This window comes from Flavobacterium sp., from assembly GCF_034111225.1.
Taxonomy (GTDB): Bacteria; Bacteroidota; Bacteroidia; order Flavobacteriales; family Flavobacteriaceae; genus Flavobacterium.
This window is the reverse complement of record NZ_JAWUXR010000011.1, coordinates 230,687-346,029: the sequence shown is the minus strand read 5'-3', so window position 1 is coordinate 346,029 and position 115,343 is coordinate 230,687. Positions and strand designations below refer to the sequence as shown.

At 31.7% G+C, this 115,343-nt stretch carries 102 protein-coding genes and 5 tRNA genes (2 of these 107 running past the window's edge); 59 read left to right on the top strand and 48 right to left on the bottom strand.

The window, feature by feature from the left end:
• On the top strand, positions 1 to 492 hold the 3' portion of the coding sequence (locus UXY25_RS06870) for a DUF4230 domain-containing protein (protein WP_320815267.1). It extends 138 nt beyond the left edge of the window; the window shows 492 of its 630 coding nt (coding positions 139-630); its start codon lies off the left edge, out of view; the stop codon is at positions 490 to 492.
• Between the two features lie 32 nt (positions 493 to 524).
• Here the strand turns inward: UXY25_RS06870 and UXY25_RS06865 are convergent, their stop codons facing one another.
• The 6 genes from UXY25_RS06865 to UXY25_RS06840 all read right to left on the bottom strand — a co-directional run bounded on the left by UXY25_RS06865 (position 525) and on the right by UXY25_RS06840 (position 6,684).
• On the bottom strand, positions 525 to 833 hold the full coding sequence (locus tag UXY25_RS06865) for a rhodanese-like domain-containing protein (protein ID WP_320815266.1): 309 nt from the start codon (positions 831 to 833) through the stop codon (positions 525 to 527).
• Between the two features lie 62 nt (positions 834 to 895).
• Complete coding sequence (locus tag UXY25_RS06860; protein ID WP_320815265.1) at positions 896 to 2,653, bottom strand: aromatic amino acid hydroxylase; 1,758 nt, start codon at positions 2,651 to 2,653, stop codon at positions 896 to 898.
• Positions 2,654 to 2,728: 75 nt separating this feature from the next.
• The gene (locus UXY25_RS06855; protein WP_320815264.1) at positions 2,729 to 3,760 is read right to left on the bottom strand and encodes a DUF6340 family protein; all 1,032 of its coding nucleotides are present in this window, start codon (positions 3,758 to 3,760) and stop codon (positions 2,729 to 2,731) included.
• A 57-nt stretch (positions 3,761 to 3,817) separates the two neighbouring features.
• Positions 3,818 to 4,336: a DUF4136 domain-containing protein gene (locus UXY25_RS06850; RefSeq protein WP_320815263.1), complete on the bottom strand. Its 519-nt coding sequence runs from the start codon at positions 4,334 to 4,336 to the stop codon at positions 3,818 to 3,820.
• A 53-nt stretch (positions 4,337 to 4,389) separates the two neighbouring features.
• Complete coding sequence (locus UXY25_RS06845; protein WP_320815262.1) at positions 4,390 to 6,375, bottom strand: urocanate hydratase; 1,986 nt, start codon at positions 6,373 to 6,375, stop codon at positions 4,390 to 4,392.
• A gap of 132 nt (positions 6,376 to 6,507) precedes the next feature.
• The gene (locus UXY25_RS06840) at positions 6,508 to 6,684 is read right to left on the bottom strand and encodes a DUF5522 domain-containing protein (RefSeq protein WP_320815261.1); all 177 of its coding nucleotides are present in this window, start codon (positions 6,682 to 6,684) and stop codon (positions 6,508 to 6,510) included.
• A gap of 126 nt (positions 6,685 to 6,810) precedes the next feature.
• Here UXY25_RS06840 and UXY25_RS06835 point away from each other — a divergent pair, with 126 nt between their 5' ends.
• On the top strand, positions 6,811 to 7,137 hold the full coding sequence (locus tag UXY25_RS06835; protein ID WP_320815260.1) for a hypothetical protein: 327 nt from the start codon (positions 6,811 to 6,813) through the stop codon (positions 7,135 to 7,137).
• Between the two features lie 3 nt (positions 7,138 to 7,140).
• On the opposite strand, the gene UXY25_RS06830 is transcribed toward UXY25_RS06835, so the two are convergent.
• The 5 genes from UXY25_RS06830 to UXY25_RS06810 form a co-directional block, all read right to left on the bottom strand.
• Entirely contained in the window at positions 7,141 to 7,827 is a 687-nt protein-coding gene (locus tag UXY25_RS06830) for a hypothetical protein (protein ID WP_320815259.1), read from the bottom strand.
• Between the two features lie 163 nt (positions 7,828 to 7,990).
• Complete coding sequence (locus UXY25_RS06825) at positions 7,991 to 9,337, bottom strand: tail fiber domain-containing protein (RefSeq protein ID WP_320815258.1); 1,347 nt, start codon at positions 9,335 to 9,337, stop codon at positions 7,991 to 7,993.
• 168 nt (positions 9,338 to 9,505) lie between these two features.
• Positions 9,506 to 11,059, bottom strand: coding sequence for a hypothetical protein (locus UXY25_RS06820; RefSeq protein WP_320815257.1), 1,554 nt, complete (start codon positions 11,057 to 11,059; stop codon positions 9,506 to 9,508).
• A gap of 135 nt (positions 11,060 to 11,194) precedes the next feature.
• Positions 11,195 to 16,537, bottom strand: a complete 5,343-nt coding sequence (locus tag UXY25_RS06815) for a GEVED domain-containing protein (RefSeq protein ID WP_320815256.1) — start codon at positions 16,535 to 16,537, stop codon at positions 11,195 to 11,197.
• Positions 16,538 to 16,796: 259 nt separating this feature from the next.
• Entirely contained in the window at positions 16,797 to 22,751 is a 5,955-nt protein-coding gene (locus tag UXY25_RS06810; RefSeq protein WP_320815255.1) for a GEVED domain-containing protein, read from the bottom strand.
• A 535-nt stretch (positions 22,752 to 23,286) separates the two neighbouring features.
• Between UXY25_RS06810 and UXY25_RS06805 the strand changes: the two genes are divergently transcribed.
• From UXY25_RS06805 to hemL, 4 genes are all read left to right on the top strand, one after another.
• The gene (locus UXY25_RS06805) at positions 23,287 to 25,095 is read left to right on the top strand and encodes a T9SS type A sorting domain-containing protein (protein ID WP_320815254.1); all 1,809 of its coding nucleotides are present in this window, start codon (positions 23,287 to 23,289) and stop codon (positions 25,093 to 25,095) included.
• A 61-nt stretch (positions 25,096 to 25,156) separates the two neighbouring features.
• Entirely contained in the window at positions 25,157 to 26,053 is an 897-nt protein-coding gene (locus UXY25_RS06800) for a 1-aminocyclopropane-1-carboxylate deaminase/D-cysteine desulfhydrase (protein WP_320815253.1), read from the top strand.
• Positions 26,043 to 26,918: a glucosaminidase domain-containing protein gene (locus UXY25_RS06795; protein WP_320815252.1), complete on the top strand. Its 876-nt coding sequence runs from the start codon at positions 26,043 to 26,045 to the stop codon at positions 26,916 to 26,918. The genes UXY25_RS06800 and UXY25_RS06795 overlap by 11 nt, the downstream gene beginning before the upstream one ends.
• Positions 26,918 to 28,204 carry a glutamate-1-semialdehyde 2,1-aminomutase gene (gene hemL / locus UXY25_RS06790; protein WP_320815251.1) on the top strand — a complete coding sequence of 429 codons (1,287 nt, stop codon included), beginning with the start codon at positions 26,918 to 26,920 and terminating at the stop codon, positions 28,202 to 28,204. Before UXY25_RS06795 ends, hemL begins: the two co-directional genes overlap by 1 nt.
• A gap of 33 nt (positions 28,205 to 28,237) precedes the next feature.
• Here hemL and UXY25_RS06785 read toward each other — a convergent pair whose 3' ends face one another.
• The 3 genes from UXY25_RS06785 to lysS form a co-directional block, all read right to left on the bottom strand.
• Positions 28,238 to 28,567, bottom strand: a complete 330-nt coding sequence (locus UXY25_RS06785) for a hypothetical protein (protein WP_320815250.1) — start codon at positions 28,565 to 28,567, stop codon at positions 28,238 to 28,240.
• A gap of 72 nt (positions 28,568 to 28,639) precedes the next feature.
• Complete coding sequence (locus UXY25_RS06780) at positions 28,640 to 29,062, bottom strand: Spy/CpxP family protein refolding chaperone (RefSeq protein WP_320815249.1); 423 nt, start codon at positions 29,060 to 29,062, stop codon at positions 28,640 to 28,642.
• 133 nt (positions 29,063 to 29,195) lie between these two features.
• Positions 29,196 to 30,893 carry a lysine--tRNA ligase gene (gene lysS, locus UXY25_RS06775; RefSeq protein ID WP_320815248.1) on the bottom strand — a complete coding sequence of 566 codons (1,698 nt, stop codon included), beginning with the start codon at positions 30,891 to 30,893 and terminating at the stop codon, positions 29,196 to 29,198.
• 228 nt (positions 30,894 to 31,121) lie between these two features.
• Between lysS and UXY25_RS06770 the strand changes: the two genes are divergently transcribed.
• Together UXY25_RS06770 and lipB are read left to right on the top strand one after the other, a co-directional pair.
• Positions 31,122 to 31,943, top strand: a complete 822-nt coding sequence (locus UXY25_RS06770; RefSeq protein WP_320815247.1) for a hypothetical protein — start codon at positions 31,122 to 31,124, stop codon at positions 31,941 to 31,943.
• Between the two features lie 2 nt (positions 31,944 to 31,945).
• A complete protein-coding gene (lipB, locus tag UXY25_RS06765) occupies positions 31,946 to 32,647 on the top strand; it encodes a lipoyl(octanoyl) transferase LipB (protein WP_320815246.1) in 702 nt (233 codons plus the stop codon).
• Here lipB and UXY25_RS06760 read toward each other — a convergent pair.
• Positions 32,644 to 33,243, bottom strand: coding sequence for a ribonuclease HII (locus tag UXY25_RS06760; RefSeq protein ID WP_320815245.1), 600 nt, complete (start codon positions 33,241 to 33,243; stop codon positions 32,644 to 32,646). The genes lipB and UXY25_RS06760 overlap by 4 nt on opposite strands.
• 247 nt (positions 33,244 to 33,490) lie before the next feature.
• On the opposite strand from UXY25_RS06760, the gene UXY25_RS06755 reads away from it, so the two are divergent.
• The 30 genes from UXY25_RS06755 (at position 33,491) to UXY25_RS06610 (ending at position 64,960) form a co-directional block, all read left to right on the top strand.
• The gene (locus tag UXY25_RS06755) at positions 33,491 to 36,553 is read left to right on the top strand and encodes a SusC/RagA family TonB-linked outer membrane protein (protein WP_320815244.1); all 3,063 of its coding nucleotides are present in this window, start codon (positions 33,491 to 33,493) and stop codon (positions 36,551 to 36,553) included.
• A 12-nt stretch (positions 36,554 to 36,565) separates the two neighbouring features.
• The gene (locus UXY25_RS06750; protein ID WP_320815243.1) at positions 36,566 to 38,062 is read left to right on the top strand and encodes a SusD/RagB family nutrient-binding outer membrane lipoprotein; all 1,497 of its coding nucleotides are present in this window, start codon (positions 36,566 to 36,568) and stop codon (positions 38,060 to 38,062) included.
• A 20-nt stretch (positions 38,063 to 38,082) separates the two neighbouring features.
• Entirely contained in the window at positions 38,083 to 38,919 is an 837-nt protein-coding gene (locus tag UXY25_RS06745; protein WP_320815242.1) for a hypothetical protein, read from the top strand.
• Positions 38,920 to 38,933: 14 nt separating this feature from the next.
• Complete coding sequence (locus tag UXY25_RS06740; protein ID WP_320815241.1) at positions 38,934 to 39,938, top strand: hypothetical protein; 1,005 nt, start codon at positions 38,934 to 38,936, stop codon at positions 39,936 to 39,938.
• A gap of 88 nt (positions 39,939 to 40,026) precedes the next feature.
• Positions 40,027 to 41,925 (top strand): putative porin, encoded by a 1,899-nt coding sequence (locus UXY25_RS06735; protein ID WP_320815240.1) that lies wholly within the window; start codon positions 40,027 to 40,029, stop codon positions 41,923 to 41,925.
• A gap of 229 nt (positions 41,926 to 42,154) precedes the next feature.
• Positions 42,155 to 43,516: a pyridoxal-phosphate dependent enzyme gene (locus UXY25_RS06730; RefSeq protein WP_320815239.1), complete on the top strand. Its 1,362-nt coding sequence runs from the start codon at positions 42,155 to 42,157 to the stop codon at positions 43,514 to 43,516.
• Positions 43,517 to 43,607: 91 nt separating this feature from the next.
• Positions 43,608 to 44,873, top strand: coding sequence for a DUF2851 family protein (locus tag UXY25_RS06725; protein ID WP_320815238.1), 1,266 nt, complete (start codon positions 43,608 to 43,610; stop codon positions 44,871 to 44,873).
• Positions 44,874 to 44,882: 9 nt separating this feature from the next.
• Positions 44,883 to 45,101 carry a PspC domain-containing protein gene (locus UXY25_RS06720; RefSeq protein ID WP_320815237.1) on the top strand — a complete coding sequence of 73 codons (219 nt, stop codon included), beginning with the start codon at positions 44,883 to 44,885 and terminating at the stop codon, positions 45,099 to 45,101.
• An 83-nt stretch (positions 45,102 to 45,184) separates the two neighbouring features.
• A complete protein-coding gene (locus UXY25_RS06715) occupies positions 45,185 to 46,855 on the top strand; it encodes a sodium:calcium symporter (protein ID WP_320815236.1) in 1,671 nt (556 codons plus the stop codon).
• Between the two features lie 21 nt (positions 46,856 to 46,876).
• Positions 46,877 to 47,038 carry a hypothetical protein gene (locus UXY25_RS06710; protein WP_320815235.1) on the top strand — a complete coding sequence of 54 codons (162 nt, stop codon included), beginning with the start codon at positions 46,877 to 46,879 and terminating at the stop codon, positions 47,036 to 47,038.
• A gap of 127 nt (positions 47,039 to 47,165) precedes the next feature.
• Positions 47,166 to 47,933, top strand: coding sequence for a helix-hairpin-helix domain-containing protein (locus UXY25_RS06705; RefSeq protein ID WP_320815234.1), 768 nt, complete (start codon positions 47,166 to 47,168; stop codon positions 47,931 to 47,933).
• A 25-nt stretch (positions 47,934 to 47,958) separates the two neighbouring features.
• Complete coding sequence (locus UXY25_RS06700; protein ID WP_320815233.1) at positions 47,959 to 49,125, top strand: acyl-CoA dehydrogenase family protein; 1,167 nt, start codon at positions 47,959 to 47,961, stop codon at positions 49,123 to 49,125.
• 125 nt (positions 49,126 to 49,250) lie between these two features.
• Positions 49,251 to 49,445, top strand: coding sequence for a 30S ribosomal protein S21 (gene rpsU, locus UXY25_RS06695; RefSeq protein WP_320815232.1), 195 nt, complete (start codon positions 49,251 to 49,253; stop codon positions 49,443 to 49,445).
• A 70-nt stretch (positions 49,446 to 49,515) separates the two neighbouring features.
• Complete coding sequence (locus UXY25_RS06690) at positions 49,516 to 50,412, top strand: tyrosine-type recombinase/integrase (protein ID WP_320815231.1); 897 nt, start codon at positions 49,516 to 49,518, stop codon at positions 50,410 to 50,412.
• 33 nt (positions 50,413 to 50,445) lie between these two features.
• Positions 50,446 to 50,748: a ribosome hibernation-promoting factor, HPF/YfiA family gene (gene hpf, locus UXY25_RS06685; protein ID WP_320815230.1), complete on the top strand. Its 303-nt coding sequence runs from the start codon at positions 50,446 to 50,448 to the stop codon at positions 50,746 to 50,748.
• A gap of 91 nt (positions 50,749 to 50,839) precedes the next feature.
• Positions 50,840 to 50,913: transfer RNA gene (locus tag UXY25_RS06680), tRNA-Thr, on the top strand.
• Between the two features lie 32 nt (positions 50,914 to 50,945).
• Positions 50,946 to 51,027: transfer RNA gene (locus UXY25_RS06675), tRNA-Tyr, on the top strand.
• A gap of 79 nt (positions 51,028 to 51,106) precedes the next feature.
• A tRNA-Thr gene (locus tag UXY25_RS06670) sits at positions 51,107 to 51,178 on the top strand.
• A 66-nt stretch (positions 51,179 to 51,244) separates the two neighbouring features.
• Entirely contained in the window at positions 51,245 to 52,432 is a 1,188-nt protein-coding gene (gene tuf, locus UXY25_RS06665) for an elongation factor Tu (protein ID WP_320815229.1), read from the top strand.
• A gap of 63 nt (positions 52,433 to 52,495) precedes the next feature.
• Positions 52,496 to 52,566, top strand: a tRNA-Trp gene (locus UXY25_RS06660).
• 15 nt (positions 52,567 to 52,581) lie between these two features.
• On the top strand, positions 52,582 to 52,776 hold the full coding sequence (secE, locus tag UXY25_RS06655; RefSeq protein ID WP_320815228.1) for a preprotein translocase subunit SecE: 195 nt from the start codon (positions 52,582 to 52,584) through the stop codon (positions 52,774 to 52,776).
• A 7-nt stretch (positions 52,777 to 52,783) separates the two neighbouring features.
• Positions 52,784 to 53,335 carry a transcription termination/antitermination protein NusG gene (nusG, locus tag UXY25_RS06650; RefSeq protein ID WP_320815227.1) on the top strand — a complete coding sequence of 184 codons (552 nt, stop codon included), beginning with the start codon at positions 52,784 to 52,786 and terminating at the stop codon, positions 53,333 to 53,335.
• Between the two features lie 61 nt (positions 53,336 to 53,396).
• The gene (gene rplK / locus UXY25_RS06645; RefSeq protein ID WP_320815226.1) at positions 53,397 to 53,840 is read left to right on the top strand and encodes a 50S ribosomal protein L11; all 444 of its coding nucleotides are present in this window, start codon (positions 53,397 to 53,399) and stop codon (positions 53,838 to 53,840) included.
• 11 nt (positions 53,841 to 53,851) lie between these two features.
• Positions 53,852 to 54,541 (top strand): 50S ribosomal protein L1, encoded by a 690-nt coding sequence (gene rplA / locus UXY25_RS06640; protein WP_320815225.1) that lies wholly within the window; start codon positions 53,852 to 53,854, stop codon positions 54,539 to 54,541.
• A 22-nt stretch (positions 54,542 to 54,563) separates the two neighbouring features.
• Positions 54,564 to 55,061, top strand: coding sequence for a 50S ribosomal protein L10 (gene rplJ / locus UXY25_RS06635; protein ID WP_320815224.1), 498 nt, complete (start codon positions 54,564 to 54,566; stop codon positions 55,059 to 55,061).
• A gap of 57 nt (positions 55,062 to 55,118) precedes the next feature.
• Positions 55,119 to 55,487 carry a 50S ribosomal protein L7/L12 gene (rplL, locus tag UXY25_RS06630; protein ID WP_320815223.1) on the top strand — a complete coding sequence of 123 codons (369 nt, stop codon included), beginning with the start codon at positions 55,119 to 55,121 and terminating at the stop codon, positions 55,485 to 55,487.
• Between the two features lie 125 nt (positions 55,488 to 55,612).
• A complete protein-coding gene (gene rpoB, locus UXY25_RS06625) occupies positions 55,613 to 59,425 on the top strand; it encodes a DNA-directed RNA polymerase subunit beta (RefSeq protein ID WP_320815222.1) in 3,813 nt (1,270 codons plus the stop codon).
• A gap of 287 nt (positions 59,426 to 59,712) precedes the next feature.
• Positions 59,713 to 64,020 (top strand): DNA-directed RNA polymerase subunit beta', encoded by a 4,308-nt coding sequence (gene rpoC / locus UXY25_RS06620; RefSeq protein WP_320815221.1) that lies wholly within the window; start codon positions 59,713 to 59,715, stop codon positions 64,018 to 64,020.
• A gap of 76 nt (positions 64,021 to 64,096) precedes the next feature.
• Positions 64,097 to 64,405: a DUF3467 domain-containing protein gene (locus UXY25_RS06615; protein WP_320815220.1), complete on the top strand. Its 309-nt coding sequence runs from the start codon at positions 64,097 to 64,099 to the stop codon at positions 64,403 to 64,405.
• 57 nt (positions 64,406 to 64,462) lie between these two features.
• A complete protein-coding gene (locus UXY25_RS06610; RefSeq protein ID WP_320815219.1) occupies positions 64,463 to 64,960 on the top strand; it encodes a GNAT family N-acetyltransferase in 498 nt (165 codons plus the stop codon).
• Between the two features lie 25 nt (positions 64,961 to 64,985).
• Here the strand turns inward: UXY25_RS06610 and UXY25_RS06605 are convergent, their stop codons facing one another.
• The 4 genes from UXY25_RS06605 to UXY25_RS06590 form a co-directional block, all read right to left on the bottom strand.
• Positions 64,986 to 65,372, bottom strand: a complete 387-nt coding sequence (locus tag UXY25_RS06605; RefSeq protein WP_320815218.1) for a hypothetical protein — start codon at positions 65,370 to 65,372, stop codon at positions 64,986 to 64,988.
• An 81-nt stretch (positions 65,373 to 65,453) separates the two neighbouring features.
• Positions 65,454 to 66,242, bottom strand: coding sequence for a 23S rRNA pseudouridine(2604) synthase RluF (gene rluF / locus UXY25_RS06600; RefSeq protein ID WP_320815217.1), 789 nt, complete (start codon positions 66,240 to 66,242; stop codon positions 65,454 to 65,456).
• A gap of 115 nt (positions 66,243 to 66,357) precedes the next feature.
• The gene (locus UXY25_RS06595) at positions 66,358 to 67,137 is read right to left on the bottom strand and encodes a hypothetical protein (RefSeq protein WP_320815216.1); all 780 of its coding nucleotides are present in this window, start codon (positions 67,135 to 67,137) and stop codon (positions 66,358 to 66,360) included.
• 1 nt (position 67,138) lies between these two features.
• Positions 67,139 to 68,233: a Nif3-like dinuclear metal center hexameric protein gene (locus UXY25_RS06590; protein WP_320815215.1), complete on the bottom strand. Its 1,095-nt coding sequence runs from the start codon at positions 68,231 to 68,233 to the stop codon at positions 67,139 to 67,141.
• 65 nt (positions 68,234 to 68,298) lie between these two features.
• On the opposite strand from UXY25_RS06590, the gene lpxK reads away from it, so the two are divergent.
• Both lpxK and UXY25_RS06580 read left to right on the top strand, forming a co-directional pair.
• Positions 68,299 to 69,339: a tetraacyldisaccharide 4'-kinase gene (gene lpxK, locus UXY25_RS06585; protein WP_320815214.1), complete on the top strand. Its 1,041-nt coding sequence runs from the start codon at positions 68,299 to 68,301 to the stop codon at positions 69,337 to 69,339.
• On the top strand, positions 69,290 to 70,102 hold the full coding sequence (locus tag UXY25_RS06580) for a purine-nucleoside phosphorylase (protein WP_320815213.1): 813 nt from the start codon (positions 69,290 to 69,292) through the stop codon (positions 70,100 to 70,102). Before lpxK ends, UXY25_RS06580 begins: the two co-directional genes overlap by 50 nt.
• Here the strand turns inward: UXY25_RS06580 and UXY25_RS06575 are convergent.
• The 8 genes from UXY25_RS06575 to recF all read right to left on the bottom strand — a co-directional run bounded on the left by UXY25_RS06575 (position 70,092) and on the right by recF (position 78,449).
• Positions 70,092 to 72,293, bottom strand: a complete 2,202-nt coding sequence (locus UXY25_RS06575; protein ID WP_320815212.1) for an ATP-binding protein — start codon at positions 72,291 to 72,293, stop codon at positions 70,092 to 70,094. The two genes, UXY25_RS06580 and UXY25_RS06575, sit on opposite strands and share 11 nt — an antisense overlap.
• A gap of 46 nt (positions 72,294 to 72,339) precedes the next feature.
• Complete coding sequence (gene gap, locus UXY25_RS06570) at positions 72,340 to 73,341, bottom strand: type I glyceraldehyde-3-phosphate dehydrogenase (protein WP_320815211.1); 1,002 nt, start codon at positions 73,339 to 73,341, stop codon at positions 72,340 to 72,342.
• A gap of 1 nt (position 73,342) precedes the next feature.
• Positions 73,343 to 74,212 carry a lipoyl synthase gene (gene lipA, locus UXY25_RS06565; protein WP_320815210.1) on the bottom strand — a complete coding sequence of 290 codons (870 nt, stop codon included), beginning with the start codon at positions 74,210 to 74,212 and terminating at the stop codon, positions 73,343 to 73,345.
• Between the two features lie 159 nt (positions 74,213 to 74,371).
• Positions 74,372 to 74,938 (bottom strand): sigma-70 family RNA polymerase sigma factor, encoded by a 567-nt coding sequence (locus UXY25_RS06560; RefSeq protein ID WP_320815209.1) that lies wholly within the window; start codon positions 74,936 to 74,938, stop codon positions 74,372 to 74,374.
• The gene (locus UXY25_RS06555) at positions 74,932 to 76,038 is read right to left on the bottom strand and encodes a glycosyltransferase (protein ID WP_320815208.1); all 1,107 of its coding nucleotides are present in this window, start codon (positions 76,036 to 76,038) and stop codon (positions 74,932 to 74,934) included. Before UXY25_RS06555 ends, UXY25_RS06560 begins: the two co-directional genes overlap by 7 nt.
• A gap of 14 nt (positions 76,039 to 76,052) precedes the next feature.
• Positions 76,053 to 76,256 carry a membrane or secreted protein gene (locus UXY25_RS06550; RefSeq protein ID WP_320815207.1) on the bottom strand — a complete coding sequence of 68 codons (204 nt, stop codon included), beginning with the start codon at positions 76,254 to 76,256 and terminating at the stop codon, positions 76,053 to 76,055.
• A 61-nt stretch (positions 76,257 to 76,317) separates the two neighbouring features.
• Complete coding sequence (gene murB / locus UXY25_RS06545; protein WP_320815206.1) at positions 76,318 to 77,325, bottom strand: UDP-N-acetylmuramate dehydrogenase; 1,008 nt, start codon at positions 77,323 to 77,325, stop codon at positions 76,318 to 76,320.
• Positions 77,326 to 77,369: 44 nt separating this feature from the next.
• Complete coding sequence (recF, locus tag UXY25_RS06540; RefSeq protein WP_320815205.1) at positions 77,370 to 78,449, bottom strand: DNA replication/repair protein RecF; 1,080 nt, start codon at positions 78,447 to 78,449, stop codon at positions 77,370 to 77,372.
• 124 nt (positions 78,450 to 78,573) lie between these two features.
• On the opposite strand from recF, the gene UXY25_RS06535 reads away from it, so the two are divergent.
• From UXY25_RS06535 to UXY25_RS06505, 7 genes are all read left to right on the top strand, one after another.
• Complete coding sequence (locus UXY25_RS06535; RefSeq protein WP_320815204.1) at positions 78,574 to 79,359, top strand: tetratricopeptide repeat protein; 786 nt, start codon at positions 78,574 to 78,576, stop codon at positions 79,357 to 79,359.
• 1 nt (position 79,360) lies between these two features.
• Positions 79,361 to 79,849: a 6,7-dimethyl-8-ribityllumazine synthase gene (gene ribH, locus UXY25_RS06530; RefSeq protein WP_320815203.1), complete on the top strand. Its 489-nt coding sequence runs from the start codon at positions 79,361 to 79,363 to the stop codon at positions 79,847 to 79,849.
• Between the two features lie 109 nt (positions 79,850 to 79,958).
• Positions 79,959 to 80,258: a hypothetical protein gene (locus UXY25_RS06525; RefSeq protein ID WP_320815202.1), complete on the top strand. Its 300-nt coding sequence runs from the start codon at positions 79,959 to 79,961 to the stop codon at positions 80,256 to 80,258.
• The gene (gene mutL / locus UXY25_RS06520) at positions 80,259 to 82,118 is read left to right on the top strand and encodes a DNA mismatch repair endonuclease MutL (RefSeq protein ID WP_320815201.1); all 1,860 of its coding nucleotides are present in this window, start codon (positions 80,259 to 80,261) and stop codon (positions 82,116 to 82,118) included. It abuts the gene before it with no gap.
• Complete coding sequence (locus UXY25_RS06515) at positions 82,115 to 82,864, top strand: rhomboid family intramembrane serine protease (RefSeq protein WP_320815200.1); 750 nt, start codon at positions 82,115 to 82,117, stop codon at positions 82,862 to 82,864. The genes mutL and UXY25_RS06515 overlap by 4 nt, the downstream gene beginning before the upstream one ends.
• Positions 82,865 to 82,883: 19 nt before the next feature.
• The gene (locus UXY25_RS06510; RefSeq protein ID WP_320815199.1) at positions 82,884 to 83,744 is read left to right on the top strand and encodes a rhomboid family intramembrane serine protease; all 861 of its coding nucleotides are present in this window, start codon (positions 82,884 to 82,886) and stop codon (positions 83,742 to 83,744) included.
• Complete coding sequence (locus UXY25_RS06505) at positions 83,744 to 84,787, top strand: endonuclease/exonuclease/phosphatase family protein (protein WP_320815198.1); 1,044 nt, start codon at positions 83,744 to 83,746, stop codon at positions 84,785 to 84,787. Before UXY25_RS06510 ends, UXY25_RS06505 begins: the two co-directional genes overlap by 1 nt.
• Here UXY25_RS06505 and UXY25_RS06500 read toward each other — a convergent pair.
• The 7 genes from UXY25_RS06500 to UXY25_RS06470 are packed head-to-tail and all read right to left on the bottom strand — an operon-like array spanning position 84,780 to position 90,474.
• A complete protein-coding gene (locus tag UXY25_RS06500; RefSeq protein ID WP_320815197.1) occupies positions 84,780 to 85,391 on the bottom strand; it encodes a WbqC family protein in 612 nt (203 codons plus the stop codon). The genes UXY25_RS06505 and UXY25_RS06500 overlap by 8 nt on opposite strands.
• A complete protein-coding gene (locus UXY25_RS06495; RefSeq protein ID WP_320815196.1) occupies positions 85,392 to 85,835 on the bottom strand; it encodes a hypothetical protein in 444 nt (147 codons plus the stop codon).
• Between the two features lie 40 nt (positions 85,836 to 85,875).
• On the bottom strand, positions 85,876 to 87,480 hold the full coding sequence (lepB, locus tag UXY25_RS06490; RefSeq protein WP_320815195.1) for a signal peptidase I: 1,605 nt from the start codon (positions 87,478 to 87,480) through the stop codon (positions 85,876 to 85,878).
• Between the two features lie 30 nt (positions 87,481 to 87,510).
• Positions 87,511 to 88,206 (bottom strand): 4-hydroxy-tetrahydrodipicolinate reductase, encoded by a 696-nt coding sequence (gene dapB, locus UXY25_RS06485; RefSeq protein ID WP_320815194.1) that lies wholly within the window; start codon positions 88,204 to 88,206, stop codon positions 87,511 to 87,513.
• Positions 88,207 to 88,250: 44 nt separating this feature from the next.
• Positions 88,251 to 88,805: a DUF5683 domain-containing protein gene (locus UXY25_RS06480; RefSeq protein ID WP_320815193.1), complete on the bottom strand. Its 555-nt coding sequence runs from the start codon at positions 88,803 to 88,805 to the stop codon at positions 88,251 to 88,253.
• The gene (locus UXY25_RS06475) at positions 88,805 to 89,704 is read right to left on the bottom strand and encodes a ParB/RepB/Spo0J family partition protein (protein WP_320815192.1); all 900 of its coding nucleotides are present in this window, start codon (positions 89,702 to 89,704) and stop codon (positions 88,805 to 88,807) included. The genes UXY25_RS06480 and UXY25_RS06475 overlap by 1 nt, the downstream gene beginning before the upstream one ends.
• Before the next feature lie 5 nt (positions 89,705 to 89,709).
• Positions 89,710 to 90,474 (bottom strand): AAA family ATPase, encoded by a 765-nt coding sequence (locus tag UXY25_RS06470; protein WP_320815191.1) that lies wholly within the window; start codon positions 90,472 to 90,474, stop codon positions 89,710 to 89,712.
• 154 nt (positions 90,475 to 90,628) lie between these two features.
• On the opposite strand from UXY25_RS06470, the gene UXY25_RS06465 reads away from it, so the two are divergent.
• Positions 90,629 to 91,183 (top strand): hypothetical protein, encoded by a 555-nt coding sequence (locus tag UXY25_RS06465; RefSeq protein ID WP_320815190.1) that lies wholly within the window; start codon positions 90,629 to 90,631, stop codon positions 91,181 to 91,183.
• 330 nt (positions 91,184 to 91,513) lie between these two features.
• Here UXY25_RS06465 and UXY25_RS06460 read toward each other — a convergent pair whose 3' ends face one another.
• A complete protein-coding gene (locus UXY25_RS06460) occupies positions 91,514 to 92,641 on the bottom strand; it encodes a methionine aminotransferase (RefSeq protein ID WP_320815189.1) in 1,128 nt (375 codons plus the stop codon).
• Between the two features lie 236 nt (positions 92,642 to 92,877).
• Between UXY25_RS06460 and UXY25_RS06455 the strand changes: the two genes are divergently transcribed.
• On the top strand, positions 92,878 to 93,195 hold the full coding sequence (locus tag UXY25_RS06455; RefSeq protein ID WP_320815188.1) for a panthothenate synthetase: 318 nt from the start codon (positions 92,878 to 92,880) through the stop codon (positions 93,193 to 93,195).
• An 81-nt stretch (positions 93,196 to 93,276) separates the two neighbouring features.
• Here the strand turns inward: UXY25_RS06455 and UXY25_RS06450 are convergent, their stop codons facing one another.
• From UXY25_RS06450 to udk, 7 genes are all read right to left on the bottom strand, one after another.
• Positions 93,277 to 93,711: a translesion error-prone DNA polymerase V autoproteolytic subunit gene (locus UXY25_RS06450; RefSeq protein WP_320815187.1), complete on the bottom strand. Its 435-nt coding sequence runs from the start codon at positions 93,709 to 93,711 to the stop codon at positions 93,277 to 93,279.
• Entirely contained in the window at positions 93,702 to 94,970 is a 1,269-nt protein-coding gene (locus UXY25_RS06445) for a Y-family DNA polymerase (protein ID WP_320815186.1), read from the bottom strand. Before UXY25_RS06445 ends, UXY25_RS06450 begins: the two co-directional genes overlap by 10 nt.
• A gap of 138 nt (positions 94,971 to 95,108) precedes the next feature.
• The gene (gene scpA, locus UXY25_RS06440) at positions 95,109 to 97,232 is read right to left on the bottom strand and encodes a methylmalonyl-CoA mutase (protein ID WP_320815185.1); all 2,124 of its coding nucleotides are present in this window, start codon (positions 97,230 to 97,232) and stop codon (positions 95,109 to 95,111) included.
• A 7-nt stretch (positions 97,233 to 97,239) separates the two neighbouring features.
• Positions 97,240 to 98,904, bottom strand: a complete 1,665-nt coding sequence (locus UXY25_RS06435; RefSeq protein WP_320815184.1) for a T9SS type A sorting domain-containing protein — start codon at positions 98,902 to 98,904, stop codon at positions 97,240 to 97,242.
• Positions 98,905 to 98,907: 3 nt separating this feature from the next.
• Complete coding sequence (locus UXY25_RS06430; protein WP_320815183.1) at positions 98,908 to 100,278, bottom strand: methylmalonyl-CoA mutase subunit beta; 1,371 nt, start codon at positions 100,276 to 100,278, stop codon at positions 98,908 to 98,910.
• 24 nt (positions 100,279 to 100,302) lie between these two features.
• Positions 100,303 to 100,641, bottom strand: coding sequence for an FtsB family cell division protein (locus UXY25_RS06425; protein WP_414601369.1), 339 nt, complete (start codon positions 100,639 to 100,641; stop codon positions 100,303 to 100,305).
• Positions 100,642 to 101,250 (bottom strand): uridine kinase, encoded by a 609-nt coding sequence (gene udk / locus UXY25_RS06420; protein WP_320815501.1) that lies wholly within the window; start codon positions 101,248 to 101,250, stop codon positions 100,642 to 100,644. It abuts the gene before it with no gap.
• A gap of 123 nt (positions 101,251 to 101,373) precedes the next feature.
• Here udk and UXY25_RS06415 point away from each other — a divergent pair.
• A tRNA-Pro gene (locus UXY25_RS06415) sits at positions 101,374 to 101,448 on the top strand.
• 166 nt (positions 101,449 to 101,614) lie between these two features.
• Entirely contained in the window at positions 101,615 to 102,562 is a 948-nt protein-coding gene (gene trxB / locus UXY25_RS06410; protein ID WP_320815181.1) for a thioredoxin-disulfide reductase, read from the top strand.
• 76 nt (positions 102,563 to 102,638) lie between these two features.
• On the opposite strand, the gene UXY25_RS06405 is transcribed toward trxB, so the two are convergent.
• From UXY25_RS06405 to UXY25_RS06385, 5 genes are all read right to left on the bottom strand, one after another.
• A complete protein-coding gene (locus UXY25_RS06405) occupies positions 102,639 to 103,472 on the bottom strand; it encodes a GIN domain-containing protein (RefSeq protein WP_320815180.1) in 834 nt (277 codons plus the stop codon).
• A 321-nt stretch (positions 103,473 to 103,793) separates the two neighbouring features.
• Entirely contained in the window at positions 103,794 to 104,519 is a 726-nt protein-coding gene (locus UXY25_RS06400; protein WP_320815179.1) for a head GIN domain-containing protein, read from the bottom strand.
• 11 nt (positions 104,520 to 104,530) lie between these two features.
• Positions 104,531 to 106,276 carry a PspC domain-containing protein gene (locus tag UXY25_RS06395; RefSeq protein WP_320815178.1) on the bottom strand — a complete coding sequence of 582 codons (1,746 nt, stop codon included), beginning with the start codon at positions 106,274 to 106,276 and terminating at the stop codon, positions 104,531 to 104,533.
• Positions 106,277 to 106,281: 5 nt separating this feature from the next.
• Entirely contained in the window at positions 106,282 to 106,611 is a 330-nt protein-coding gene (locus UXY25_RS06390; protein ID WP_320815177.1) for a PadR family transcriptional regulator, read from the bottom strand.
• A 64-nt stretch (positions 106,612 to 106,675) separates the two neighbouring features.
• Complete coding sequence (locus UXY25_RS06385; RefSeq protein WP_320815176.1) at positions 106,676 to 107,131, bottom strand: DUF4870 domain-containing protein; 456 nt, start codon at positions 107,129 to 107,131, stop codon at positions 106,676 to 106,678.
• Between the two features lie 153 nt (positions 107,132 to 107,284).
• Here UXY25_RS06385 and UXY25_RS06380 point away from each other — a divergent pair, with 153 nt between their 5' ends.
• Both UXY25_RS06380 and UXY25_RS06375 read left to right on the top strand, forming a co-directional pair.
• Positions 107,285 to 107,740 (top strand): DUF4442 domain-containing protein, encoded by a 456-nt coding sequence (locus UXY25_RS06380; protein ID WP_320815175.1) that lies wholly within the window; start codon positions 107,285 to 107,287, stop codon positions 107,738 to 107,740.
• 83 nt (positions 107,741 to 107,823) lie between these two features.
• A complete protein-coding gene (locus UXY25_RS06375) occupies positions 107,824 to 108,729 on the top strand; it encodes a TIGR01777 family oxidoreductase (protein ID WP_320815174.1) in 906 nt (301 codons plus the stop codon).
• A gap of 52 nt (positions 108,730 to 108,781) precedes the next feature.
• Here UXY25_RS06375 and UXY25_RS06370 read toward each other — a convergent pair whose 3' ends face one another.
• A complete protein-coding gene (locus UXY25_RS06370) occupies positions 108,782 to 109,414 on the bottom strand; it encodes a YceI family protein (RefSeq protein WP_320815173.1) in 633 nt (210 codons plus the stop codon).
• Between the two features lie 163 nt (positions 109,415 to 109,577).
• On the opposite strand from UXY25_RS06370, the gene UXY25_RS06365 reads away from it, so the two are divergent.
• The 6 genes from UXY25_RS06365 to UXY25_RS06340 all read left to right on the top strand — a co-directional run.
• A complete protein-coding gene (locus UXY25_RS06365; protein WP_414601368.1) occupies positions 109,578 to 110,141 on the top strand; it encodes a nucleotide exchange factor GrpE in 564 nt (187 codons plus the stop codon).
• Between the two features lie 36 nt (positions 110,142 to 110,177).
• Positions 110,178 to 111,302, top strand: a complete 1,125-nt coding sequence (dnaJ, locus tag UXY25_RS06360; protein ID WP_320815171.1) for a molecular chaperone DnaJ — start codon at positions 110,178 to 110,180, stop codon at positions 111,300 to 111,302.
• 160 nt (positions 111,303 to 111,462) lie between these two features.
• Entirely contained in the window at positions 111,463 to 112,383 is a 921-nt protein-coding gene (locus tag UXY25_RS06355) for an ATP-binding cassette domain-containing protein (protein WP_320815170.1), read from the top strand.
• Positions 112,384 to 112,406: 23 nt separating this feature from the next.
• Positions 112,407 to 113,714 carry an ABC transporter permease gene (locus UXY25_RS06350; RefSeq protein ID WP_320815169.1) on the top strand — a complete coding sequence of 436 codons (1,308 nt, stop codon included), beginning with the start codon at positions 112,407 to 112,409 and terminating at the stop codon, positions 113,712 to 113,714.
• A 4-nt stretch (positions 113,715 to 113,718) separates the two neighbouring features.
• Entirely contained in the window at positions 113,719 to 114,546 is an 828-nt protein-coding gene (locus tag UXY25_RS06345) for a mechanosensitive ion channel family protein (RefSeq protein ID WP_320815168.1), read from the top strand.
• A 32-nt stretch (positions 114,547 to 114,578) separates the two neighbouring features.
• A protein-coding gene (locus tag UXY25_RS06340; RefSeq protein ID WP_320815167.1) for a sigma-54 dependent transcriptional regulator crosses the window boundary here: on the top strand, positions 114,579 to 115,343 show its 5' portion. 399 nt of this gene lie beyond the right edge of the window; the window shows 765 of its 1,164 coding nt (coding positions 1-765); its start codon is at positions 114,579 to 114,581; its stop codon lies beyond the right edge, outside the window.

Genomic DNA, 115,343 nt, shown 5'->3' with positions numbered 1-115,343 from the left:
CAGCAGGAAATTAAAAATGTTGGAAAACTAGTAGTTACCGAAGGTCATTTTGCTGAGGTAATGACTTATAAAGATAAAAGAGTAACCTATATTCCTGGATTGTCTTTCGATAAAAAGGCAATTGTTGTTATCAATGCAGATGTAACAGTTAGTTTTGATTTAAGTTTAATACAGTATGATGTAGATGCTGAAAATAAAACGCTGACAATTTTAACCATTCCAAAAGAGGAAATTAAAATTAGTCCAGATATTAAATACTATGATATAGAATCGAGCTCGTTTAATGAATTTTCAGCTTCTGATTATAATAAGATTAGTAAAATAGCAAAAGTAAATTTGGCAAAAAAACTTGAAGGTTCTTCGTTAAAATCAAATGCTAAAAACAGATTAATGTCGGAATTATCAAAAATGCTAATTGTAACCAATTCTTTGGGATGGACATTGAAATATAATGGGGAGAATATAAATACGGAAAACAAATTAAAATTATAAAAAAAGAGCTCTACAATTGCAGAGCTCTTTTTTTATAATTTATTTTGTAAGCTTGTCCAACCGCCACCGTTAATACAATCAATGCCATTTTGTTTTAATATAGAAGTAGCTTGTGCACTTCTCGCTCCAGAACGGCAACATGCAATTATTGGTTTATCCCACTTTTTAATCTCTTCAATTTTATTGCTTATTACTTGCAATGCTATGTTTTTAGAACCATTAATATGTCCTTCTTTATATTCTTCGATAGTTCTTACGTCTAAAACGATCGCTCCCTTTTCAACATATTCTTGAATATCATTTGTTTTGTTTCCAAAACCTAATAAATCTAAAATTCCCATTTGTCTTAATTTTTAACAAAGATAAAGTGATTACTTATTTCAATTGGTAACAAAAGTTACGTTTATATTTTCTCTGTTTCCAAGATCAACTCTAAGCCATTAGTAATAAGTTTTGAAACTCCTGGTCGCTTAGTTTTTAAATCATTTAAATGAACAATAACGTCTTCTAATAATGAGTTGTTATTTGACTCTTTACAGAGTTCTGCAATTTCTACAGATAATAACCAATCGTTTGGATGATTTGTTTTTACTTTTTCAAAAATTGTATTTAGTGTTAAGCCAGAAACTTGATTTCCTCTAATTTCTCGCACACTATTATACAGGCCTTCCAATTCTATTCTAGCATCAGAAAATTTAGGTTTAATAGTTGTAGAGGAAGATACATGTGTAATTAAATCAAAACTATTTACGTCTGCAGGTCCTGAATAAGCAGAAATTACATCTTTACCTACAGCCATATCGTAAATCCCCCATTCAGGGCTAAATAATATGTTTTCTCCTTGGGTTACAGTACAGTTTTTGAATTTTATAAGTAATATTTTACCGTGTAAATTTCTAGTTCCTGTAACAATTTCTCCACTTACTTTTATATTGCCTTCAAATTCTAAAGTAACTATTTTCTCTTCATAAATATCATAAGCCTTTAAATCTCTAGGCCCCATGTCTTCAATAGCAATGTTTATTCCTTTTAGTTTTCCAATAGGAGAACCAAATCCATCAGCATGATATTCTGTACCATGACTAACCAATTCTTTTTCTCTATAAGATAAAGCTGTTTTTCCGGTTGTTTGTACATAAACAGATTTTCCTTCATGCTCAATTACATTTGTAAAAACTCCAGAAATTTGTAAACCTGTGCTCAATTCAATTGTACCTAATGCTTTTGAGTCAATTAATTTTTTGACACTTTTTGGGCCTCCTGTGCGAATTGCCATTGTATTAGCAAATTCTTCTAATACTGAACTTAAATGTGCAAAATCGGGAGTAACATATAGTTGAGGTTGAGGTTTTGTAATGTCGAAACTTTGCTGTGCAGCACTAATATCGTAAGGTATTTTCTTTACATTGTCAGTCATGCATCCTTCACTTTCTCCAATTGAAGAAAGTAATCCTGCTCCATAAATTTTAGGATTTTCAACAGTTCCAATTAAACCGTATTCTACTGTCCACCAGTGTAAATTTCTTATTTGTGCCATTTCTGACATTTCTCCCATATTATTTTGAAGATATTCAACTTGCGCTTCTGCTTTATCAATTTCTTCTTGCGGAGTCCCTTCTGCTTCTTTTAAAATAGATAACAATCGAATCGCTTCATACATTTCAAAATCGTGTGATGAAGAGATAGCTTTACAGCCAATTTCTCCAAAACGACGTAAGTATTCAGCATATTCTGGATTGGCTATAATAGGAGCGTGGCCAGCACCTTCGTGAATAATGTCTGGTGCAGGGGTGTATTCTATGTGTTCTAATTGGCGAATGTCTGAAGCAATTACTAAAACATTATATGCTTGAAACTCCATAAATGCATTAGGTGGAATAAATCCATCTACTGCAACTGCAGCCCAGCCTATTTCTTTTAGAATTCGATTCATTCCATACATATTTGGAATATTATCAATTTCTAGTCCGGTTTTTTGCAAACCTTCTAAGTAAGAATTATGTGCAACTTTTGAAAGATAATCTACATTTTTACGCATTACATATCTCCATACTGCTTGATTAATAGGAGTGTAGTCGCTATAATCTTGCGGTTTGATAAATTGCTTAAGATGACTTGGAAGTCTGTCTATTAATGGATTGCTTTCAATTGCCGTATTCATAATATAAAGTATTGCTTGATGTTGTAAAAATACAAAATGTTTAGAGAGATTACAATGTAATTCTAATCAGTATTTTTATATTTTTTCAGCTTCTAGTATTTTGTTTTTATTGACTCTGTTTTTTAGGATTTTCGCATATTGCAATCCTTCTTTAATATTAAATTCTGAATATGATTTAGAAGCCCAATTTATCGCTGCGTCTAAATCATTATTAATTTCACTTATTATGGCCATATTATAGTAGGCTCTTCCAGCAATTTTAGAATCTTTATTCATTGTTTCTTTTTTCCAAAGTTCGCCAGCTCCATCCCAATCTCCAGTTTGAGCTTTTCTTTGTGCAATTTTGAAGTTGTTATTTCCTTTTATAAAATATAAACGTCTTTCTCTTATAGTGTAAGGTAGCAATTGATTACCATATTGTAATCCGTTATTTTTACTAATTCTGTTTACTTCATCTTTTCTATTTACAATCGTTTCATAAGCTTTTACAGGATTTATCCCATTTCCAGAAACTATAAAATTATTAGAAGTTATGTATTCATCTGAAACTTGTTTGTTGATGTTGTCATAAAGTCTCCAGCCAGTTTTAATTAATGTGTTGATAATAACTTGATGTTCAATTATAGGTATTTTAATTCCAAAAGTATTTACTTTTTGATTTGTTGCTGTTTTGTAATTAATTGTTGCATCTGTATCATAAAATGAAAGTTCATAAAGAGCTTCAATATTATATTTAGAACATATTTTGGCAATATCTTCACTTTTTAATAAAGGTGAAAATCGGTCAATTCCGTATTCTTTAAAAATAAGACTATCAATTTGAACGACATTTATAAATCGATCATTTTTTTTTAAAGATTCTTGTAATCCTTTTAAAGATTCTTCTGCACCATTTTTATCTAAATTCTTTTCTTCAGCTGTGAGAATTTTATCTAGAACATCAAATTTATTGTATTTAACTGAAGGTTGACTGCGATTAATAATACCAATTTTTTTGACTTCTTTCGAAAGATATACAGTAGAAGGCTGGTTTACACTTAGTGTTAACGTACTTGTTGCGCTACATGAAGCTAATAATATTGATAATAAAAAGTATATTTTTTTCATAAGATTTGTTTTAATAAAAAAAACCGTAACGTTATGTTACGGCTATAAATTTAGATTTTATTTTTTAGTTGGAGGATATTGTTCTAATATTTTGCTGACAAAAAGTTGAATCCTTTCATCTTTTTTATTAGTATCTTTTGTTAAATAACCACTTCCTTCGCCTTGCCAAACTAATTCTTTAGTTTTTGCATCAATTAAATCAATAAACAAAACACCTTCAGGAGTTGTTGATATATTGGTATAATTCATTCCCCAATATGGGTTCCATCCCCATCCAAAACCATATGAATTATATACATCTACACGTTGTTTTTCTTTTGTAAAGATGCTAATTAATAAATCTGGATTATTGTTTTTTGTAAAGCCTTTTGTAGCCATAACATCATCTATAGAGTATAGAATTCTTTTTTTATCTAAATCAGATATTTCAACTTTATCAACACCGCTTTTTAAGAAAGCATAGGTTTTATAATTTTCGAAATTTACTTTTTTATCATAATCTGAATTAACTCTTACTGAGCTGCAAGAAGCTAAAATAAAAAAAGCCAGTACTGGAATTAGTTTGATTGTTTTCATAGCATTTAATTTATTTAGGTTAGTGTTTAATAAGCTAATACCAACCTATTAAACTATAATAATGATTCGTCTACTATATTAGGGATGGTTACTTTTAATAAAGGTTGCGTTTCCATTGCTCTTTTTATAGCAAAAACTGCTCCTTCATTTCTAGCCCAACTTCTTCTTGAAATTCCGTTGTTTACATCCCAAAAAAGCATTGACGCTAAGCGTCTTGACGACTCTTTACTACCATCAAGAACCATACCAAAACCGCCATTAATTACTTCGCCCCAACCAACGCCACCGCCATTATGAATTGAAACCCAAGTGGCTCCTCTAAAGCTATCGCCAATCACATTTTGTATTGCCATATCAGCTGTAAAACGAGAACCATCATAAATATTTGACGTTTCTCTATATGGTGAATCTGTTCCTGAAACATCATGATGGTCTCTTCCTAAAACTACGGTTCCAATTTCTCCATTGGCAATTGCTTTGTTGAATGCTTCTGCAATTTTAACTCTTCCTTCAGCATCTGCGTATAAAATTCGTGCTTGTGAGCCTACGACTAATTTATTTTCTTGTGCGCCTTTAATCCATTGGATATTATCGGCCATTTGTTGTTGGATTTCTTCAGGAGAATTTTTTTTCATTTCTTCCAAAACATCACAAGCAATTTTATCTGTCTTTGCTAAATCTTCAGGTTTACCAGAAGCACAAACCCATCTAAAGGGTCCAAACCCATAATCGAAACACATTGGTCCCATGATATCTTGTACATAACTTGGGTATTTGAATTCTTTACCTAAAGTTGGATTTTTCGACATAACATCAGCTCCAGCACGAGAAGCTTCAAGTAAGAAAGCATTTCCGTAATCGAAGAAATATGTCCCTTTTGCCGTGTGTCTATTTATTGCATCTGCATGTTGACAAAGTGTTCTTTGCACTTCTTTTTTAAATCGTTCAGGATTATCTGCCATCATTTCATTCGCTTCTTCAAAAGATAATTGAGTAGGGTAGTAGCCACCTGCCCAAGGATTATGAAGTGAAGTTTGATCTGAGCCTAAATCAATATGTAAATTTTCTTCATCAAAACGTTCCCAAACGTCAACTACATTTCCTAAATAGGCAATTGAAATAATTTCTTTGTTGTCTAATGCTTTACGAACACGAGCAACTAGTAAATTGATATCTTCTACAACTTCGTTAATCCAGCCTTGTTCGTGACGAATTTTTGTAATTTTTGGGTTCACTTCTGCACAAACCGTTACACAACCTGCAATATTTCCTGCTTTTGGTTGCGCTCCACTCATTCCGCCTAATCCAGAAGTTACAAATAAACCTCCAGAAGGGGATTTTTTAATTTTTCTAAATCCGTTTAAAACCGTGATTGTTGTTCCGTGAACAATTCCTTGTGGTCCAATGTACATATAACTTCCTGCAGTCATTTGTCCATATTGTGAAACGCCTAAAGCATTCATTTTTTCCCAATCATCTGGCTGAGAGTAATTAGGAATAACCATTCCGTTTGTGACCACAACTCTTGGTGCTTCTTTATGTGATGGGAATAATCCCATAGGATGTCCTGAGTACATCGTTAACGTTTGCTCATCTGTCATTTCAGACAAGTATTGCATTGTCAATAAATATTGCGCCCAATTGCTAAAAACGGCTCCATTTCCACCATAAGTGATTAGCTCATGCGGATGTTGTGCCACCGCATAATCCAAATTGTTTTGAATCATAAGCATGATTGCTTTTGCTTGTTCACTTTTTCCTGGATATTCTGAAATGGGACGTGCCTTCATTTCGTAATCTGGACGGAAACGATACATATAGATACGTCCGTATTTTTCTAATTCTTCTTTAAATTCTGGTATTAAAATAGCATGGTGTTTTGCTTCAAAATAGCGTAAAGCATTTTTTAAAGCCAATATTTTTTCTTCAGCAGAAAGAATTTCTTTACGCTTTGGTGCGTGATTTATATTTAATTCGTAGGCTTTAACTTGTGGTAAAACAGAAGGAATACCTTGTTGTATTTGTTCTTTGAAAGTCATTTTTGTTGTTTTTTAAATTCGTTTGTATTCTTTTTTTCTCTTGAATTAAGAGAAAACTAGGGATAACGAATATCTGACCTATGGTAGGATTTGTAAATTTTGATTTTATATTGAAATGATTGTATGTCCATTTTACTTTTTTAGTGCTCCCGTTCTTTTATCGTATCCATACGGGCAATGGCGGCATCCACTTTTGCAACAATAACCTCTTTTTAAATGATATTTTTCAGTAAAACACTTATATCCTTCGGGCGTGTAATAGAAATCTTCACCTTCTTTTAAATTATTTGGATTTAATTGTTCATTCATAGCTACAAATCGACTTAAAAATAAGTATTTTTATATTTCTTTCAAAAATAATTATTTTTATCTAAGATTACTTCTTTCCTTAGGCTAAATAATATATTAAAGAAGAAATTTAGCAACTTTGTAAATATGATTGTCTTAGTTTTTAAATATTTATTACCAAAAGGGTATAGAGGTATTACTTTATTTCCGTTTATTATTTTTTCGGATACTAATTCTAAAAATAATTTGGTTTTATTGAACCATGAAAAAATTCACATAAGACAACAATTGGAATTGTTAATAATTCCTTTTTATATGTGGTATGGATTGGAATTTTTAGTGCGTTATTTCCAATATAAAAACTGGAATTTAGCGTATAAAAATATTTCTTTTGAGCGTGAAGCATATGCAAACGAAAAAGACCTTAACTATTTAAAGAAAAGGTCTTTTTGGGAGTTTTATAAATTTTTGTAGAAATTAATCTAAAATTGTCATGTAGCTTGTATAGTTAGTTTTGTCAATTGTAAATCCATCTCCATTATTTATACCACCATTTCTTCCTCGAAGCTTTATTGTAACAGATACTCCTGGTGTTACTGTGATAGGGAAATTTGCAGCGGTTATTGAAGCTGCACCTGCAGAACCTGTTACGTCATCTGAAACTCCTGTTAAACTCAAAAAATTAGCAATATTCGTAGCTCCTCTTGAAACTCCTACAGAGAACCATGTAAGAGGATCTATTCCAGATGTTAATGGGTTATAACCTGTAATTGAAAAAGATAAATAAACTACAGAATGTCTTGGTGTAAATGTAATTGTTGCACCTGTAATATCAATTAAAGAAGTATTTGTAATATTTTGTGTCCCACTAGGTAAAACTACGCTTTGCATATTATCGCCATAAATATACCTTACTTTGATGTCACCATTTGAATCGCTATATAAGGCTTTACTAGTTGTAGATGCACCTGTTGCTAATTCTCCTGGATTTGTTCCGCCTGCTGTAACAGCACAATCATCAATGCGTAATGTTTGTAAACCTGGGTTTGTTCCACTAATATGTAGCATTTGTTGTGGGTTAGTTGTTCCAATTCCCACTTGTGCAGTAACTATATTGGCAAATAGGCCTATAACTAATGTTAATACTATTTTATTCGTTTTCATAATTTGTTAGATTTGAGCGCGAATATATAAATATTATTCAAAATATAACAATTGAGGTATTAAATGTGTAAAAAAAAACTATTGATTTTTTGCCTTGTAGGAAAAAAAGACCTTAACTATTTAAAGAAAAGGTCTTTTGGAAGTTTTATAAATTTTGTAGAATTTATTTTTTTTCTAATTTTTCAATTCTTGCTTCAAGAGATTTGATTATTTCTTGTTGCTCTTTTATAGCTTGAGTTAATAACGGAATTAATTGATCGTAATTAACTGCTTTAATTTGCATTGTTTTTTCTTGTTCATTCTTTAAACTTGGATTTTCCTCAATTTGTTTTTTTGTATATGTTGGAAAGTCAAGTGATAATTCTGTTTGATTAACAATATTTGGTAATGTCTCTTCAAGATCTTGAGCTATAAATCCCATTTGAGTACCTCTTTCTAAACCTGCTTTTTTAAATTTATCTTCGTCCCATCTGAAATCATAAGTTTTTGGGCTTAATTTTTCAATGATTTCTAAAGCATTTTTTAGAGGTTTAATATTTTTTTTCAATTGTTTATCAGATGGTTGAAAATAAGCCCCAGTAGAATATGTCCTTCCTGTAGCGTATAATGCGTATCCTGTCAATGTAGATTCCACGCCATAAACTCCTCTGTATCCATTTGTTACGCTCGAGTTCTCACTGATTCCAACTACTCCATACCCTCTACCTGATGTATCAAAGCCACTTACCCCTGTTGCTCTATTAGTAGCTGTTCCAAAAACATTTGCCTCAACTCCTCTTCCTCCGTCATTATCTTCAGCATATAGTCCAACTCCATCTGAAGTATAACCATTAATAGCATAAGTTAAGCCGTTGCCGTTATCTCCGTTTGTTACTGCAGTAGGAATCCATGTTGTATTACCGTATACAACAACTTTATCAATACCATAATAAAAGGCATCTTCTCCAATAATTGTTCTTCCTTCTACTGTTAATCCACCAGGTTGTGCAACTGAATTTCCTCCAGTAAATGTGTTTCCAATGATTGTATTTCCTTTTACCTCTAATGTAGCATCAGTAGGGTTTGGTTCTCCAATACCTACTTTTCCATTACTTTTAATTCTTATTTTTTCAGTATTATTAGTTCTAATAACTAATGGTTGAGCATCTGTAGTTCCTAAAAAATTTGTTGCTGGAGCTGTACCAGCATTACCAGTTAATGTCCAGTCATTATTTGTACCTGTAGTCATTCTTACCCACAAAGTACCATTCCAATAATAAAATCCTGGTGTTACTTGGTTTGCACCAACTGCTGAAGTAAAAGTATTATAAACTAGTTCAGAAGTTGTTGGAGTTATTACAGTTGCTACATTAGTCGCAGATAAAGCAATTCTTGGAATCAATAAGCCGTCGTTTGTTGAAGTGATGTCTAAAGCTCCAGCTGGAGTAGTGGTCCCTACACCTACTTGTGCTATACTAAAATTAGCTAATAAGCTAATTGTAAGTGCTATAATTATTTTTTTCGTTTTCATAATTTGTTAGATTTGAGCGCGAATATATAAATAATATTTAAAATATAACAATTGAGGGATAAAATGTGTAATAAATGTTAATAAGTAATATTTTTTTAAAATATTTATAATAGAAAAGCTTCTTTTGAGAACAAAAGAAGCTTTTCTAGAATTTATAATTGGTTTATTTTACTTTTTAGAAGTTGTTTTAGGCTCTTGTAAAGGTTTTGGTCCGTATGGTAGTCTCAAATCTTGATAATGTGAAGTAATATTCCCATTTTGGTCTACAGAGTCAGCTCTGTTTCCAACAATGTGCCATGAAAAAGAAATGTTGTTATTTCCGCCATTAAGTTCTTTTACTTTAAAACCATCCTTTGTTTTTTCAGTTACAAAAACACCATTACATTCTCCTTCTAATTGAATAAATACTTTTAATGGGTGACTTTCATCAATCTTTAATGATTTAGAAACTATTTTGTCTAATTCAATGAAAGCTTCTCCGTTCTGTAATTTTCCTATTCCATAATCTTCAAATAAAACTTCAGGAGCTTCAGGACAAAACATAACTCTTGGATAAAAATCTTCATCAGGAATTAAAGTTGAAACAACTCCATTTCCTACAATTTTATAATCTGTTCCACCTGTTGCTGTAGCATCATTATTGTGATTGTATTTTAATGCTACATATGAATATGTTTGAGCTGCTATACCACTTACAAAATATCCACCATAAAGGATTCTTCTTGAAGAACCGCCTAGTGGAGTAATGATTTGTTCGTCTTTTCCTGCTATTTGTGCAAATGCACTTGAATTCATAGTTGCTGGGTTGTTGTCTGAGTCTAAAGTAAAATATCCTCCAGCATGTCCATTGTGTGCAGAATTATTTGGAGCACCATTACCTGTAATGCCACTTACTCCATAACTATTTGTACCAGAACCTGCAACTCCAGCTCCAAGAGTAGGAAAAACACCACCTAAACCATTAGTAGCTCCTATGACTGCACATCCAGTGGCATGCGCATTTCTTCCCCAAAAAGCATTTGCAATTCCGTCATTAGCTGAACTTGCAATACCATCATTTGTTCCAGCTCCAGTTATTGTTAATTGTGAGAAAGTTGTCCCTGCTGAGTTAATACCTAAAGTTCCACCACTTAATATTCTTGCTCTTTCAAGACCATTTGTAGAAAGGTTTAAAACATCTGCACCTGAACTAAAAAGTCCTGTGTCTTGATCTCCTTGAAATGAATATACTGGTAAAGCTGCAGTACCTAAAGCGAAAGACTGTAGTTGACCATTATTTGCATTAGAAATTTGCCAACGATCAATATTATTAGTCTTTATTCTTAAGCCATTTGCATCTGTTGTTCCTAAAAAGTTTGTGCCAGCCGTTGTACCACTATTACCAGTTAAAGACCAGTCTAATCCACCAGGTGAACCTGCAAAAGCAACCCATCTTGTTCCATTCCAAAAGTATAAACCAGGTGCAACATTATTAGGAGACGTACCTGCTGTAGCTGTATTCCAAACAGTAGTTCCGGCAATAATTGACCCTCCTTGCGGATTAATAACAGGGGCTTCAATAATAGTAGAAGTTAGTGATACTCTTGGCGGAATTAATCCTGTTGTACTTGAACTAATATCTAATGCTCCTTGTGGTGTTGTAGTTCCAACTCCAACTTGGGCAAAAGTTATTGTGCAAATTGATAAGGTAAGTAGTGCTGTGAAAAAATATTTTTTTATCATAATTATATATTTACGGAATTTATTTGGTAAATATAATTTTATGATACATTTCTGTTTTACGTATTAATTGTATTTTTTGTTAAAAAAAAGCCCAGCTAATAGCTGGGCTTTTTTAAAGAAAAATCTTAATCAAATTTAAAAAATAACTTTTCGATTAATTATAGTTCCATTTTCTAATTCAATTTTTACTAATAAAGTAGAGTTGCTCTTTTGTAATGTATTAAAGTTATACTCATTTGTGTTTAAATTGTCTTTTATGCTAATTAATCTTCCAATAACATCATGTATCGTTATAGATTTAATAGAATTTGTAGTTGATAATATAGTTAAAATATCATTTGAAATAACAAAAATATTATTTTCAATTTCTTCATTATCTAATTTATTGTCTTTAAATCTTAGAATGAATCTATTATTAATATTACCTGCTGTAGTCATGAAGTGATAAGGCATGTCTCTAAGATTATGAATTATGTTAATTTCTAAATCTTCAAGATAAATGTTTTGTGTTGTGTTTTCAAACAAGCCATCTAATTCACTTATAGCAATACTGTATAATCCGTCTTCAGGAATTTTAACACCTAAATTAACTTTGTCATTATCGTCGAATGGCAAAGCCCTTCCTTGAATTGCCATTGGTTCATTTCCAATCAATGAATAGAAATTTTGACTAGGTTTATAATCAGTAAAAGAGTCATATAAATAATCTTCGGCTTGTGTTGCACCTGATACATATCCAACAAGTATTCTGTTTACAGCTCCTGTAGGGTTAACTAAATCTAGCCATATTCTATTTTGTTCTATGCTATTCTCTTTGTTTTGTAGATCTCCATTTTTGTAGAATTGATTGTTCGCAAAAGTAGCACTTCGCATCGAGTTATTGAAAGTGACAGAACTAGATCCGGCAGATCCAGCACTCATAAGGACCATAAATCCTTGTCCTGCACCAATTTTGTAATCTCCAGGGCCACTAGTTGCGCCTGTTAAATTTATAGTTATGTAATCAGAAGGGTAGTAGTTTGTTTCAAAGTCTTGGTAAAAAGGGTCAGTCACATTGGTAGGTAATTGACCGTGCGTCCAAATTCGAACACCACCAACTATATCACTGTTTGCTGGTAAAGTTAAAAATTCATTTACGCCTAGAGCAGATGGATATGGATTTCCTACAAGATTCCAGTTATCATCTGTAATTGTTCTAGGTATTCCTTGGGTCCCAAGAGTAGTATAATCTGTACCTCTATAAATTGTTGGTGAAAACGTACCATTATTAGGAACCCCAATAAAATTAGCTGTTAAAGCACTTGGCGCAGCATTGCTATAGCCTGAAGGTGCGCGTAGAATGTACCCTTTCGCAGGTATCATATTTTCAGATGTGTTTATCCAGTTTCCTTGTCCTCCATTAGCATTCATCGATGTGGTTCCCCATTCGAATATAAAACCTGCAGGGGTAAGAGGAGAAATATTTTGTACAGGGAAACTTCCTACTGGCGAAGACCAATAAGAGTAATCTTGTAATCTTACATTAGTAATACGTTCCATGTTCATGTTTCCTGTATTTGCTACATTGTTGACTTGAACTAAACTTGAGCTATTTTGTAAATTTAAAATACCAGTTGTTCCGATGTTAACCCAATCTGTAATGGTTACTGAGTTATCTGTATTAACGGTTAAATTAGCATTATTTTGAATGCTCATGTTTAAACCCAATCCATTATATCCAGTACCAGATATTATAGGATCATTCAAAACATTCGGAATTACTACACAATCAAGAGCGGTAGGTTTTCCAACCGGAGCCCAATTGTTATCATTGTCCCAGTCCGTATCAACTGAACCATTCCAAACTTTAGCTCCGTTTACAGTTACTGTTGTCTCTTCTAATTCAGTTATAGTTGATCCGTCACAAAGTGTATAAGTTACTTCTGCAGTATAAGTAGTTGTTGAAGTTGGGCATACATTTATTACATCTGTTGTCCCAATAGCAGGGCCTGAAACACCTGATCCTTCATACCATTGAAGTGAAGTAATAGAAGTTCCATTTGGAACAAAACGCCAAGCTTCATTAGTTGATGTCCAGTTTGCGTCTAATCCATTTCTCCCTGGAGCAACTGTTGCTATTGTACCATTTGCATTTTGAATACCCACTATTGCATTTCCATCGTTCCATGTTCCTGCACCAAAATTATCAATATTTTTTTCCTGTATATATACTTCAATTATATTTGAATTTTCATACAATACCATCATTCCAGTATAAAGAATTACATTTTCATCAAACATTGGTACATTTGACCATGATGCAACTAAAGCCCTACATCCTGAAGGAAGTGTTATTAATTCCCATCCCACTTCACCGCCTGCTCCTGGATCAATGTCGTGAAATACCCCAAAAATTGAGTTTTCAACTAATGCATCGTGGCCACTTATAGGTAAACTTCCTGGATTTGTAGAATCAAATTCCCATTCACAATATCCTCCAGGGCTGTTATTTACAGATGTGTCAAAAGTAATAATACCATTAGACCCAATTAAACATTGATTATATGAATTTCCATAAAAACAAAAGTCAAATGGTAAATTTATTATTGGTGACCAAATATCATCTGTATTAACACTTACAGGGTTTGCTAAGCCACTAAAGCTAAAAGGAGGATTGTATTGAATAGGTTCAATTATATAGTTGGAAGTGTCTCCTAAATCTAAATATGTAGCTTCTAGGTCAACGCATGTTGAAGCATCAGTACAATTAAATGGAGCTGGGTCAGCGCCATTTAAGCCTAATCCACCAGATATAACACTTGGACATCCAGTTTCTACATCGCTAACTTCCATAGTTGTAAATATTCCTGTTGATGAAGTACCGGTTTGACTACTATTTGTACATGTTACTAATAATTGCCAATGTACCAATCCACTTGCAGGTGCAGTAGCTGAATAATCAGAATATGTACTTGAAGAAGCTCCGGCATTAGTCCATACAGTTCCTCCATCTGTACTAAATTGCCATTGATAAGTTAGGTTTGATGCATAAGAATATCCTGTCGACGATACTGTATATGCGCTTCCCGGCCAACTTGTGTTAGGTGTAGTTGTTACTGTTCCTCCATTTGGTGTGCCACTACAAGCTGCAGGAACTAATACTGTAATTGTATAATCTTCAGCTTCTCCATATGCAAAACTACCACAAGCAGGAGCAGGATTACTTAAATAAGCATTCCTAATTCTCATTCTGTAGTTTCCTGGAGGTGTTCCTCCCGGTATAGTAACAGTTCCTAGAGCTGCAGGTGTTGCTAAATAATCAGTAGAAATTACTGTTTCGCCAGCGTCGTTGAAATCAAGGTCGTTATTCCAATCTACCCAAACAGTATATCCGTAAGTGCTTGAGGGATGAGTAGCTGTAATGTTAAAGCTTAATCCTGCATCTTGAGAAACAACCATTGCAGTGTAGTTTGCATATCCTCCGGCAGTAAATCCAGTAGGCGTATTGTTTATGTTAGCAACACCTCCTGTTGTAGTTATGCCGCTAATGTAATAAGTTGTATTAGATGAATTAGTAGCAGCGCAATAACCAGTAGTTGCTGAACCAGTTGTATATGTACTCCAGCATCCATTGTTTGCTCTTATTCTATAATAATATGTTGTATTTGCTGTTAGTCCAGTTAAATTATATGTTATAGTTGGATCATTTATTGTGAATGGCGATCCTGGAACATTTGCTGTGTATCCTGCATCAGTTGTAACTTGTAATTGATAAGTAACAGCATTTGCTCCTCCACCTATTGAAGAAGTCCATGAAAAATTTATTGAATTTATAGTAGAACTTGTTGAAGCAGGGGATGGAGTAACTGGACATGTAACTGCATTTCCGGTTAATGCTCCAGCTGCATTATATAAAGGTCCTCCGGAACAATTTGTGTTATTGTAAGCGTATATGTAATAATAATACTGAGTGTTACCTGACAATCCATTACCTATAATAGTAGTGGAAGTGCTTGATTGAATAAAGCTAAGGCCTGTTCCTAGTGTTCCTATGTTTCCATTATTATAAATTACCCCGTTAACTGGTTGAGAGGGTGGAGTTGCCGATGTTGATCTTATTACAAGATAAGAGTCAGCTGTTCCTGAAAAAGTAGCCGGAAACGCTGTTGATGTAATTGTTCCTGAAGTAAAACCATTTGCTTGAGCTACTGGTGTAGTACATGGTGGATCAGTTGAAATACATATGTCAAATGTGCTGTTTTGTCCACTTGTACTGGTCCAAGAATAAATTTGAAGATAATAAGTGTTACCAATTGTCAATCCTGAAACAATACTTGTATTAGGATCAGAACACAATATGGCAGCTCCAAGTGTGCCGCAAGAGCCAGCGTAAACAGCGTGGTATAAATCAGTTGTACTTCCAGCAACGTTTAATAATTCAATATGATGCGTTGTAGAAGTAGCTACAAAGCTGAACCAAACATCATCATCATCTGTTCCTCCACAAGTACTGCCTGTTACTCCAGAATCTGTTGCGCCAAATAAAGTGCCAGAAGTTGTTGCGGTACATGTTCTTGTTGGGTTTACAGTTACGTTAACAGCACCTGAACAATTGTCGTTAGCAATTGGAGCGGTACATGTTCTTGAAATGGTAAATGTTCCTGTAGTTGAACCAAAAGTAGAGTAGTCCGCAATATATACGTAATAGTTAGTTCCTATAGTTGTTGTAAAAGTATAAGATTCGGTTCCTGCTGTGAAGCCAGAGTCTTGACATGTTATATTTGTAAGGCTTCCACAAGTGCCGCTTGAAATAGACATTTCATGGTCAAAACCAGAGCCGGCTGTTGATGAAATGGTTGTCAGTTGACCGTCTCCAACAAAGGTGTACCAAGTACCATAGTTACTCATAGAACATCCAGTTCCATGTGCGGGTGTTCCAGGTGATCCAACTGTTGTTCCTGCTAAAGATGTAGTAGCACATGGTAAACTGTCTGCAGTTGCACAAGTAAAGTTTGTTGAAGGAGGGGCAACGCTTGTGACACAAACACTCGTCAATGCCAAATCACTATTTCTTGTGTTTCCTACTGCAATATAATATGTTCCATTTGCTAGATTAGTTGCTGTTATTGTTTCGGTTTGAGCGCCATTTGTAGCGTCTACATCTTGACACGCTATATTTGTTAATGAACCACATGTTCCGGAAAATAAACCAAGAGCTAAATTTCTTGCGCCAGATTGAGCTGTTATTGTTACCGTTTGCGGGCCAGAACTAACAGTGAAAGAATAGTATTCAGATCTTTGCCAACCTGTGCAAGTTGGTGGAAATTCTGTAGTTCCATTAATTGTTCCAGCACCACAAGTTCCATTAATTGTAAGTGGGGTTGCTGTAGCACAAGTGTTTCCTTGTGAGAATAGATTAGTAGTAAAAAGAAATAACAATAATGTTATGAAATTTTTTACATGTAGGTTTTGTCTTTTGGTTAATAGAGTATTATTCATTTTGTAGTTGTATAAAGTAAACACGGCTGTTAATTTAATCTGAATTACAAATATATTTTTTTTTATCACTTTACGGCTATTTTCTTGATAAGTTGTTAATAAATACCGACCTTTTATAGGTATAATGCAAAAAAAACCGATAAAATACATTTTGTCGGTTTTTATTTTAATAAACTAAAACTATTGGTTTTTAATTGGAGCCAAAAAAAGAGGCTTATGAAATTTCATAAGCCTCTTAAGTATTTAATTTATTTTACTATTAGAAAATAATCTTTTTGTCAACTATTGCTCCATTATTTAATTTAATTCTTAAAAGTAGAGTGCTGTTGTTTTTTTGTAAATTATTTAACATGAATTCTTTAGCGTCAATATTGTTATATGTTTTAACAATTTTTCCTAATAAATCATGTACTTCTATAGAGTTTATGTTTTCAATAGAAGAATGTATTGTTACATTTTCATTTGACACAACCATTAAGTTGTTTGTTAATGTAACATCTTCTTGAGATAATCTTGAAGAATTATACAAAAGAACAAATCTATTTTCGTCTCTTCCTGTAGTTCCTGTAAATGTATAAGGAGCAGTTCTTAAATCATGGAATATACCTAGTTGTTTGTCTTCTAAATATATTTTTTGAGTCGTATCTGAAAACAATCCATCTACATTATTAATTGCAATTGTATAAATTCCATTTTGAGGAATTGAAACTCCAAGAGTTACTTCGTCATTTTGATTAAACGGTAAACTTCTACCTTGAATAGTTAACCTATCAGTATTAGAGAATGAAAATAATTCAAAGTCTGTTTTAACATCTAAAGCTTGAGCATCATACATTCTGTCAAGATCGTTACTTGCTCCTTCAACATAACCTATTAATGTAGTAGTAGAGTTAGAAGATGGGCTGATTAAATTCAACCAAATTCTATGTTTCTCTTCTTCTCCAAAAGCAGGAGCAGTTCCATCTCTAAAGAATAAGTCGTTTCTGTAATCATTACGTCTCATTGTATTATTGAATACTACATTTTCTGTTGTACCAGCTGAAGTATGATTCATCAATACGAAAAACCCTTGACCAGCTGCAATATTACCATTACCAATTGCTGGATTTGCTCCTGTTGCATTATAAGTTACATAATCTCCAACAGTATAATTTAATACATAATCATTATAAAATGGATCTATAATAACTGCTGATGGAAGTGTACCATGAGTCCAATATTTTACATATCCTGCAATGTTTGTATTAGCTGCCAAAAATAGGTTAGCATTAACTGCAGAAGGGTATGGATTACCTATTAAGTTCCAGTTGTCATCATCTCTAGTAGCTAGAGTTGTTGAAACTCCAGTTGAATAGTTTCCGCCATTGTACGTTCCTCTGCTTATTGGCATGTTTATAATACCATTGTTAGGAACTCCTGTAAAATTAGCAGTGTAATTTGCTAATGCGGTTGTGTATGAATCTGGACCTCTAACAATGTATCCTTTTCCGTTAACCATATTTTCAGATGTTCCAGCCCAGTTACCCCAACCATTTAAATTCGCTCCAATTGTAGGTGTCCATTTATAACGATATATTGTTGTAGAGATACTTGTTAACGGAAAGTTAGCTACTGGACTTGACCAATATACATAATCTAATTTTCTTAAGTTAACATTTCTCTTCATGCTAATAACACCTGTATTAACGTTGTTATTAATTTGAATTAAACTCGCTGAGTTTTCAATATTAAAAGTACCGCCTGCTGTTACATCAACGTAGTCAGCAATAGTTAATGTATTTGTAGGAAGTATTTGTAAGTTTCCTAAATTTTTAACTTGTAGTGTTTTACCAAAAGCATTATAACTTGCGCCAAGTATTCGTGACGGATTTGTTGCAGTTACATCTGGTATAATTACACAAGTATTAATTGTTGGTACTCCTACAGGAGCCCAATTGTTTGGGTTATTCCAATCGTTACTAGTTCCACCTTTCCAAACACTAGATTTATTGTTTATAGTAATCAATTTAGAAACCGGACATCCGTTTCCTAATGTAGCGCTCGCTGTAAAACTATATGTAGGTAATTCCAATTGTGCCGCATTAGGCTTAACATAAATAGTTGTAACACTTTGTGCAACATAAGGAATTGTACATGGAAAATCTATAAAGGCTTGAACTCCACCACTCCATGAGAATGTTGTGTTTAAAGGTCTTGTCCCGTATACTTTTACATCATCAATTGCCCATCCGTCACAAAAGGCAGAACCTTGTAGTTGATATCTAAATCTAAACATAACAGAAGGTAATCCTGCATAAGCACTTACATCGAAAACAACATCATTAAATTTACCAGCAAAACCTTCAGTCGAAGTATAGCTAGCAATGTTTGTCCAAGCAGCTCCACCATTAGTAGATACATCTACATCTGCAAATTGCAAAGGCTCACCTACATAATAAGAAAAATAATGTCTAAAACTTAAAGTTAAAGTTGAATATGCTGTTGTATTTAACGCAACAGTTCTTAGCTGCGTGTCTTTTGGTGCAGGTGCAGCAAAATCTGAAACAGATAAAGCAAATCTGTTACCTATAGTTCTAGAAGTTATTGCCGGTTTCCATACAGAACCAGTAGGTACATATGGACTTGTTCTGTTTGTCCATTGTGTATTTGCATCTGCAGCTACGTTTGTTCTTGTTAAAACACCAAAACCACCACCTTCAAAATTTTCGTCAACTAAGTAGTCAATTACAACATCTCCAAGAGCAGCTATAGTTACTACATTATTCTCCCCACAAACTTCAGGAGTTGAAGGAGTAACATTTATAGTAGTTGTTGGATTTATTATTGCTTTAACTTCAGTACGGTACCAAGACTCACATACCCCGTTCCAAGCAGTAACATAATAACTTGTATTTACAGCAATTGACGGCGTTGTCCATGAAGTAGTTGGAGAAGTTCCTACTAACGTTCCTCCAGTTCTTGCACTATAATAACGATATTGAGTAGTTCCAGCAGTTGCAGTTGCTCCAACTACAACAGTTCCAGTATCACAACGACTACCATCTGTAACACCTGTAATGTTTACAGTACAATCTGCTACAACAGTTAACCTGTAATCTTCCGTTTCACCTGTAGCTAAATTTCCACAAGGTCCAAAAGTTTGTGACGTTTCAAATGTTCTTATACGTACTCTATAATTTCCTGGTAAAGTTGCAGGAGGGATTACAAAACCAGCAGAACCTGCAATGGTTTGTACTCCGCCAGTATTATATACTAATTCTGGTAAAGCATCTGTAAAAGTACCATCATTATTCCAGTCTACCCATACTTTAACGAATTGTCTTGAAATGGCTAATCTGTAATCTAAAGTTACACCACCACCTGGTATTTGTGTAACTGGAGGTAAAGCTGTATAATCGGCATAACCACTTGCGGCTCTTCCAGTTACCATATTTGTAATGTTTGTAATATAACCAACAGTCGATACATCATCAATGTATCTTGTGCTAACTGTAGATGTTGGAACACAATAATCTACTAAACCAGTGGTTATGTTTCCAGTTAAAGGTGAAGGTACTAAATATAGCGGCCCTCCTGTACAAAAATTATTTACGGAATAGATATAAAAATAATAAGTAGTTAAAGGAGTTAATCCTGTAACTGAATATCCAGGATTACTATCGTTATCAACTACTGTATAGCCAGGGGCTATAGTACTACCAATTGCATAAGTTGTTCCATTTACAGGTCCTGCAGGCGCTACTGCAGAAGTACTCATTACAACAAGATAGCTGTTTGCAGCAGGTACTGCTGGCGTAAACGAACCGGATAAAATTGTTGCTTGAGCAGTTAATGCAATTGCTGTTGGTTGTGCAGTAGGTGCAGCACAAGGTAGTGCAGGGATTATAGTTACTCTATAATCTTCTGTTTCACCAGAACCTAAAGAGGTACAAGCGTCTCCACTTCCATTTGCGAATCCAGCTAATCTAGAACGAATTCTCATTCTTGTATTTCCTGAAGTTGCACCAATTGGTATTGCAAAACTTACCACTCCATTTGTTCCAGTAGTAAATACTTGAACCCATTCGCTTGCTGCAAAAGTTCCATCTTGATTAAAATCTATCCAAGCAGAAACGATTGAAGATGCGCTAGTGGTAACATTTAAGTTATATGAACTACCTGCAGATAAATTTGTTGTAGGTGTTCCAGCTATCGAATAATTTGTATATGAAACACCATGCGTGTCAGCACAACCTGAAGTGTTGTTTATTGTATTAAAAATAACATTTGTTATGGTACCAGAACAAGACGCAGGATGTACCGGCACACAATAGGTTGGTGCTGGTGTAGTTGCGTTTCCGGTTCTAGGAGAGGTTGTATAATACAATGGTCCTCCGGTACATAAACCGTTAAATGAGTATATAAAGAAATAATAGGTTGTATTACCTGCTAAACCAGTTGCTGAAAAAACAGTATCAGTATCGTTGTCTACAATTGTATTACCTGCGCCAAGCGTACCTCCTATAGAGTAGCTTGTTCCATTTACAGGAGCTGTAGGAGTTGTACCTGTTGTATTCATTACTACTAAGTAGCTATCTGATGCAGGTGAAGCCGCAGTAAAAGAACCATTAATAGTTCCTGCGCTAGGTGTTAATATTAATGCTGTTGCCTGAGCCGTTGGCGCTACACAGGCTGCAGGGGCTACAAGTGTAATTGTATAATCTTCAGTTTCACCATAAGTTCCAGCCATAGTACAACTCATACCAGCGCCAGAAACAACTGTAATGTTAAATGCATAACGAATACGCATTCTTACGTCTCCAGATGCTGCTCCAATAGGAATTGCAATTGAAGTAACGGTTGTACTACTTGGTGTAATAGCGTTACTTAATAAAAAGAATTCTCCAGCATCTGAAAATGAACCATTTTGGTTAAAATCTATCCAAACTCCCGCTCCATGAGTACCAGTTCCGGCTCCAACAGTTAAAGATAAGTTGTATGAAGAACCTTTAATTACACTTGTTGTTTGAACACCAGCTTTAGGAAAATTAGTATATCCTCCAGCATTACATGTTGTATTATTATTTAATGTGTTTAATGTTACATTTGAAATATAATCATTTAAAGTACAGTTTAGGTTTCCAGTTGGTGTACAATAAGACAGACAGCCTGGGCCTATAGGTGAAGTAATAGATACATCACTAAAGGTAGAGCCACAAAGCCCGTTAGAAACGGTCCATCTTAAAACTAATGCTGCGCCTCCTGGGACAATACCAGTAACTCCTGAAGTAGGAGAAGTAAGTGTTGTAACCGTTCCAGTTCCTGAAACTACTGTCCAGGCTCCTGTAGAATTTACCGGTGTATTTGCTGCTAAAGTAGCAGTTGTTGCACAAGCTGCTAACGTTTGATTTGGACCAGCATTTGAAACTAAAGCAGGGCATGTGTATGTAAATATCATTGCGCCTCTTGCTCCAAGACCACTACTATTATTTTTATGGCCTGCTCCACCACCACCACCACCGTAGTTCCCTGCGGCAGTTGAAGCATCAGTACCATTCGCATCTAATCCGCCTGTTCCTCCGGCTCCACCGAAGTTAGCTCTTAATGCTCCTGCAACTCTTAGTACTCCATTATTACCAGCACCTAAAGTACCAGCGCCAGATCCACCACCACCACCGTCTCCGGAGTTGTTTCCAGATGCTTTAAATACACCATTTGCACCATTTCCACCTGCATAACGAGTGTCTCCAACACTAGCAGCAACAGTACCTCCAACACCACCAGCTGCATTAACGGTTGTTGACGAAGCTCCTGTAGAACCTCCGGCAGCTGTAATAGTAACGCCATTAATAATTGCGGTTGTATTGTTTCCATTTGCATTTTGTCCACCGCCAGTTCCTATTGTAAAATTATAAGTTGTACCTGGGACTACGGTTATGGAATTCCTTACAGAATATGCACCACCACCACCACCACCACCATTGGCGTTGTTAGTATTTGGTGTTGAAGCACCACCGGCTCCTCCACCCCAAGCTTCAACTTTTACTGAGGTTACGCCTTGCGGACAAAGCCAAGTGCCTGAAGTTGTGTATGTATTTGGCGATTGCGCAAAATTTATTTGAATCCCAAAAAGGATAAATAAAAACGCAAGAATAGTTTTGCCTGAAAAGATAGATTTTGCAATAAAATCTATTCGCAGGTTCAGCTTTGTAGATTGAGTGTAATTTTTTGTCATATGTGTAATCTTTTTCTTGATTATTAACATTTAATACTGTAAATATATAAAAATTAATGACAAATTATAGTTTTGAGGCAGAAAATATATCGTAATTAATAATTTTAACAAAAACACATAATTTTGTGATTTTAATTTATTTGTAAGTTTGCAAAAATAAAAGAAGTGTGTTCGTTTTGGAATTGGTTAGATGTGTGAACTGTTTGTTGTTGAGGGTTTTAAGGCGAACAAAAACAATTCAATAAGTTAAGTTTGTGATGATGATTTTAAGTTACGGGTTGTTAGTAATGGGCTATTAAATTCAATCCAAATTACAATTTTGCCTCCTAAAAAAAGTTGTTATGGGTAAAATTTTGGAATTGTTTTTTTGTGTTGTTTGGGTTCATTTTTTTCTTTTTTAAAATTTTAAAACGCTGATTTTTTCAATAAAATAGGATTAAAGGCCTCTTTTTATCGATAAAAAGAGATGTATTGAAGGTTGTTTGTTAAAATAATTGTATATATTTGCTATGTTACTAATTCTAAATAATTGACTATGAAAAAATTACTACTCACTTTAGCATTAACGGCTGGATTTTATACGCTTTGCTCTGCGCAAATGTACGTTAGTCCAAGTAGTTACGTGTTCGTAAACGACCAATTCGTTTATGTTACTCAAGATGTAAATTTAGATAACACAGGTAATTTTTATTTAAGGAATAAGTCTCAACTTTTGCAAGGAACTGCTGGTGCAGGTGCTAATAGAGGGCTGGGTAACTTATCTGTTTTTCAAGAAGGTACTGTAAATAATTTTCAATATAATTATTGGTGTTCTCCTGTTGGAGTTCCAGCTGCTGCAGTTGGAAATGCTAATTTTGGAATTTCAAGATTAAATAGACCTACAACGCGTACAGCAAGTACTCCTGCAACTCTTATTGGAGGTTACGATGGTGTTTCTTCGCCATTGTCTATCTCTACTCGTTGGATATATACTTTTACAACATCTACAACATATGCACAATGGAATGCTATAGCAGGTGCATCAACAATTGCTCCTGGTTCAGGATTTACAATGAAAGGAACTTCAGGTACTGATGCTGTTGTAGCAGATGCTACAGAAGGTGTTGCGAATAAAGTAGGAAGTGCTCAACGATATGATTTTAGAGGTTTGCCAAATGATGGAACTATTTCTAGTGCAGTTTCTGCAGGTAATTTTACTTTGGTAGGTAATCCTTATCCAAGTGCAATTGATATTAATTCATTTTTATTAGACGGTTCAAATGCTGCATTAATTAACGGACAAGCCTATTTTTGGGAACAAGTTACTGTTAATTCTCATTATATAGCTGCTTATCAAGGTGGTTATGGAATTTATAATCCTGTTACAAGTATTTATACGCCAGCTGCATTCTTTACATATGATGGAACTGGAACTCAAGGTGTGCCGGCAGGTGCTGGTACTGCTTATGCGAGAAGATTTTCTCCAGTAGGACAAGGTTTTATGGTTATGGGGACAGCAGGAGGTAATGTTGCAATGAGAAATTCATTTAGAACTTTTGTTAAAGAGGGAGGAACTTCGGTATTTGCAAGAACGGCTTCAAATGAGTCAGAATATTATGATGCTATACCTAATGTTGCAGGTATTGATTATACTCAAGTTAAAAAAGGTACTGCTCCATATTTACGAATCAATGCTATGTATAATAACGGAGGTGTTAGACCTACAACAATTGCATTTTTAGATACTGCAACTGATGGTTTTGACTATGGTGCAGATGGACGTTCTCCATCAAATGAAGCTGCCGAATTTTATTATATTTTAAATGATATGCCACATGAATATGTTGCAACAGCAGTTAAATTTGATATAAACAAAAAAATACCAGTGGGTTTAAGATGTGCTAGTCAAGCTAATTTTAAAGTGCAAGTTATAGGTGCTTTTTCAGGTTTTGATGATGCTCAAAAAGTATACATGCACGATAAAGAAACTGGGGTTTATTATGATATTAAAAACGGAGTGTTTGATATGACTATGCCAGCAGGCGATAATAAAACTCGTTTTGAAATTACTTTCAAAAATTATGCAGATGTGTTAGATAGTAATGATAATGCTTTAGATTCTTTTCAAGTGTTTCAAAACAATGATAACGCTATGTTAACAGTTGTAAACACATTGAAAAAAGATGTTACTTCAATTGACTTATATGATGTTACAGGTAAAATTGTAGTAAGTAAAGTAAATTTAGGTAAATCTGAACAATATGAAATTTCTACTTCTGGATTAAGTGCAGGTATTTATATTGTTAAGTTAACTACAAGAGATAACTTATCAATTGACAAAAAGGTTTCTATTTACAGAAAATAAAATTTAATAAAATTTAAAAAAGCAGCTTAGGAATAAGCTGCTTTTTTTTGTTTTGTCGGAAATGATAGAAAATATATTACATATAAATAATAGGAATATTACGTTATCTATTAAACGTGAAGATTTATTGCATCCAATTATTTCGGGTAATAAATTTAGAAAATTAAAATACAATTTAATTGAAGCAAAAGCATTACATGTAAAAACTTTAGTCACTTTTGGCGGAGCTTTTTCAAATCATATTTTGGCTGTTGCAGCTGCAGGTAATGAAAATGGCTTCAATACAATTGGTATCATAAGAGGTGAAGAGTTAAGGGAAAAGATAAATGTAAATCCAACTCTTAAATTAGCTCAAGATTTGGGAATGAAATTTATTTTTGTTTCCAGAGAAGTGTATCGGAATAAAGAAGATGAAGGCTTTTTAGATCATTTAATACCAACAGAAGAAAGTTGTTATGTTATTCCTGAAGGCGGAACTAATGAATTGGCTATTAAGGGTTGTGAGGAAATTATAACGCCTAATTTATTTGATTTTACTCATATATGTTGCTCTGTTGGAACAGCTGGAACAATTTCTGGAATCATAAATTCTTCTCATTCATCTCAAAAAATACTTGGATTTTCTTCTCTTAAAGGTGACTTTCTTTCTGAACAAATTAGTAATTTTGTAACCAAGGATAATTGGGAAGTTAATACTGATTATCATTTTGGAGGTTACGGAAAAGTAAATGATGACTTAATAACTTTTATAAATTCGTTTTATAAAGATACAAATGTGCCGTTAGATCCTGTTTATACAGGAAAAATGGTTTATGGAGTTTATGATTTGATTGAAAAAGATTATTTTCCAGAAAATGCTAAAATATTAATGATTCATACTGGTGGTTTACAAGGAATTAAGGGAATGAATGATTTGCTAAGAAAAAAAAATAAAGAAATTATAAATTATGATGTTTAAAAAGATACTTTTTTTAGTTTTTACTATCTTGATAGTAAGTTGTAGTTCGAAAAAGCCTGTGGTAAGAACAGTTGCTAAACCAACTCCAACAAAAACTTCTCGTACTACAACTTCAACAAAAAAGCAACCTCTTAAGGAAGTAACTAAGCCTTATACAGAAACTGTTGTAGTTAAGTCTGTGGAAGATAATTCTTCAGAAGAATTGGTTGCAACTTCTAAAGTTTCTACGACTTCAGATGATGTAAGATTGTATATAGATAGTTTTAAAGAAGTAGCCAAGTTTAATATGAATAGCCATGGTGTTCCTGCAAGTATAACACTTGCTCAAGGTATTTTAGAGTCTGGCGCGGGTAAAGGAAGATTAAGTACTATTGCAAATAATCATTTTGGAATTAAATGCCATACAGGTTGGAAAGGTGAATCTGTTTCTCATGATGATGATGCGGCTCAAGAATGTTTTAGAAAGTATGATAACCCATCTGAGTCTTACAGAGACCATTCTTTGTTTTTAACTTCAAGAAGCTGGTACAAAGGTTTGTTTAAATTAGACAAAGGCGATTATAAATCGTGGGCTAAAGGATTAAAGGCGGCAGGATATGCAACAGATCCAAAATATCCGGACAAATTAATTAGTATTATTGAAAGATATGAATTGTATCAATATGATAATGAAGTTTTGAATAGAGATTATAAGCCTGAAGGTAAGATTGTGTTACAAAACACAGAAGATTGCCATGTTGTTGAAAAAGGAGATACTTTGTATTCTTTGTCTAAGAAATATAATTTAACTGTTGAAGATTTAAAAAAAATGAATAACATGAGTGATAACACATTGTCACTTGATCAAAAAATTAAAATTAAGTAATGTTATATAAAAGAAGTAGCGAATTATTTGTTGAAGCAAATAAAGTGATACCAGGAGGTGTTAATTCTCCAGTTAGAGCATTTAAAGGCGTAGGTGGAACTCCAATTTTTATTAAAGAAGCAAAAGGAGCTTATTTATATGATGAAGATGGAAATAAGTTTATAGATTATATTAATTCTTGGGGTCCAATGCTTTTAGGTCATGCTTTTGAACCTGTTGTTAATGCAGTTATAGAAAGAGCAAAAAAAGGAACATCTTTTGGTACGCCTACGGAACTTGAAACCAAAATTGCAGAATTAGCAGTTTCAATGGTTCCAAATATTGATAAGATTCGTTTTGTGAACTCTGGAACTGAGGCTTGTATGAGTGCTATTCGATTAGCAAGAGGCTTTACGAAAAGAGATAAAATTATAAAATTTTCTGGTTGTTATCACGGACATTCAGATTCGTTTTTAATTGCTGCAGGAAGTGGCTTAAGTACCTTTGGAGTTCCTAATAGTCCAGGAGTTACAAATGGAACGGCAAAAGACACATTGTTAGCAAACTTTAATGATATTGAAAATGTAAAATCATTATTTGAAGCGAATAAAAACGAAATAGCAGCTATTATAATTGAGCCCGTAGCAGGAAACATGGGTTGTATCCCTCCGAATGGTAGTTTTTTAAGTGATTTAAGAGCTGTTTGTGATGAGAACGATACGTTGCTTGTTTTTGACGAAGTGATGACTGGGTTTAGACTTGCAAGAGGTGGAGCTCAAGAGTTATATGGAGTTAATGCTGATATTGTTTGTTTTGGGAAAGTTATTGGTGGAGGTTTGCCTGTTGGTGCTTTCGCTGCTCGCAATGAAATAATGAATTATCTATCGCCACTTGGACCTGTTTATCAAGCAGGGACTTTGTCTGGAAATCCTTTAGCTATGGCTGCGGGTCTTGAAATGTTGAAGAGTATTAATCAAGATAATAAATTGTTTTCTAGATTAGAGGAAAAGACGAAGTATTTAGAACTTGGGATTAGAGAAAAATTAACAAATAATAAAGTTGATTATACTATTAATAGAGTAGGTTCAATGATATCTGTGCATTTTGATAAGAACAAAGTGTATGATTTTGAAACATCTAAAAATGGAGATAACGATACGTTTAAGAAGTTTTTCCATGGAATGCTTTCAAAAGGAATTTATATAGCGCCATCAGCTTATGAAACTTGGTTTATAACCGATGCTTTAAGTTATGAAGATTTAGATTATACAATTAAGTGTGTTGATGAAGTAACAAAAGAATTATAAAAAAAATCCCAATCGTTAGATTGGGATTTTTTTTTAATGAGTTAGATTTTCTAGTAACTCTTTGTTTTTGCTTAGTTTTGAAAATTGTTCTGGGTTTAACGTAGCTTCAATTTTTTTAGTAATGATATTAGCTAAATCTGCTTTTTCTTTTTCTTCTTTAATTCCATCAGCTATCATTTTGTGTTTGTATAGAAATAATCCATAAAATGCTTCAGTAGTTTGGTTGTCTAATGTGATAAAATCTGTTAAAGCTTTAGTGTCTTTTTTTGCAGAAATTTCAACATTATCTTTTTTCATCTCTTGTGCATTAACAGAGAAGCCAAAAGCAAATAATAAAACAAATAAAGAAATGATTTTTTTCATTTTAATTTTTTTATAGTTATAAGTCTACCAAAAATAAACTAAAAATGTTTTACAGCCAAATAAAGGTGTTAATTACTTTTTTGGGTGATGCATTTCCTCTTTTTTATGCATTCTGTTTGGTTTGTTGTCTTTCATTTTTTCAAATTTAGACATTTGCTCAGGAGTAAGAATTTTTTTCAATTTAGCCTTCATTTCAATTTGCTTGTCAAGCATTTTGTTTTTCATTTCAAATCTTTCTTCAGAAGTTAATTTTTCTTCGTTCTCTTTCTTCGCTTTCATTTCTTTTTTCTTTCCTTCCATTTTCTTTCCTTCTTCAAGAAATAATGATTTCAACTCTTGTTGTTGTTTAGTATTAAGGTCTAATTCTAAAGTCATTTTCTTAACTCTTAATTCAGTTTTTTGTTCAAGAGTTAATTGGTCTCTTTTGTTGTCTCTTTCTTGAGCAATTGTCAAAATTGAAAAAGATAATAGTGCAGCTAAAAATAATTTTTTCATGATTCTTTAATTTTAAAGTTATACCATTAAGACAATAAGAATTGATAAAGGTTTAATTACGAATTATTTTTTTTTGCAAAAAAAAAAGTGCGTTCACTTAGTGAACGCACTTTTAATAAATTTAGTAATTGTATTATTTTCCTATATATTCGGCAATTTTGTTTTCGCCATCTACTTTAATTTTCATTATACCGTGTTTGCTGATTCCTTTGCTTGCGGCATCCCATTTTTTTCCACTTAATGCTGCTTTTATTTTTAAATCACCAATTGAAATGCCTTCATTTGCTTTTAAGACTTCAATAATATGTTTTTCATCTTCAGTTAATTCTGGGCCTTTTTTCTCAGGACGCATTTGTGGGAAGAATAAAACTTCTTGAATTGATGCATTGTTTGTTAAAAACATAATTAATCGGTCCATTCCAATTCCTAATCCAGAAGTTGGTGGCATACCATATTCTAATGCTCTTAAGAAGTCTTCATCAATAATTCCAGTTGCTTCGTCATCTCCTTTAGCAGCTAATGCCATTTGAGCTTCAAAACGCTCTCTTTGATCAATTGGGTCGTTTAATTCTGAATAAGCATTTGCTATTTCTTTACCACAAACCATTAGTTCAAAACGTTCTGTTAATTCAGGGTTATCTCTGTGTTCTTTGCATAATGGCGACATTTCTTTTGGATAATCAGTAATAAATGTTGGTTGAATGAAGTTTCCTTCACATTTTTCACCAAAAATCTCATCAATTAATTTTCCTTTACCCATTGTTCCATCTACAGCAATCCCCATTCCTTTAGCAGCTTCAAATAATTCAGCTTCAGTTTTTCCAGTGATGTCAAAATCTGTAAATTGCTTAATAGCATCAGTCATTGTTACTCTTGCATATGGTGCTTTGAAACTTACTTCATGTTTTCCAAATGTAGCGTCCGTTGTTCCGTTAACTTCATTAGCACAATGTTCTAATAAGTTTTCGGTAAATTCCATCATCCAGTTATAGTCTTTATAAGCTACATAAATTTCCATTGCGGTAAATTCGGGATTATGAGTTCTGTCCATTCCTTCATTACGGAAATTCTTAGAGAATTCATATACACCATCAAAACCACCTACAATTAATCTTTTTAGATATAATTCGTTAGCAATTCGCATATATAAAGGAATGTCTAAGCTATTATGATGAGTAATAAAAGGACGAGCAGCTGCACCACCTGGTATTGATTGTAAAACCGGAGTTTCCACTTCCATATAACCTGCTTGGTTAAAGAAGTTTCTCATTGCTGTAAATAACTTTGTTCTTTTTACAAATACCTGTTTAACTTCTGGGTTTACAATTAAATCTACATAACGCATTCTGTATCGTAATTCTGGATCAACAAAAGCGTCATGTGTGTTTCCATCTTCATCCTTCTTTGGAAAAGGTAATGGGCGCAAAGTCTTGCTTAAAAAAGTAAATTTATCAACTCGTATAGATTTTTCTCCTACTTTCGTTAAGAATAATTCTCCTTCAATACCTATGAAGTCACCAAGATCGGTAAGTTTTCTAAAAACCTGATTATACATTGTTTTGTCTTCATCAGGACAAATGACATCTCTATTAAAGTACAATTGAATTCGTCCTTCACTATCTTGTAATTCAACAAAAGAAGCTTTCCCCATGTCTCTATTGCTCATTATTCTTCCTGACAAGATAACCTGTTTACCTTCTTCGAAATTATCTTTTACCTGTTTTGAAGTATGGTTAACAGGGAATAAGTCAGCTGGATAAGGATTAATTCCTAATTCGCGCAAACCGTTTAACTTTTCTCTTCTGATAATTTCTTGTTCTGAAAGCTGCATAGTTTTTATTTTTAAAAGGGCAAAGATAAGTATTAGTTTCAGAGTTTCAAAGTGTTGTTTTTGATCTTTGAACTTGTTTTAATTTAAATCAGTAGCGAATGGCTTGGGTTTATTTAATTAAGTAATTCCTGCCATTCATTCTATCTTTTTTTTCAAAAAAGGATGCCATTGCTGTCAGGGCTGTTTGATAAATCATTTGTATATTTGCGTTCATTAATGTCAAACAAAATGAAAAAAATAAAATTTATTGCATTGTTGGTTTTTGTGTTTTCAATGACTAGTTGTTCAATCACTGAAAAAATGATTATTAAAGAAGATGGTTCGGGTAAGTTTTTATACGAAATTGACGGTTCCAAAATGATGTCAATGATGGGAAGTGCTTTTAAAGATGAGGGTGCATCTAAGAAAAAGAAAAAAACGAAAAAGGAATCTGATACTAAGAAAGTAATTGACAGTACTTTTTCATTCAAAGAAATATATGCAGATAAACAAGATAGTATTGCAAAACTTCCATTAGCTGAACAAGAAAAAATAAAGAAAATGGAAAAGTTCAGTATGCGTATGATTATGGACGAGGAAAAAGGTATTATGAATTATACCATGTTTACTGATTTTGCTTCCGTAAAAGAATTGCAAGATGTTATGTCTCCTGTTGAAACTATGAAAAATGTTTCGCCTTCAAGCAAGCAAATTGGTGGAATGGGTATGGCTCCAGCTGCTTTAGAAGATAATTCATCAACTTCTTTTTTTTATGACGGAAAAACATTTAAAAAAATAGTTTCCAAAATAGAAAAAAAAGAAACGGATATAGAGAATAAAGAAGAGAATGAAGAAGTAAGTGATGAAAATGATAAATTAAAAGAAACTTTGGAAATGTTTTATGTACAATCAAGTTTTAAAGTGGTGTATGAATTTCCAAAACCAGTTAAAAAAGTTTCCATTGTAAATACGCTTTACAGCGAAGACAGAAAGACTATTACCATTGAGTATCCATTGAAGGAATACATGGAAAACCCAGCTTCCTTAAATTTTGAAGTAGAATTTCAATAATAATGAATAGAAAAGTCCAATTACAAGATTTAGGAAGAAAAGATTACAAAGAAACTTGGGATTATCAAGAAGAGCTTTTTAAAGGAATCGTTGATTTAAAAATCAGGAATAGAAGAGAAGAGTTAAATCTTGAAACACCTAACTATTTTTTGTATGTAGAGCATCCACATGTTTACACCTTAGGTAAAAGTGGGGATTTTTCTAATTTATTGCTTTCAGAAAAGCAATTACAAGAAAAAGGAGCTACTTTTTATAAAATAAATAGAGGTGGTGATATAACATATCACGGACCTGGACAAATTGTAGGCTATCCAATTCTTGATTTAGAGAATTTTTTCACAGATATCCATAAATATTTACGTTTTTTAGAAGAATCAATAATTCTTACTTTATTAGAATATGGTATTTCTGCTACTCGAAGCGAAGGTGAAACCGGAGTTTGGCTTGGTGTAGGGACTCCATTTCCACGAAAAATATGTGCTTTGGGCGTTAGAGCATCTCGTTGGGTTACTATGCATGGTTTTGCGTTAAATGTAAATGCTGATCTAGGATATTTCGATAATATTATTCCTTGTGGAATAAAAGGCAAGGCAGTTACTTCGCTTAATGTGGAGTTAGGAGTCGATAAAGTAGATGAGCAAGAAGTAAAAGAAAAAATACTTAAGCATTTTTCTGTTCTTTTTGAAGCTGAAATTACAAACTAAATATCAAGAATAAATTGTTCAGGTAACAACCTAAACGTCATTCTGTGGTATTTAGTTGTTCCGTACTTTCTTATAGCTTCCCTATGCTCTTTTGTGGGGTAGCCTTTATTTTGTTTCCAATTGTACATTGGAAACTCTTCATGAATTTTATCCATATATGCGTCCCGATACGTTTTTGCTAAAACGGAAGCTGCTGCAATACTCATAAATTTACTATCGCCTTTAATTATTGTTGTGTAAGGGATTTTTTTTAATGGTTTAAACCTGTTTCCATCGACAATAATGTGTTCTGGTTCTGGATTTAGCTTAAGAATTGACTCTTGCATTGCTAAAATTGATGCATTTAAAATATTTATTTCATCAATAATCGAAGGTTCAATATGTGTTACGCTATATGAAATTGCCTGTTCTATTATCAATGGTTTTAACTTTTCTCTAATTTTTTCTGAAATTTTTTTTGAATCATTTAACAAAGGTAATTCAAAATCTTCAGGAAGTATTATTGCAGCTGCGGTTACAGGGCCAGCAAGACATCCTCTTCCTGCTTCGTCGGTTCCGCATTCGATTAATTTGTCATTATAACATTTACTTAACATATAAGTTTTTTGTCAAAAATATAATTTTTAACGCAACCTTTATGAGAATAATGCATCTAATAAGTAAGATTGTTTCGTAAATTATAAGTTTAGCGCTAAAAAAATTAACAAAATTAATTACGAATATTCCGTAGTTTTATTTGGTTATTTAAGAAATAATTAAGAAGTTTGCGAAATAACTAACTCAAATAAATTTAATATGAGATCGAAGTTTAAATGGATTTTCACGCTTATAATAGCGTTTTCAATGCAGTTTTCGTTCGCGCAAGAGAAAACTGTAACAGGTGTTGTGTCTGATGCATTAGGTCCCTTAGGAGGTGCTAATGTTGTTGTTGAAGGAACAACAAACGGAACAACTACAGATTTTGATGGTAATTATTCTATCAAAACAAAACAAGGTGATGTATTAGTGTTTACTTACACTGGTATGAAAAAAGCAACTGCTGCTGTAGGTGCAACTAACAAAATTAACATTGTAATGCAAGAAGATATTCTTACAGGATCAGAAGTTGTTGTTGTTGGTGCCCTTGGTATTAAAAAGAGAATTGATCAGCAGACTTCTACAACACAATTGGTTAAGGCTGAGGAATTAACTCAGGCGGCTAACCCTAACGTTGTTCAGTCTTTAGCTGGTAAAGTTTCTGGTTTGCAAATTAACACTACTAATAATGGTGTAAATGCTACAACTCGTATTGTATTACGTGGAAATCGTTCGATTTCAAGTAATAACCAAGCGTTAGTAGTAATTGATAATGTAATTTCAAGTGCTGGTATTTTACAGTCTTTGTCTCCTGAATTAATCGAGTCAACGAATGTATTAAAAGGTGCTCAAGGAGCTGCACTTTATGGATCTGCAGGTGTTAACGGTGTAATTATTGTTACTACTAAAAGTGGATCTAAGTCTGGTAAATTAAAGGTAACTTTAAATTCAGCGATTGACTTTGAACAAGTTTCGTTTTTACCACAAAGACAAATGCGTTATGGTCAAGGTTGGAATGGTACTCACATTTCTTATGAGAATGGTGGATGGGGTGCTGAAATGGACGGTGTTGTTAGACCAGTTGGTTTAGCTCAAGCTGATGGTTCTTATATCATGGCTCCATATTCTGCAATTGAAGATAACATTAAAGAATTTTTTGAAACTGGTACTGTAATGCAAAATGGTGTTTCTGTTAGTGGAGGTACTGTAAAAGATGGTTATTTCTCTCTTTCTGCAAACAGACAAGCTACTGAATTCGTTGTTAAAAATGACGGATTAAACAGAAGTTCTTTTGGTTTTAGAGCTGGAAAACAATTTGGAAAATGGAAACTTGATGGGAATGTTAACTACATTTCACAAAAAGCTGAAACTACTTCTTCAAGTTTATTTACAGATTTATTACAAACAGCTACAAATATTCCTGTAGAGCGTTTTGAGAATTCAGGACAAGCAGGTCACTGGACTTCTTATTATAACAATCCTTACTGGTTAAGAGATAATGTTAGAAATGTAAATAGAAGTGATTACTTTAATGGAATTGCAACTTTAAACTATGAATTTAACAAACATATTAATTTTAATTATGTTTCTAATATTCAAACTACATCTACTAACGGAGTTTCTTATACTAATGGGTATGTAGATAATGATCAAGTTGGTGGTGGTAATTTAACTGTTGTATCTTCTTTTGATACTTCAAATTCTACTTCAAGAAGTTTTTATCATGACTTTATGGTAAATTTTGACTATAAATTGTCAAATAAAGTTACTTTTAAAGCTAATATTGGTAATAACTTAAGAGACAATATGTCAACTTTTACATCTGTAGGAGGTGATAATTTAACTGTTCCTGGTTTTTATAATATTTCAAACATTACTGGAGATCCAAGAAGATCTAATTCATATGTTAGAACAAGAAGTTTTTCTTTCTTTGGTAACTTTGATTTCGGTTTAGGTAATGGTGAAGAAGGTTCAGAATATTTAAATTTAAATATTACTGCACGTAACGATTGGTATTCTGTATTCCAAGGTGCTCAAACAAATAACTTCTTTTACCCTTCTGTAGGTCTTTCATTTGTTCCTACAAAAGCGTTTGATGGTTTGAAAAATAATTCAAACATCAACTATATGAAACTTTATGGTAACGTTACAAGAGTTGGTAATGTTGGTTCTGTTGATGCTTATAGTTTAAATAATGTTTATGTTTCTGCTTCAGGTTATCCTTTTGGAAGTTTAAATTCATTTTCACCTGATGGTTCGGTTACAAATCCTGGTATTACACCTGAGTTTGTTACTACTACTGAGTTTGGTGCTAATTTTGCTTTCTTACAAAATAGAATTACTTTAGATGCAGCAATTTTTCAATCTAAAACTACAGATTTAATTACTAATCAATCTACTTCAGCTGGTTCTGGTATTTCAACTCAGCTTGTAAACATTGGTCAAATGACTACTTCAGGTTATGAGGTTGAATTAGGATTTACTCCTGTAAGACCTTCTGATTTTGGTGGTTTAGGAATTAAATGGGAAAATCGTTTAGCTTATTCTCATTCTAAGTCTGTTGTTGATAAAGTATCAGATTCTCAAACTGAAATTGCATTACAAAACTTCACTGGAACAGGTGTTGGTATTTTTGCAACTGAAGGTGAAGAATTTCCTTTAATTAAAGGTATTGCTTATCAAAGAGATGATGAAGGAAGAGTTGTTATTGATCCTTCTACAGGGAATCCAGTGAGAACTACAGATTATAAAATTTTAGGTAAAGCAACTCCTGATTATATCATTAACTACAACACTGCTGTTGAATTTAAAGGTTTAAGATTAGCTGCTGTTATGGATTATAGAACAGGACACCAATTCTGGTCAGGTACTAAAGACTGGTTATCTTGGTCAGGTCATTTATATGAATCTGCTGAGAATGGTCGTAATGGTTTCATTTTCCCTAATTCATCTATCGAAACTTCACCTGGTGTTTATACAGAAAACACTTCTGTTGTAACTGGTGGAAACACTTATACAAGTTATTTAAATTATTTCTCTAATGAATATAGAGCTGTAGTTGAAAACTTCGTTTTAGATGCTACTGCATTTAAAGTAAGAGAGTTGTCATTAAGTTATTCGTTACCAAGTAAAGTTCTTGATAATTCAGGTCTTAGCTCACTTAGATTTGGTGTAAATGCAAGAAACCCTTTCATTGTTTTACCAAAAGAAAATAGAGGATATAATGATCCAGAGCAATCTAGAACATCTGGAAACGACCAAGGTTTGGCTGTTACAGGACAATATCCAGCAACAAGAACATTCGGTTTTTCACTTAATGCTTCATTTTAATAAAAAAGAGATATGAAAAAATTAAAATTAATATTACCTTTAATAGCCTTTACGCTATTTTCATGTGATAATTATTTGGATGTTAACACATCTCCAAATAATCCACAAGCATCTCAAATTACACCTAATTTAACTTTAGCTGCTGCTCAATCGGGATCTTATTCTCCATTGGTTAGAAGAATGAATGAGCTAGGGAATGTTTTTATGAACAATTGGGGTGCTAACGTAAATTCATTTACTGGTGGTTATGCTGAAGAATTTGGTATAACAATGAGTAATAATTTTTACGAAGACATTTGGAATTCTGTTTACAGAAGTACTTATGAGTATTCTAACATTATAAATCATCCTTCTGCTGATTATGATAATCACAAAGCGATTGCTAAAATAATGAAGTCTTTTTACTTCCAATATTTAGTTGATTTATATGGAGATGTTCCTTATTTTGAGGCACATTTAGGTACTGCAAATACAAATCCTGCTTATGATGATGATCAAGTTATCTATAGAGACTTAATTGTTCAGTTAGATGCTGCAATTGCAATGATCGACAACGCTCCAGCTAATACTATTGCTGTAGGTGCTGAAGACGTTATGCTAGGAGGAAACATGAATAAATGGAAGAAGTTTGCTAACACTTTAAAGTTGAGAATACTTTTAAGAGAAGCTACTAAAGCTGAAACTGATGCTGCTTCTGCTACTTATTTAGCTACTCAATTTGCTGCTTTAGATCAAGATTTCATTACAGAAGATTTAATTATTAATCCTGGTTATTCTGATGCAAGTAATGTTCAGCAAAACCCTTGGATGAATTTAATGGTTGAATTGAAATTAACTACTACAGGTGCATTCACTTACAGATCTGGTTATAATTTCAGAAGAGCTTCTGATTATATTGCGGGTAGATTAAATGCTTCGCCAACAGATCCAAGAAGAGGTCGTTTATTTAAATTACTTGGTGGTACTGTAGTAGGTGTTAAACAAGGAGATTTTTCTGGTGGAACTGGAACTGCTCCTGGTGCTATGTCAGAATTAGGACCTGGTGTTATTGTATCAAGTGGTCAAGATGGTTATGTAATGTTAGCTGCTGAAAGTTATTTATTACAAGCTGAAGCTGCTGAAAGAGGTTTTATCTCTGGTAGCCCTCAAGCATTATTTAACGCTGGTATTACTGCATCGTTTGCTCATTTAGGAGCAAGTCTTGGTACTTATGTAAGTGATGTTAATACTGAGAATGGTAAAGGATATGCTGCAAGTACTGATAAAATACAAGCAATTATGTATCAAAAAAGTATTGCTTTATGTAATACTAATGGTTTAGAAGCTTGGATTGAATATACTAGAACTGGATATATCAATAATATCCCAATGCCTTTAGGATCTTCATCTCCAACAGGTCAAAAACCATTGCGTTTAATGTATCCTACATCTGAGTTAGCTAGTAACTCTGCAAATGTTCCTGCTCAAACAGTGAATGATGCATTTACTACTGCTCCGTTTTGGAAATAATAACCTTTAAAAATTATAATATGAAAAAGATTTTATCATTATTATTTATCGCATCTATTGCATTAGCATGTACAGATGACGATATCAAAGCTGAGGGTAACTTAGCTGGAGGAGATAAAGTTGTTGGGTTTACACCTGCAATTCAAACTGTTCCTTATTTTTCTGACGAAGGTACTGTTCTTAGAAAATTTCCATTAGATTTAATTGGAAAAGGGAATGGTCAATATTCAACTACTGATATTGAAGTTGCATATTCTGTTAATTATGCTGAAAGTACAGCTTCTGAAGGTGTAGAATTTGATTTTGTTGGTGCTCAAGGAGCTACTGGTAATATCGTAATTCCTGCTGGTGGTTCATTTGGAGAGTTTTCTCTTAATGTAAATACAGGTAGTTTAGATCCAGTTGTAAAAACTGAATTAGTTCTTGACTTAGTTTCTGCTTCTCCTGGTTCAACAGTTGGTGCACAATACAATAAATTAAGAATTATTTTTGTTGGTTGTTTATCTCAAATTGCAGGTAATTATCAAGTTACAATTTCAACTGTAGCTGGTACTTCTGTTCGTACAAACGAGGTATTAACTTTAACAGATATCAATACTTTTCAAACTAAATATGTAGGTCGTTATGGTTTTGGTACTTTTACTCCAGCTGGTTTCGGTTTTATCGACATCTGTGGTGAATTATCATTAAAGCCAGACCAAACATTAGGTCAGTACTCTAACGGTGTTTATAGTATTGATGCTTATGGTGACGGTATAGATGGTATTGTAACATCTCCAACTACTTTAGAAATTAAGCACAATATTGAATTTGGTTCAGGTGATCAAAAGCAGAACTATTCTTATGTGCGTAACTAATTAAATTTTAGAAAATGAAAAACATAAATAAATTTTTATTTGCATTTCTTGGTTTAGCATTATTGTCTTCATGTACTGAAGATGAGGATACTACTGATCAAAGAATTGTTAAATCTGTTGTTGCTGTAGATCAAACATCTTTCACTCTTACTGAGGGAGAGACTGCTACTGTAACGATGACTATTAACACTCCTCTTAACGTAAGTTCTGATTTTAAATTAGAATTAGTTAGTGGTACTGGATCTTTTAGAGACATTACAGCTGAAGGAGATAATAATTCTGACACAGATGAAGAGACTGTTGTTGATGATGGATACGGTATAATTGGGCATAAAGTTACTTTCCCAGCTTATGCTACAACTTCTACTATTGACATTTCAGCTGTACTAGACCTTTTAACTGAAGGTACTGAAACGTTAACTTTCAGATTATATCCTATGGCTAATTCTAATTCTTTAATAGCTGCTGATTCTGAATATATTACTCTTACTATTAACGATCTTGTTAATGATAATTTAGGTATTCAATTAGTTTGGGCTCAAGATTATGCTAATGCTCATGGTAATATTGAGCCTGGTATGTATTTAGGTGCTGACGAAGATGATCATGCTTATTCTGACTATGACTTTGACTTCTGGGTTGAAGATGAATTTGGATCTGCTATTGATGGTTATGCTGCTGCAACTGGAGCTTCTCCTGAGTTTGAAATTTTAACTGGAGCTGCTATACCTGATGGTGATTACTATATCTATGTTGATGAATATGGTTCTGGTTCAGCTCCTGCTGAAACGTTTAATCATGATTTAAAAATCAACATGACTAAATATGGTGTTTGGTCTACTACAGTTCAAATACCTACAACTAGTGATGATACATTTTCTGACTATGTAGTTGGATTCACTAAGTCTGGATCTACTTATACAGTATTTGATGCATATGATGCAACTAATGTATATGTAACTGGTAGAAATGGTAGAAAACCTGCTATTTCTGGTAGAAACTCAAAAAGAGGTTTATAAGAATTATATAACTTTTTTAAAAACCCCGCTATGCGGGGTTTTTTTTATTCTATATTTTCTCATTACATTTGCTACTTTAAAATGTACAATGAAAAATATATTGTTTTTTCTAGTTTTGTTTTTTTCTACTTTATCGACCTTTTCTCAAGAGGATGAATTAGTAAATAACATTAATAATATAACAACTATTCCTTCGGTTAAACCTTCTTTTGATTTGTATAAAATTTATACAACTCATAGGGATACTACTTATGTTGATACAACATTATCCATTCAAAAAGAATATAAATACAATTTACTACGTAAAGATATTTTTGGATTGATGCCTTTTTCAAATGAAGGCCAAACTTATAATACGCTTCACTTTTCTTTAAATCAAAATTCTATTTCACCAGATTTTGGTTTTCGAGCTAAGCATTTTAATTATCTTGAAGTAACTGATATTAAATATTATAATGTACCTACTCCTTTAACTGATTTATATTTTAAAACAGTAATGGAACAAGGACAGTCTGTTGACGCTTTTTTAACTATAAATACTAAACCTAATCTTAATTTTTCTATTGCATATAGAGGATTGCGTTCAAATGGGAAATACATCAATAATATTGTAAGTTCTGGTAATCTTAGGTTTACAACAAGCTATTTCACCACTAATAAAAAATATTTTTTAAACGCACACTTTACGGGTCAGGATATTTCTAATCAAGAAAATGGTGGAATACGAGACCTTTCTCTTTTTGAATCTAGTGACGCGCCATACGATCAAAGAGATCGTTTAGATGTTTACTTCAAAGACGCTACTTCTTTTTTAAAAGGAAATCGTTTTTTTATTGATCATTACTATAAGCTTAAATCGAATGATGCTTTTTCTTTAAATATATTCCATCAGTTTAATCATGAATACAAATTTTTTGAATTTATACAGCCTACTGTTAGTCCTCGTCTTGGCGATTCATATTCTACAAAAGTCAATAACAAAACACGTTTCAATCAACTGTATAATAAAATTGGAATTGATTTAGATTCTAAAAAGTTGGGTAAAATTTCAGCATATGTAGATTCTAATACTTATAATTATTTTTACAATAGTGTAGTTTATGATAATTTTGGAAACATTCAAGTTCCAAATGCTATTAATGATAAAATTCATAGTTTAGGAGTTGATTATTCATATAATTATAAAGGTATTAATTTTGGCGCAAGTGTAAATAATTCAATTTCTAATCAAGACATTTCATATTTAGAACTTTTTGGGAAATATAAATTAGACAGCCTAGCTACTATTGAATTTAAATACTCAAAGAGAAACTCTTTACCTAATTTAAACTTCTCGCTTTACCAAAGTGATTACATTGATTACAACTGGTCTAATGACTTCAAAAATGAGAAGCGCAATCAATTTGATTTTATTTTTAAAAGCAAATGGGTAAATATAGAAGCGCAATATGCTGTCATTAATGATTTTCTTTATTTTGATAATGTTACAAATGATATAACGCTACTTACAGTAAAACCTTTTCAGTATGCCAATACAATCAATTATGCCTCGGTTAAGGTAAATAAAGAATTTAAATTAGGACGTTTTGCATTAGACAATACATTTTTGTATCAAAATGTAGAACAATCTGATGCGGTTATAAATGTGCCGCAAATCGTGACTAGAAACACACTGTATTATACAGATTATGTATTTAAAAATGCAATGCAAATTCAAACAGGCTTCACTTTTCAATATTTCTCAAAATATTATGCTAACGATTATAATCCGTTGTTAGGAGAGTTTTACGTGCAAAATGAAACTAAAATTGGAGGTTTTCCAATGATTGATTTTTTTATAAACGCTAAAGTAAAACAAGCACGTTTGTTCTTAAAAGCCGAACACTTTAATTCTGCTTGGACGGGTTATGATTATTATTCTGCACCAAATTATCCTTACCGTGATTTCATCGTTCGTTTTGGTATTGTGTGGAATTTCTTCAAATAAAACATAGCTTTCGAGCTTTTAAACAATCATTTTCCTGCTGAACGTTTCTTTCTTTTGCTAAATACTTGCTAGTTAATCCTACAATAAAAGGGTTTTCACTTCCGTCAGGGTTAGGTTGTTTTCCTTTTCATTTTTGTATTGATAATTTTCATACTATCTTTGCAAAAAGTATTAATAATTAATAAAATCTGAAATTCCTATTTAGTTAGTATTTTCAGTGTTCCAAAGAATGAAATACGCAAAAAATATATTGGAGACTATTGGTAATACGCCATTAGTAAAATTGAACAAATTAACACAAGAAGTTGATGCTTTGGTTTTAGCAAAAATAGAAACATTTAATCCTGGAAATTCTGTAAAAGATAGAATGGCAGTTAAAATGATTGAAGATGCTGAAGCTGATGGTCGTTTAAAGCCAGGTGGTACAATTATTGAAGGTACTTCTGGAAATACAGGAATGGGTTTAGCTCTTTGTGCAATTGTAAAAGGATATAAATTAATTTGTGTTATTTCCGATAAGCAATCTAAAGAAAAATGCGACATTCTTCGTGCAGTTGGTGCTAAAGTTGTTGTCTGTCCTACAGATGTAGAACCAACAGATCCACGTTCATATTATTCAGTTTCTAAGCGTTTAGCAGATGAAACAGAAAATTCTTGGTATGTAAATCAATACGACAATCCGTCTAATGCAATTGCACATTATGAACAAACCGGACCAGAAATTTGGGAACAAACAGATGGTAAGATTACTCATTTTGTTGTAGGTGTAGGTACTGGAGGAACTATTTCAGGAATTGGTAAGTTCCTGAAAGAGAAAAATCCAAACATTAAAATTTGGGGGGTAGATACATATGGTTCTGTGTTTAAAAAATACCATGAAACGGGTATTTTTGATGAAAATGAAATCTATTCTTATATAACTGAAGGAATTGGTGAAGATATTTTACCTAAAAATGTTGATTTTTCAATCATTGATGGTTTTACTAAAGTTACCGATAAAGATGCGGCGGTTTATACAAGAAAAATAGCCTTAGAAGAAGGGATTTTTGTTGGTAATTCAGCTGGTTCTGCAATAAAAGGATTGCTTCAGTTAAAAGAGCATTTCAAACCAACAGATGTTGTGGTTGTATTGTTCCACGATAGCGGTAGTAGATATATTGGTAAAATGTTCAATGATGATTGGATGCGCGAAAGAGGTTTTTTAGATGAAGAAATTACAAAAGCAGAAGATTTAATTAAAGAACATATTGACAAGCCATTAGTTGTTGTTCGTACAGAAGAATTGGTTTCTCATGCAATTGAGCGTATGCGAAAACATAAAATTTCTCAAATCCCAGTAATTGATATAAATGGATTTGTTGGCTCAATAGACGAATCTAATTTGTTCGACACTTATTTAAGTGATAATAATATTGCCGATAAACCTATAAAAGAGGTTATGGGGAAGCCTTATCCAATAGTTAAAAAAGGAGCTAGTATTGAGGAAGTTTCTAAATTAATAAATAAAGAAAATCAAGCAGTTTTGGTTGATTTAGGCGATAATATGCACCATATTATAACAAAATACGATATTATTGGAGCTATTAAATAAATAGTATTAAAATATTTAATCAATACCACGTTTATAGCGTGGTATTTTTTTTAGAATAATATTTTATATTTGATAATATTTTTAATAAAATATGAAGGAAGATTTTTTACATTATTTATGGAGAAATAAGAAATTTGACATTTCAAATTTGCAAACTATTAGCGGTGAAGAGATTGTGATTCTTAACTCTGGCGCTTATTTAAAACAAGAAGGTCCTGATTTCTTCAATTCCCAACTTATTATTGCTAATCAAAAATGGGCTGGAAACGTAGAGATTCACCATAAATCTTCAGATTGGTACGTGCATCATCATGAATTAGATGTTAATTACGACAATGTTATTCTTCACGTGGTTTGGGAACACGATGTTGATGTTTATCGAAAAAACAACACAAATATTCCTGTTTTAGAATTGAAAAAATATGTTTCTGATGTTGAATTGGAAAAATATGCATATTTATTTGAAAGTAAAACTTGGATTAATTGCGAAAATGATATTGATCAAGTCGATTCATTTGCTTTGAAAAAATGGCAAGAGCGTTTGTTTTTGGAACGTTTAGAAATAAAAACGAAATCTATTCAGGATTTTTTAGATAAAAATGAAAATGATTGGGAAGCGACATTTTTTATTTTCTTGGCAAAATATTTTGGGTTAAATGTTAATGGAGAAGCTTTTTTAAAAATTGCAAAAAGTATTCCTTTTTCAATAATTAGAAAAGAGCAAACAGATTTATTGAATTTGGAAGCATTATTGTTTGGCTTTGCTAATTTATTAAATGAAGAAAAGGAAGATGTTTATTTCCGTGATTTGAAACAACGATGGGTATATTTAAAACATAAATATAAATTCAGTAATGATGATTTTATAAATCTTCAGTTTTTCAAATTAAGACCTGATAATTTTCCAACTATTAGGTTGTCTCAACTGGCAGTTTTGTATCATGCAAATGTCAATTTATTTTCTAAAGTTATTGATGCTAATACTTTAAGTGATTTTCATAAGTTGTTTAGTTCTGAGGTTTCGGAATATTGGAAATTGCATTATGTTTTTGATAACCTAAGTAAGTTGAAGGCCAAAAAACTTTCAAAATCATTTATTAACCTGATTGTCATCAATACGGTTATTCCAGTTAAATTTTTGTTTGCAAAACAAAGAGGAGAAAATATAGTGGATGATTTAATTGATTTGTTAATTGAAATTCCATCGGAATCTAATAGCGTTATTGATAAGTTTAAGTTTTATAAAATCAAATGTAATTCTGCTTTCGATTCTCAAACATTAATTCATTTGAAAAACGAATATTGTAATCACAAAAAATGCTTAAATTGCGATATTGGATTATCTTTGCTAAAATAAATAATTGAAATGCATAAAATTCTTCATTTTTTTGAGAAACACGGTTTCTTTGTAGCGACAAGACTTGCTGAAAAGCTTGGAATGAGAGCTTCTAATGTAAGGCTTTTTTTTGTATATATTTCATTTATTACAGTAGGTCTAGGATTTGGTTTTTATTTAACCATTGCGTTCTTATTGCGCTTAAAAGACATGATATATACCAAAAGAAGTTCGGTTTTTGATCTATAATCACTGATTATCATCTTATTAATAATCCTTTGATTTTTGGATAGTTTTATTATCTTTGAAAAATTAACAACCAATAAAATAATATGTCTACAAAAGCAGATTCTTGGGGCTCACGAGTTGGCCTTATTTTAGCAATGGCTGGAAATGCTGTTGGACTTGGAAACTTTCTTAGATTTCCAGTACAAGCAGTTCAAAATGGAGGAGGAGCCTTTATTATTCCTTATTTAATATGTTTCTTAGTAATGGGTATTCCATTATTGTTTATAGAATGGTCTTCTGGTAGATTTGGAGGTAGAACCGGAAATCACAGTACTCCATATATTCTAGATTCAATGGTAAAAGGAAGGATACTTAAATATATTGGTGTATTTGGTATTTTTACAAATATTGCTGTAGCAGCTTATTATTGTTATATTGAATCATGGACAATGTCTTATGTATATCATACTTTAATAGGAACATTTGACGGAATGAGCCAAGCTAATGTTGCTGGGTTCTTTAATTCTTATGTAGATGTTGCACATTCTACAACAGGTATTCCTTATGAAGCTGTTGTTTTTTATGTAATTTGTTTAGTTTTAAATACATTTATTTTATCTAAAGGAATTGGAGGAATTGAAAAAGTAGCTAAAGTTGGGATGCCATTATTAATCCTTTTTGGAGTTGTATTGGCTGTAAGAGGTTTAACTCTTGGTACTTCTGGAGCTTCAGAAATTTTCCCAGATGCAAATGCTTGGGATGGTTTGAATTTCCTTTGGACACCTCAATATGAATCAATACTTGATTTAAAAGTATGGATGGCAGCTGCAGGTCAAATCTTTTTTACTTTATCCGTAGGTATGGGTACAATTCATTGTTATGCAGCTTATATAGAATCTAAAGATGATATTGCTTTAAATGCAGTTTCTGCAGGATTTATGAATGAATTCGTAGAAGTTGTTTTAGGAAGTTTAATTGTAATTCCAATTGCAGCAGGTTATTTAGGATTGGATTGGGTAATTCAAAATGCAGGTTTTGGTATGGCTTTTCAAACAATGCCATATTTATTCCAACAATGGGGTTCTACTTTAGCGATTGTTGCTGGAGTTTGCTGGTTTGGATTGTTGTTCTTCGCGGGTATTACATCTTCTTTAGCAATGGGTACTCCTTGGATGGGCTTCATGAGAGATGAATTTGGTTGGTCAAAAAATAAAGGTGCATGGTCTTTTGGGGCAATGATTCTTGTTTTAGGTTTGCCAACAGTTATTTTCTATCAAGAAGGAGTTTTTGATGAGTATGATTACTGGGCAGGAACGGTAAGTTTAGTTGTTTTTGCAATGTTAGAGACGATATTGTTCTCTTGGATTTTTGGAATGGACAAAGGATGGAGAGAAATTACAAGTGGTGCTGATATTAAAGTTCCAAATATTTATAAATTTATTATTAAATATATAACTCCGGTTATGTTGATAATCATTTTCTTAGGTTCATTATTTAAACCTTTAAATAACGATTGGTCTGGAAATGTCACAAGCTTTTTCACTGGAAATGGGTGGACTTTAGATAATGGATCTATAATTAAAACTATTATGCATGCTGGAATTAGAGATCAAATTGCAGCAGCTACAGACCCAGTTATAATTGAACAATTACAAGATAAAATTTTCTATTTAAATTTTGCTAGATTGTTGTTAGTTGGTCTTTTTATGTTTATTAGTTTATTAGTTTATATGGCTTTCCAGAAGAGACGTAGAGAAGGTAGAGCTACATTATAAAAAATTTAAAACACAATTCAAATGAATACAGAAGCATTAATAACAATGGTATTGACACAAGGAATTGTAATTTTCTTTGCAGTTTACTTTTTCTATAAGGTTTTAACTATAAAGCCAAAGCAAGAGCCTGATTCATATTCTGAAAATGATGATGAATTAGAAAGACAACCTGAAGAAAAATAATCTCATTGTGATGAAAAATATAAAATCCTACTTCCTGTTTTCGAAAGAACATAGAAGTGGGATTTTTTTGCTTATTATTATAATAATATTGACGCAATTGTTGTATTTTTTTGTTGATTTTTCAAAATTGAATATTTCTTCAAATGAAAATAAAATTAATAAACAATGGCTTTTAGTTCAATCTGAAATTGATAGTCTAAACAATATTTCTAACCAAGAAAAATTTAAAATCACTCCTTTTAATCCTAATTTCATTTCAGATTATAAAGGTTATTTGTTGGGAATGAGTGTAAAAGAAATCGATAGGCTTCATGAATATAGAAAAATAAATAAGTTTGTCAATTCTGCTCAAGAATTTCAAAAAGTAACTAAGGTTTCAGATTCTTTACTAAAAATACTTTCACCTAATTTTAAATTTCCAGATTGGGCAACCAGTAAAAATAAATATCAAAATAATTCTTCTCATAAATTTTACAATAAAACGGAGAAAGTAATTGTTCAAAAAGACATTAACACAGCTTCTAAAGAAGAGATAATGGAGGTTTACGGTATTGGTGATAAAATTTCTGATATAATCCTTCAAGAGAAAGAAAAATTTGGAGCTTTTGCATCTATTGATCAATTAGAATATGTTTGGGGTGTTTCTCCAGAAGCATTAAATGACATAAAAAAGAGGTTCTTTGTGAAATCAAATGCCCAAATTATAAAAATAAATATTAATAATTTACCAACGAAGGAGTTGGCAAAATTCCCTTATTTTAGATATGCATTAGCTAAAGAAATTGTCACGTATAGAAGTATGAATGGCGATTTTAAAAGCATTGATGATTTAACAAAAATTAAAGGAATGCCTAACGAAAAAATAAAAATAATAGCCTTATATTTGGAATTCTAAAAATATAATACAAAACAATCTACACATGAATATATATTTCACAGAAGAACATGAAATGTTCAGAGAAAGTTTCCGTGATTTTTTACAAAAAGAAGTTGTTCCTCACATTGAAAAATGGGAAAAAACAGGAACGATAGAACGTTTTATTTGGAAGAAATTTGGTGAAATGGGTTTCTTTGGAATCAACTATCCTGAAGCTTACGGTGGAATGAATTTAGATTTGTTTTACACGGTAATCTTTTTAGAAGAGCTTCAAAAGGTGAAATCTGCTGGTTTTGCTGCGGCTATGTGGGCGCATTCTTATTTAGCAATGACTCATTTAAATGCTGAAGGAGATGAAAGAATTAAACAAGATTATTTGGCGCCAAGTATTTCTGGTGATAAAATAGGAGCTTTGTGTATCACAGAGCCTTTTGGAGGTAGTGATGTGGCAGGTATGCGAACAACTGCAGAAAAAAAAGGAGATAAGTATATTATTAACGGTTCTAAAACATTTATAACTAATGGTGTTTATGCAGATTATTATATTGTAGCTGCTAAGACAAATCCAGAACAAGGTAATAAAGGAATTAGTATATTTTTAGTAGACAGTAATCTTAAGGGTGTTTCTGCTACTAAACTTGATAAGTTAGGTTGGAGAGCTTCAGATACTGCTGAGATTGCTTTTGATGGTGTTGAAATTCCTTTAGCGAACCTAATGGGTGAAGAAGGAAAAGGTTTCCCGTACATTATGCAACATTTTGCTTTAGAACGCTTAATCATGGCTATAAATGCGCATGCTAGGGCAGAATATGCAATTGAATACACTATTGATTATATGTCGCAACGTGAAGCGTTTGGTAAAACAATTAATAAATTTCAAGCATTAAGACATAAAATGGTTGAACACGCTACAGATGTCGAACATTGTAAAGTATTCAACTACGCTGCTGTAGCTCGTTTAGATAAAGGGGAATATGTTGTGAAAGAAGCTACTATGGCTAAATTGAAATCAACAAAAGTGGCGGATGAAACTATTTATAGTTGTTTGCAATTTTTAGGAGGTTATGGTTATATGGAAGAATATCCATTGGCACGTTTGTCTAGAGACAGTCGTTTAGGGCCAATTGGTGGTGGAACTTCTGAGATTTTAAAAGAAATTTTATCAAAAATGATTATCGATAAACAAGATTATAAACCAGCAGTGAAATAACACGCTAATTGTTGGTGTTTTGTTTAAGCCTGAAGAAGAAGTTGTGAAATAATTCACAATTTTAAATTGGTAATTCATAATTATTGTATAAATTTGCATCCTTAACGAGAGGAGGTGTCAAGATTATGTTAATTATACCAATTAAAGACGGAGAAAATATCGACAAAGCGCTAAAACGCTATAAACGAAAATTTGATAAAACAGGAACTGTTCGTCAGTTACGTGCACGTCAACAATTCAACAAGCCATCTGTTGTAAACAGAGCGAAAATTCAAAAAGCTTATTATATTCAACGAATGAATGACGCTTTAGAAAGCTAGTAATTATTGATTGCTAAATAATATTAACCGTTAGTATATAAAGTGTAACTTTGTAACTAGCGGTTTTTTTATGGAATCAAATTTAAAAGCATATCAAGATTATTTATTAAAAGAAAAGAACTACTCGATTCTTACAAGTAAGGCTTATTTAGGCGATATCAATTCGTTTAAGCAATATTTGACAAATAATCACGATGAAGTTCAGTTGGAGGTTGTCAATTATTCACTCATAAGAAGCTGGATTGTTTTTTTGGTAGAGAATAATAATTCTAATGCGTCTGTTAATAGAAAAATATCGTCGTTAAAGTCGTTCTATAAATTTTTATTAAAAATAAAAGAAATAAGCCAAAACCCACTTCTAAAACACAAGTCTTTAAAAACTGCAAAAAAAGTTCAAATCCCTTTTTCAGAAAAAGAATTGAATGATGTTTTTAATTTAAATAATTTTGATTCTAATTTTGAAGGGGTCCGAAATCAATTGGTTATTGAGCTCTTTTATGCTACGGGTATTAGAAGGGCAGAGTTAATAGGTTTAAAAACTGGGAATGTTGATTTTTCGAATAAAACAATTAAAGTTTTAGGGAAAAGAAATAAAGAAAGAATTATCCCGCTTTTAGAATGTACTGTAGGGTTGATTAAAAGATATTTAGATGAAAAAAATGAGCTGTTTTTAAAAGACGAAAACGACTTGTTAATTTTGTCTAAAAAAGGAAATAAAATAAGTGAATCGTTTGTTTATAGATTAATAAATGATTACTTTAGTACTGTGTCTCAAAAAGTAAAAAAGAGTCCGCATGTTCTAAGGCATTCATTCGCAACTCATTTGTTGAATAATGGAGCCGATTTAAATTCAGTAAAAGAATTATTAGGTCACTCAAGTTTGTCGTCAACACAAATATATACGCACAGTAGTTTGTCTGAGCTTAAAAAAACATATAAAGAAGCGCATCCTAGGAGTAAAAAATAATTCAAATGTTTAACCTAACTAAACCAATAAAGTATGAAGGTAAATGTTCACGCAGTAAATTTCAATATCGACAAAAAACTTGTTGATTTTGTTCAAGAGAAATTAGATAAGCTTGAGAAATATTACGATAAGGTGGTTTCATCCGATGTTTATTTAAAATTAGAAAACACTAGTGATAAAGAGAATAAAACAGCAGAGGTTAAAATTCATGTTCCTGGGGATGAAATTGTTGTCAAAAAGACAGGTAAATCATTTGAAGAAGCAATAGATTCTGCGACAAGTTCTGCAGAAAGAATGTTGCTAAAAAGAAAAGAAAAAATTAGAATGCATCCTTAATGTAAAAAAAAACACAAAAAAGTTTTGAATAAAAAATAAATTATATACATTTGCAGTCCGTTAGAAATAGCGGACTTTTTATATTAAATGCGCCGATGTAGCTCAGCTGGCTAGAGCAGCTGATTTGTAATCAGCAGGTCGTGGGTTCGAGTCCCTCTATCGGCTCAAGTTCTTAAGGTATTGAAAATTAACAAGTTGGGGAGATACTCAAGCGGCCAACGAGGGCGGACTGTAAATCCGCTGATTACATCTTCGCAGGTTCGAATCCTGCTCTCCCCACATATTTTCAACAATTGTGTTTTTTAAATGCTTTTGTTTGGAAGAATCAACAGAAATGTTGAATGCCTGAGGAATTTTAGCCGGTGTAGCTCAGGGGTAGAGTGTTTCCTTGGTAAGGAAGAGGTCACGAGTTCAATTCTCGTCATTGGCTCAAAGGTTGTTTATTAAATTTGAACACTAATATATTTTATAACACTAAGATTAAAACTATTAAATCATGGCAAAAGGAAATTTTGATCGTTCCAAACCACATTTAAACATTGGTACAATTGGACACGTAGATCACGGAAAAACTACTTTAACTGCTGCAATAACGAAAGTATTATCGGATGCAGGTTTATCTGAAGCAAAATCATTTGATCAAATTGATAATGCTCCAGAAGAAAAAGAAAGAGGTATTACTATTAATACTTCACACGTTGAGTATTCAACAGCTAATCGTCATTACGCTCACGTTGACTGTCCAGGTCACGCGGATTACGTAAAGAACATGGTTACTGGTGCTGCTCAAATGGATGGTGCTATCTTAGTAGTTGCTGCTACAGATGGTCCAATGCCACAAACACGTGAGCATATCCTTTTAGGACGCCAGGTTGGTATTCCAAGAATGGTTGTATTCATGAATAAAGTGGATATGGTTGATGATGAGGAATTATTAGAATTGGTTGAAATGGAAATTAGAGATTTATTATCATTCTATCAATATGATGGTGATAATGGTCCTGTTATTCAAGGTTCAGCTTTAGGTGGATTAAATGGTGATGCAAAATGGGTTGCTTCTATCATGGAATTAATGGATGCAGTTGATACTTGGATTGAATTACCTCCACGTGATATTGATAAACCTTTCTTAATGCCTGTTGAAGATGTATTTACAATTACTGGTCGTGGAACTGTAGCAACAGGACGTATCGAAACTGGTATTGCTAATACTGGTGATGCAGTTGAAATCATTGGTATGGGTGCTGATAAATTGGTATCTACTATTACTGGTATTGAAATGTTCCGTCAAATCTTAGATAGAGGTGAGGCTGGAGATAATGCAGGTATCTTGTTAAGAGGTATTGCTAAAGAAGATATTAAAAGAGGAATGGTTATTGTTAAGCCAGGATCTGTAAAACCACACGCACATTTCAAAGCAGAGGTTTATATCTTGAAAAAAGAAGAAGGTGGACGTCATACTCCATTTCATAATAACTACCGTCCTCAGTTTTACGTACGTACAACAGATGTTACAGGTACTATTATGTTACCAGCAGGTGTTGAAATGGTAATGCCAGGAGATAACTTAACTATTGAAGTTACTTTATTAAGTCCTATTGCGTTATCAGTAGGTTTACGTTTCGCTGTCCGTGAGGGTGGTAGAACTGTAGGTGCTGGTCAGGTTACAGAAATTTTAGACTAATTAATTAGTTTATAAATATTTTTTAAAGCCAGTTGATGTGAATTCATCAACTGGCTTAAATAAACGGGCGTAGTTCAAGGGTAGAATAGCGGTCTCCAAAACCGTTGATGGGGGTTCGAATCCCTCCGCCCGTGCAAATTATAAAGATAATGACAAAATTGGTTAATTATATATCAGAAGCTTTTCACGAGTTGAAAACAAATGTTACTTGGCCTGAGTGGGCTGAAGTACAGCGTTTAACTATTGTTGTAGCTATATTTTCGATATTATTTGCTCTTTTAACATTCGGTGTTGATGAGTTATTTGTAAAGGCTCTTGATGGGTTTTTTAATTTGATAAAATAATTTATTTATGGCTGAGAACAGTGTTAAAAAGTGGTATGTAGTTAGAGCTGTAAGTGGGCAAGAAAATAAAGTAAAAGCTTATATTGAGACTGAAATAGTAAGGTTAGGAATGGAAGATTATATATCTCAAGTTCTTGTTCCTACTGAGAAAGTTTTTCAGATTAAGGATGGTAAAAAAATAGCTAAGGAAAAAGTTTATTTTCCTGGTTATATTATGATTGAAGCTAATCTTACGGGAGAAGTTCCTCATATCATCAAATCAGTTACAAGTGTAATTGGTTTTCTTGGTGAGACCAAAGGTGGTGAGCCTGTTCCATTAAGGCAATCTGAAGTAAATAGAATGTTAGGTAAGGTTGATGAATTGTCAGTTAAGATTGACAACGTTGCTATTCCTTTTTCTATTGGCGAAACAGTAAAAGTAGTTGACGGACCATTTAACGGATTCAATGGTACTATTGAAAAAGTTAATGAAGAAAAGCGTAAACTTGAAGTTATGGTTAAGATTTTCGGAAGAAAAACACCATTAGAATTGAGTTTTATGCAAGTTGAAAAAGTATAATATTTGTTACATACATAAACCACATTTTCGCTTCCAATGAAAGTGTGCTAAAATTTAAAAAATGGCAAAAGAAGTTAGTAAAGTAGTAAAACTACAAGTTAAGGGAGGTGCAGCGAATCCATCGCCACCGGTTGGACCTGCTTTGGGTGCTGCTGGAGTTAACATCATGGAGTTCTGTAAGCAGTTTAATGCTAGAACCCAAGATAAACCCGGCAAAGTGTTACCAGTGCAAATTACTGTGTACAAAGACAAATCATTTGATTTTGTTGTAAAAACACCACCAGCAGCGATTCAAATTTTAGAAGCAGCTAAAGTAAAGTCTGGTTCTGGAGAACCTAACCGTAAAAAAGTAGCAAGCGTTACTTGGGATCAAATTAGAACTATTGCAGAGGACAAAATGCCTGATTTAAATGCATTTACTATGGAGTCAGCAATGAGTATGTTAGCTGGAACAGCTAGATCTATGGGTATAACAGTAACAGGAGACGCTCCTTTTAATAGTTAAAAGAATTAGACATGGCAAAATTGACAAAAAAACAGAAAGAGGCTTCATTAAAAATTGAAAAGAACAAATTATATTCTTTAAAAGATGCTTCTGCATTACTTAAAGAAGTTGCTTCTGCAAAATTTGATGAGTCTGTAGATATTGCTGTTCGTTTAGGAGTAGATCCACGAAAAGCAAACCAAATGGTTAGAGGTGTTGTTACACTTCCTCATGGTACTGGAAAAGATGTTAGAGTATTAGCATTAGTTACTCCAGATAAAGAAGCTGAAGCTAAAGCTGCTGGTGCAGACTACGTAGGTTTAGATGATTATCTTCAAAAAATTAAAGACGGTTGGACAGATGTTGATGTAATTATCACTATGCCTGCGGTTATGGGTAAATTAGGTCCATTAGGACGTATATTAGGTCCTAGAGGTTTAATGCCAAACCCTAAAACTGGTACTGTAACTATGGATGTAGCTAAAGCTGTTGAAGAAGTTAAGTCTGGTAAAATTGACTTTAAAGTTGATAAAACAGGTATCGTGCATGCTGGTATTGGAAGAATTTCTTTCGACGCTAACAAAATCTATGATAATGCACACGAAATAATTCAAACATTAATCAAATTAAAACCAACTGCAGCAAAAGGTACATATATTAAATCAATATATATTACAAGTACTATGAGCCCAGCTATTGCTTTAGATCCTAAGGCAGTATAATTGGTAGTTAAAAATTTTTAGTATGACTAGAGAAGAAAAATCAATCGCGATTGAAAATTTAACTGCAAAGTTAGCTGGTGTTAATGTTATTTATTTAGCGGATACATCTGGTTTAGATGCAGCTACTACTTCAAATTTAAGAAGAGCTTGTTTTAAAGCTAATATAAAACTAGAAGTTGTAAAAAACACATTATTGGCTAAAGCTATGGAAGCTTCTGATATTGACTTCGGAGATTTAGCAAGTGTTTTAAAAGGGAATACTTCAATGATGATTGCTGAAACAGCTAATGGGCCAGCAAAAATTATTAAAGAATTTCGTAAAAAAGGTTTAAAACCACTTTTAAAAGGAGCTTATATAACTGAAGACGTTTACTTAGGTGACGAATCGTTAGATAAATTAGCTGCTATTAAATCTAGAACTGAAGTTATTGGAGAAATCATTGGATTACTTCAGTCACCAGCACAAAGAGTTATCGCTGCTCTTCAAAACCAAATGGGTAAAGAAGAAATTGCAGAATAATAAACAGAACGCACTTAATAAAAATTATATTTTACAAAATCATTAAAGATAGAAAAAATGGCAGATTTAAAACAATTCGCAGAGCAATTAGTTAACTTAACAGTTAAAGAAGTTAACGAATTAGCAACAATATTAAAAGATGAGTATGGTATCGAACCAGCTGCAGCAGCTGTAGTAGTTTCTGCTGGTGGTGCTGATGGTGGTGCTGACGAGCAAACTGAATTCACAGTAGTATTAAAAGAAGCTGGTGCTTCTAAATTAGCAGTAGTTAAAGCTGTTAAAGAATTAACAGGTTTAGGTCTTAAAGAGGCTAAAGATATCGTTGATTCTGCTCCAACTAATGTAAAAGAAGGAGTTTCTAAAGATGAGGCTGAAGGTCTTAAAAAATCTTTAGAAGAAGCAGGAGCTGTTGTTGAGCTTAAATAAGCTAGACTTAGTTTAAAAAACCAGGTTTAGGCCTTGAGAATAACTCTCAAAGGCCTAAACCATTTTGCGTATATTTATGTTAATATACGTTTCAATTTATTTTCTTAATAAAAATTTGTCCATAGATGATTGCTAATCAGACTGAAAGATTAAATTTTGCTTCAACAAAAAACATTCCAGATTATCCGGATTTTCTAGATATTCAGGTGAAATCTTTTCAAGATTTTTTCCAACTAGAAACCAAATCTGATGAAAGAGGCAACGAAGGTCTCTATAATACCTTCATGGAAAATTTCCCAATTACAGATACAAGAAATAACTTTGTATTGGAATTCCTTGATTACTTTGTTGATCCACCGCGTTATTCAATACAAGAGTGTATAGACAGAGGGTTAACTTATAGTGTGCCGTTAAAAGCTAGGCTTAAATTATATTGTACTGATCCAGAACACGAAGATTTTGAAACAATTGTTCAAGATGTGTATTTAGGAACAATACCTTATATGGCGCCAAGTGGTACTTTTGTAATTAATGGTGCTGAGCGTGTAGTTGTATCTCAATTACATAGATCTCCAGGTGTATTCTTTGGACAATCTTTCCATGCAAATGGAACTAAGCTTTATTCTGCAAGAGTTATTCCTTTTAAAGGTTCTTGGATAGAATTTGCTACAGATATCAATAGCGTTATGTACGCTTATATTGATAGAAAGAAAAAATTGCCTGTTACTACTTTATTTAGAGCTATTGGCTTCGAAAGAGATAAAGATATTCTTGAAATATTTGATCTTGCTGAAGAAGTTAAAGTTTCTAAAACAGGTTTAAAAAAATATATTGGACGAAGACTTGCTGCTCGTGTTTTAAATACATGGCATGAAGATTTCGTTGATGAAGATACAGGAGAAGTAGTTTCTATTGAAAGAAATGAAATTATCTTAGATCGTGATACGGTTTTAGATAAAGATAATGTTGAGGAAATTTTATCTGCAGACGTTAAAACAATTCTTTTACACAAAGAAGATCTTAATGCTGCAGATTATACTATTATCCATAATACTCTTCAAAAAGATCCAACAAATTCTGAAAAAGAAGCTGTTGAACATATTTACAGACAACTACGTAACGCAGAACCGCCTGATGAGGAAACTGCACGTGGTATTATAGATAAATTATTCTTCTCTGACCAACGTTATAACTTAGGTGAAGTAGGTCGTTATAGAATGAATAAAAAACTTGGTTTAGATATTGCTATGGATAAGCAAGTCTTAACTAAAGAAGATATTATTACAATAGTTAAGTATTTAATTGAATTAATCAATTCGAAAGCTGAGATTGATGATATTGATCACTTATCAAACCGTCGTGTAAGAACAGTTGGTGAACAACTTTCTTCACAATTTGGTGTTGGTTTAGCTCGTATGGCTAGAACTATTCGTGAGAGAATGAACGTAAGAGATAATGAAGTGTTTACTCCTATCGATTTAATTAATGCTAAGACTTTGTCTTCTGTAATTAATTCTTTCTTTGGAACTAATCAGTTGTCTCAATTTATGGATCAAACAAATCCATTAGCTGAGATTACTCACAAACGTCGTTTATCTGCACTTGGACCTGGAGGTTTATCTAGAGAAAGAGCTGGTTTCGAGGTTCGAGATGTTCACTACACTCACTATGGTCGTTTATGTCCTATTGAAACTCCAGAGGGACCAAACATTGGTTTGATTTCATCTTTAGGTGTTTATGCGAAAGTAAACGCAATGGGATTCATTGAAACTCCTTATCGTAAAGTAGAAAATGGGGTTATTGATATTCATAGTACACCAGTTTACTTAAGTGCTGAAGAAGAAGAAGGTAAAATGATTTCTCAAGCAAATATTGATATTGACGCTAAAGGTAAAATTTTAGCTGATAAAGTAATTGCTAGACAAGAAGGTGATTTCCCAGTTGTTGACCCTACTCAGGTTCATTATACTGATGTTGCTCCAAATCAAATTGCATCTATTTCTGCATCTTTAATTCCATTCTTGGAGCATGATGATGCCAACCGTGCATTGATGGGATCTAACATGATGCGTCAAGCTGTTCCTTTATTACGTCCAGAAGCTCCAATTGTAGGAACTGGATTAGAGAGACAAGTTGCTTCAGATTCAAGAGTGTTAATTAATGCTGAAGGTGATGGTGTTGTAACTTACGTTGATGCAAATCAAATAACTATCAAGTACGATAGAACAGATGCTGAGCGTTTAGTAAGTTTTGATGCTGATGACAAAACATATCAGTTAATTAAATTTAGAAAAACAAATCAAAGTACAAGTATTAACTTAAAACCTATCGTAAGAAAAGGTGATAGAGTTTCAAAAGGACAAGTACTTTGTGAAGGATACGCAACTCAAAAAGGAGAATTAGCTTTAGGTAGAAACTTAAAAGTTGCCTTTATGCCTTGGAAAGGGTATAACTTTGAGGATGCAATCGTAATTTCTGAAAAAGTAGTTCGTGATGATATTTTTACATCTATTCATATTGATGATTATTCATTAGAAGTTAGAGATACTAAATTAGGTAATGAAGAATTAACTAATGATATTCCTAACGTTTCTGAAGAAGCAACTAAAGATTTAGATGAAAATGGAATGATTAGAATTGGAGCAGAGGTTAAGCCTGGTGACATTCTAATTGGTAAGATTACTCCAAAAGGGGAGTCTGATCCAACTCCAGAAGAAAAATTATTACGTGCAATCTTCGGTGATAAAGCTGGAGATGTAAAAGACGCTTCATTAAAAGCTTCTCCATCATTACATGGTGTTGTTTTAGATAAAAAATTATTTGCTAAAGCAGTAAAAGATAAGCGTAAGCGTTCTAAAGACAAAGAAGACATTGAAAATCTAGAAGTAGACTTTCAAGTTAAATATAATGAATTAAAAGACGTTCTTGTAGAAAAATTATTTACAATTGTAAATGGTAAAACTTCTCAAGGAGTTATGAATGATTTGGGTGAAGAAGTATTACCAAAAGGTAAAAAATACACTCAAAAAATGCTTAACTCTGTTGAAGATTTTGCTCACCTTACAAAAGGGCAATGGGCAACTGATGATTCTACAAACAAGTTAGTAAACGACTTAATTCATAATTATAAAATTAAATTAAACGACCTACAAGGTTGGTTAAGAAGAGAGAAGTTTACAATTACTGTAGGAGATGAACTTCCAGCAGGAATATTAAAACTTGCAAAAGTTTATATTGCTAAAAAACGTAAGCTTAAAGTAGGGGATAAAATGGCAGGACGTCACGGTAACAAGGGTATTGTTGCTAGAATCGTTCGTCATGAAGATATGCCTTTCTTAGAAGATGGAACACCAGTAGATATCGTATTGAATCCACTTGGAGTACCTTCTCGTATGAACATTGGTCAAATTTATGAAACTGTTCTTGGTTGGGCTGGTCAAAAATTAGATAGAAAATTTGCTACTCCTATTTTTGACGGTGCTACTTTAGACCAAATTAATGAGTTTACTGATGAAGCTGGAATCCCAAGATTCGGACATACATATTTATATGATGGAGGAACTGGAGAACGCTTCCATCAACCAGCAACTGTAGGTGTGATTTACATGCTTAAACTTGGACATATGGTTGATGATAAGATGCATGCTCGTTCTATCGGACCGTACTCTTTAATTACGCAACAACCTTTAGGAGGTAAAGCACAATTTGGAGGTCAACGTTTTGGAGAGATGGAGGTTTGGGCTTTAGAAGCTTATGGTGCATCTAGTACATTAAGAGAAATCTTAACGGTTAAATCTGATGATGTTATTGGTAGAGCTAAAACTTACGAAGCAATCGTTAAGGGAGAATCTATGCCGGAACCAGGATTACCTGAATCATTCAATGTATTAATGCATGAATTAAAAGGTCTTGGTTTAGATATTAGATTAGAAGAATAAATATTTTTTAGTGATCAGTCTCAATTTTTTTGAGGCTGATTACTCATTTTATAAGTTTTTAGGATTTATACCCGTAAACCGTTCCGATTTTTTATAAAAAAGTTTTTTATAATTAGCATCTTAAATTTAGTTTTAAGGTTTAGAGAAGTAATTCGTGGTAGTGTTTATGTCTCAAGTTAAATGTCATAATGTTTGAAAGTCTTTAATGGTTTTCGACTTTTAACTTTTAAACTTTCGACTTAAATGAGAATCAATTTTTAATTGCAAATAAATCAATAGTAAAGACTATGATGAATAATAGAAATAATAAAGATAAAAATCCCGTTAAGAGATTTAACAAAATTACGATAGGCTTAGCGTCTCCTGAATCAATTTTATCTGAATCAAGAGGTGAGGTTTTAAAACCTGAAACTATTAACTATCGTACACATAAACCAGAGCGAGATGGTCTTTTCTGTGAGCGTATTTTCGGTCCAGTTAAAGATTATGAATGTGCTTGTGGTAAATACAAAAGAATCCGTTATAAAGGAATCGTTTGTGATAGATGTGGTGTTGAAGTTACAGAGAAAAAAGTACGTAGAGATAGAGTAGGTCACATCAATTTAGTTGTGCCAATTGCTCATATCTGGTATTTCCGTTCTTTACCAAATAAAATAGGTTATATTTTAGGGTTACCGTCTAAGAAATTAGATATGATTATCTACTACGAAAGATATGTAGTTATTCAAGCAGGTATTGCTAAAAGCGCTGAAGGTGAAGATTTAAAAAGATTAGATTTCCTTACTGAAGAAGAGTATTTAAATATTTTAGATACTATTCCTATGGAGAATCAATATTTAGATGACAACGATCCAAACAAATTCATCGCCAAAATGGGTGCTGAATGTATTATGGATTTATTATCTCGTATTGACTTAGACGAATTGTCATATCAATTACGTCATGCTGCAAATACAGAGACATCTAAACAAAGAAAAACAGAAGCTTTAAAAAGATTAAACATTGTTGAAGCTTTCCGTGAAGCTAATAAAAACAGAGAAAATCGTCCAGAATGGATGATTTTAAAAGCAATTCCGGTTATTCCACCAGAATTACGTCCTCTTGTGCCACTTGATGGTGGTCGTTTTGCTACTTCAGATTTAAATGATTTATACAGAAGAGTAATCATCCGTAACAATCGTTTAAAAAGATTAGTTGAAATCAAAGCTCCAGAAGTTATCTTAAGAAACGAAAAGCGTATGTTACAGGAATCTGTAGACTCGTTATTCGATAACACAAGAAAAGCTTCAGCTGTTAAGACTGAATCAAACAGACCTTTAAAATCTTTATCAGATTCGTTAAAAGGTAAACAAGGTCGTTTCCGTCAAAACTTACTTGGAAAACGTGTTGATTATTCTGCTCGTTCGGTAATTGTTGTTGGACCAGAATTAAAATTATTTGAATGTGGATTGCCAAAAGATATGGCAGCTGAATTATACAAACCTTTTGTTATTCGTAAATTAATAGAAAGAGGAATTGTTAAAACAGTAAAATCTGCTAAGAAAATTATAGACAAAAAAGAGCCAGTAGTTTGGGATATCCTTGAAAATGTAATTAAAGGTCACCCAGTTATGCTTAACCGTGCTCCTACGTTACACAGATTAGGTATTCAAGCCTTCCAGCCAAAATTAATTGAAGGAAAAGCAATTCAATTACACCCATTAGTGTGTACTGCCTTTAATGCCGATTTTGATGGTGACCAGATGGCTGTACATTTACCACTTGGACCTGAAGCTATTTTAGAGTGTCAACTGTTAATGTTAGCATCTCATAATATCTTGAATCCTGCAAATGGTGCTCCAATTACGGTACCTTCTCAAGACATGGTACTTGGTCTTTACTATATGACCAAAGAACGTGTGTCTGATGATACAAGAAAAATTAAAGGTGAAGGATTAACTTTCTATTCTGCTGAAGAGGTAAATATCGCTTTAAACGAAGGAAGATTAGAACTTAACGCTAGTATAAGAGTAAGAGCAAAAGATTTTAATGAAGAAGGTGAATTAGTGAACCAAATCATTAAAACTACTGCCGGTAGAGTATTATTTAACGAAGTTGTTCCAGAAGCAGCAGGTTATGTCAATGAAGTTTTAACTAAAAAATCATTACGTGATATTATTGGTAAAATTTTAGGAGTAACTAGTGTTCCTGTAACTGCTGAGTTTTTAGATAATATCAAAAATATGGGTTATAAATTTGCCTTCCAAGGTGGTTTATCATTCTCATTAGGTGATATTAGAATTCCTGAGCAAAAAGGTCAGTTAATTGCAGATGCACGTGTACAAGTTGAAGGTATTTCATTGAACTATAACATGGGTCTTATTACTAATAACGAACGTTATAACCAAGTTATTGATATATGGACTTCTGCAAATGCTAAATTAACAGAATTAGCAATGAAAAATATTAGAGAAGACCAACAAGGGTTCAACTCGGTATATATGATGCTTGATTCTGGAGCAAGGGGATCTAAAGAACAAATTCGTCAGTTAACTGGTATGCGTGGATTAATGGCTAAGCCAAAAAAATCTACTGCTGGTGGTGGTGAAATTATTGAAAATCCAATTCTTTCTAACTTTAAGGAAGGTCTTTCGATTCTTGAATACTTTATTTCTACTCACGGTGCTCGTAAAGGTCTTGCCGATACAGCCCTTAAAACTGCCGATGCAGGTTACTTAACAAGAAGATTACATGATGTATCTCAAGATGTTATTGTAAATTCTGTAGACTGTGGTACGTTAAGAGGAGTTGAAGTTTCTGCTTTAAAGAAAAATGAAGAAATTGTTGAAACTTTAGGTGAAAGAATTTTAGGACGTGTTGCTTTAAATGACATTGTAAATCCTTTAACTTCTGAAGTTATTGTTAATTCGGGAGAACAAATTTTAGAATCTGTATTAAAAACAATTAATGAATCTCCATTAGAACAAATCGAAGTTCGATCTCCATTAACTTGCGAGGCTGAAAAAGGTATTTGTGCTAAATGTTACGGAAGAAACCTTGCAACAGGTAAAATGACGCAAAGAGGTGAGGCAGTTGGTGTAATCGCTGCTCAGTCTATTGGTGAGCCTGGTACACAGTTAACACTTCGTACGTTCCACGTTGGAGGGGTTGCCGGAGGTATTTCTGAAGAATCAAGTATTGTAACTCGTTTTGCAGGTAAACTTGAGATTGAAGATTTAAAAACGGTTAAAAGTGAAGATGCTGATGGAAAAACAGTTAATACTGTTATTTCTCGTTCAACTGAATTAAAATTAGTAGATGTTAAAACAGGAATTGTTTTAAATACACATAATATACCTTACGGTTCAAATATCTTTGTTAAAGATGGTGATACTGTAGAAAAAGGAACAACAGTTTGTAAATGGGATCCATATAATGGAGTTATTATTTCTGAATTTACAGGTAAAGTTGAATATGAAGATCTTAAGCAAGGTGAAACCTTTGCTGTAGAGATTGATGAGCAAACAGGCTTTAAAGAAAAAGTAGTTTCTGAAGCACGTAATAAAAAATTAATTCCAACATTACATATTTATGGTAAAGACGGTGAATTAATTCGTTCATACAATTTACCAGTAGGATCTCACATGATGGTTGATGATGGAGAGAAAATTAAAGCAGGAAAAATTCTTGTTAAAATTCCTCGTCGTTCTTCTAAGTCAAGTGATATCACAGGAGGTTTACCAAGAATTACAGAGTTGTTAGAAGCTCGTAATCCTTCAAACCCAGCGGTAGTTTCTGAAATTGACGGTGTAGTTACTTTTGGTAAAATTAAAAGAGGAAATAGAGAAATTGCAATTGAATCTAAATTTGGAGATGTTAAGAAATACCTAGTTAAATTATCAAATCAAATTCTTGTACAAGAAAATGACTTTGTTAAAGCAGGTACTCCATTATCAGACGGTGCAATTACTCCAGTTGATATCTTAAATATTAAAGGACCTTCAGCAGTACAACAATATCTTGTAAATGAAATTCAAGAAGTTTACCGTTTACAAGGGGTAAAAATTAACGACAAGCACTTTGAAGTAGTAATACGTCAAATGATGCGTAAAGTTAGAATTGTTGATCCAGGAGATACTTTGTTATTAGAAGATCAATTAGCCCATACAAGAGACTTTATTGTTGAAAACGATAAATTATATGGTATGAAGGTTGTTGAAGATGCAGGAGATTCTGAAACGCTTAAAGCAGGTCAAATTATATCACCACGTCAATTAAGAGATGAAAATTCTATCTTAAAACGTAATGATCAAAACTTGGCTGTAGCTAGAGATGTTATTCAAGCAACTGCAACACCTGTATTACAAGGTATTACAAGAGCTTCTTTACAAACTAAATCATTCATTTCTGCGGCATCGTTCCAGGAAACTACTAAAGTATTAAACGAAGCTGCTGTTGCAGGTAAAATCGATACATTAGAAGGATTGAAAGAAAATGTAATTGTAGGACATAGAATCCCAGCCGGAACAGGTATGAGAGATTATGACGATATAATTGTAGGTTCTAAAGAAGAATTCAATGAATTAATGGCTGCTAAAGAAGAATTTAATTATTAATTTCATCTTTAAGCTTTCAAAATAACTTAAAAGCCTAACAGATGTTTCTGTTAGGCTTTTTTTAAAACAACTAATTATGGAAAATAACAACCCACAAGGACAAATCAACATTGAATTAGATGAAAAAATAGCTGAAGGAATTTATTCTAACTTAGCTATTATTAATCATTCTAATAGCGAATTTGTTTTAGATTTCGTTGCAGTGATGCCTGGAGCACCAAAAGCAAAGGTAAAATCGAGAATAATCTTAACACCACAACATGCTAAAAGATTATTAAAAGCTATGGCCGAAAATATTAAAAGATTTGAAAGCCAACATGGAGAAATAACAGAAGGAGAAACTCCAAATATTCCTTTGAATTTTGGGCCAACAGGTCAAGCTTAATAAAATAAAGTCTCGCAATTAGTGGGACTTTATTATTTTTGTATAAATTCTATTTTTATGCAACTTGTTTTAGCAAATTCTTCACACACAACTATTATTAAAGATTTAGCGTATGCTATTTGGCCATCTGCCTATGGCGAAATTCTTTCGTCTGAGCAATTGACATATATGTTGGGTATGTTTTACTCTGAAATGGCTTTAAAACAACAAATGGAAGAGAAAGGACATGTTTTTTACTTAGCGAAGAATGATACGGGAAAATATGTTGGTTTTGTTGCCTATGAAATTAACTTCGAGCCTCATAAAACAAAAATTCATAAAATATACGTTTTACCCGAAACACAAGGAACTGGAGTTGGCAAATTACTTTTTAACCTAGTAGTGGAAAAAGCAAAAGAAAATAACCAAAAAGCTGTTTTCTTAAACGTAAATAAATACAATACTGCCAAGGACTTTTATACAAAACTTGGTTTTACCATTATTAAAGAAGAAGTAATTGATATTGGTAAAAATTACATCATGGACGATTATGTAATGGAAATTGTTTTAAAATAAGTGTCATTCAAGGAAACAATTAATTCTATATCTTAGTTTCTGGTTTAAAAGGAGTGTATTTGATTAGATATTCGGGTTTCATTATTAATCCTGAATATTTATGGTTTAAAGTAGAGTACACTCTAATCTCTGGATTATGGTCTATTTTAGAATAAGTAGCCTTAAATCTATAGATTAACGTTTTTTTATAGACTAATGTTTGTTCTATTTTTAAACCTAAAAGTTTTCCGAAGCTTTCGTTAACTTCTGCACAAAAAGGTTTCATTACATCAATAGTTAAGCTTCTTGCAAATCCTGGTGTTGCAATTTTAGTAGTAATTGGAATATATTTTCCAGTTGAACAACTTTCAAATTGAGAAAAAGCAAATTGCTTTGCATTTTCAATTTGGATTGGGTCTAGTTTATCTGGCATTGTTGTTTTCGATGTTGAACAACTTAGCAATGTGAAAACTAATAATATTGTAAAATAGGGTTTCATGTAATTTATTAAAATCTAACGATTCCTCTCGTCATAATTTCTACTTCCTGTAAACTTCGCTTTGTTGCTTGGTAAACTGGCTTCTTCTGTTTTACTAGATTCAGAAATTAATGCATTTAAATCTTCCAATTCTTTAGGAGTAAGGTTTCTGTATTTTCCAACAGGTAAGTCTAAAGAAATATTTATGATACGGGTTCTTTTTAGCGCCACAACGTCATAATCTAAATATTCGCACATTCTACGAATTTGACGGTTTAAACCTTGTGTTAATACAATTCTAAATACATTGTTACTAATGCGCTCCACTTTGCATTTACGTGTAATCGTATCTAAAATAGGAATACCATTAGCCATTTGATCAATAAATCGATCTGTAATAGTTCTGTCTACAGTTACAATATATTCTTTTTCGTGATTGTTTCTTGCTCTTAGGATTTTGTTTACAATATCACCGTCATTGGTCATGAAAATTAACCCTTCACTACCTTTGTCTAGTCGGCCAATAGGAAAAATGCGTTCAGGATAATTGATTTCGTCAATAATATTATCGCGAATATCTAAGTTTGTAGTACATTCAATTCCTTCAGGTTTATTATATGCCAAATAAATATGTTCGCCTTTTTTTTCTTTAATTAATTCACCATTCACACGAACTTCATCAGTTGGACTAATTTTTGTACCCATTTCTGGCACAACTCCGTTAATGGTTACTCTTCCTTGATCGATAAGTCTATCGGCTTCACGGCGTGAGCAATAACCACTTTCTGATAAAAATTTATTGATGCGAACTAAATTATTTTCCATAGTGCAAAGATATGTATTTTAGTAATTAGTGTCTAGTAAATTGATCTTTTAGAATTAGAACCATAAAAAAATCCCGAATAAATCGGGATTTTTGTTTTTTATATAAAAATTGGAATTACATTTTTGCAAAAAGTTTATCCATTTTTTCTTTTTCTTCTTCAGCAAGAACGTTGTCTACTAAAATACGTCCACTATGTTCATCAGTTAATACTTTTTTACGACCAGCAATTTCCATTTGAGTTTGTGGTGGAATTGTAAAGAATGATCCAGCAGAAGCTCCTCTTTCGATAGATACAACAGCCAATCCGTTTCTTACACTTCCTCTAATTCTTTTGTAAGCAGATAACAAACGCTCTTCAATTTTTCCTTGGTATTCTTCTGATTTTTGATTTAAGAAGTTTTCTTCTTTTTCAGTCTCAGCCATAATGTCGCTTAATTCAGCTTTTTTATGTTTTAAATGAAGTTGTTTTGCTTCAAGTCTTTCTTTAGATTGATTTAAAACTTCTTTTTTATGTTCAATAGAAGCTTTCATCTCTTTAATGTTCTTTTCCGCTAATTGAATTTCTAACTCTTGAAACTCAACTTCTTTTGTTAAAGAATTAAACTCTCTATTGTTACGAACATTTTTTTGTTGTTCTAAATATTTTTTGATAGCTGATTTGTGCTCATCAATAGCATTTTTCTTGTCTTTAATTTGACTGTCGATAAGTTCTGAGTCTCCTTTAAGTTTGTCTAAACGGATAGTTAAACCAGCAACTTCATCTTCTAAATCATCTACCTCTAATGGTAATTCACCTCTTACATTACGAATTTCGTCAATTTTTGAATCGATTAATTGTAATGAATAAAGAGTTCTTAACTTATCTTCTACGCTTAGTTCTTTTGTCTTTGCCATATTAAAAATATTGAACAGGATTAGTGTTTTCTTCTGATAAAACGACTGCAAAATTAGTGATTTTTTCTTTAAGATAATCTAAAATATAGTTTTTTGTATATCTTTCACTTTCAAAATGACCAATATCAGCTAAAAGCAACTGATTTTCAGCTTCATAGAATTGATGGTATTTTAAATCGGCAGTTAAATAAGCATCTGCTCCAGCTTGCAATGCATTTTTAATTGCATAACTGCCAGAACCTCCTAAAACAGCAATTTTTTTTACGGGTTTTCCCAGTAAAGCACTGTGTCTTATTCCGCCACATTGCATTTTGTTTTTTACTAACGCTAAAAATTCTTCTTCTGATAAAGCATTTTCAAGTTCGCCTATCATTCCTAAACCAATGTTTTGGTGTTTGTTTTTGGTTTCGTAAATTTCGTAAGCAACTTCTTCATATTCATGATTATTGAATAATGCTTTTAGAATTTTATTTTCCAAATGTTTTTCAAAAACAACCTCAATTTTTATTTCTTTTGCCTGAACAAATTCAAACCTTGAACCTATTTTTGGATTACTATCTTCATTTCCAGAATACGTTCCTATTCCTTCCGAATTAAAACTGCAATTTTCATAATTTCCAACTTGTCCTGCACCAGCATCAAAAAGTGCGTTTCTTAAATGTGTTTCGTTTTCTGGAATAGTATAGGTGACTAATTTGCGGATAAAATTTTCTTTTGGGAGTAAAATTTTTGTTTTTTGTAAGCCAAGAGCATCACAAAATATTTTATTTACTCCTTTTTTATGATTGTCTAAAGCGGTATGAAGTGCATAAATAGCAATGTCATTTTTTATGGCTTTAATAATTGCTCTTTCTACATAATTTTTACCTGTAATTTTCTTTAATCCAGCGAATAGAATAGGATGGAAGCAAACTACTAAATTGCAATTTTTTGCAATGGCTTCATCAATAACATTTTCTAAGGCATCATGGCAAACAAGAATTCCGTTCACATCTGCATTATTATTGCCTACTAATAAACCTACATTGTCAAAGTCTTCGGCATATGCAAGAGGAGCAAGTTCTTCTAAAACGGAAATAATTTCTTGTAACTTCATGTCTAATTGATTTAACCAAAATTGATTTATTTTATTCAAAGATAAAAAAACGCTACTTTCGTACTATGAATTTTTTAAGAAAAATACTTTTCCCAGTCGCTTTTGTATACTGGATAGTAACTTGGGTGCGTAATTATTTTTACGATAAGCAAGTTTTTAAAAGTAAATCGTTTGATTTGCCTATAATTGCTGTAGGTAATTTAAGTGTTGGAGGAACTGGTAAAACACCTCAAATAGAATATTTAATTCGTCTTTTACATGATAAATTCAAAGTAGCTACATTAAGCCGTGGATATAAAAGAGAAACCAATGATTTTATTTTAGCGGATGACTCTACTACAGTAAAACAATTAGGTGACGAACCTTTTCAGTTTTTTACTAAATTTCCAAAAGTAAAAGTTGCAGTTGATGCTGATAGAATTAACGGAATTACCCAGCTTTTAAAACTTGATGATGCTCCAGATGTTATTTTGCTTGACGATGCTTTTCAGCACCGAAAGGTAAAGGCAGGTTTTTATATTTTACTTACTACTTATTCGGAATTGTTTTATGATGATTATATTTTACCTTTTGGAAACCTACGAGAACCAAGTTCTGGTAAGAAAAGAGCAAATATGATAATTGTCACTAAATGTCCGGTTGATATTTCAGAACTTGCAATGAGTGAAATTAAGAAGAATTTAGATGTTGATGTTCCTGTTTTTTTTAGCAAAATTGAGTATGATGAGTTTGCGTGCTCAGAAATTGAATCAATTAATGCAATGGATTTAATGCAAACTGAAAAGACTATAATTACAGGTATTGCAAAACCATTTCCATTTATACGTCATTTAAAAAAGGAAAATGATTTGGTTTTAGAGTTTTCAGACCATCATAATTTTACTGAAAAAGAGATTGATAATATTAAAGAATTAGCTAATAATAAAACAATCGTTACTACAGAAAAAGATTTTATGCGATTACAAGGAAGTTTGCCAAAAGAGCAACTTTTCTATTTGCCCATTAAAAGTTCTATTCTTAATGATGCTGATGTTTTAGATAAAATTATTTTAGATTATGTGGGAGAAAATAGAAGAAACAGTTCAGTTCATTCAAAAGATAGTTAATTATACACCAGATTACGGAATTATTTTAGGTTCTGGATTAGGTGGATTTGCTAATGATATTCAAGTAGAACATAAGTTGGAATACAAAGACATTCCTAATTTTCCTATTTCTACAGTTGAAGGTCATGAAGGTGCTTTGCTTTTTGGTTCAATAGGAAACAAAAAAGTAATGGCTATGCAAGGACGTTTTCATTTTTATGAAGGATATGACATGAAGCAAGTTACTTTTCCAGTTAGAGTGATGAAACAATTGGGCATAAATAAGCTTATTGTTTCAAATGCTTCTGGAGGTGTAAACCCGTCTTTTAAAGTAGGAGATGTAATGTTAATTACAGATCATATTAATATGATGCCAGAGCATCCATTAAGAGGAAGTAATGATACTCGTTTTGGACCTCGTTTTGTAAACATGAGTGAGCCTTATTCTAAAGACATGAATGTTAAAGTTAGGGCAATTGCTCACGAAAAGAACATTGATCTTAAAGAAGGGGTTTATTTAGCTTTACAAGGACCTACATTTGAAACTTTAGCAGAATATAAAATGGTTAAGGCTGTAGGTGCTGATTGCGTGGGTATGTCTACCGTTCCTGAAGTTATTGTTGCAAAACACATGAGTATGGATTGTATAGGTGTTTCTATTATTACAGATATGGGAGATGAAGAGAATATTGATGAAGTAAACCATGAAGAGGTTTTAGAAGCTGCTAAAAAAGCAGAGCCTATTGTGCGAAAATTAATTAAAGAATTTATCCTTACTTATTAGTTAAATACTCAATTACAACTTCGTAGAATTTTTCAGGTAAAAACGGTTTTGTAATTACCTCATTCATGCCATAAGACATTAATAGTTCTCTATTCTCATTTAATGAAATAGCAGTTAATGCTATAATAGGTATTGTATCATTGAATTTTCTAATTTCCGCAGTAGCTTCAGTTCCGTTTATTCCAGGTAAATGAACGTCCATTAAAATTAAATCATATGAATTGTTTTTCATGTGTTCAATAGCATCTTCACCATTATCTATAATTACACATGTAATGTTTTTTCTTTCCAACATTTTTTGGGTAATCATTTGATTTATTTTATTGTCTTCAACTAATAAGATTTTTTTGTTTGAAATATCAAATTCAATTATAGGTTCTAAATCATTATTGGCTGCAGTAATTGTTTTTGCTTTTTTAAAGTTGATTGAAAAACTAAAGGCACTACCAGATTTTCCGTCACTTGATAAAATGATTTTTGAGCCCATTATTTCAAGGATTTTCTTTACAATAGATAAACCAAGGCCTGTTCCTCCATATGTTCTGTTTATTTCAACAGAACCTTGACTAAAACTATCAAAGATATTTTCTTGCTTTTCTATTGGAATTCCGATTCCGTTATCTTCAATTTCAAAAAACAAAACCACTTCATCTTTGTCTTCAGAGGTTTTGTTTATGGTAAGCCAAACCTTTCCGTTTTTACTAAATTTAATTGCATTATTCAATAAGTTTATTAAAACTTGAGAAAGTTTTGTTGGGTCGCCAATTAAATTAAAGTTAATAGAATCATCAATATTGGTATGAAAATCAATATTGTTTTCAGATATAAATTCATTAAAGGAAGTTTTAATATTTTCGACTAATTCAATAATATTAAAGCTAATTTTTTCACTTTGGACTTTGTTAGATTCTAATCTGTTAATTTCTAAAATATCATTGATAAAGTTTAATAAATAATTTCCTGAAAATTCTAAGGATTTTAAATATTGTAACTGACTTGCCTTAGGTTTTTCTTGTAATAATAAATAAGTAATACCATTTATTGCATTTAAAGGAGTTCTTAATTCATGACTAACAGTTGCTAAAAATTTAGAACGTGCTTTTGACGCAAGTTCAACTTTTTCTTTTTGAGTAATTAGCTCTTTGTTTTTTGTTTTAAGAAGTTTATTAGTACTTATTCTTATTTTATTGTTTTTGTATAAAGACAAACTTAATAAGGATAATATCGAAATTAAAGCGATACTAAGTATGCTTATTAATTTAGAAAATCTTAAAGTTCTTTGTTGACTTTTTTGCTCTTTGTCTAATTGCTCAATAGTTTGAAGTTGTTTATCAAATTTAATTTCATTAAAAGTGTTTTCGGAAATTAAGTTATTAAAATCGCTCCCTAACGAATCTAAAATCACAACGTATTTTTCTAAATAAAAATTAGACTTTTCAAACTCTTTGGTTGATTTGTAAAGAGTACTTAGCTCTTTTAAAATTATTATTTCTAATTGTATGTTGTTATTCCCTTTTCTGTTAGTCTTTAAAGCTTTAGTGTAATATTGAACCGCTTTTTTGTATTCTTTTTTAATAAAATAAATTTGACCTAATTGGAATAAGGCTTCAACTTTAGTGTTTATGAAATCTTTATTTGTAACATCTATAATAACTTTTTGAAGAATTAATTCTGCTTCAGTAAAATTGTTTTTATTTTTTTGGATAATTCCTTTTTGAAGATTGATTAAATCAATTGCGTCTGGAAAATTTAATTGACTATATATTTGTGCTGATTTATTTAGATAAATTTCAGAGAGGTCAGTTTTATTTTTTGTTAGATAACAATTTCCTAAACTATAGTAGGCTAAAGCCAAATTTGTACTCTTTTCTTTTTTATTGTGATAATTGATGCTTCGTATGAAATTTTCAATTGCTAAATCAGTTTTATTTAAGTCAAAATGAATACTTCCAAGCACTAAATAACAATCGGCAAGTTTGTCTTTTAGGTTATTTTTTTTTGCGTATTCAATTGCTTTTTCAGTATAAATTATAGCTTTATTAAAGGATTTTTTATCGTCTTTATTAAAAACGGCTACTTCTAAGAAATAATCAACACTGTCGTTTATTTTGGTGTTTTCTTTATATAGCGATTGCGAATAACTTAATGAAGTTAAAAATAAAAGAGTTAATAAGTATCCTTTAATTTGCAATGCTTATGACTTTAGTGAAAATTATAATATTTTATAAATATAAAAATTATTTTTTTGAGACAAAGCTTATTAAGTCAATTAATCTTGAAGAATATCCAATTTCGTTATCATACCAACCTACAATTTTTACCATATTGTCAATAACACTGGTCAATTGCGAGTCAAATAAACACGAATTTTTGTTGCCAATAATATCGACAGAAACAATTGGATCTTCAGTATAGGCTAGTATTCCTGACAATTTTCCTTCGGAAGCATCTTTAAAAGCCTTATTGATTTCTTCAATGGTTACTTTTTCTTTCAAGTTGAAAGTAATATCGGTTAAAGAGCCGTCTGGAACAGGAACGCGAATTCCACAACCGCCTATTTTTCCTTCAAGTTCTGGAAAAATTTTGGTAATTGCTTTTGCTGCACCTGTAGTAGTAGGAACAATAGATTGCGAAGCTCCACGAGCTCTTCTTAAATCCTTATGCGGTTGATCGTGTAAGCTTTGATCTGTTGTGTAAGAATGAATTGTTGTAATATAAGCTTGTTCTATCTCTCCTATAGATTGCATTACCTTTATCATTGGTGCTGCATTGTTAGTAGTGCAACTTGCATTAGAAATAATAGTTTCAGAGCCATTTAAAATACTTTCATTAATCCCCATAACAACCGTTTTAATGGTCTCATCTTCAGAAGGAGCAGAAAGAATTACTTTTTTAGCACCAGCAATTATATGTTGGTTAGCCAGTTCCCAGGTTTTAAATTTGCCTGTAGCTTCAATAACAATATCAATGTCTAATGTTTTCCAGTCTAAATTAAAAATTTCTTTTTCGTGAAAAAATAAATATTCTTTTTGGTCAACAAAAATTGAAGTTTCGTTATGCTTTATTTCATAAGGTAAAACACCATGAATACTATCGTATTTGGTTAAATGACTCATTGTTTTGTTGTCTGCAATGTCATTTATTGCCACTACTTCAATTGTAGGATGATTCAGTAATAAACGAAATAAATTTCGACCTATTCTTCCATAACCATTAATAGCTATTCTTGTTTTACTCATTTTAATGAATGTGTTTTTCTGCATGGTAAGAAGAACGAACTAATGGGCCGCTTTCTACATGTCTAAAACCAAGTTCTTTTCCTATTTTTTCGTACTTTTCAAATTGCTCTGGAGTAACAAAAAATTTAACAGGCAAATGTTTTTTTGTAGGTTGTAAATATTGACCAATAGTAACAATATCTACTTTAGCATCTTTTAAATCATGAAGTACTTGAATTACTTCCTCTTCGGTTTCGCCTAAACCAAGCATGATTCCTGATTTAGTTCTTTTGATGCCTTGTTCTTTTAAATATCTTAAAACTTCTAAGCTTTTCTCGTATTTCGCTTGAATTCTAACTTCTCTTGTTAAACGTTTTACGGTTTCCATATTGTGAGAAACTACTTCTGGAGCGACTTCAATAATTCGATCTAAATTTCTAGTGTTTCCTTGAAAATCTGGAATTAAAGTTTCTAATGTTGTATTAGGATTCATTCGTCTGATAGCTTTAACTGTTTCAGCCCAAATGATAGATCCCATGTCTTTTAAATCATCTCTGTCAACGCTGGTGATAACGGCATGTTTAATGCTCATTAATTTAATAGAACGAGCCACTTTTTCGGGTTCATCCCAATCAACAGTTTCGGGTCTACCCGTTTTTACACCACAAAAACCACAAGAACGCGTACAAATGTTTCCTAGAATCATAAAAGTAGCTGTTCCTTCTCCCCAACATTCTCCCATATTAGGACAACTTCCTGAAGCACAAATAGTATTTAGCTTGTATTTATCTACTAAACCTCTTAATTCGGTGTATTTTTTACCAGTTGGTAATTTTACACGAAGCCATTTTGGTTTTGGTTCTCTAGGTGGAAAAACATTTTCTGTTGCCATTTTATCTTTTTCAAATGTGGTTTTAAAACACAAAGGTAATAAGAAGTTAGAAGTTAGGTGTTAGAAGTTGGAAGTTTTTATGTTTTGTTATTATATTTCTAACAAAAAAACAGAATCAAGTTCTTGATTTGTGTTTTCAGAATAGTTTTAGAGTAAAAATTAGTTCCTTTTAGAAATAATTTCGGCTAATAATTTTTTGGCTCTAAGTAGCTTTACTTTAATATTATTTAAAGGTTCTTCAAGTGTTTCCGAAATATCAATGTAGCTCATTTCTTGAAAATAACGCAATTGGATTACTTCCTGATAAGCAGGCTTCAATTGTTTAATATAACCTAATAATTGCGAAAGGTTTTGCTCGGTAATAATATCGTCTTCTGCACTTGGAGTTTCATCAACAATTTGATACGCTTGATTATCATCACTACTATTCATGTCTAAAAATAAAGAGGTTTTCTTTTTTCGCAACATGTCAATATGTACATTTTTTGCAATAGCAATTAACCAAGTATTAAATCCAAATTCAGGATTATAAGTCGCAATTTTATCAAATGCTTTTGCAAATGTTTCAATTACAATATCATCTGTATCGGCCTCATTTTCAGTTCTTTTAAGCATATATCCAAAAACTTCATTCCAAAAGAAATCAAGTAGAAAAGTAAAAGCAACTTGGTCGCCATTTTTAGCTTTTTCTATATTTTTTTGGATTATTTCTGAAGTTATTACCAATGCTTAGGTTTTGAGAATAAGTTAATAATAAATAAATATAATTGAGTAAAAATAAGTACTGTTTCGATAATAGGATACCAATACATTACATCGCTTTCTTTTAATTTTGAAGCACTAAACCCTAAGGACATCCAAGAGATAAGGTACCTAAAGGTAAATAATGCTGCAACTAATATTAATTGATGGTTTAAAGCTAGTAAAATTATTCCTAAAAGGATAGTAAATAGTTGAGAAAAGTAAAACAAACCCAATTGGAATTTATCAAATCCTTTGTAGTATTTAGCGGTTGAAATATGTCTTCTTTTTTGGTTGAACCAATCATTAAAATTAGTTTTTGCATCAGAATAGGTAAAGCTATTTGGTTCAATGCAAATTGTTGTATTATTTTTTGTACTTGCTTGGTTGATGAATAAATCATCATCGCCAGAACGAATTTTCATATGGTCAATAAAACCGTTTACTTTGTAAAACTCATCACTTTTATAAGCTAAATTTCGTCCAACTCCCATATAAGGTGCCCCTATTTTTGCCCATGAAAAATATTGAACAGCCGTCATTAAAGTTTCAAATCGTATGATTTTGTTTAAAAATGAACCTTTAATTTTATTATGTGCGCCATATCCTAAAACAATGGTTTTTTTAGGAGTAAAATTAGAAGTCATGTTACTTATCCATTCAAAAGATGCAGGTTTGCAATCGGCATCTATAAAAAGTAAATGTTGGTGTTTCGCGACTTTAATTCCTAAAGTTAATGCGTATTTTTTATTACCCCAAAAAGTTTCGTTGTTTTGAACTTTAACCAATTTGACATTTGAGTATTGTTTTTCATACTCTTCGAATAAATCTAAAGTTTCATCACTTGAAGCGTCATCAATTAGTACAATTTCAAATTCAGGATATTTTTGATTAATTAAAAGGGGAAAATAATTTTTTATATTTTCTGCTTCATTTTTGGCACAAACTATAATAGAAACAGGTAATTTTTGAGAATTACCATTATTAACTTTCCCAAAAGAAAAATTACCAAAAATGAATAGATAATAAATAACTTGTATGCAAATTACTACTATAAAACTTATTAAAAGTATATTTAAAACCATATATAATTGGGTACTTATTTTTCAGAATCGTTTGTGCAATCTTGCATTTGCTCTGGGGTTTTACCGCAAAATCCGCAATTTTCTCCGTCTTTATTTAAAAACGGACTTTGGCTAGCGCAAGTTCCAGAAAATTTCCCGTCTTTTTTTGCCCATATTTTAATTGCAATTCCTGCAAATGCTATTGCAAGTAAACCGATAGTTAATAAAACAAGTTTCATTTTTCATTATTTTAGAGATTGCAAATTTACAAAACAAACAGTAATGAAATACAAAAAATGTTTAAATAATATTTACTTCGGCTTCAATAGAAATGCCGTATTTATCAAGTATAGTCTTTTGAATGTTTTTGGAAACGTCTACAATCTCTTGTCCGGTTGCATTTCCATAATTAACAAGTACTAATGCTTGTTTTTCATGAATTCCAGCGTCTCCAAATCTTTTACCTTTAAATCCAGCCTGCTCAATTAGCCAACCTGCCGGAACTTTTACTTCTGTTTCAGAAACAACATAGTGAGGCATATCTGGATATTTAAGCGTAACTTTTTTATATAATTCTAATGGAACAATTGGGTTTTTAAAGAAACTACCACTGTTTCCAAGTTCTTTTGGGTCTGGAAGTTTACTTTTTCTAATAGCAATTACTGCATTACTAATGTCTTTTATGGTAGGATTTGTAATCTTGTGATTTGCTAATTCAGTTTCAATAGCGCCATAAGAACTATTAGTTTTGTGGTTCTTTTTTGTAAGTTTAAAAACTACACTTGTAATAATATATAGATCTTTTAAATCATTTTTAAAGATGCTTTCTCTGTACCCAAAATTACAATCTTCTTTTTTGAAAGTTTTAATTTTTTTGTCGGTAATCTTAATAGCGTCACAAGAAGAAAACATATCTTTTATTTCAACTCCATAAGCACCAATATTTTGAATTGGAGTTGTGCCAACATTACCAGGAATAAGCGATAAGTTTTCAATTCCTCCATAATTATGGTCAATGCACCATAAAACAAATTCATGCCAATTTTCTCCTGCATTAGCTTTTATCCATACAGAATCTTCATTTTCTTCAATTATAGATATTCCTTTTAAATTTACATGAACAACTAGTTTATCTATATCTTGTGTTAACAGCATATTGCTTCCTCCGCCTAAAATAAAAATATCTGTATTATGTTCTAAAACAGTAGTTAGTTCTTCAATATTTTGCACAGAAGTAAATTGCTTCGCTTTTGCATCTATCCCAAAAGTATTGTATGTTTTTAAAGAAAAATCAGTTTGAATATTCATATGTTTTGAAAAAAAAATCAGTGTAAAAGTAATAATAATTTCAGTTACAACTGAAATATAGAGTAAGATTGATGCGTGCTTTTAATTATCGCTTCAGTTCTTTCTGCATGTGTATCGGAAATAAATATTTGGCCAAAAACCTCGTCATTTACCATTGCTACTATTTTTTGAACTCTAGATTCGTCAAGCTTATCAAAAATGTCATCAAAAAGAAGAATGGGCAATACGCCGCTTTGTTGCTTTATAAATTCAAATTGGGCTAGTTTTAAAGCAATTAAAAACGATTTTTGTTGACCTTGTGAGCCAAATTTCTTAATTGGAAAATTGTCGATTTCAAAAGATAAATCATCTTTGTGAATTCCTACACTAGTATATTGTAAAGCTCTGTCTTTATTAATGTTGTTTATGAAAAGTTCTTCTAATGTGTTTTCAAACAAATTACTTGAGTAAACTAATTGAACCTTTTCTTCATTATCAGAAATCAATTGATAGTATTTTTGAAAAATAGGGATAAAATTTTCTAAAAACTGCTTTCTCTTTTCAAAAATATTAGTACCAATAGGAGTGATTTGATCGTTGTAAACACTTAAGGTTTCATTATCAAAAGATTGATTTAAAGCAAAATATTTTAATAATGCATTTCGTTGAGCAGTCAACTTATTATATTGAATTAATTCATTAAGGTACAAATTGTCTAAAGTAGAAATTACGCTATCAATGAATTTACGTCTTACATCGCTTCCTTCAGAAATTAAATTAGTATCAGAGGGTGAAATAATTACTAATGGAATAAAACCTACGTGATCAGAAAGTTTGTCGTAAATTTTATTATTCCTTTTTAAAACTTTTTTTTGACCTCTTTTAAGACTGCAAGCAATTTTTTCTTCTTTTTCATTTTTAGAAAAAGTTCCATCTATTAAAAAGAATTCTTCTTCGTGCTTAATATTTTGAACAGCTAAAGGGTTAAAGTAGCTTTTTCCGTATGATAAATGAAAAATAGCATCTAATATATTGGTTTTTCCTTTACCGTTCTTGCCTACAAAACAATTTACCTTTTCATCAAAATCAAAAGACTTGTCTGAAATGTTTTTATAATTTAATAATGATAATTGTTTTAAATACACAGTTTATTTTCCTTTATTTGTAGCCGTATTGCAAAAGTAGTTGCAAAATAGAAAAATAACCATAAAAAGGGCTTTTAATTTTCAATAAAAATTATATTTTTGCACCTCAATAAATTTAAAATAAATGGCAACATATAACAAAAGAGGTCACAAGGCTTCAAAACCAGAAGAGTTAGACAATAACGAAAATGAATTTGAAGAAGTAACTAAAACTTCAGGAGAAAGTACAACTGAAGAAGTTTTTAACACTTTAGACCAAACGGCTTCTAGAACGGAAGAATGGGTTGCTAAAAATCAAAAACTAGTATTAGGAATTGTAGGTGCAATCGCATTGGTAACAATTGGTTATTTGTTTTTCAATAAATTTGTTTCTCAACCTAAAGAAGATGAGGCATTTAATGAAATTTTTCAAGCTCAAGAGTATTTTAATCAAGCTTTAGTAAATACAGAGAATCCAGATTCATTATTTAACCTTGCGTTAAAAGGTGGTGAAGGAAAACTTGGTTTCATAGGAGTTGCTGACCAGTATTCTGGAACAAAAGCAGGAAACCTTGCTAATTATTATGCTGGTATGTCTTTTTTAAACATAAGAGATTTTAAAAATGCTGAAAAACATTTATTAGAATTTTCTTCAAAAGATGTAATTTTAAATGCAATGGCATTAGGAGGTTTAGGAGATGCTTATTCTGAAACTAATAAAGTTGAAGATGCTATTTCATATTATAAAAAAGCAGCTGACGCAAACGAAAATGATTTTACAACTCCAAGATTTTTATTTAAAGCAGCTCAACTAGCATTAGCTTCAAATAATAAAGCTGAAGCAAATAAATTGTTTACTCAAATTAAAGAGAAATACGAAACTTCAAGAGAAGGATCAAATATTGACGCTTATATTGCGATGACAGAATAATATGGCTACAGAAAATAAAAATTTATCTCAATACGATAAAAACACAATCCCAAACGCGAAAGACTTTCGGTTTGGGATTGTTGTTTCTGAATGGAACGATGAAATAACAAACGGTTTATTTAATGGTGCAAAAGCAGCATTATTAGATTGTGGAGCTTTGTCAGAAAATATAATTCGTTGGGATGTTCCTGGGAGTTTTGAGTTGGTTTATGGTTCTAAAAGAATGATTGAAACTCAAAAAGTAGATTGTGTTATTGCAATAGGTTGTGTTATTAAAGGTGAAACAATGCATTTTGAGTTTGTTTGTGAAGGCGTTACTCAAGGTGTAAAAGATTTAAATTTAAAATACGATGTTCCTACTATTTTTTGTTTGTTAACAGATAATTCAATGCAACAGTCTATTGATAGAAGTGGTGGAAAGCATGGGAATAAAGGTACTGAAGCCGCAATTGCTGCGATTAAAATGGTAGATTTAAATAGAAAAGCTTAATTTTTTATTACTTATAAAATTAAAATCCCGCTATTGGCGGGATTTTTGTTAACAAATAATTCAGATATAAAAGAATAGAAATTCTTAAATTTGAAAAAAATAGATTGATATGTTTAAATTCGGTCGAGGCTCACTGAAGTTGCCAAAAAATAAAAAGTTTAATTACACTCCGCGACACTATGAAGGGAAAGTGATTGACAATCCTTATGATTTTGACTCGCTTATTAAGAAAGATAGAGATGCTGTAAGTTATAATGATTTAAGAGCACACTGGAGTGAAGCACGTCAGAACAGTCGTCATAGAGGAAATAGAAATTTTAACGTTAGAATTATGATTATAGTTTTAGTGTTGCTAGTCTTATTTATGTTCGTCATCGATTTCGATTTATCTATTTTTAGAAAAAAATAAATGTCAAGTATAATTCAACTTTTACCAGATCATGTTGCTAATCAAATTGCTGCAGGAGAAGTCGTTCAGCGACCGGCTTCTGTAGTTAAAGAATTGCTTGAAAACGCTATTGATGCAAAAGCAACAGATATTAAACTTATTGTTAAAGATGCTGGTAAAACATTAGTACAAGTTATTGATAATGGCTCTGGTATGAGCGTTACCGATGCTCGTTTGTGTTTTGAACGACATGCTACTTCAAAAATTCGTAATGCAGAAGATTTATTTGCTTTAAATACAAAAGGTTTTCGTGGAGAAGCCTTAGCTTCAATAGCAGCAATTGCACATGTAGAATTAAAAACCAAACAAGAACAAGAAGAATTAGGAACTCATATCATTATTGAAGGAAGTAAATTTGTTTCTCAAGATGTTGCAGTGCTTCCAAAAGGAACTTCGTTTTCTGTTAAAAATTTATTTTTTAATATTCCAGCTAGAAGAAATTTTTTAAAATCAGATACAGTTGAATTTAGGCATATAGTTGATGAATTTCAAAGAGTTGCTTTAGCACATCCTTCAATATCATTTACTTTAATTCATAATGGTAGCGAAACTTTTAATTTACCCAATTCAAATTACAGACAACGAATTGTAAATGTATTTGGCGGGAAGACTAATGAAAAGTTAGTTCCAGTAACTGAGGATACTGAAATTGTTTCTGTTGGTGGTTTTATTGGAAAGCCAGAACATGCTAAAAAAAGTAGGGGAGAACAGTTTTTCTTTGTGAATGACCGATTTATTAAAAGCGGTTATTTACATCATGCAATTATGAATGCTTATGAAGGTTTATTGAGAGAAGGAAATCAGCCAAGCTATTTTTTATATTTGAATGTTCCGCCAAACACAATTGATATCAATATTCACCCAACAAAAACAGAGATCAAATTTGATGACGAGCATGCTTTGTATGCTATATTACGTTCGGCAATTAAGCACAGTTTAGGTCAATTTAATGTTGCGCCAGTTTTAGACTTTGAAAGAGATGCTAATTTAGATACGCCATACGAATATAAGAATAAGGAGAGCGAATTTCCAACAATTGAATTTAACACAAATTTTAACCCTTTTGAATCGAGCGAAGGAACAAAAAAAACGTTCTCAAATTCTTCAACTCAAAGCTTTAAGTCCAATTCAAGAGACACTCAATGGGATAATTTATACGTAGGGTTAAAGCAAGATACTAATGATGTTCACTCTCATTCATTTGAAAGTCATGAAATAACAGGTTCATTGTTTAATGATAGAGAAATTGAAGATACACCTTCTAGAACATATCAAATACATAAAAAATACATTGTTAGTTCAATAAAATCAGGAATGTTGGTTGTGAATCAAAGTAGAGCGCATCAACGAATTTTATACGAACAATTTTTAACAAACATTACGGTACATAAAGCCTCAAGTCAGCAATTAATATTTCCGATAGAATTGTATTTTTCAAATGATGAGGTTCAGTTTATTATGGAATTAAAACCTTCATTAGAAAATACAGGTTTTGTTTTCGATTCGGTAGAAAAGGATAAAGTTCTCATTTCTGGAATTCCTGTAAATGTTCAAGAGAGCGAAATTCCTATTGTATTAGAAGAATTGATTAATACATTACAAGAAGAAATTCCAGAAAGTTCATTTTCATTAAATGATGGAATTGCAAAATCAATGGCTAAAAGTATCGCCGTTAAGAATGGAGTTTACTTAAACGAGAGAGAACAAGAAAACTTAGTAAACGGATTATTTGCTTGTAAAGATTCAAGTGTTTCACCTTTTAATAAACCTACATTCATCACGTTAAGTGTTGAAGATTTAGATAAAAAATTCGCATTATGATGAACATGACAGATATGGTTAAGCATTTGCTAATCATCAATATTATATTTTTTGTTGGTAGTTTTTTAATCCCTAATTCAGCGGAATTATTAGCATTGCATTATTTTGAAAGTGATAAATTTAGATTATGGCAACCTATAACGCATATGTTTATGCATGGAGGTTTAATGCATATTTTCTTTAATATGTTTGCTTTAGTCTCTTTTGGAAGTGCCTTGGAGCAAATGTGGGGAGGTAAAAAATTCTTGTTTTTCTATTTGTCGTGTGGTATAGGCTCAATGTTATTGCATTCAGGAGTTAATTACTATTTGTTTCACCATACTTTAGATTTATTAATAGAAAACGGAATTAATCAAACAGAAATTTTCCAGGTTTTAAACGAAGGAAAGTACAATACACAATGGCTTGAGTTTATTTCACAATCTACAATGGATAATATGGCAAGTGCTTTTCTTACACCAGCGGTAGGAGCATCTGGAGCTATTTATGGTCTATTAGTAGCTTTTGCATTTATGTTTCCAAATGCAGAATTGGCATTAATGTTTATTCCTGTTCCTATAAAAGCAAAATATTTTGTTCCTGTAATTTTATCAATTGACTTATTTCTTGGACTAAAAGGAGATTCGTTATTTGGAAGTGGCGGAACCGGAGTTGCCCATTTCGCACATTTAGGTGGTGCTTTATGTGGTTTTTTAATGATGTGGTACTGGAAAAAAAACCAATTCAATAACAACCGTTGGGATTAATACATTCAAAAAAAAGTAAATGAATATAATTGAAGATATAAAGAGTCAATATAAAACTGGAGGAATAGTTCAGAAACTAATATTTTGGAATATTGGACTTTACTTGTTGTCTTTGATTTTTTTCTATAATTTTTCATTTGGCAATTTTGACTTTCCATCTTGGTTAGCTTTATATTCTAATTTTGATGATTTTATTTTTTCTCCGTGGACTTTGTTTACCTATATGTTTTTACATGCAGGATTCTTGCATTTACTTTTTAACATGATGGTTTTGCATTTTTCAGGACGATTATTTGAAGCATATTTCACTCAAAAACAATTATTTGGCTTATATATTTTAGGAGGAATTTTTTCTGGAATTGCTTTTTTAGTATCATTCTTACTTGTTGGTAAGACTTCTGTTTTAGTAGGGGCAAGTGGAGCTATTATGGCTTTGTTAATTGCTACTGCAACATACGCTCCGTTTATGCAAATTCGATTAATGTTAATTGGAGTTGTAAAGCTTTGGCAAGTAGCTTTTGTTATTGTTTTGCTAGATTTAATTCAATTACCTTTAGATAATAGCGGCGGACATTTGGCGCATTTAGCAGGTGCGTTATTCGGTTTTTTGTATGTTAAAATGTTAAATTCTGGTACAGATTTATCTAAATTGATATCTTCGTTACAAGAATTTTTTGAAAATCTTCTTAAACCGAAGAAAAAAACACCTTTTAAAAAGGTTCATAAAAACAAGCCTAATCCAAGTTCAACCTCTTTTACTAAAAAAGAGAAAAGTATGGATCAGAAAAAGATTGATGATATTTTAGATCGAATTTCACAATCTGGTTATGATAGTTTAACAAAAGAAGAAAAAGAATTTTTATTTAAAGTAGGTAAATAATGCAAGAAGAATCATGGATAAGTAAAATAGCCTTTTTCTTTAATAAAGTACTTGCTTTGTTAACGTTGGTTGCATATTTGTTGCCTTTTTTGTCGCCTAAATTATTTCCTTTTTTAAGTGTACTAACCTTGTCTATGCCGTTGTTTTTATTTTTAAACTTTATCTTTTTCATGATATGGTTACTTCAATTAAAGCGTAAATTTTTTCTATCAGCTTTTGTGCTTTTAATTGGGTTTACTTTTATTAATAAATTTTACAAATTTTCTGAAACTAATATTAAAGAAGAAAGCACCGATTTTACTTTGATGAGTTTTAATGTGAGATTGTTCAATTTATATGAATGGTTACCGAGTAAAGATGTTCCTGAGCAAATTACAGAACTTATTCAAGGTTATAATCCTGATATTTTATGTTTACAAGAATATTCTCCAAACGACAGAGTGAGAGTTCGAAATTTTGGTTACAAACACATTAAAGTGGAAGGTGGAAAAAATAAATACGGACAAGCAATTTTTTCTAAATATGAAATCATTAATACAGGAGAAATTAATTTTCCAAATTCCAGTAATAATGTTATTTATGCCGATATAATTAAGAATATAGATACAATAAGAGTTTATAGCATGCATTTGCAGTCAATTAAAATTAGTACTGATATTCATGAAACATTAGATGAAAACAAGTCTAAATTCATATTTAAAAGAATAAGTAGTGCTTTTAAAGAACAACAACAACAGTCAGAATTAATTCAAGAGCATTATAACGAATGTAATTATCCAAAAATTGTTTGTGGAGATATGAATAACAGTGCTTTTTCATATGTGTATAGAAATATTAGAGGAAATATGGCTGATGCTTTTGAAAAGGTAGGAACAGGCTTTGGAGCATCATATAACTTTAAATATTATCCTGCTCGAATAGATTATATTTTTGTTGAAAAAGGAATTGAAGTAAAAGAATTTAAAACTGATAATTCGGTTCAGTTAAGCGATCATTTTCCTGTATTTACACGATTAAATTTGGATGTGAAAAAGCTTAAATAATTTGCTCTTTCAAGTACCCTTTTGAACATCGACCTTCATTAAAAAGCAAATCTAAAATACTTAAATTTGGAAGAAAACCATCTTTTTCTTCAAAAACCTGCGTATAGCGATCGTTTGTAAAAGTATCTTTTTTTCCATTTACTAAATTTCGGAAATCTTCAAATTGAGTAGTTTCATGAAAATATTCAGTTGTTTTTGAAAAAGGTAGTTTAATACTTAAGCAGTCATTTATTATTTCAAAAATTCGAAAATTTAAGTCTAATAAAAAAGTATGTTTTTTTTCAAAAATGGGTTGTAAATCATGTTCTAAAAATTCATAAAAAGGAGAATTTCTATATGCAGTTTCTAAAGATTTAGAATGATTTTTTTGCCATTTAGTACTATTGTCTATTTTGACATCTTTAAATTTATAATGTTTTTCCGAAGAATTTAAAACAGGAATATTCAATAATTGAAGTCCGTTTGGGCCATAAATATACATTCTATTACGATTACTTTGTTTTTGAAAGTTATCTTCCGTTTCAAAAGTTATCGTTTCCGCTTTCATCATAGCAACATAATGACTTATAGAAGGAAAATAGGTAGGATGTAAAAGAATGTTCATTTATTTTTTTTCTAAATCTAAGTTATATAGTTTAGCAGCTTCTTCTATTTCGTCATCTAAATTGTCATCAAGAGCATATGAAAACAATACCCATTTGTCATTTGGTTTGTAAAATTTAAAAGTAAACCGTAGTGGTTGTCTTTCGTATTTTACTAAATATGAATAAAGAATAAAACTATCAGAAAACTTTTTTGTAGTTATGATTTCATAACCGTAATATTTTCCAATATAATCTTCACTTAAGCCATTGACTGTACTTATGATTTGATTTATATCATCTTTTTTTCTTTCAGTCCATGGGTTTGTTGCGTATAAATCTTTTACTGCTTTACCAGCATCTTTTTCATAGGTTGTAAAAAAGTCATTTATTAGATCCTTAGAACTTTTTTGAGCAAACAAATTGGCAGAAATTGAAATAAATAAAATGAACAGTAGTTTTTTCATTGTTTTTTTTAAATGAATAATTAAATAACTAAATCAACAACTAAACTTCTTCTTTAGCTTTCTTTTTCTTCCAAAAATATTCTCCAACAAAATATAAGGCTAATAAACCTAAGAAATACTTAAAGTAAGATTCAGGTTGACCTTCGCCACTAACAGTTGTAAATAAACGTTCCCATCTTATTTTATTCATAATTCCTTTTCCGCTTGAATTCCAACTCATCCAAATAAAAATAGGTTTACCTACAATATGATCGGCAGGAGTAAAGCCAAAATAACGTGCATCTAATGAATTGTGGCGATTATCTCCCATCATCCAATAATAATCTTGTTTGAAAGTGTAAGAAGTAGCTACTTTGCCGTTAATTTTAATTTCATTACCAGAAACTGATAATTCATTATCTTCATATTCACTAATAATTTTATGGTAAAAAGGCAAGTTTTCTTTGTTTAAAGAAACTGTTTTGCCAGCTTCTGGGATGTAAATTGGCCCCATATTGTCTTTGTTCCAATTTCTTGATGTTGATGGTTTTCCATCACCAAAATCAGGAAAAATACCATCTTCATTGTCTTTATTGATGACTCTTTTTACAAGAGTAATACCAGGGATGTTTTTTAAACGCTCTGCATTATCAAATGGTAATGCACTAAAAAATAAAGTATCTTTTGCAATTTGACCAAAACCATCTGTAATGTCTAATTCATTTTTAATATAATCTAAATCTACAGGTGTTTTTCCATCCCAAGCTACCTTGTATGAGTACTGAGGTCTTGCTCTTTCAGGTAAAATAGATTCTTTTCCATCAATAAATACAATTCCGTCAACAATACTTAAAGTGTCACCAGCAATTGCAGTACATCTTTTTACATAGTTTGTTTTCTTGTCAATAGGTTTGCTGTATCGTCTATCGGCTGGTTTATACATGTTGTATAATGTGTCAGCTGGCCAGTTGAAAACGACAATATCATTTCGCTCTATTTTTTGAAAGCCTGGAAATCTTAAATAAGGTAGTTGCAATTTGTTTTTCCAAGATGTTTCATCATTATCATTATATAAATAAGATGTTTTATTGATAATTGGCAATGTGTCATGAACCATTGGGGCAGCAACAGTTGTCATAGGTGTTCTAGCGCCATAGTGAAACTTGCTTACAAATAAGAAATCTCCAATTAATAATGATTTTTCTAATGAAGAAGATGGTATTGTATAAGGTTGTATAAAATAGGTATGCACAAATGTTGCAACAACAACAGCAAATAATAATGAGCTTACAGTTTCTGCTCCTTTATTTACAGGTGTTAAATTTCTATCATTAATATAGCTTACATCTTGCGTATAGTTAACATAAGTAACATAGAATCCAAGTGTAACAACTGCAAGTGTTGTGTCTAAAACACTATTCTTACCAAAACTTCTTAATGTTTCAACCCAAATTACCGGGAACATTATCAAGTTAATAATTGGAATAAAAAGTAAAATTGTCCACCATGTAGGACGATTGATAATTTTCATTAAAATTATTGCATTGTATACTGGTATAGCTGCTTCCCAAGATTTTCTACCTGCTTTTTCGTATAATTTCCAAGTTCCAGCAAAATGTATTACTTGAACTATTACTATTAATAGTAACCAACCTGTTATTGACATGTTTTTTCTTCTTTATATTATTACTATAATTTAAATGCCTAAAACATCTTTCATAGTGTAAACTCCTTTTTTATCTATAATCCATTCTGCTGCGATAATAGAACCTAGAGCAAATCCTTCTCTTGAATGTGCTGTATGTTTAATTTCGATTTGATCTACTTTTGAATCGTAAAAAACACTGTGTGTTCCTGGAACATTTTCAATTCTTTTGGCATCAATATATAAGCTGCTATCTTCTTTTGTTAACGACCAATTAGTATAATCTGAATTTTTTATGATGTCATTTGCGAGTGAAATAGCTGTTCCGCTTGGTGCGTCTAATTTTTGAGTATGGTGCACTTCTTCCATAGAAACGTTATATTGTTTCAAGTTTTGCATCATTTTAATCAACTGTCTGTTTAATTCAAAGAAAACATTTACACCTAAACTAAAATTTGAGCCGTAAATAAAACTTCCTTTTTTTTGATTGCATAAATTAACCATTTTGTCATAATCTTCTAGCCAACCTGTGGTTCCAGAAACAATAGGGATATTTCTATTTAAACATTCCGAGATGTGATTAATTGCAGTACTTGGGATACTAAAGTCTATGGCGACATCTGCATTTTCAAGTCCTTCAAAGCTATTTGAACTCGTTTTTTTTAAAACAATAGTATGCCCTCTTTCTAAAGCTATTTGTTCAATAACTTTGCCCATTTTTCCGTAACCTAAAAGTGCAATTTTCATGTAAGATTAGTATGTTTTTTCGATTTATGTTAGCTAATGAAATGTTAAAAATTTAAAGTTAGCTTTACTCCTGTGTTGTATCTGTAGTCAATTTCATTCTGATTGAATTCAGGGCTTATAGAAAGGTTGTCATTAACGTTAAATTGCATTAAATGCGCATCAACATTAGCATCAACGATATTTAGAATATAAATAGCTGCTGTTATTAGAGCTGACAAATCTCTGTTTTTTTGATGGAATTTCTGTCCACGAATTAAACGGTCATCATCTAATTCTCCGTAAATAGGATGATTTGGATCTGAAGTCCCATCTAGTCTTCGTTTGTATTCATCTCTAAATTCGTGGTATTTTTTATTATTCCAAGTGTAAAAATAAATTCCAGAACCTAAACCAATGTAAATGATTGGAATTTTCCAGTATTTCTTATTATGAGCTTGCCCTAAACCCGGTAAAACGGCCGAATAAAATCCTGCTTTTGCCGGAGATAAAGGATCTACAGTAGTTTCCACGGAGTTTTCAGCCTTTAATGAAAGCTCTTCTTGAGCATTACAGTTAAAAGAAAAAATACTTATGATGAAAAATAAAATATACTTTTTCACTAACTATTGATGAGTTTTAAAATTCTATTGAAATCTTCTTCAGAATGGAATGGAATTGTAATTTTTCCTTTTCCATTATTAGCTACATTTACGTCTACCTTTGTTCCAAAATAATTTACAAATGTTTTTTTATCTTCCTCTTTCAATTCAAAAGCGGACTTGCTAACTGATTTTGCTGATTTTGGTTTTAAACTTTCTTGGTATTTCTTAACCAAAGCTTCGGTATCTCTAACTGATAGGTTCTCTGTAACTACTTTATGGTAAATGTCACTTTGAGCATCTTGATCATCGATATTAATTAAAGCTCTACCATGTCCCATTGAAATGAAACCATCTCGCATTCCAGTTTGGATAATTGGGTCCAGTTTTAATAAACGCAAGTAATTTGTAATTGTAGAACGTTTTTTTCCTACTTTTTCACTTAATTCTTCTTGAGTAAGATTAATTTCTTCAATTAATCTTTGGTAAGAAATAGCAACTTCAATAGGGTCTAAGTCATGGCGTTGAATATTTTCAACTAATGCCATTACTAAAGATTCATTGTCATTAGCTAAACGAATGTAAGCTGGAACTGTTTCAAGACCTAATAATTTTGAAGCTCGTAAACGACGTTCACCTGAAATTAATTGGTATTTATTAAATTCTAATTTCCTAACAGTAATAGGTTGAATTACACCAAGCTCTTTAATGGATTTTGCTAATTCTTGTAAAGTTTCTTCATTGAAGTTACTTCTTGGTTGAAAAGGGTTTAATTCAATTGAATCTAATTCAAGCTCTATTATACTTCCCACAACTTTATCGGCACCTTTGTCTTCAGCTGATTTAATATCATTTGAAGGGTCTTTTAATAAAGCCGATAATCCTCTTCCTAATGCTTGTTTTTTTACCGCTTTTGCCATAAAAATTATTTGTTTTTATTGATAATTTCTTCTGCTAAACTTAGATAATTAGATGCGCCTTTACTTGTTGCATCATAATTAATAATACTTTCTCCAAAACTTGGAGCTTCGCTTAACTTAATATTTCTTTGAATTACAGTTTCAAAAACCATGTCGTTAAAATGCTTTTGCACCTCTTCAACAACTTGGTTCGACAATCTTAAACGAGAATCATACATGGTCAATAATAAACCTTCAATATCAAGATCAGGATTGTGAATTTTTTGAACACTTTTAATAGTATTTAAAAGTTTTCCTAAACCTTCTAATGCAAAGTATTCACATTGTATAGGAATAATAACGCTATCTGCTGCTGTAAGAGCATTTAGGGTAAGTAAACCTAAAGATGGAGCACAATCTATAATAATGTAATCGTAATCTTCTTTAATAGATTTTAATGCTTTTTTAAGCATGTATTCACGATCCTCTTTGTCAACCAGTTCAATTTCAATTGCAACTAAGTCAATATGAGCTGGAATAATATCAACATTTGGAGCTGAACAAGAAATAATAGCTTCTCTAGGCGTATTACTGTGCTCTATAACTTGGTAACTTCCTATCTCTACATTGTCAACATCTATGCCAAGGCCTGAACTAGCATTTGCTTGTGGATCTGCATCAATTAAGAGTACTTTTTTTTCCAAGACACCTAGTGATGCTGCAAGATTCACAGATGTTGTAGTTTTGCCTACACCACCTTTTTGATTTGCAATTGCTATAATTTTACCCATGTGATTTTTTAAATTTTCGAATGGTAAAAATACAATTATTTATGGTTTATTCAAGTCTTATTTATTAACAAAGCAAAATATGATTTTTTAGAACTTATTCATTAAAAGTCATTGTTTTAATTATGAATTGTACTTTTGTAACAAATAGTTGCAAATGAATATTATAATCTTAACACCAATGGAAATTGAACGCGAAAAAGTGTTGGTTGCCATTAATAGAATTATTAATACAAAGCACAATTACCAAGTTATTACTTGTGGTATTGGTAGAGAAAGTATTGCTAAAACAATGATGCATTTACCATCTTCAGATTGTGTTGTGTTGGTTGGTTTTGCCGCAATAGTTGGTAAAGAAGCAGAATTGTCATCGTGTTTAGGATTTGGAAAACCAATAGAAATTACAACAACTTCTTTGTATGGTTATGAAGGTGGTTTGTTTGAAAACGGAAAACCTATTCAAGTAGAAGCTAAGCTTAATTTACCTACACTTTCGTCTTTGACTTCTGATAAATTTGTTCGTACAACAAATTTAAAAACAGAGACTATTGTAAACATGGAAGATTACACTTTTATGTATTTAAAAAGACCTCAAGATTTTATTGTTAGAATTATTTCCGACTTTTTACCGCACGAAACTGAAATCGATTTTTTTGAACACGTAAAACAAATCAATTTTCTATCGGCTATTCAAGCAATTGAAACTGTTTAGTTTTTTTAGGAGCACAAAAGTAAAAGTAAAACAACAATTGTCCCGCTATCCACGCTACACGGTAGCTTGATTCTATCGGGGCTAAAAAAGACGTTTTTTTGCATTAAACAAAATTACACACAATTATATATAAAGAAAAAAAACACGAAATCTATTCGTGTTTTTTTTTCTTTAATCTCTTTTAGGAGAATTTTTCTTATCTCTTTTTTCCGCCTTTTTTTCTTTAGCAGTTTTCAAAGGTTCCTTCTTTTCAGTTTTCTTTGCGTCTTGACTTTTTGCCATAATTTCTAATATATTAATAGTAAAGATAAGTTAAAAAATGCACTTATTTTATATTTGACTCAATTTTTCTGCTGCTGCAATTAATGTTTCATCTGTTTTTGCGAAACAAAAACGCAACATATGTCTGTCTGTTGCATCATTATAAAACACCGAAATTGGTATTGAAGCTACACCGTGTTTTGTGATCAATTCTCTAGCAAAATCAACATCGTTTGCAGTTGAAATTTGATTGTAATTTACTACTTGAAAGTACGTTCCATCGCAAGGCATTAGTTCAAAGCGACTGTCTTTGATTAGATTTCGAAACAAATCGCGTTTGGCTTTATACATTTTGGCAATTTCGCTAAAATCTACTACATCTAAATATTCAGCAATAGCGTGTTGCGAAAAACTATTCACACTAAAAACTAAAAATTGGTGCACTTTTTTCATTTCCTGCATTAATTTCTCAGGAGCAATTAAATAGCCTACTTTCCAACCCGTAACATGTAAGGACTTGCCAAAAGAAGAAGCCACGATTGTTCTGTTAATTAGTTTTACTCTTGTGTTAAATGAAATATGCGGATGTGTAAACGAAATGTATTCGTATACTTCATCACTTAAAACTAAAATAGTAGGATGCTTTTCTAAAATCGTTTCTAAAGTTTCTATTTCATTTTCCGTCCAAATTCTACCTGTTGGATTGTGTGGATTATTTATTACAATCATTTTGGTTTTTGAAGTTATTTCGTCTTCAATAGTATTGAAATTTGGCGAATAATCATGATTCAAAGAAACACGAACAGGTTTTCCGCCAGCTGCTAAAACAGAAGGTTCATAACTGTCGTAACTTGGATCTAAAATCAATACTTCGTCACCAGCATTTACAAAAGTGTTAATTGCAGTAAACACACCTTGTGTTGCACCAGCTGTAATAAGTATTTCAGTTCCAATGTTTACTTTTCGCTGATAGTTTTTCTCTGTTAGTAAAGCGATTTTTTCCATCAATGATGGTAAACCTGCCATTGGCGTATATTGATGAATGTTTTCACGAATTAAACGTTCTGATATTTGTAATAAACGCTCGTCTACAGGGAAATTAGGAAAACCTTGCGATAAATTAATTGCGCCGTGTTCATTCGCTAATTGCGACATTACAGAGAATATACTAGTTGTTACGTTTGGTAATTTTGACATTTTGTAAAATTATAAAAAAGTATTAATATTCCCCATGTCTGACAGATATAAAACCTGTATTTTTTAATTTATTGAACATATTTAGAATTATCTTTTTTTATTGTATTTGAAATATATTTCACTGTTTTTTTTAACTGGCTTGTATTATGTTAAAGTATTTATAATAAGTAATTTATGCTTTATAAATGGTGCCTTATTTTGTAACTTTAGGAGTATTAACTTTAAATACAATTATTATGAAAATGTTAGTTAATGTTATCTTTCCCATCGAGCCTTTTAACTCATTGGTTAGAAATGGTACTGCTGGTGAACTTATTGGTCGTGTAGTAGATGATATCAAACCCGAGAGTATTTATTTTTCTGAACAAGACGGTTGTCGGGGTGCTGTTATGGTTGTTGAAGTACCTGATGCCTCAGCAATTCCATCGATTTCAGAACCTTGGTTCTTGAATTTTGAAGCTCATTGTGAATTTAGAATTGCCATGACTCCTGACGATTTAATGCGTGCCAACCTGAGTGAACTTGCCGAGAAGTGGAATGACGTTCATGCCTGAAAAGCAGTAAGGGAATTATAAAAGCCGTTTCGAGTTTACGAAGTGGTTTTTTTTGTTCGATATCTGATAGGTTTAAATATTTTACACTTTTTTAACTACATAAGTTACGATGCCCCAAATGATAAGGTCATTGTCCTCGGTTACTTTTATAGGTTGGAATTTCGGATTTTCAGGTTGTAAATAAATGCAATCTTCTTCTATTTTAATACGTTTAATGGTGAAATCACCATCTATAAAACATACTGCAATTTTATTATCTGTTGGCTCTATACTTCGGTCAATTACTAAAACATCACCATCATCTATTCCAGCGCCAATCATTGAATGTCCACTTGCTTTTGCATAAAAAGTTGCAGCTTCGTTTTTTATAACGAGTTGGTCTATGCTTATTTTTGTTTCATCAAAATCAGCTGCAGGCGACGGAAAACCAGCTTTTATTCCGTCAATAATAAAAGGAATTTCTTTTGCGTTTTCCGTATCAGGGATAAAAAAAATAAGTTCTGGTTTTAGTGACATTTTATTTCAAGTAATTCTTTAATATTAGTAGTATATCTTTTAGATAAATGATTTTGTTTCATTTTCCAAGTCCGATTTAAATCTTGGTTGCCCAATCTTATTTTGCGTTCGCCTGTTTTTTTACGAATGTCATCCATTACTTTCATCAACTTTTCGTGTTTCGGATTTTCTTCTTCAAACAAATGAAATTGTTTTTGTTCTTGCGGAATAATTTCGGTTAAAATAATGCCTGCCTTATTGTAAATTTGTCCGTTTTCAAAACTATTTTCCAACATTTTAATAGCGGTTTGACTTAAAGTTAATGCTGATTGTGTTGCAAAAGATAAATGTACATGGCTTGTAAAATTATAACGCTCGCTACTGGTTTTGTATTTGTCTTTTCGAATGTAAAGCATTATACCATAGCAACACGAATCTTGTTTTCGTAATTTCTCAGATGCAATGGTCGCAAAGGTAGAAACGCGTTCTTTCATTTCTTCAAATGTACTTACCGATTTTTCAAATGTGCGTGTAACCGCAATACTTTTTTTAGCTTCTGGTTGATCTTCTATTTGTAAAACTGAAATTCCTTGTAGTTCCATTTGCAATCGTAAGCCTAAAACACCCATGCATTCTTTTATAAATGCAGTATTGTATGGTTGTATGAAATCAAATGCAGTGTCAATATTTTTAGCCTTCATTTTTGTAGACAATCGAAAACCAATTCCCCAAACATCTTCGATTTTGGTCCATTTTAAGGCTTTGTTTCTTTTTTCTTCGGTGTCAATTACATGAATTCCAGCAGTTCGTTCTTTAAATTTTTTAGCAATTCTGTTAGCGATTTTAGAAAGTGCTTTTGTTTCTCCAAAACCTACACAAACCGGAATTCCAACCCATTTTTGAATGCGTTTTTTTATAGTAATTCCATAATTATTATAATCGTCTATTTTTACCTTTTCAAAATTTAGAAAAGCTTCATCAATACTATAATTTTCAATATCTGGAGTAAAATCTTGCAATGTTTTCATTACCCGATTACTCAAGTCGCCATATAAGGCATAATTAGACGAAAAAACCTTGATGTCATGTTGTTTGATGAGGTCTTTGTATTTGAACTCAGGAGCGCCCATAGGTACGCCAAGCGCTTTTGCTTCCTCGCTTCTCGAAATAACACAACCGTCGTTATTAGAAAGAACAATGACTGGTTTATTTTGAAATTGAGGTTGGAAAACACGCTCGCAAGACACGTAAAAATTATTACAATCGACTAATGCAAACATGTTACAAAGATAAAGTATAATTTGCTTGGTCTTTTTAAGGCTGAGATTAAATTGTGAACAAAAAAAACACCAACGTTAAAGTTGGTGTTTTTTTTATATATGAGATACTGAAACAAGTTCAGCATGACAAGTTTATGTTTAATCTTCCAATAAAACTTCTAAAATAGTAATGGCTGCTTCACTAATTTTAGTTCCAGGACCAAAAACAGCAACTGCGCCAGCATCAAAAAGGAATTGGTAATCTTGTGATGGAATAACACCACCTACAATTACCATAATATCTTCGCGACCATATTTTTTTAATTCTTCAATTACTTGCGGAACTAATGTTTTATGTCCGGCTGCTAAAGATGAAACGCCTAAAATGTGTACGTCGTTTTCTACAGCTTGTTTTGCTGCTTCAGCAGGTGTTTGAAATAACGGACCAATGTCTACATCAAAACCAACATCGGCATAACCTGTTGCAACTACTTTTGCACCACGATCGTGACCGTCTTGTCCCATTTTAGCAATCATAATACGAGGACGACGACCATCTTTCTTCGCGAAAGCGTCGGCTAATTGTTTTGCTTTTTCAAAACTCTCGTTATTTTTTATTTCTTTGCTATACACGCCGCTAAAACTTCTAATTTGTGCTTTATATCTTCCAAATACTTCTTCTAAAGCATCGCTAATTTCCCCTAAAGTTGCTCTGTTTCGAGCTGCTTCTACTGCTAAAGATAATAAATTTTCATTACCTGTTTTTGCAGATTCGGTTAATTTAGCTAAACATTCCTGTACTTTTTCAGTATTACGTGTAGCTTTTATGTTGTCTAATTGCTCAATTTGTTGCTTACGAACCATTTGATTATCGACATCTAAAATATGCAATGGATCTTCTTTTTCTAAACGGTATTTGTTTACACCAACAATTGTATCTTGATTACTGTCAATACGTGCTTGTTTACGAGCTGCAGCTTCTTCAATTCGTAGTTTAGGAATTCCAGCTTCAATTGCTTTGGTCATTCCGCCAAGCGCTTCCACTTCTTCAATTAAAGCCCATGCTTTTTCTGCAATTTCAGCCGTTAAACTTTCTACATAATAACTTCCCGCCCAAGGGTCAACTGTTTTACAAATTTTTGTTTCTTCTTGCAAGAATATTTGTGTATTACGAGCAATACGAGCAGAAAAATCGGTTGGTAATGCAATGGCTTCGTCTAAAGCATTTGTATGTAAAGATTGTGTTCCGCCAAAAGCAGCTGCAGCCGCTTCAATTGTCGTTCTTGCTACATTATTGAAAGGGTCTTGCTCTGTTAAACTCCAACCTGAAGTTTGGCAATGTGTTCTTAATGCTAATGATTTTTCGTCTTTTGGGTCGAATTGACTCACTAATTTAGCCCAAATCATTCTACCAGCACGCATTTTTGCGATTTCCATAAAATGATTCATTCCTATTGCCCAGAAAAAGGAAAGACGAGGAGCGAAAGTGTCAATATCCATTCCGGCAGCTAAACCTGTACGAATGTATTCTAAACCATCTGCTAAAGTATATGCTAATTCAATATCGGCAGTTGCACCTGCTTCTTGCATGTGGTAACCTGAAATGGAAATAGAGTTGAATTTTGGCATGTTTTTACTGGTATACTCGAAAATATCCGCAATAATTTTCATGGAAGGTGTAGGAGGATAGATATAGGTATTTCTAACCATAAATTCCTTCAAAATATCGTTTTGTATCGTTCCAGAAAGTAAATTAGTGTTTACACCTTGTTCTTCGGCAGCGACAATGTAAAATGCCATAATAGGTAAAACGGCGCCATTCATAGTCATAGAAACCGACATTTCGTCTAATGGAATTTGGTCGAAAAGCACTTTCATGTCTTCCACAGAGTCAATTGCAACTCCTGCTTTACCAACATCTCCAACAACACGTTCATGATCGGAGTCGTAACCTCTATGTGTTGCTAAATCGAATGCTACTGAAAGGCCTTTTTGTCCTGCAGCTAAATTTCTTCTGTAAAAAGCATTACTTTCTTCTGCAGTTGAAAATCCTGCATATTGACGAACTGTCCAAGGGCGACGAACGTACATTGTAGAATATGGTCCACGTAAATGAGGTGCAAAACCTGCTGCGAAACCTATGTGTTCTAAATTTTCAATATCTTCTTTAGAATAATTGAGCTTTAATTCAATTCCTTCAGCTGTTAAGAATGAGCTTTCAGCATTTAGTTGTTGGCTTTTAGCTGTTGATTTTAGGCTAATATGTTGTATGTCTTTTCTCATTGTATAATTAATCTTTTAAAAATTTAAAATTAATCTCATTCGCTATGTTTAGCAAGTAAAGACCTTTATTTAAATTAGAAACATCAATTTTAAAATCTTTAATACTGCTTTGTTGAATTGTTCTTCCAGAAATATCAATAATTTTATAAGTTTTGCTATTATAATCACTACTTAAATTTAAGTAGTCTTTAGTTGGATTTGGATAAATAAGTGTATTATAATTAAAATCTTCAGTATTTAAAGCGCTTTCACTAATAGAACCGTAATATATTTTGCTTTCTGCTAACAAAGTTAATGGACTAGGATTAAAAAGGACAGAAATATTATCAAAGTTAAGTTGTTCGTAATTAAATATTCCGGTAACATAAATTAGATCATTAGCTTTTGTAATTGTTAGTGGGAAATTATGTTGATTGCTTAGGCTATTTACAATATTCTTTGCCCAAATTTGATTTCCATCACTATCTAATTTTCCTATTAGTGTTGAATATTGACCAAAATTATTAATAGTTGATGTTCCAAAAACAAAGTTAGGAGTTGAGGTGTCAGTTGCGAGATAAATGTTATTACTTGAGTCAGCAAAAATATCATCAATTAATATTGTGTGATTAGAATAACCAAAGTTTTTTGCCCAAACAACGGTTCCATTTAGATTGTGTTTTATTACGAAAACATCTCTATTTCCAATCTTGTTTAGGATTGTGCTATTAATGTTTAGTTGTGATTCATCAAATGAACCATAAACATACATGTAGTCTCCAAAAAAAACCTTCTTAACATATGATAAGTCTGAGAATGGTAAAATTGCTTCGTCTCCTGAAATTGGTGTTCCTGCGGCAGACATCTTCAAGATAAATTGGAGTATATCAGTCGATGGTGGAACAACTATATCAACTGATTCAAAACTTGTGTCCGAATTAGAACAAGCTGACAAATACAAGGAGCCTTCATGAAAATTAATAGTAGAAAAATATATTTGGCTCATTGTTTCGTGTCCAAATCCTTTTATCCAAATTATTGTTCCGTCTGGATTGAAATGACCAATAAAAATATTTTCATTTCCAAAACTATTTATAGGTAAATCAATACCGTCAATTATCAATCCAGATGAATCATAACTTCCAAAAACATAAAACGTATCATTTTCTCCTAAGGTCAAATTACCCACACTAGAGCTATTGTTTATTCCTAAGTCTTGCTTCTTTGACCATAAAAAAGTACCGTTGGTGTCAAATTTGGCTAAAATAAAATTATTACCATAAATTTCTATTATAGGCAAAGTATCATTTAATTTAATTGTATTTAATGTATTTGAAGAACTATTACCTCCAATAATTATATTGTCACTGTCGTCAATTTTTACTTCATTTATTGTAAAAGTATTAGTTCCTTCAATTTTTTTCAACCATAAGCAGTTCCCAAGACTATCAAATTTCGCAAAAAAATGAGTTCCATTACCAAAATATGAAGCAGTTATAGCAGGTAAATCATCAAAAGAGATTGAATTGGTAAAGAATCCAATCATATACATGTTTCCCTGAGAGTCTGTAACAATTTTGTTAGTATTACTTTGATAGGGTATTCCACCTGAAACTTTTGCTAAATTCCAAAGAGGTGTTTGTGCATTTATATGTAAACTAGTTAATAAGAATAAATAAAAAAAGTTTCTCATGGCTTATTCTTCTTGAGATAAACGTTCTTGTTCTAATTTTTCAGCTAAACGTTTTTCGATAATAGGAGTAATTAACGTTTTTCGAGGATTGGTTTTAACAAAAGGAAATAATTCTAAATCATGTTTCATTTTGTCGTTCTTATTAGGATACTTGTTTGTTCCTAATAAAACTTCTTTTCCAGAATCGAATAACTCTTGTTCTTTTTGAGCACTTTCGTTAATTTTTCGTTGAATAGTTCCTTCAATTAGTAAAGTAATAAATCCTCCTTTTGATTCAATATTTTTGAATAAATCTAAAGCTTTTTCAGCCAATTGATTTGTAAGTGATTCTATATAATAGGCTCCATCTGCTGGATTATCGACTTTGTCAAAATAACTTTCTTCTTTTAAGACTAATAATTGATTTCTAGAAATTCGGTCACCAAATTCATTTGTTTTATGATACAAAGCATCATAAGGTAAGTTAGAAATGGTATTTGCACCGCCTAAAATGGCACTCATGCATTCAGTAGTGGTGCGCAACATGTTTACGTTATAATCGTATAGTGTTTTGTTTCGCTTTGTAGGTGTTGCAATAATATGGCAGTCTAAATGATGGTTATACTCTGCGGCTAATATTTTGAACAATATGCGTATGGCTCTTAGTTTTGCAATTTCGAAGAAATAATTAGTTCCTACGGCAACTTCAATTGTAATGGGACTTGGAATCGTGGATACTCTATTGAAATATTCATTTATATGTGCTAAAGTATATGCAATTTGCTGCACCATATTTGCACCAGCGTTTTGATATACTCCAGATTGGATAGTTATGGAAGATTTTAGATTTAAATAGTTGATAGGATCAATAATTTTAAAATCAGATTCTAAATTAGTAAACCAGTTACCATCTGTTACTAATTGGTGAATTGGGTCCGCTTGTAGAAAAATACAAGCATTATTTTCAGTTGCAAAGCTGTTTATCTTTTGTAAATAATCTAAAGAAATAAACTTTAAGTGTATGTGGTAATTTATGTCAACTAAAGGCAGGTCATGCATTAAGGTGTTAAAATCAATGCTTTCGTTCTCTAAAGTAAATCGAATACTTTCTGCACCTCTATTTAAAACATCTTTTGCTTTTTTATTTGATTTTTCAACATCAAAAACAAAAATATCTTGTAAGATTTTAAAATTTGAAACATTGGTTTTAATATTGATTGTGTTTTCTAATTCATCTTGATGGTAAAAAGGTTTTACTTTTATTCCTTCAAGACTTTCCCAAACTAAAGTATCATTATAGTCGGCTCCTTTTAATTCAAATTGAATTTTTTGTTTCCATTCTTTCGAAGAAACAGTTTCAAATTCATTAAATAATTGGTTTTTATTATCTAGCACAGGTTTGCAATTTTAGTATTAAAATTAGTTGCTTTTAGCTTCTTGGTCTTCTTCAAATTCAATAAGATAAATATCTTCATTCTCGCGCTTCATGAAATATTTTTCACGAGCATATTTTTCAGTCTGATCGCTATTTTTTAGATGTTTAATCTTTAAACTATCTTTTTTTATTTCATTAATATAATATTGTTCATTGTTTTCTAATTCATCAATTTCTTTATCTAAAAATCTATGTTCTAAATAAGAATAGTTGTCCAAGAAAATCATCCAAATAGAAAACAGGAGCAATACTAAAACGTATCTATTACCCAGAAATTTTATAAATGGGAACTTACTTATTATATTTTGAAATCGCTTTTTCAATTAAACTAGTCTTTGATTGATTACCGCTCTTACTACATCAATAGCAACAGTATTGTATTTGTCATTTGGAATTATAATATCTGCATATGCTTTTGTAGGCTCAATAAATTGTTGGTGCATGGGTTTTAAAGTGTTTTGGTAACGTCCTAAGACTTCTTCCATGTCTCTGCCTCTTTCTGCAATGTCTCTTTTTAGCCTTCTTATTAAACGTTCGTCAGAATCTGCGTGAACAAATACTTTTATATCAAACATTTCTCTTAATTCTGGGTTGGTAAGAATTAAAATACCTTCAACTATCATTACTTTTCTTGGATGTGTAATAATGCAATCGTTAGTTCTGTCATGAGTTACAAAAGAGTAGACCGGTTGTTCAATCGTTTTGCCTTCTTTTAAATCTTTTAAATGTGCGACTAATAAATCAAAGTCAATTGCTCTTGGATGATCAAAATTTATTTTTGTACGTTCCTCGTAACTTAAATGATGTGTTTCTTTATAATAAGAGTCTTGAGAAATAATTCCGACCTCAGTTGCAGGTAATTCATTCATTATTTGGTGAACTACTGTTGTTTTTCCACTTCCAGTACCTCCGGCAATTCCAATGATTAACATAGTTGTATAATTTTTGACAAATTTAATCATTTTGAATTTAATTATTAGCGATATTTTTTTCTAAAAAAAAGAGTTAATAATTTGTAGATATAATTTATAGGAGTATATTTGCACTCGCGAATACGGGGTGTAGCGTAGCCCGGTTATCGCGCCTGCTTTGGGAGCAGGAGGCCGCAGGTTCGAATCCTGCCACCCCGACAAAAGTCTTACATTTTTATATGTAAGGCTTTTTTCTTTTTATGTAAGTTTTTAATTGAAAGTAGATTGTTTATAAAAAAATAATAACAAAACGCTTTTTTGTAATTTATATAACACTTCAATACTTTCAAATTTATTACTTTTGGAGCTTTAAAAAAATATAATTATGTCAGATACAATAGAAAAAGTAAAATGTTTAATAATAGGTTCTGGTCCTGCGGGTTATACAGCAGCAATTTATGCAGCTAGAGCTAATATGAATCCTGTTTTATATCAAGGAACACAGCCTGGAGGTCAATTAACGACAACAAATGAAGTTGAAAATTTTCCTGGTTATGTTGATGGTGTAACTGGCCCAGAAATGATGATTCAATTGCAAGGACAGGCACAACGTTTTGGAACAGATGTTCGCGACGGATGGGCAACTAAAGTTGATTTTAGTGGTGATGTTCATAAAGTTTGGATTAATGATACAAAAGAAATTCATGCTGAGACAGTTGTTATATCTACTGGCGCATCAGCAAAGTATTTAGAATTGCCTTCTGAACAAAAATATTTAAAACTAGGTGGTGGTGTTTCTGCTTGTGCAATTTGTGATGGATTTTTCTACAGAAATCAAGAAGTAGTTATTGTTGGAGCAGGAGATAGTGCTTGTGAAGAAGCTCATTATTTATCAAAATTATGTTCTAAAGTTACAATGGTTGTAAGAAGAGATGAGTTTAGAGCTTCTAAAATTATGGCTGAACGTGTTCGTAAAACTGAAAACATTACCATTTTGTACAATACTGAAACTGATGAGGTTTTAGGTGATGGACAAGTTGTTACAGGTGTAAGAGTTAAAAATAATATTACAGGTGGATTAACAGTAATTCCTGCAACAGGATTTTTCGTAGCTATTGGTCATACACCAAATACTGATATTTTTAAAGATTATTTAGACTTAGATGCAACAGGTTATATTAAAAATATTCCTGGAACTTCTAAAACAAATGTAGAAGGTGTTTTTGTAGGTGGAGATGCTGCTGACCATGTGTATAGACAAGCAGTTACTGCTGCTGGAACAGGTTGTATGGCTGCATTAGATGCTGAACGTTACTTAGCTTCTAAAGATTAATTTTTAAATTACTAGATAATAAAAAACCCGTATTAATACTTAATACGGGCTTTTTTGTGTTTGTATTAGATTAATTTTATTTCTCTTTTTTATACAATGTTGTGTTATTGGTAAACTTAATAATTTCAATTTTCGGTTCACCTAATAATTCAATTTCTGATTTTCCAGCTGCTGAAATTTTGATGTTTTTTGCCACATTTACACTCGCTTTAGAATAGCTTTCAGTTGTAATATCTAAATTAGAAACAGTGAATTTTTTAGCAATTAGGTCAGAGCTGTTGTCTAATCTTACTTTTGCAATGGCTGCATCGCCTTCAATCTCTGCTTTTGCTTTTTGATACAAATCAATTTTTACTTCCGGAGAAGCAATTAAAGCTTTCAATTCAGCATCTTTACTTACTTCAATAGTTGTATTATTCGCTTTTACATTTAATTCAGCTTCTGATTTATCATTTAAAATAATTGTAAAATATTTAGATTTTACGTTTAAAAATGAACGTGAATTGTCGTAATTTTTAACCGTAATATTTTCTAATTCGATATCTGCTAATGCATGAATTTTAGTATCATGTTTTGCTGTAATAAGTTTTAAACTGTCGGTATAGTTAATTCTAATTGAAAACTTTTTTTCTCCGTAAACATCTTTTAAAGAATTAATTCTTAAAGTGTTTCCAAGTACAGTGTAATTAATGATGTCGTGCAAATTATCATCTGCTTCAATTTCCATTGAGGCTGAGTCAGCTTTTACTAAAAATATTTCTAAATTATCTTCAACATCGATGTTTTGAAAACTTTCCAGTTTTTTAATACTAAGTGTAACAATTTTAGAACCTTTAATTCTTTCTTTCTTTTGTCCGAATGTTAATGAGCATGTTAAGACTAATAAAAATAAGAGTGTATTTTTTTTCATTATAGTAATTTAATTATTTTAAAGTAAAATCAAGAATCATTCCATTTATGATCTAAATGAAAATTTTCGTTGAATTACATTTTAGACAAATATAAAAAAAAACATCAGTGTAAGTACTGATGTTTAAATTTTGTATTACTTAAAATAGAGATTCTATAATGCTAATGATAAAAGTACATGCAAAATCTATTATTTGGACAACTAGTTTTATCATGTTTTTTGTTTTTGTAGTTTTTAATTGTGTTCTGTAAAATTAATTAATTGTGCTTTTATAGCTGTTAATTTTATATTAATTGTTTGTTAAATGCCACAGATTAATTGTTATTCTTTATCAACACTTCCACCTGAAGTTTCATCTTTTGTGATACTCTTTGGTTCTTTAACGTAATTAATATCACTTCCGCTTGAGGCTTTACCGTCTAGTTTTAAAATTGGTTTTACTGTTGTACTACTTCCGCTAGTAGATTGTGCATAAACTTCATTTGCCGCAAGATTACTTGCGTCTATTTCACTTCCGCTAGATGACTTTGTTTCTAAACGTAAAGCTTTTCCAGAAGCTTTAATTTCGCTACCACTAGTTGATTCACAACTTACGCTTTCATATTCTAATTCGGCTTCAATTTCACTTCCACTACTTGATTTTAATGCAATAGAGGTTCCTTTTAAAGCGTTTTTAGATGTAATTGAAGAACCGCTTGAAGATTCTAAACTAGAAATTGTTTCCATTTTAACTCTAACATTTATTGTAGTCATCATGTCAATATTTCCATCTATTTTTACGATTAATGTTCCGTTTTCAACTTCGGTAACAATGTATTCAATTAAATTATCATCTGTTTCTACTTCAACTTCAGCTGGGCTGCCTTGTTCAACAATAACATTTACACCTGTACTTGCCGAAATCTTAGTAAACTTCTCACTTACATTCCTTTTCTCGGTAATTATATTTCCACTACCCTCGATACCATTTCCAAAATGAATATTGTGTTTACATGAGGTAAAACCAATGAATAAAAATAAAGCTAATAATTTAATTGTTGTTTTCATGTTGATTTAGTTTAGTTGATTTCTATTTTTACTTTTTTAATTTCACTCTTGATTTCGTCTTTGATTTCGTCAATTGCTTTTTTAGAATTGATTACTTTTTTTACCAAAACCCCGTTTTCATCATAATAAAGAGTTGTAGAAGCGTCTGAATTTACATCTTCATTAATCTCAATCTCATTATTTTCTTCCTCTGAACAATTTAAACAATCCATTTCAGAGCCGTTTACTTTGTAAAAGAATCCTTCATGTCCATAATATTTTCCAATGTCTGAATTATTAGATGTTAAATAATCACTTATAGATTCATCGGGAAATATTACAAAACCGTTTGGTAAATAAAGATAAATATGAACTTCTTGGTCTCTGTATTTGTTTTTAAATTCTGTTGTTAAATAATTATCTAAGATAATTTTATTTCCTTGAACTTCAAAATGATACTTAATTTTTTCAGCTCTGTTCTTTGCTTCATTTATTGATTTTCCGTCTGCTGTTTTTTCAACTTGAAAATAAGGAACATCTTTATCTGTTCTCATTAAATGCAATCTTACGTTTGTTGAATAAATGATTTCATTATTTTGTTCATCATGTGTGTATTCTGCATTTCTTCTTCTGTTTACATTTTTCGAATAAAAATCATTGATCTCCATTTTTATAAAAAGTGTATCTGTTGGTTGAATGTTTAAATATTCTTTTTGAATTACTTTCCCTTCAAATCCAACTTGGTTCGCTTGTTGAATCCCTAAATATATTGTTGCACTTAATGCAATAACCCAAATAGCTATCAGACCATATTTCACATAACTAGCCATTGGTTTCATGTTGTTTAATAATAATTTTAATCCTAAAATAATTAAAAACAAAAATGGAATTCCAACAGTAAATAATAATAAAATTCCTTGCAACCAAAATGGAACATCTGAATCAAATGGAGTGTCCATAAAATTAAATTTCATTTTATCAGATAATGAAGAAGAAAATATCATTACAATTGATGCTATAATAATTCCTAACAAAGCCATTGATGAAAAGAACATCATAAATGCCCCAATAATTTTTGCAAAGGCTTTAAAAATTGACAAGAAGAGATCTCCAACAGTTGAAACAACTTGGTTTGCCCCTGATTTTGCCGTATTGGCAATTTTTTGGTGATCTAAATTGTTTATTTTTCCAGTAATATCATCAAACCCTTCTTTTACTTTTTTTTCAATATTAGAAATGTTTATAGGCTCACCTTTCATTTCTAATTTTTGATTATTAGTAATAGCTTCTGGTACTAATATCCATAAAATAATATAGATTAATAAACCAGTTCCAAATCCGAAAAATAAAATAACCATAATTATTCTTAACCATAGTGGATCTATTCCTAAATAATGACCAAGGCCTGATAAAACTCCTCCTAACATTGAGTTGTCTTTATCTCTATATAGTTTTCTAGTATTAGAATATGATCTAGTATTAGAATAATCAGAATTAAAATTTGAAGAAGTGTCTTCATCAATTTTATAATCTTCAGGTTGTCCCATTATCGAAATAACTTCGTCGATTTCTTTGATTCCAACTACTTGTTTTTCGTTTTGTAAACGCTCTTGAAAAAGTTCAGCGATTCTACTTTCAATGTCTTTAACAATTTCATCTCTACCTTCGTAAGAAAGTGAACGTTTTACAGCATCAAAGTATCGTGTTAACTTTTGATAGGCATCTTCATCTATATGAAAGAAATAACCTCCTAAATTTATACTTATTGTTTTGTTCATGACTTTTAGTTTTGACTTGTTATAATGTTAACCGCGTCAGATAATTCTGTCCACGTTGTGTTTAATTCTAATAAAAATGTTCTTCCATCTTCCGTTAATTCATAATATTTACGTGGCGGTCCAGATGTTGATTCTTCCCAGCGATAGCCTAGTAGGCCGTCGTTTTTTAGTCTTGTTAATAAAGGATAAACTGTTCCTTCTACGACTAGTAGCTTTGCTTCTTTTAGAGTTTCAAGTATTTCAGAAGTGTAAGCATCTTTTTCTTTTAAGACAGATAGGATACAAAACTCTAAAACACCTTTTCTCATTTGAGCTTTTGTGTTTTCAATATTCATAATTCTTTTCGATTTTTTTAATTAAACTGTTCATTTTTTGATTTTGATTGAAACGATGATTGATTTATTTTAAAAACGGTATTGTTAATGGGTATTTATAATATTCTCCGTTTGATGTTTTTGCTGATGCGTATATAATTAAGAAAAACTCACCTAGCTTAATAAAGAAAAATAATAGTATTGCTATAAAACCCAAAATGGCATATCCTGTAATATTATTATAGTTAATAATTTCATTTAAATATATTTCATGCTCATTAATTCTTGAGAAGTCAATTGTGTTAATTAACCATAATATAAATGTAGGGACTGCAATAATTATAAAGACTATTGAGTACAAAAACATACTTAGTTGAAAATTCAATGCTTGTTTTCCGTGATGATCAATAAATTTTGATTCATTTTTTTTGTTTGACCATATTAATAATGGTAAAATAAAACTGCTAAACGGAATAATATACTGACATAATGTTGTCAAATGTATTAATGTAGCGGTACTTTTTTCGTTTGATGTTTCCATGATTATAGTATAACTATTAATTGCTTATACAAATATATGTTTAAAAAAAGGTATTATGCAACGCACAGTACTAAAATTTAACACAAATTTAACACAAATAAAAATAGTAAGCACGCATATTATTTTTTAATATATTTACAAAAACTCTTAATTATGAAATTTACACCTTCAAAACTAAATACATACATGTTCTTTAAACTTCCTTCTGCTTTTTGGAGTGGAGTTAGAGTGAAATCAATAGAAGAAACAACATGTAAGGTATCTGTTAAACACAGATGGTTCAATCAAAACCCATTTAATTCAATGTATTTTGCCGTACAAGCAATGGCAGCTGAGTTTACTACAGGAGCTTTAGTAATGTTTCAAGTAAAACAAAGTGGAAAAAACGTTTCTATGCTTGTTGCAAATAATAAATCTAGTTTTACTAAAAAAGCTACAGGTAGAATTACTTTTACTTGTAATCAAGGAATTTTAATTAAGGAAACCATTCAAAAAGCAATTGACACTATGGAAGGGCAAACTGTTTGGTTAACTTCTTTAGGTGTAAATGAAAAAGGGGAACAGGTTTCGGAAATGCAATTTGAATGGACTATTAAAGTCCGAAAATAGTTTATTTTCCACAAGTGTTAAGATAAGTTAATTACCTTTCATTTAGTTATTATCATTTGTAACTTTGATAAAAACCATTTCTAATGAAAGTCTTAATCACTGGCGCAACTGGCCTAGTAGGTCATGAATTAATAAAAATACTATTGCAAAATGGTATTCTAGTCAATTTCCTAACAACTTCACGAAAAAAAATAGCAAATGAAAGTAACTATAAAGGTTTTTACTGGGACCCAACTATTGGTGAAATCAATGAAAATGCTTTTGATCAAGTAGATGTTGTTGTTCATTTAGCTGGAGCAACTGTTGCCAAAAGGTGGACTAATAGTTATAAACAAGAAATATTAGACAGTAGAGTTGAAACCACAAGATTGCTTTACAATACACTTGGTAAAATAAATAATCAAGTAACTCAAATAATTTCTGCATCTGCAATAGGTATTTATCCAGATAGCTTAACAAAAGTGTATCATGAAACTGATTTAGAAGTTGATTCTTCTTTTTTAGGGGATGTAGTTAAGCAATGGGAAGAAGAAATAGATGAGTTTAAAAAATTAAATATATTAGTTTCTAAAATAAGAATTGGTTTAGTTTTAGCCAAAAAGGGCGGAGCTTTACAAGAAATGGTAAAGCCAATAAAAATTGGAGTTGGGGCTCCTTTTGGTTCGGGAGAGCATTATCAATCTTGGATTCATATTCATGACTTAGCTGCAATTTTTTATCATGTGATAGAACACAAACGAGCAGGAATTTACAATGGTGTTTCGCCTTATCCAGTTACAAATGAAATGCTTACAAAAGCAATTGCAAAAACACTTGATAAGCCTTTATTTTTGCCAAATATCCCTCAATTCGTTATGAAATTACTTCTTGGAGAAATGCATCAATTATTGTTTTCAAGTCAAAACGTTAGTTCAAGAAAACTTTTGGATGAAAATTTCCAATTCAAATATGCTTCTTTAGATAAAGCTTTAGATAATTTATTGAAATAAAAAAACACTCAGAATTGAGTGTTTTTTTGTAAAATTAGTAATAAATTACTGATTATTTTTTTGCTTTTATATTAATTTGAAGAACAATATCATCATTGATAAACTTATCTCCTAAATCATTAAAAATAGACTTAGAGCCATAATTCACTCCCCATAGAGTTCTGTCAATTTTAAATTCTGGAGAAGTCATGGTTACCATCCCATCCATTTCAGAAAGAGAAACAGGGAATTTTATTTTATTTGTTTTACCTTTTATAGTTAAATCTCCTTCAAGCATATCTGAGCCATCTTCAGTCATAAAACCTGTAACTACAAACATTGCTTCAGGGTGTTTTGCAACATTAAAAAAGTGATCCACCACATCTGGCTTCATACCTTTTAAATGTGCTTCTAAATCAGATTTGTCTTCACCTTCTAAATCTCCAACAGAGATAGTGTTCATGTCAATAGTGAATTTACCATCATTTATTTTTCCGTTTTCAACTGTAAACTGACCATTTTTAATTTTAATTGTGCCACTATGTTTTCCAGTTTGTTTGGAACCTATCCAAGAAAGAGTAGATGTAGAATCTACAACAAATACTCCGCTAATTCCACTTTCAACAGAAGTTGGTGCAGTTTTCTCTTCTTTTTTACAGCTAATAAACAGTAAAAGACTAAACCCTAATAATGCAATTTTTTTCATAAGTTTAAAGTTAAAGTTTTAAAAAATATGTTAATTCAAATACAAACTATTAATAGTTTTGAATAAAAATACATTTTTATTTTCGTAATAAAAAAACTTGTATGACAATTTGACATTTTTAAACATTTGGCAATACATTTGCAATTAGAAATTAAATAGTAAAATGTTTAAAAAAATACGCAAATATATGAGTCAAGATAATGCTGAAAACATAGAAAAAGAAATTGTACAAGATGAGAATGTTTCAGAAAGTCAAGAAGTGCAACAGCCAGAATTAACTGTTGAAGAGCAACTTACGGAAGATTTGGCAAAAGAAAAAGACAAACATTTAAGACTTTTTGCTGAATTTGAAAATTATAAAAGAAGAACAGCAAAAGAACGTATGGATTTGTTTAAAACAGCAAATCAAGAAGTTTTACAAGCATTGTTGCCAGTAATGGATGATTTTGACAGGGCTATGACACAAATTATAAAATCTGAAGATGAGGCTATTGTTAAAGGAGTTGAACTTATTTTTGAAAAACTAAAAAGTACTTTAGTTTCAAAAGGATTAGAAGAAGTTGAAATTAAAGCAGGTGATGTTTTCAATGCAGATTTTGCTGAAGCTATTACTCAAATTCCAGCACCTTCTGACGATTTAAAAGGTAAAATTGTAGATGTACTTGAAAAAGGTTACAAATTGGGTGACAAAATTATCCGTTTTCCAAAAGTAGTTATAGGACAATAATTGCATTTTACTTTTTTAATGAATTTAACTTAGAAGATGAAAAAAGATTTTTACGAAATATTAGGTATTAGCAAAAGTGCTACTGCTCCAGAAATAAAAAAGGCATATCGAAAAAAAGCAATTGAATTTCACCCCGATAAAAATCCGGGAGATGCAAGTGCTGAAGAGAACTTTAAAACGGCAGCTGAAGCTTATGAAATATTAAGCGACCCTAATAAAAAAGCAAAATACGATCAATACGGTCATGCAGCATTTGACGGTGCTGGTGGATATGGCGGAGGCGGCGGACATATGAATATGGACGACATCTTCAGTCAGTTTGGCGATATCTTTGGAAGTGCTTTTGGTGGCGGAGGTGGTTTCGGAGGTGGATTTGGCGGAGGTCAAAGACGTGTTAAAGGAAGTAATTTACGTATTAAGGTAAGGCTGACTTTAGAAGAAATTGTTAACGGTGTTGAAAAGAAAGTTAAAGTAAAACGTAAAGTTCAAGCACAAGGAGTAACCTATAGAACGTGTCCGACATGTAATGGTAGTGGACAAGTAATGAAAATTGCCAATACTATTTTAGGTAGAATGCAAACGGCAGCTACATGTCCTTCATGTGGTGGAGCTGGTCAAATGATGGACCATAAACCTCAAGGTGCAGATACTCAAGGAATGATTTTACAAGAAGATACTGTCTCTATTAAAATCCCTGCTGGTGTTGTTGATGGTATGCAGTTAAAAGTTTCTGGAAAAGGAAACGAAGCGCCTGGTTCAAATAGTGTTTCTGGAGATTTAATTGTTGCAATTGAAGAGTTAGAACACGAATTTTTAAAGCGTGAAGGTGAAAATTTACATTACGATTTATATGTTAGTTTCCCAGAAGCAGCTTTAGGAGTTTCTAAAGAAATTGAAACAGTTTCTGGAAAAGTTAGAATTAAACTTGACGAAGGAATTCAATCGGGTAAAATTTTACGTTTAAAAGGTAAAGGTGTGCCAAGTATTAACAGTTATGGAACAGGTGATTTATTGGTACATGTAAATGTTTGGACCCCGAAAACGTTAAACAAAGAGCAAAAACAATTTTTTGAAAATATGATAGACGATGAAAATTTTACTCCAAATCCAGAAAAGTCTGATAAGTCCTTTTTTGAGAAAGTAAAAGATATGTTTTCATAATTCATTAAAATTACATACATTTGGAATTCACTTTTTACATTAAAAAGTGAATTTTCTTTTTCATAGCAATTTTCCCATCCTATTGCAAAATAGGGTGGGTTTTTTTGTAACAGAACGCTTATTTTACACACTAATTTACATCACATATAAAAATTTTAGAATGGATTCTATTTTAAAAGTTCAAAACGTAGTAAAACAATTTGGCAATTACAATGCTTTAAGTAATATTTCTTTAGAAGTGCCTAAAGGAAGTATTTATGGTTTATTAGGTCCAAACGGAGCAGGTAAAACCACTTTAATTCGTATCATCAATCAAATTATAATGCCCGATTCTGGTGAAGTATTTTTAGATGGTAAGAAATTAATGCCCGATGATGTTCAATATATTGGTTATTTGCCAGAAGAAAGAGGACTGTATAAATCCATGAAAGTAGGAGAGCAATGTTTGTATTTGGCTCAACTAAAAGGTCTTTCTCATCAAGAAGCAAAAAAGCAATTAAAATATTGGTTTGAGAAATTAGGAATTGAAGGTTGGTGGGATAAAAAAATCCAAGAGCTTTCAAAAGGAATGGCTCAAAAAATTCAGTTTGTTGTAACCATTTTACATAAGCCCAAATTATTAATTCTTGACGAACCATTTTCTGGTTTTGATCCTGTAAATGCAAATTTAATTAAGGATGAAATCATGGAACTTAATAAGAACGGCACTTCTGTTATTTTTTCTACGCATAGAATGGAAAGCGTTGAAGAAATGTGCGATTATATTGCATTGATTCATGAGTCAAATAAATTAATAGAAGGAAAACTATCTGAAGTTAAAAGACAATATAGAAGTAATACTTTTCAAATAGGTGTTTTAACACAAAATATTGAAGGTTTAATGGTTCAGTTGACTCAAAAATTTAAAGTCGGACCTACTAGCTTTAAATCGTTAAATGAAGACATTAAACTTGAAGTTGAGTTAGGGAATTTAAATTCAAATGAATTATTGTCTATTTTAACTAATTTCGGACAAGTAACTCACTTTGTTGAGAAAATACCTAGTGTAAATGATATTTTTATTCAATCAGTTAGTAAATAAATAGCCAATTAAAATAAAAAAATATGAATGTTTTAAGTTTAATTATAAAAAGAGAATTCGTAGCGAAAGTTCGTAATAAGTCTTTTATTGTAATGACTTTTTTAGCACCACTTTTGTTTGTAGGAATGTCATTTTTAATTGGATATTTATCAAACATGAATAAAGATTCAATTACCGAAATTGCCATTCATGATGAAAGCGGATTGTTAAAAAATAATTTTAAAAATACAAAGCACACGCATTATATCGATTTATCTGCAATGCCTATTGATGTTGCTAAAGATACAGCTAGTAATAATTACGAGGGGTTGTTGCTTGTTCCAAAAGTAGATTCATTACAATTATTACTAGATAAAGTTGAATACATTTCAGAAGACAGTCCAAGCTTAGAGTTTATTTCTAAGGTTGAAAAAGTTGTAGATTCTACCCTTACTTCTGAGCGATTAAAGGCATTAGGATTTGATGCAGCAAAAATTGATGAATCACAAGCGGATTCAACTTTAAAATTATCAAAGTTTTCTGGAGGCGAAAGTTTAAAAGGATTGAATGAAATTAAAGTTGGTATTGGTGGAATATTCGGTTACTTAATTATGATGTTTATTATCATCTATGGTAACATGGTTATGCGAAGTGTAATAGAAGAGAAAACCAGTCGTATTATTGAAATCATCATTTCATCAGTTAAGCCTTTTCAATTAATGATGGGTAAAATTATCGGAACTTCATTAGCAGGTATTTTACAATTTGCCATTTGGGCTATTGTGGGAACAATATTGTTTTTTGTAGCACAAACTTTTTTTGGAATACAAATGGGTGCAAGTAGCAGCGTTACCCCAGAAATGATGGAAGCGGCTCAATCAACAGAAGCTATTTCAAAAATTCAATTGTACTTTAACGAAATTTGGAATTTACCATTAGGTACATTAGTAACCTGTTTTATCATTTACTTTATTGGTGGATACTTCTTATACAGTTCATTTTATGCAGCAATTGGCGCAGCTGTTGATTCAGAAACAGATTCGCAACAATTTATGTTGCCCGTAATTATGCCGCTTATGTTAGGTGTTTATGTTGGTTTCTTTACAGTTATCAATGATCCTCATGGAATGGTAGCAACGGTGTTTTCAATTATACCATTAACATCGCCTATTGTTATGTTAATGCGTATACCATTTGGTGTTCCATTATGGCAATTAATACTTTCTATCGTTTTATTGTTTGGAACGTTTATCTTTGTAGTCTGGTTCGCTTCAAAAATTTACCGTGTAGGTATTTTAATGTATGGAAAGAAGCCTACTTGGAAAGAGTTATATAAATGGTTGAAATATTAAATAAATGATTGAATTAATAAAAGATATACTCAGCTATAAAATAGGTATTGGTGAAATAGGTATTAAAGCAAGTACCTTATTTCTACTTATATTGGTTTTATTAATAACTAGTATTGTACTTCGGTTTATAAGAGTAGTTGCAACAAGAAAATTACCTTTAGAAGACAAGTATAAGTTTATTAGTTTTTTTCAATTCATAAGATATATTGTTTTTGCATTTGCATTTATAATAACACTTCAAATGAATGGTGTTAACATGAGTTTTTTGCTTACTGCTTCAGCTGCTTTATTAGTAGGTTTAGGTTTTGCAATGCAACAGTTGTTTCAAGATGTTATTTCAGGAATATTAATTATTATTGATCAATCTTTACATGTTGGCGATATTGTTGAAGTAGATGGAAGAGTTGGAAAAGTATTGGAAATTAAATTAAGAACCACAAGAGTAGTTACGCGTAATAATAGAGTTATGGTTATTCCAAATCATAAGTTTATGTTAGATACATTATTCAACTGGACACAAAATAGTTTTACAAATAGAGAACAAGTAAATGTTGGTGTGGCTTATGGAAGTGATGTTCAATTGGTGAAAAAAATATTATTACAATGTGCTGAAGAAGCTCCGGAAGTTGTTAAAGAACCAAGGCCTGTAGTGTTATTTGAAGATTTTGCAGATTCATCATTAAATTTTTCATTGTATTTTTATGTAGATAATGGAATGAATAGCCCAGGAATACAAAGTGATTTAAGATTTAGAATTGATGCTGCTTTTAGAGAAAACAAGGTTTCAATTCCATTTCCACAAAGAGATATTCATGTTATTACAAAGGCATAGTTTTTGTAACTTATAAAAAATAAAATTTAAGAATGCCAAAAATACTAGTAATTGAAGACGAAGCAGCAATTAGAAGAGTTTTAACTAAAATTCTTTCTGAAGAAAGCGATACATATCAAGTTGATGAAGCTGAAGATGGTTTAAAAGGAATTGAAAAAATCAAAAATGAAGATTATGATTTAGTGCTTTGCGATATTAAAATGCCAAAAATGGACGGTGTTGAGGTATTAGAAGCTGCTATAAAAATAAAACCTGAAACTCTTATGGTCATGATTTCAGGACATGGAGATTTGGAAACTGCAGTAAATACAATGCGTTTAGGTGCTTTTGATTATATTTCAAAACCACCAGATTTAAACAGGTTGTTAAATACTGTTCGAAATGCATTGGATAGAAAACAACTAGTAGTTGAAAATAAAATTCTAAAAAAGAAGGTTAGTAAAAATTACCAAATGATTGGGGAAAGCGAAGCTATTAATCATATTAAAACAATGGTTGATAAAGTAGCTCCTACTGATGCTAGAGTATTGATTACTGGACCAAATGGAACAGGTAAAGAATTAGTTGCACATCAATTACATGAAAAGAGTGAACGTTCTTCGTTTCCGCTTATAGAAGTGAATTGTGCTGCAATACCTTCTGAATTAATAGAAAGTGAATTATTCGGACATGTAAAAGGTGCTTTTACATCAGCAATTAAAGATAGAGCAGGAAAGTTTGAAGCAGCACACAAAGGAACCATTTTCTTAGATGAAATTGGCGATATGAGTTTGCCTGCGCAAGCAAAAGTACTTCGT

What these genes read in the sequence shown, in the direction of transcription:
- UXY25_RS06865 (WP_320815266.1), bottom strand. Translation starts at nt 833, where the DNA reads ATGGGAATTTTAGATTTATTAGGTTTTGGAAACAAAACAAATGATATT.
- UXY25_RS06860 (WP_320815265.1), bottom strand. Translation starts at nt 2,653, where the DNA reads ATGAATACGGCAATTGAAAGCAATCCATTAATAGACAGACTTCCAAGT.
- UXY25_RS06855 (WP_320815264.1), bottom strand. Translation starts at nt 3,760, where the DNA reads ATGAAAAAAATATACTTTTTATTATCAATATTATTAGCTTCATGTAGC.
- UXY25_RS06850 (WP_320815263.1), bottom strand. Translation starts at nt 4,336, where the DNA reads ATGAAAACAATCAAACTAATTCCAGTACTGGCTTTTTTTATTTTAGCT.
- UXY25_RS06845 (WP_320815262.1), bottom strand. Translation starts at nt 6,375, where the DNA reads ATGACTTTCAAAGAACAAATACAACAAGGTATTCCTTCTGTTTTACCA.
- UXY25_RS06840 (WP_320815261.1), bottom strand. Translation starts at nt 6,684, where the DNA reads ATGAATGAACAATTAAATCCAAATAATTTAAAAGAAGGTGAAGATTTC.
- UXY25_RS06835 (WP_320815260.1), top strand. Translation starts at nt 6,811, where the DNA reads ATGATTGTCTTAGTTTTTAAATATTTATTACCAAAAGGGTATAGAGGT.
- UXY25_RS06830 (WP_320815259.1), bottom strand. Translation starts at nt 7,827, where the DNA reads ATGAAAACGAATAAAATAGTATTAACATTAGTTATAGGCCTATTTGCC.
- UXY25_RS06825 (WP_320815258.1), bottom strand. Translation starts at nt 9,337, where the DNA reads ATGAAAACGAAAAAAATAATTATAGCACTTACAATTAGCTTATTAGCT.
- UXY25_RS06820 (WP_320815257.1), bottom strand. Translation starts at nt 11,059, where the DNA reads ATGATAAAAAAATATTTTTTCACAGCACTACTTACCTTATCAATTTGC.
- UXY25_RS06815 (WP_320815256.1), bottom strand. Translation starts at nt 16,537, where the DNA reads ATGAATAATACTCTATTAACCAAAAGACAAAACCTACATGTAAAAAAT.
- UXY25_RS06810 (WP_320815255.1), bottom strand. Translation starts at nt 22,751, where the DNA reads ATGACAAAAAATTACACTCAATCTACAAAGCTGAACCTGCGAATAGAT.
- UXY25_RS06805 (WP_320815254.1), top strand. Translation starts at nt 23,287, where the DNA reads ATGAAAAAATTACTACTCACTTTAGCATTAACGGCTGGATTTTATACG.
- UXY25_RS06800 (WP_320815253.1), top strand. Translation starts at nt 25,157, where the DNA reads ATGATAGAAAATATATTACATATAAATAATAGGAATATTACGTTATCT.
- UXY25_RS06795 (WP_320815252.1), top strand. Translation starts at nt 26,043, where the DNA reads ATGATGTTTAAAAAGATACTTTTTTTAGTTTTTACTATCTTGATAGTA.
- hemL (WP_320815251.1), top strand. Translation starts at nt 26,918, where the DNA reads ATGTTATATAAAAGAAGTAGCGAATTATTTGTTGAAGCAAATAAAGTG.
- UXY25_RS06785 (WP_320815250.1), bottom strand. Translation starts at nt 28,567, where the DNA reads ATGAAAAAAATCATTTCTTTATTTGTTTTATTATTTGCTTTTGGCTTC.
- UXY25_RS06780 (WP_320815249.1), bottom strand. Translation starts at nt 29,062, where the DNA reads ATGAAAAAATTATTTTTAGCTGCACTATTATCTTTTTCAATTTTGACA.
- lysS (WP_320815248.1), bottom strand. Translation starts at nt 30,893, where the DNA reads ATGCAGCTTTCAGAACAAGAAATTATCAGAAGAGAAAAGTTAAACGGT.
- UXY25_RS06770 (WP_320815247.1), top strand. Translation starts at nt 31,122, where the DNA reads ATGAAAAAAATAAAATTTATTGCATTGTTGGTTTTTGTGTTTTCAATG.
- lipB (WP_320815246.1), top strand. Translation starts at nt 31,946, where the DNA reads ATGAATAGAAAAGTCCAATTACAAGATTTAGGAAGAAAAGATTACAAA.
- UXY25_RS06760 (WP_320815245.1), bottom strand. Translation starts at nt 33,243, where the DNA reads ATGTTAAGTAAATGTTATAATGACAAATTAATCGAATGCGGAACCGAC.
- UXY25_RS06755 (WP_320815244.1), top strand. Translation starts at nt 33,491, where the DNA reads ATGCAGTTTTCGTTCGCGCAAGAGAAAACTGTAACAGGTGTTGTGTCT.
- UXY25_RS06750 (WP_320815243.1), top strand. Translation starts at nt 36,566, where the DNA reads ATGAAAAAATTAAAATTAATATTACCTTTAATAGCCTTTACGCTATTT.
- UXY25_RS06745 (WP_320815242.1), top strand. Translation starts at nt 38,083, where the DNA reads ATGAAAAAGATTTTATCATTATTATTTATCGCATCTATTGCATTAGCA.
- UXY25_RS06740 (WP_320815241.1), top strand. Translation starts at nt 38,934, where the DNA reads ATGAAAAACATAAATAAATTTTTATTTGCATTTCTTGGTTTAGCATTA.
- UXY25_RS06735 (WP_320815240.1), top strand. Translation starts at nt 40,027, where the DNA reads ATGAAAAATATATTGTTTTTTCTAGTTTTGTTTTTTTCTACTTTATCG.
- UXY25_RS06730 (WP_320815239.1), top strand. Translation starts at nt 42,155, where the DNA reads ATGAAATACGCAAAAAATATATTGGAGACTATTGGTAATACGCCATTA.
- UXY25_RS06725 (WP_320815238.1), top strand. Translation starts at nt 43,608, where the DNA reads ATGAAGGAAGATTTTTTACATTATTTATGGAGAAATAAGAAATTTGAC.
- UXY25_RS06720 (WP_320815237.1), top strand. Translation starts at nt 44,883, where the DNA reads ATGCATAAAATTCTTCATTTTTTTGAGAAACACGGTTTCTTTGTAGCG.
- UXY25_RS06715 (WP_320815236.1), top strand. Translation starts at nt 45,185, where the DNA reads ATGTCTACAAAAGCAGATTCTTGGGGCTCACGAGTTGGCCTTATTTTA.
- UXY25_RS06710 (WP_320815235.1), top strand. Translation starts at nt 46,877, where the DNA reads ATGAATACAGAAGCATTAATAACAATGGTATTGACACAAGGAATTGTA.
- UXY25_RS06700 (WP_320815233.1), top strand. Translation starts at nt 47,959, where the DNA reads ATGAATATATATTTCACAGAAGAACATGAAATGTTCAGAGAAAGTTTC.
- rpsU (WP_320815232.1), top strand. Translation starts at nt 49,251, where the DNA reads ATGTTAATTATACCAATTAAAGACGGAGAAAATATCGACAAAGCGCTA.
- UXY25_RS06690 (WP_320815231.1), top strand. Translation starts at nt 49,516, where the DNA reads ATGGAATCAAATTTAAAAGCATATCAAGATTATTTATTAAAAGAAAAG.
- hpf (WP_320815230.1), top strand. Translation starts at nt 50,446, where the DNA reads ATGAAGGTAAATGTTCACGCAGTAAATTTCAATATCGACAAAAAACTT.
- tuf (WP_320815229.1), top strand. Translation starts at nt 51,245, where the DNA reads ATGGCAAAAGGAAATTTTGATCGTTCCAAACCACATTTAAACATTGGT.
- secE (WP_320815228.1), top strand. Translation starts at nt 52,582, where the DNA reads ATGACAAAATTGGTTAATTATATATCAGAAGCTTTTCACGAGTTGAAA.
- nusG (WP_320815227.1), top strand. Translation starts at nt 52,784, where the DNA reads ATGGCTGAGAACAGTGTTAAAAAGTGGTATGTAGTTAGAGCTGTAAGT.
- rplK (WP_320815226.1), top strand. Translation starts at nt 53,397, where the DNA reads ATGGCAAAAGAAGTTAGTAAAGTAGTAAAACTACAAGTTAAGGGAGGT.
- rplA (WP_320815225.1), top strand. Translation starts at nt 53,852, where the DNA reads ATGGCAAAATTGACAAAAAAACAGAAAGAGGCTTCATTAAAAATTGAA.
- rplJ (WP_320815224.1), top strand. Translation starts at nt 54,564, where the DNA reads ATGACTAGAGAAGAAAAATCAATCGCGATTGAAAATTTAACTGCAAAG.
- rplL (WP_320815223.1), top strand. Translation starts at nt 55,119, where the DNA reads ATGGCAGATTTAAAACAATTCGCAGAGCAATTAGTTAACTTAACAGTT.
- rpoB (WP_320815222.1), top strand. Translation starts at nt 55,613, where the DNA reads ATGATTGCTAATCAGACTGAAAGATTAAATTTTGCTTCAACAAAAAAC.
- rpoC (WP_320815221.1), top strand. Translation starts at nt 59,713, where the DNA reads ATGATGAATAATAGAAATAATAAAGATAAAAATCCCGTTAAGAGATTT.
- UXY25_RS06615 (WP_320815220.1), top strand. Translation starts at nt 64,097, where the DNA reads ATGGAAAATAACAACCCACAAGGACAAATCAACATTGAATTAGATGAA.
- UXY25_RS06610 (WP_320815219.1), top strand. Translation starts at nt 64,463, where the DNA reads ATGCAACTTGTTTTAGCAAATTCTTCACACACAACTATTATTAAAGAT.
- UXY25_RS06605 (WP_320815218.1), bottom strand. Translation starts at nt 65,372, where the DNA reads ATGCCAGATAAACTAGACCCAATCCAAATTGAAAATGCAAAGCAATTT.
- rluF (WP_320815217.1), bottom strand. Translation starts at nt 66,242, where the DNA reads ATGGAAAATAATTTAGTTCGCATCAATAAATTTTTATCAGAAAGTGGT.
- UXY25_RS06595 (WP_320815216.1), bottom strand. Translation starts at nt 67,137, where the DNA reads ATGGCAAAGACAAAAGAACTAAGCGTAGAAGATAAGTTAAGAACTCTT.
- UXY25_RS06590 (WP_320815215.1), bottom strand. Translation starts at nt 68,233, where the DNA reads ATGAAGTTACAAGAAATTATTTCCGTTTTAGAAGAACTTGCTCCTCTT.
- lpxK (WP_320815214.1), top strand. Translation starts at nt 68,299, where the DNA reads ATGAATTTTTTAAGAAAAATACTTTTCCCAGTCGCTTTTGTATACTGG.
- UXY25_RS06580 (WP_320815213.1), top strand. Translation starts at nt 69,290, where the DNA reads ATGTGGGAGAAAATAGAAGAAACAGTTCAGTTCATTCAAAAGATAGTT.
- gap (WP_320815211.1), bottom strand. Translation starts at nt 73,341, where the DNA reads ATGAGTAAAACAAGAATAGCTATTAATGGTTATGGAAGAATAGGTCGA.
- lipA (WP_320815210.1), bottom strand. Translation starts at nt 74,212, where the DNA reads ATGGCAACAGAAAATGTTTTTCCACCTAGAGAACCAAAACCAAAATGG.
- UXY25_RS06555 (WP_320815208.1), bottom strand. Translation starts at nt 76,038, where the DNA reads ATGGTTTTAAATATACTTTTAATAAGTTTTATAGTAGTAATTTGCATA.
- UXY25_RS06550 (WP_320815207.1), bottom strand. Translation starts at nt 76,256, where the DNA reads ATGAAACTTGTTTTATTAACTATCGGTTTACTTGCAATAGCATTTGCA.
- murB (WP_320815206.1), bottom strand. Translation starts at nt 77,325, where the DNA reads ATGAATATTCAAACTGATTTTTCTTTAAAAACATACAATACTTTTGGG.
- UXY25_RS06535 (WP_320815204.1), top strand. Translation starts at nt 78,574, where the DNA reads ATGGCAACATATAACAAAAGAGGTCACAAGGCTTCAAAACCAGAAGAG.
- ribH (WP_320815203.1), top strand. Translation starts at nt 79,361, where the DNA reads ATGGCTACAGAAAATAAAAATTTATCTCAATACGATAAAAACACAATC.
- UXY25_RS06525 (WP_320815202.1), top strand. Translation starts at nt 79,959, where the DNA reads ATGTTTAAATTCGGTCGAGGCTCACTGAAGTTGCCAAAAAATAAAAAG.
- mutL (WP_320815201.1), top strand. Translation starts at nt 80,259, where the DNA reads ATGTCAAGTATAATTCAACTTTTACCAGATCATGTTGCTAATCAAATT.
- UXY25_RS06515 (WP_320815200.1), top strand. Translation starts at nt 82,115, where the DNA reads ATGATGAACATGACAGATATGGTTAAGCATTTGCTAATCATCAATATT.
- UXY25_RS06510 (WP_320815199.1), top strand. Translation starts at nt 82,884, where the DNA reads ATGAATATAATTGAAGATATAAAGAGTCAATATAAAACTGGAGGAATA.
- UXY25_RS06505 (WP_320815198.1), top strand. Translation starts at nt 83,744, where the DNA reads ATGCAAGAAGAATCATGGATAAGTAAAATAGCCTTTTTCTTTAATAAA.
- UXY25_RS06500 (WP_320815197.1), bottom strand. Translation starts at nt 85,391, where the DNA reads ATGAACATTCTTTTACATCCTACCTATTTTCCTTCTATAAGTCATTAT.
- UXY25_RS06495 (WP_320815196.1), bottom strand. Translation starts at nt 85,835, where the DNA reads ATGAAAAAACTACTGTTCATTTTATTTATTTCAATTTCTGCCAATTTG.
- lepB (WP_320815195.1), bottom strand. Translation starts at nt 87,480, where the DNA reads ATGTCAATAACAGGTTGGTTACTATTAATAGTAATAGTTCAAGTAATA.
- dapB (WP_320815194.1), bottom strand. Translation starts at nt 88,206, where the DNA reads ATGAAAATTGCACTTTTAGGTTACGGAAAAATGGGCAAAGTTATTGAA.
- UXY25_RS06475 (WP_320815192.1), bottom strand. Translation starts at nt 89,704, where the DNA reads ATGGCAAAAGCGGTAAAAAAACAAGCATTAGGAAGAGGATTATCGGCT.
- UXY25_RS06470 (WP_320815191.1), bottom strand. Translation starts at nt 90,474, where the DNA reads ATGGGTAAAATTATAGCAATTGCAAATCAAAAAGGTGGTGTAGGCAAA.
- UXY25_RS06465 (WP_320815190.1), top strand. Translation starts at nt 90,629, where the DNA reads ATGAATATTATAATCTTAACACCAATGGAAATTGAACGCGAAAAAGTG.
- UXY25_RS06460 (WP_320815189.1), bottom strand. Translation starts at nt 92,641, where the DNA reads ATGTCAAAATTACCAAACGTAACAACTAGTATATTCTCTGTAATGTCG.
- UXY25_RS06455 (WP_320815188.1), top strand. Translation starts at nt 92,878, where the DNA reads ATGAAAATGTTAGTTAATGTTATCTTTCCCATCGAGCCTTTTAACTCA.
- UXY25_RS06450 (WP_320815187.1), bottom strand. Translation starts at nt 93,711, where the DNA reads ATGTCACTAAAACCAGAACTTATTTTTTTTATCCCTGATACGGAAAAC.
- UXY25_RS06445 (WP_320815186.1), bottom strand. Translation starts at nt 94,970, where the DNA reads ATGTTTGCATTAGTCGATTGTAATAATTTTTACGTGTCTTGCGAGCGT.
- scpA (WP_320815185.1), bottom strand. Translation starts at nt 97,232, where the DNA reads ATGAGAAAAGACATACAACATATTAGCCTAAAATCAACAGCTAAAAGC.
- UXY25_RS06435 (WP_320815184.1), bottom strand. Translation starts at nt 98,904, where the DNA reads ATGAGAAACTTTTTTTATTTATTCTTATTAACTAGTTTACATATAAAT.
- udk (WP_320815501.1), bottom strand. Translation starts at nt 101,250, where the DNA reads ATGTTAATCATTGGAATTGCCGGAGGTACTGGAAGTGGAAAAACAACA.
- trxB (WP_320815181.1), top strand. Translation starts at nt 101,615, where the DNA reads ATGTCAGATACAATAGAAAAAGTAAAATGTTTAATAATAGGTTCTGGT.
- UXY25_RS06405 (WP_320815180.1), bottom strand. Translation starts at nt 103,472, where the DNA reads ATGAAAAAAAATACACTCTTATTTTTATTAGTCTTAACATGCTCATTA.
- UXY25_RS06400 (WP_320815179.1), bottom strand. Translation starts at nt 104,519, where the DNA reads ATGAAAACAACAATTAAATTATTAGCTTTATTTTTATTCATTGGTTTT.
- UXY25_RS06395 (WP_320815178.1), bottom strand. Translation starts at nt 106,276, where the DNA reads ATGAACAAAACAATAAGTATAAATTTAGGAGGTTATTTCTTTCATATA.
- UXY25_RS06390 (WP_320815177.1), bottom strand. Translation starts at nt 106,611, where the DNA reads ATGAATATTGAAAACACAAAAGCTCAAATGAGAAAAGGTGTTTTAGAG.
- UXY25_RS06385 (WP_320815176.1), bottom strand. Translation starts at nt 107,131, where the DNA reads ATGGAAACATCAAACGAAAAAAGTACCGCTACATTAATACATTTGACA.
- UXY25_RS06380 (WP_320815175.1), top strand. Translation starts at nt 107,285, where the DNA reads ATGAAATTTACACCTTCAAAACTAAATACATACATGTTCTTTAAACTT.
- UXY25_RS06375 (WP_320815174.1), top strand. Translation starts at nt 107,824, where the DNA reads ATGAAAGTCTTAATCACTGGCGCAACTGGCCTAGTAGGTCATGAATTA.
- UXY25_RS06370 (WP_320815173.1), bottom strand. Translation starts at nt 109,414, where the DNA reads ATGAAAAAAATTGCATTATTAGGGTTTAGTCTTTTACTGTTTATTAGC.
- UXY25_RS06365 (WP_414601368.1), top strand. Translation starts at nt 109,578, where the DNA reads ATGTTTAAAAAAATACGCAAATATATGAGTCAAGATAATGCTGAAAAC.
- dnaJ (WP_320815171.1), top strand. Translation starts at nt 110,178, where the DNA reads ATGAAAAAAGATTTTTACGAAATATTAGGTATTAGCAAAAGTGCTACT.
- UXY25_RS06355 (WP_320815170.1), top strand. Translation starts at nt 111,463, where the DNA reads ATGGATTCTATTTTAAAAGTTCAAAACGTAGTAAAACAATTTGGCAAT.
- UXY25_RS06350 (WP_320815169.1), top strand. Translation starts at nt 112,407, where the DNA reads ATGAATGTTTTAAGTTTAATTATAAAAAGAGAATTCGTAGCGAAAGTT.
- UXY25_RS06345 (WP_320815168.1), top strand. Translation starts at nt 113,719, where the DNA reads ATGATTGAATTAATAAAAGATATACTCAGCTATAAAATAGGTATTGGT.